The 114881-nt window shown below is 58.8% G+C and carries 110 protein-coding genes and 4 pseudogenes (1 of these 114 running past the window's edge); 45 read left to right on the top strand and 69 right to left on the bottom strand.

All coding sequences use genetic code 11. The annotated features are described in order from the left end of the window. Positions 1-81: 81 nt before the first annotated feature. Positions 82-366 (bottom strand): hypothetical protein, encoded by a 285-nt coding sequence (locus KFO72_RS00620; protein WP_225031105.1) that lies wholly within the window; start codon positions 364-366, stop codon positions 82-84. Positions 367-769: 403 nt separating this feature from the next. On the opposite strand from KFO72_RS00620, the gene KFO72_RS00625 reads away from it, so the two are divergent. Further along, entirely contained in the window at positions 770-1177 is a 408-nt protein-coding gene (locus KFO72_RS00625) for a hypothetical protein (RefSeq protein ID WP_225031106.1), read from the top strand. Positions 1178-1274: 97 nt separating this feature from the next. Here the strand turns inward: KFO72_RS00625 and KFO72_RS00630 are convergent, their stop codons facing one another. The 13 genes from KFO72_RS00630 to KFO72_RS00690 all read right to left on the bottom strand — a co-directional run bounded on the left by KFO72_RS00630 (position 1275) and on the right by KFO72_RS00690 (position 10464). After that, complete coding sequence (locus tag KFO72_RS00630) at positions 1275-1649, bottom strand: hypothetical protein (RefSeq protein WP_225031107.1); 375 nt, start codon at positions 1647-1649, stop codon at positions 1275-1277. A 110-nt stretch (positions 1650-1759) separates the two neighbouring features. After that, positions 1760-2593, bottom strand: coding sequence for a PRTRC system ThiF family protein (locus KFO72_RS00635; protein ID WP_225031108.1), 834 nt, complete (start codon positions 2591-2593; stop codon positions 1760-1762). Next, the gene (locus tag KFO72_RS00640; protein ID WP_225031109.1) at positions 2590-3231 is read right to left on the bottom strand and encodes a PRTRC system protein A; all 642 of its coding nucleotides are present in this window, start codon (positions 3229-3231) and stop codon (positions 2590-2592) included. The genes KFO72_RS00635 and KFO72_RS00640 overlap by 4 nt, the downstream gene beginning before the upstream one ends. An 8-nt stretch (positions 3232-3239) precedes the next feature. Continuing rightward, positions 3240-3968 (bottom strand): PRTRC system protein B, encoded by a 729-nt coding sequence (locus KFO72_RS00645; protein ID WP_225031110.1) that lies wholly within the window; start codon positions 3966-3968, stop codon positions 3240-3242. Between the two features lie 11 nt (positions 3969-3979). Next, positions 3980-5125 carry a PRTRC system protein F gene (locus KFO72_RS00650; protein WP_225031111.1) on the bottom strand — a complete coding sequence of 382 codons (1146 nt, stop codon included), beginning with the start codon at positions 5123-5125 and terminating at the stop codon, positions 3980-3982. A 96-nt stretch (positions 5126-5221) separates the two neighbouring features. After that, positions 5222-5440 (bottom strand): PRTRC system protein C, encoded by a 219-nt coding sequence (locus KFO72_RS00655; RefSeq protein WP_225031112.1) that lies wholly within the window; start codon positions 5438-5440, stop codon positions 5222-5224. Between the two features lie 8 nt (positions 5441-5448). Beyond that, positions 5449-5925, bottom strand: coding sequence for a PRTRC system protein E (locus tag KFO72_RS00660; RefSeq protein WP_225031113.1), 477 nt, complete (start codon positions 5923-5925; stop codon positions 5449-5451). 88 nt (positions 5926-6013) lie between these two features. Further along, positions 6014-7696, bottom strand: a complete 1683-nt coding sequence (locus KFO72_RS00665) for a PRTRC system ParB family protein (protein ID WP_225031114.1) — start codon at positions 7694-7696, stop codon at positions 6014-6016. 117 nt (positions 7697-7813) lie between these two features. Next, entirely contained in the window at positions 7814-8119 is a 306-nt protein-coding gene (locus KFO72_RS00670) for a hypothetical protein (RefSeq protein ID WP_225031115.1), read from the bottom strand. 218 nt (positions 8120-8337) lie between these two features. Continuing rightward, positions 8338-8688, bottom strand: coding sequence for a hypothetical protein (locus KFO72_RS00675; protein WP_225031116.1), 351 nt, complete (start codon positions 8686-8688; stop codon positions 8338-8340). A 91-nt stretch (positions 8689-8779) separates the two neighbouring features. Continuing rightward, positions 8780-9805 carry an N-6 DNA methylase gene (locus KFO72_RS00680; protein WP_225031117.1) on the bottom strand — a complete coding sequence of 342 codons (1026 nt, stop codon included), beginning with the start codon at positions 9803-9805 and terminating at the stop codon, positions 8780-8782. Continuing rightward, a complete protein-coding gene (locus KFO72_RS00685) occupies positions 9802-10170 on the bottom strand; it encodes a hypothetical protein (protein WP_225031118.1) in 369 nt (122 codons plus the stop codon). The genes KFO72_RS00680 and KFO72_RS00685 overlap by 4 nt, the downstream gene beginning before the upstream one ends. Positions 10171-10242: 72 nt before the next feature. After that, positions 10243-10464: a hypothetical protein gene (locus KFO72_RS00690; protein ID WP_225031119.1), complete on the bottom strand. Its 222-nt coding sequence runs from the start codon at positions 10462-10464 to the stop codon at positions 10243-10245. 514 nt (positions 10465-10978) lie between these two features. Here KFO72_RS00690 and KFO72_RS00695 point away from each other — a divergent pair. The 7 genes from KFO72_RS00695 to KFO72_RS00725 all read left to right on the top strand — a co-directional run bounded on the left by KFO72_RS00695 (position 10979) and on the right by KFO72_RS00725 (position 16611). Further along, positions 10979-11686: a hypothetical protein gene (locus tag KFO72_RS00695; protein WP_225031120.1), complete on the top strand. Its 708-nt coding sequence runs from the start codon at positions 10979-10981 to the stop codon at positions 11684-11686. Then, a complete protein-coding gene (locus KFO72_RS00700) occupies positions 11683-12006 on the top strand; it encodes a hypothetical protein (protein WP_225031121.1) in 324 nt (107 codons plus the stop codon). The genes KFO72_RS00695 and KFO72_RS00700 overlap by 4 nt, the downstream gene beginning before the upstream one ends. Positions 12007-12310: 304 nt before the next feature. Then, a complete protein-coding gene (locus KFO72_RS00705) occupies positions 12311-13540 on the top strand; it encodes a DUF1173 family protein (protein ID WP_225031122.1) in 1230 nt (409 codons plus the stop codon). Positions 13541-13599: 59 nt separating this feature from the next. Next, positions 13600-14373, top strand: coding sequence for a hypothetical protein (locus tag KFO72_RS00710; RefSeq protein ID WP_225031123.1), 774 nt, complete (start codon positions 13600-13602; stop codon positions 14371-14373). 87 nt (positions 14374-14460) lie between these two features. Beyond that, positions 14461-14913 carry a hypothetical protein gene (locus KFO72_RS00715; RefSeq protein WP_225031124.1) on the top strand — a complete coding sequence of 151 codons (453 nt, stop codon included), beginning with the start codon at positions 14461-14463 and terminating at the stop codon, positions 14911-14913. 11 nt (positions 14914-14924) lie between these two features. Next, positions 14925-15848: a phage Gp37/Gp68 family protein gene (locus KFO72_RS00720; RefSeq protein ID WP_225031125.1), complete on the top strand. Its 924-nt coding sequence runs from the start codon at positions 14925-14927 to the stop codon at positions 15846-15848. 91 nt (positions 15849-15939) lie between these two features. Next, positions 15940-16611: a Lar family restriction alleviation protein gene (locus KFO72_RS00725; RefSeq protein ID WP_225031126.1), complete on the top strand. Its 672-nt coding sequence runs from the start codon at positions 15940-15942 to the stop codon at positions 16609-16611. 3 nt (positions 16612-16614) lie between these two features. On the opposite strand, the gene KFO72_RS00730 is transcribed toward KFO72_RS00725, so the two are convergent. Further along, positions 16615-16878, bottom strand: coding sequence for a transposase (locus KFO72_RS00730; RefSeq protein ID WP_225031127.1), 264 nt, complete (start codon positions 16876-16878; stop codon positions 16615-16617). Positions 16879-17273: 395 nt separating this feature from the next. On the opposite strand from KFO72_RS00730, the pseudogene istA reads away from it, so the two are divergent. Together istA and istB are read left to right on the top strand one after the other, a co-directional pair. After that, positions 17274-18736: pseudogene (istA, locus tag KFO72_RS00735) on the top strand (IS21 family transposase). Then, a complete protein-coding gene (gene istB, locus KFO72_RS00740) occupies positions 18733-19554 on the top strand; it encodes an IS21-like element helper ATPase IstB (RefSeq protein WP_225031128.1) in 822 nt (273 codons plus the stop codon). Before istA ends, istB begins: the two are co-directional and overlap by 4 nt. A gap of 75 nt (positions 19555-19629) precedes the next feature. On the opposite strand, the gene KFO72_RS00745 is transcribed toward istB, so the two are convergent. Beyond that, positions 19630-20772 (bottom strand): integrase domain-containing protein, encoded by a 1143-nt coding sequence (locus KFO72_RS00745; protein WP_225031129.1) that lies wholly within the window; start codon positions 20770-20772, stop codon positions 19630-19632. Positions 20773-21936: 1164 nt separating this feature from the next. Here KFO72_RS00745 and KFO72_RS00750 point away from each other — a divergent pair. The 4 genes from KFO72_RS00750 (at position 21937) to KFO72_RS00765 (ending at position 23831) form a co-directional block, all read left to right on the top strand. Continuing rightward, positions 21937-22953: a PRTRC system protein D gene (locus tag KFO72_RS00750; protein WP_225031130.1), complete on the top strand. Its 1017-nt coding sequence runs from the start codon at positions 21937-21939 to the stop codon at positions 22951-22953. Then, positions 22950-23309: a hypothetical protein gene (locus KFO72_RS00755; protein WP_225031131.1), complete on the top strand. Its 360-nt coding sequence runs from the start codon at positions 22950-22952 to the stop codon at positions 23307-23309. The genes KFO72_RS00750 and KFO72_RS00755 overlap by 4 nt, the downstream gene beginning before the upstream one ends. 106 nt (positions 23310-23415) lie before the next feature. Further along, positions 23416-23571: a hypothetical protein gene (locus tag KFO72_RS00760; RefSeq protein ID WP_225031132.1), complete on the top strand. Its 156-nt coding sequence runs from the start codon at positions 23416-23418 to the stop codon at positions 23569-23571. Next, positions 23571-23831, top strand: coding sequence for a hypothetical protein (locus KFO72_RS00765; protein ID WP_225031133.1), 261 nt, complete (start codon positions 23571-23573; stop codon positions 23829-23831). Before KFO72_RS00760 ends, KFO72_RS00765 begins: the two co-directional genes overlap by 1 nt. Positions 23832-24235: 404 nt before the next feature. On the opposite strand, the gene KFO72_RS00770 is transcribed toward KFO72_RS00765, so the two are convergent. The 5 genes from KFO72_RS00770 to KFO72_RS00790 all read right to left on the bottom strand — a co-directional run bounded on the left by KFO72_RS00770 (position 24236) and on the right by KFO72_RS00790 (position 27974). Beyond that, positions 24236-25375 (bottom strand): primase-helicase zinc-binding domain-containing protein, encoded by a 1140-nt coding sequence (locus tag KFO72_RS00770; RefSeq protein WP_225031134.1) that lies wholly within the window; start codon positions 25373-25375, stop codon positions 24236-24238. Positions 25376-25618: 243 nt separating this feature from the next. Continuing rightward, positions 25619-26200, bottom strand: a complete 582-nt coding sequence (locus tag KFO72_RS00775; RefSeq protein ID WP_225031135.1) for a single-stranded DNA-binding protein — start codon at positions 26198-26200, stop codon at positions 25619-25621. 13 nt (positions 26201-26213) lie between these two features. Next, a complete protein-coding gene (locus KFO72_RS00780) occupies positions 26214-27047 on the bottom strand; it encodes a hypothetical protein (protein ID WP_225031136.1) in 834 nt (277 codons plus the stop codon). 8 nt (positions 27048-27055) lie between these two features. Then, on the bottom strand, positions 27056-27484 hold the full coding sequence (locus KFO72_RS00785; RefSeq protein ID WP_225031137.1) for a hypothetical protein: 429 nt from the start codon (positions 27482-27484) through the stop codon (positions 27056-27058). 127 nt (positions 27485-27611) lie between these two features. Continuing rightward, the gene (locus KFO72_RS00790) at positions 27612-27974 is read right to left on the bottom strand and encodes a hypothetical protein (RefSeq protein WP_225031138.1); all 363 of its coding nucleotides are present in this window, start codon (positions 27972-27974) and stop codon (positions 27612-27614) included. 481 nt (positions 27975-28455) lie between these two features. Between KFO72_RS00790 and KFO72_RS00795 the strand changes: the two genes are divergently transcribed. The 6 genes from KFO72_RS00795 to KFO72_RS00820 all read left to right on the top strand — a co-directional run bounded on the left by KFO72_RS00795 (position 28456) and on the right by KFO72_RS00820 (position 33776). Then, positions 28456-29172 (top strand): nuclease-related domain-containing protein, encoded by a 717-nt coding sequence (locus KFO72_RS00795; protein WP_225031139.1) that lies wholly within the window; start codon positions 28456-28458, stop codon positions 29170-29172. Positions 29173-29543: 371 nt separating this feature from the next. Beyond that, entirely contained in the window at positions 29544-30788 is a 1245-nt protein-coding gene (locus KFO72_RS00800) for a hypothetical protein (protein ID WP_225031140.1), read from the top strand. 35 nt (positions 30789-30823) lie between these two features. After that, positions 30824-32011, top strand: a complete 1188-nt coding sequence (locus KFO72_RS00805; RefSeq protein ID WP_225031141.1) for a FlhC family transcriptional regulator — start codon at positions 30824-30826, stop codon at positions 32009-32011. After that, positions 32001-32180 carry a hypothetical protein gene (locus tag KFO72_RS00810; RefSeq protein ID WP_225031142.1) on the top strand — a complete coding sequence of 60 codons (180 nt, stop codon included), beginning with the start codon at positions 32001-32003 and terminating at the stop codon, positions 32178-32180. Before KFO72_RS00805 ends, KFO72_RS00810 begins: the two co-directional genes overlap by 11 nt. 16 nt (positions 32181-32196) lie before the next feature. Then, positions 32197-32568 carry a hypothetical protein gene (locus KFO72_RS00815; RefSeq protein ID WP_318248377.1) on the top strand — a complete coding sequence of 124 codons (372 nt, stop codon included), beginning with the start codon at positions 32197-32199 and terminating at the stop codon, positions 32566-32568. 227 nt (positions 32569-32795) lie between these two features. Further along, positions 32796-33776 carry a CAP domain-containing protein gene (locus KFO72_RS00820; protein WP_225031143.1) on the top strand — a complete coding sequence of 327 codons (981 nt, stop codon included), beginning with the start codon at positions 32796-32798 and terminating at the stop codon, positions 33774-33776. A gap of 725 nt (positions 33777-34501) precedes the next feature. Here KFO72_RS00820 and KFO72_RS00825 read toward each other — a convergent pair. Genes KFO72_RS00825 through KFO72_RS00890 form a run of 14 tightly spaced genes read right to left on the bottom strand, consistent with a single transcriptional unit; the run spans position 34502 to position 49303 of the window. Beyond that, the gene (locus KFO72_RS00825; protein ID WP_225031144.1) at positions 34502-35632 is read right to left on the bottom strand and encodes a hypothetical protein; all 1131 of its coding nucleotides are present in this window, start codon (positions 35630-35632) and stop codon (positions 34502-34504) included. A gap of 15 nt (positions 35633-35647) precedes the next feature. Next, positions 35648-36262 carry a type 4 pilus major pilin gene (locus tag KFO72_RS00830; RefSeq protein WP_225031145.1) on the bottom strand — a complete coding sequence of 205 codons (615 nt, stop codon included), beginning with the start codon at positions 36260-36262 and terminating at the stop codon, positions 35648-35650. Between the two features lie 11 nt (positions 36263-36273). Continuing rightward, entirely contained in the window at positions 36274-37416 is a 1143-nt protein-coding gene (locus KFO72_RS00835; protein WP_225031146.1) for a type II secretion system protein, read from the bottom strand. Continuing rightward, positions 37413-39659 carry an ATPase, T2SS/T4P/T4SS family gene (locus KFO72_RS00840; protein ID WP_225031147.1) on the bottom strand — a complete coding sequence of 749 codons (2247 nt, stop codon included), beginning with the start codon at positions 39657-39659 and terminating at the stop codon, positions 37413-37415. Before KFO72_RS00840 ends, KFO72_RS00835 begins: the two co-directional genes overlap by 4 nt. Positions 39660-39662: 3 nt before the next feature. Further along, positions 39663-40388 carry a hypothetical protein gene (locus KFO72_RS00845; RefSeq protein ID WP_225031148.1) on the bottom strand — a complete coding sequence of 242 codons (726 nt, stop codon included), beginning with the start codon at positions 40386-40388 and terminating at the stop codon, positions 39663-39665. Further along, on the bottom strand, positions 40375-41694 hold the full coding sequence (locus tag KFO72_RS00850) for a hypothetical protein (RefSeq protein WP_225031149.1): 1320 nt from the start codon (positions 41692-41694) through the stop codon (positions 40375-40377). The genes KFO72_RS00845 and KFO72_RS00850 overlap by 14 nt, the downstream gene beginning before the upstream one ends. 8 nt (positions 41695-41702) lie before the next feature. After that, entirely contained in the window at positions 41703-43325 is a 1623-nt protein-coding gene (locus KFO72_RS00855; RefSeq protein ID WP_225031150.1) for a type II secretory pathway protein, read from the bottom strand. A gap of 6 nt (positions 43326-43331) precedes the next feature. After that, a complete protein-coding gene (locus KFO72_RS00860; RefSeq protein WP_225031151.1) occupies positions 43332-43892 on the bottom strand; it encodes a toxin co-regulated pilus biosynthesis Q family protein in 561 nt (186 codons plus the stop codon). 2 nt (positions 43893-43894) lie between these two features. Then, on the bottom strand, positions 43895-44323 hold the full coding sequence (locus KFO72_RS00865) for a lytic transglycosylase domain-containing protein (protein ID WP_103153753.1): 429 nt from the start codon (positions 44321-44323) through the stop codon (positions 43895-43897). After that, entirely contained in the window at positions 44323-45627 is a 1305-nt protein-coding gene (locus KFO72_RS00870) for a TrbG/VirB9 family P-type conjugative transfer protein (RefSeq protein ID WP_225031152.1), read from the bottom strand. Before KFO72_RS00870 ends, KFO72_RS00865 begins: the two co-directional genes overlap by 1 nt. Further along, positions 45624-46433 carry a transglycosylase SLT domain-containing protein gene (locus KFO72_RS00875; protein ID WP_225031153.1) on the bottom strand — a complete coding sequence of 270 codons (810 nt, stop codon included), beginning with the start codon at positions 46431-46433 and terminating at the stop codon, positions 45624-45626. The genes KFO72_RS00870 and KFO72_RS00875 overlap by 4 nt, the downstream gene beginning before the upstream one ends. Further along, a complete protein-coding gene (locus tag KFO72_RS00880) occupies positions 46423-47718 on the bottom strand; it encodes a TrbI/VirB10 family protein (RefSeq protein ID WP_225031154.1) in 1296 nt (431 codons plus the stop codon). Before KFO72_RS00880 ends, KFO72_RS00875 begins: the two co-directional genes overlap by 11 nt. Before the next feature lie 11 nt (positions 47719-47729). Then, entirely contained in the window at positions 47730-48605 is an 876-nt protein-coding gene (locus tag KFO72_RS00885) for a TrbG/VirB9 family P-type conjugative transfer protein (protein WP_225031155.1), read from the bottom strand. Continuing rightward, on the bottom strand, positions 48602-49303 hold the full coding sequence (locus tag KFO72_RS00890; RefSeq protein ID WP_225031156.1) for a type IV secretion system protein: 702 nt from the start codon (positions 49301-49303) through the stop codon (positions 48602-48604). Before KFO72_RS00890 ends, KFO72_RS00885 begins: the two co-directional genes overlap by 4 nt. 637 nt (positions 49304-49940) lie before the next feature. On the opposite strand from KFO72_RS00890, the gene KFO72_RS00895 reads away from it, so the two are divergent. Then, positions 49941-51020 carry a ParA family protein gene (locus KFO72_RS00895; protein WP_225031157.1) on the top strand — a complete coding sequence of 360 codons (1080 nt, stop codon included), beginning with the start codon at positions 49941-49943 and terminating at the stop codon, positions 51018-51020. 73 nt (positions 51021-51093) lie between these two features. Further along, positions 51094-51669 (top strand): hypothetical protein, encoded by a 576-nt coding sequence (locus KFO72_RS00900; protein ID WP_225031158.1) that lies wholly within the window; start codon positions 51094-51096, stop codon positions 51667-51669. 358 nt (positions 51670-52027) lie between these two features. Here KFO72_RS00900 and KFO72_RS00905 read toward each other — a convergent pair whose 3' ends face one another. Next, positions 52028-53230: a replication initiation protein gene (locus KFO72_RS00905; protein WP_225031159.1), complete on the bottom strand. Its 1203-nt coding sequence runs from the start codon at positions 53228-53230 to the stop codon at positions 52028-52030. Between the two features lie 969 nt (positions 53231-54199). On the opposite strand from KFO72_RS00905, the gene KFO72_RS00910 reads away from it, so the two are divergent. Continuing rightward, positions 54200-55426, top strand: a complete 1227-nt coding sequence (locus KFO72_RS00910) for a ParA family protein (protein WP_082670619.1) — start codon at positions 54200-54202, stop codon at positions 55424-55426. Further along, on the top strand, positions 55423-56442 hold the full coding sequence (locus tag KFO72_RS00915; protein ID WP_225031160.1) for a ParB/RepB/Spo0J family partition protein: 1020 nt from the start codon (positions 55423-55425) through the stop codon (positions 56440-56442). Before KFO72_RS00910 ends, KFO72_RS00915 begins: the two co-directional genes overlap by 4 nt. A 2049-nt stretch (positions 56443-58491) precedes the next feature. Here KFO72_RS00915 and KFO72_RS00920 read toward each other — a convergent pair. The 7 genes and pseudogenes from KFO72_RS00920 to KFO72_RS00950 form a co-directional block, all read right to left on the bottom strand. Next, a complete protein-coding gene (locus tag KFO72_RS00920; protein ID WP_225031161.1) occupies positions 58492-58752 on the bottom strand; it encodes a hypothetical protein in 261 nt (86 codons plus the stop codon). Between the two features lie 628 nt (positions 58753-59380). Continuing rightward, entirely contained in the window at positions 59381-60007 is a 627-nt protein-coding gene (locus KFO72_RS00925) for a hypothetical protein (protein ID WP_225031162.1), read from the bottom strand. 241 nt (positions 60008-60248) lie between these two features. Beyond that, the gene (locus KFO72_RS00930) at positions 60249-60884 is read right to left on the bottom strand and encodes a hypothetical protein (protein WP_225031163.1); all 636 of its coding nucleotides are present in this window, start codon (positions 60882-60884) and stop codon (positions 60249-60251) included. Between the two features lie 4 nt (positions 60885-60888). Then, positions 60889-61866, bottom strand: a complete 978-nt coding sequence (locus tag KFO72_RS00935) for an ATP-binding protein (RefSeq protein WP_225031164.1) — start codon at positions 61864-61866, stop codon at positions 60889-60891. Between the two features lie 28 nt (positions 61867-61894). Next, the gene (locus KFO72_RS00940) at positions 61895-63895 is read right to left on the bottom strand and encodes a helix-turn-helix domain-containing protein (RefSeq protein ID WP_225031165.1); all 2001 of its coding nucleotides are present in this window, start codon (positions 63893-63895) and stop codon (positions 61895-61897) included. Then, the gene (locus tag KFO72_RS00945; protein ID WP_225031166.1) at positions 63892-64527 is read right to left on the bottom strand and encodes a hypothetical protein; all 636 of its coding nucleotides are present in this window, start codon (positions 64525-64527) and stop codon (positions 63892-63894) included. The genes KFO72_RS00940 and KFO72_RS00945 overlap by 4 nt, the downstream gene beginning before the upstream one ends. 411 nt (positions 64528-64938) lie before the next feature. Next, positions 64939-65493, bottom strand: a pseudogene (locus KFO72_RS00950) (IS5 family transposase); the annotation flags it as partial. A 38-nt stretch (positions 65494-65531) separates the two neighbouring features. Here KFO72_RS00950 and KFO72_RS00955 point away from each other — a divergent pair. From KFO72_RS00955 to KFO72_RS00965, 3 genes and pseudogenes are all read left to right on the top strand, one after another. After that, positions 65532-65730, top strand: a pseudogene (locus tag KFO72_RS00955) (branched chain amino acid aminotransferase); the annotation flags it as partial. 112 nt (positions 65731-65842) lie between these two features. After that, a complete protein-coding gene (locus KFO72_RS00960; RefSeq protein ID WP_225031167.1) occupies positions 65843-67156 on the top strand; it encodes an IS701 family transposase in 1314 nt (437 codons plus the stop codon). Positions 67157-67472: 316 nt separating this feature from the next. Beyond that, entirely contained in the window at positions 67473-67751 is a 279-nt protein-coding gene (locus KFO72_RS00965) for a YitT family protein (RefSeq protein WP_225031168.1), read from the top strand. A 76-nt stretch (positions 67752-67827) separates the two neighbouring features. Here the strand turns inward: KFO72_RS00965 and KFO72_RS00970 are convergent, their stop codons facing one another. The 11 genes from KFO72_RS00970 to KFO72_RS01010 all read right to left on the bottom strand — a co-directional run bounded on the left by KFO72_RS00970 (position 67828) and on the right by KFO72_RS01010 (position 80870). Beyond that, on the bottom strand, positions 67828-69135 hold the full coding sequence (locus KFO72_RS00970) for an Nramp family divalent metal transporter (protein WP_225031223.1): 1308 nt from the start codon (positions 69133-69135) through the stop codon (positions 67828-67830). A gap of 90 nt (positions 69136-69225) precedes the next feature. Further along, the gene (locus tag KFO72_RS00975; protein ID WP_225031169.1) at positions 69226-70482 is read right to left on the bottom strand and encodes a cupin domain-containing protein; all 1257 of its coding nucleotides are present in this window, start codon (positions 70480-70482) and stop codon (positions 69226-69228) included. Positions 70483-71165: 683 nt separating this feature from the next. Continuing rightward, positions 71166-71672 carry a methyl-accepting chemotaxis protein gene (locus KFO72_RS42190; protein WP_318248378.1) on the bottom strand — a complete coding sequence of 169 codons (507 nt, stop codon included), beginning with the start codon at positions 71670-71672 and terminating at the stop codon, positions 71166-71168. Further along, the gene (locus KFO72_RS00980) at positions 71582-72823 is read right to left on the bottom strand and encodes a methyl-accepting chemotaxis protein (protein WP_318248383.1); all 1242 of its coding nucleotides are present in this window, start codon (positions 72821-72823) and stop codon (positions 71582-71584) included. The genes KFO72_RS42190 and KFO72_RS00980 overlap by 91 nt, the downstream gene beginning before the upstream one ends. Then, entirely contained in the window at positions 72783-73043 is a 261-nt protein-coding gene (locus KFO72_RS42195) for a hypothetical protein (RefSeq protein ID WP_318248379.1), read from the bottom strand. The genes KFO72_RS00980 and KFO72_RS42195 overlap by 41 nt, the downstream gene beginning before the upstream one ends. 836 nt (positions 73044-73879) lie before the next feature. Next, entirely contained in the window at positions 73880-75439 is a 1560-nt protein-coding gene (locus KFO72_RS00985) for a DHA2 family efflux MFS transporter permease subunit (RefSeq protein ID WP_225031170.1), read from the bottom strand. 66 nt (positions 75440-75505) lie between these two features. After that, on the bottom strand, positions 75506-76792 hold the full coding sequence (locus tag KFO72_RS00990) for an HlyD family efflux transporter periplasmic adaptor subunit (protein ID WP_225031171.1): 1287 nt from the start codon (positions 76790-76792) through the stop codon (positions 75506-75508). A 34-nt stretch (positions 76793-76826) separates the two neighbouring features. Further along, complete coding sequence (locus tag KFO72_RS00995; RefSeq protein ID WP_412101749.1) at positions 76827-78335, bottom strand: efflux transporter outer membrane subunit; 1509 nt, start codon at positions 78333-78335, stop codon at positions 76827-76829. 35 nt (positions 78336-78370) lie between these two features. Continuing rightward, the gene (locus KFO72_RS01000; RefSeq protein ID WP_225031173.1) at positions 78371-78808 is read right to left on the bottom strand and encodes a MarR family winged helix-turn-helix transcriptional regulator; all 438 of its coding nucleotides are present in this window, start codon (positions 78806-78808) and stop codon (positions 78371-78373) included. Between the two features lie 444 nt (positions 78809-79252). Beyond that, entirely contained in the window at positions 79253-79429 is a 177-nt protein-coding gene (locus KFO72_RS01005; RefSeq protein WP_225031174.1) for a hypothetical protein, read from the bottom strand. Positions 79430-79955: 526 nt separating this feature from the next. Then, the gene (locus KFO72_RS01010; protein ID WP_225031175.1) at positions 79956-80870 is read right to left on the bottom strand and encodes an AraC family transcriptional regulator; all 915 of its coding nucleotides are present in this window, start codon (positions 80868-80870) and stop codon (positions 79956-79958) included. 101 nt (positions 80871-80971) lie between these two features. On the opposite strand from KFO72_RS01010, the gene KFO72_RS01015 reads away from it, so the two are divergent. Beyond that, positions 80972-81718: an SDR family oxidoreductase gene (locus KFO72_RS01015; RefSeq protein WP_225031176.1), complete on the top strand. Its 747-nt coding sequence runs from the start codon at positions 80972-80974 to the stop codon at positions 81716-81718. Positions 81719-81745: 27 nt separating this feature from the next. Here the strand turns inward: KFO72_RS01015 and KFO72_RS01020 are convergent, their stop codons facing one another. The 8 genes and pseudogenes from KFO72_RS01020 to KFO72_RS01055 form a co-directional block, all read right to left on the bottom strand. Continuing rightward, complete coding sequence (locus KFO72_RS01020) at positions 81746-82762, bottom strand: porin (RefSeq protein WP_225031224.1); 1017 nt, start codon at positions 82760-82762, stop codon at positions 81746-81748. A 3-nt stretch (positions 82763-82765) separates the two neighbouring features. Then, a pseudogene (locus KFO72_RS01025) lies at positions 82766-83056 on the bottom strand (isochorismatase family protein); the annotation flags it as partial. After that, positions 83053-84054 carry a ketopantoate reductase family protein gene (locus KFO72_RS01030; protein WP_225031177.1) on the bottom strand — a complete coding sequence of 334 codons (1002 nt, stop codon included), beginning with the start codon at positions 84052-84054 and terminating at the stop codon, positions 83053-83055. The gene KFO72_RS01030 and the pseudogene KFO72_RS01025, both read right to left, overlap by 4 nt. Positions 84055-84064: 10 nt before the next feature. Beyond that, complete coding sequence (locus KFO72_RS01035) at positions 84065-84784, bottom strand: RraA family protein (RefSeq protein ID WP_318248380.1); 720 nt, start codon at positions 84782-84784, stop codon at positions 84065-84067. Then, complete coding sequence (locus KFO72_RS01040) at positions 84771-85244, bottom strand: VOC family protein (RefSeq protein WP_225031178.1); 474 nt, start codon at positions 85242-85244, stop codon at positions 84771-84773. Before KFO72_RS01040 ends, KFO72_RS01035 begins: the two co-directional genes overlap by 14 nt. 59 nt (positions 85245-85303) lie before the next feature. Beyond that, positions 85304-86260 carry an NAD(P)-dependent oxidoreductase gene (locus tag KFO72_RS01045; RefSeq protein ID WP_225031179.1) on the bottom strand — a complete coding sequence of 319 codons (957 nt, stop codon included), beginning with the start codon at positions 86258-86260 and terminating at the stop codon, positions 85304-85306. Positions 86261-86299: 39 nt separating this feature from the next. After that, positions 86300-86605 (bottom strand): DUF1330 domain-containing protein, encoded by a 306-nt coding sequence (locus tag KFO72_RS01050; RefSeq protein WP_225031180.1) that lies wholly within the window; start codon positions 86603-86605, stop codon positions 86300-86302. Positions 86606-86617: 12 nt separating this feature from the next. Further along, complete coding sequence (locus tag KFO72_RS01055; protein WP_225031181.1) at positions 86618-87910, bottom strand: MFS transporter; 1293 nt, start codon at positions 87908-87910, stop codon at positions 86618-86620. 552 nt (positions 87911-88462) lie between these two features. On the opposite strand from KFO72_RS01055, the gene KFO72_RS01060 reads away from it, so the two are divergent. The 4 genes from KFO72_RS01060 (at position 88463) to mdeB (ending at position 94842) form a co-directional block, all read left to right on the top strand. Further along, positions 88463-89644, top strand: coding sequence for a porin (locus KFO72_RS01060; RefSeq protein ID WP_225031182.1), 1182 nt, complete (start codon positions 88463-88465; stop codon positions 89642-89644). A gap of 22 nt (positions 89645-89666) precedes the next feature. Further along, positions 89667-90686, top strand: a complete 1020-nt coding sequence (locus KFO72_RS01065; RefSeq protein WP_225031183.1) for a TRAP transporter substrate-binding protein — start codon at positions 89667-89669, stop codon at positions 90684-90686. 165 nt (positions 90687-90851) lie between these two features. Beyond that, on the top strand, positions 90852-91835 hold the full coding sequence (locus tag KFO72_RS01070; RefSeq protein ID WP_225031184.1) for a YncE family protein: 984 nt from the start codon (positions 90852-90854) through the stop codon (positions 91833-91835). Between the two features lie 292 nt (positions 91836-92127). Then, positions 92128-94842 carry an alpha-ketoglutarate dehydrogenase gene (mdeB, locus tag KFO72_RS01075; protein WP_225031185.1) on the top strand — a complete coding sequence of 905 codons (2715 nt, stop codon included), beginning with the start codon at positions 92128-92130 and terminating at the stop codon, positions 94840-94842. Positions 94843-95057: 215 nt separating this feature from the next. Here the strand turns inward: mdeB and alsS are convergent, their stop codons facing one another. Continuing rightward, positions 95058-96734, bottom strand: a complete 1677-nt coding sequence (alsS, locus tag KFO72_RS01080; protein ID WP_225031186.1) for an acetolactate synthase AlsS — start codon at positions 96732-96734, stop codon at positions 95058-95060. Between the two features lie 34 nt (positions 96735-96768). Then, positions 96769-97548: an acetolactate decarboxylase gene (budA, locus tag KFO72_RS01085; protein WP_225031187.1), complete on the bottom strand. Its 780-nt coding sequence runs from the start codon at positions 97546-97548 to the stop codon at positions 96769-96771. A 102-nt stretch (positions 97549-97650) separates the two neighbouring features. Here budA and KFO72_RS01090 point away from each other — a divergent pair, with 102 nt between their 5' ends. Then, positions 97651-98556, top strand: coding sequence for a LysR family transcriptional regulator (locus KFO72_RS01090; RefSeq protein ID WP_225031188.1), 906 nt, complete (start codon positions 97651-97653; stop codon positions 98554-98556). Between the two features lie 46 nt (positions 98557-98602). Beyond that, positions 98603-99415, top strand: coding sequence for an IS5 family transposase (locus tag KFO72_RS01095; protein ID WP_225031189.1), 813 nt, complete (start codon positions 98603-98605; stop codon positions 99413-99415). Between the two features lie 587 nt (positions 99416-100002). Here KFO72_RS01095 and KFO72_RS01100 read toward each other — a convergent pair. After that, complete coding sequence (locus KFO72_RS01100; RefSeq protein WP_225031190.1) at positions 100003-100767, bottom strand: AraC family transcriptional regulator; 765 nt, start codon at positions 100765-100767, stop codon at positions 100003-100005. 114 nt (positions 100768-100881) lie between these two features. Here KFO72_RS01100 and KFO72_RS01105 point away from each other — a divergent pair, with 114 nt between their 5' ends. The 5 genes from KFO72_RS01105 (at position 100882) to KFO72_RS01125 (ending at position 104725) form a co-directional block, all read left to right on the top strand. Then, positions 100882-101460 carry an NADPH-dependent FMN reductase gene (locus KFO72_RS01105; RefSeq protein ID WP_225031191.1) on the top strand — a complete coding sequence of 193 codons (579 nt, stop codon included), beginning with the start codon at positions 100882-100884 and terminating at the stop codon, positions 101458-101460. Next, a complete protein-coding gene (locus KFO72_RS01110; protein WP_225031192.1) occupies positions 101457-101615 on the top strand; it encodes a XapX domain-containing protein in 159 nt (52 codons plus the stop codon). The genes KFO72_RS01105 and KFO72_RS01110 overlap by 4 nt, the downstream gene beginning before the upstream one ends. A gap of 111 nt (positions 101616-101726) precedes the next feature. Beyond that, complete coding sequence (locus KFO72_RS01115; protein ID WP_225031193.1) at positions 101727-102170, top strand: nuclear transport factor 2 family protein; 444 nt, start codon at positions 101727-101729, stop codon at positions 102168-102170. A gap of 279 nt (positions 102171-102449) precedes the next feature. After that, positions 102450-103376 (top strand): alpha/beta fold hydrolase, encoded by a 927-nt coding sequence (locus KFO72_RS01120; RefSeq protein ID WP_225031194.1) that lies wholly within the window; start codon positions 102450-102452, stop codon positions 103374-103376. A gap of 137 nt (positions 103377-103513) precedes the next feature. Then, positions 103514-104725 carry an MFS transporter gene (locus tag KFO72_RS01125; protein ID WP_225031195.1) on the top strand — a complete coding sequence of 404 codons (1212 nt, stop codon included), beginning with the start codon at positions 103514-103516 and terminating at the stop codon, positions 104723-104725. Positions 104726-104819: 94 nt separating this feature from the next. Here KFO72_RS01125 and KFO72_RS01130 read toward each other — a convergent pair whose 3' ends face one another. The 3 genes from KFO72_RS01130 to KFO72_RS01140 form a co-directional block, all read right to left on the bottom strand. Further along, positions 104820-105737, bottom strand: coding sequence for an AraC family transcriptional regulator (locus KFO72_RS01130; RefSeq protein WP_225031196.1), 918 nt, complete (start codon positions 105735-105737; stop codon positions 104820-104822). A gap of 456 nt (positions 105738-106193) precedes the next feature. Continuing rightward, complete coding sequence (locus KFO72_RS01135; protein WP_225031197.1) at positions 106194-106682, bottom strand: AtaL-like protein; 489 nt, start codon at positions 106680-106682, stop codon at positions 106194-106196. 39 nt (positions 106683-106721) lie between these two features. Continuing rightward, positions 106722-107591, bottom strand: a complete 870-nt coding sequence (locus KFO72_RS01140) for an NmrA/HSCARG family protein (RefSeq protein ID WP_225031198.1) — start codon at positions 107589-107591, stop codon at positions 106722-106724. 124 nt (positions 107592-107715) lie between these two features. On the opposite strand from KFO72_RS01140, the gene KFO72_RS01145 reads away from it, so the two are divergent. Further along, complete coding sequence (locus KFO72_RS01145; protein ID WP_225031199.1) at positions 107716-108606, top strand: LysR family transcriptional regulator; 891 nt, start codon at positions 107716-107718, stop codon at positions 108604-108606. 319 nt (positions 108607-108925) lie between these two features. On the opposite strand, the gene KFO72_RS01150 is transcribed toward KFO72_RS01145, so the two are convergent. After that, positions 108926-109576, bottom strand: a complete 651-nt coding sequence (locus KFO72_RS01150) for a TetR/AcrR family transcriptional regulator (protein WP_225031200.1) — start codon at positions 109574-109576, stop codon at positions 108926-108928. 225 nt (positions 109577-109801) lie between these two features. Between KFO72_RS01150 and KFO72_RS01155 the strand changes: the two genes are divergently transcribed. The 5 genes from KFO72_RS01155 to KFO72_RS01175 all read left to right on the top strand — a co-directional run. After that, positions 109802-110575 carry a cyclase family protein gene (locus KFO72_RS01155; protein WP_225031201.1) on the top strand — a complete coding sequence of 258 codons (774 nt, stop codon included), beginning with the start codon at positions 109802-109804 and terminating at the stop codon, positions 110573-110575. A 56-nt stretch (positions 110576-110631) separates the two neighbouring features. Then, positions 110632-111420 (top strand): SDR family NAD(P)-dependent oxidoreductase, encoded by a 789-nt coding sequence (locus KFO72_RS01160; protein ID WP_225031202.1) that lies wholly within the window; start codon positions 110632-110634, stop codon positions 111418-111420. A 119-nt stretch (positions 111421-111539) separates the two neighbouring features. Continuing rightward, the gene (locus KFO72_RS01165) at positions 111540-112472 is read left to right on the top strand and encodes a 3-keto-5-aminohexanoate cleavage protein (RefSeq protein ID WP_225031203.1); all 933 of its coding nucleotides are present in this window, start codon (positions 111540-111542) and stop codon (positions 112470-112472) included. Between the two features lie 93 nt (positions 112473-112565). Continuing rightward, entirely contained in the window at positions 112566-113852 is a 1287-nt protein-coding gene (locus KFO72_RS01170; RefSeq protein ID WP_225031204.1) for an MFS transporter, read from the top strand. A gap of 234 nt (positions 113853-114086) precedes the next feature. Then, on the top strand, positions 114087-114881 hold the 5' portion of the coding sequence (locus KFO72_RS01175; RefSeq protein WP_225031189.1) for an IS5 family transposase. The gene runs 18 nt beyond the window's last position; 795 of the gene's 813 nt are visible here — the first part of the coding sequence; it begins with the start codon at positions 114087-114089; its stop codon lies beyond the right edge, outside the window.

Raw genomic sequence — 114881 nt, forward strand, 5'->3', positions numbered from 1 at the left:
GCCAGTTCCCGGTGGGATTGGCTCCCAACGAGAGAAAGATAGTTGCGTCAAACGGAGGTGTCTGACGCATTGAATTGCTGGTTACGACGAAATGCGAGTGAGGTAATGCAGATCGACGCGACCGCTTTTGACGAGCTCGCGCTCGGCATCAAAGGGGATTTGAAAATCAAACTTCACGGTGGCCGTTCCGTCGCTCCACAGATACAGAATGGAGCCGTGGAACTGCCGGATGGGCAAGGTTGCAACTGCTTGCGCGAAAACGCGTTGGTTCTCACGAAAGCCCCACTTTTCCGGGATACGTTCAGGGTCGTTGGCGATTGCCAGGAACTTGACGAGCTCCGCGGACTGAGTGACTTGCTGCAGCATGGTGCGGCTCCTAAAAAAACGGGAGCCGGTCCCGTTGGGATAGCTCCCAACAGGGTTGACAGACGGGGTTGCCCGTCGTGGACGACCGGCATTTGCCGGTCAAAGGTATGAGCACTCCAGCAAGCCGGAGTGTTCTTTCGATGCGCAGAAGCGCGGGTGATACGTTGATTTTAGGACCGCTACCACTCGCCGTTAGTCGGAAACATCAAGAAAACCGCCCCTCTTTCGCCGCGTAGTGCTCGTCGCGCGCGCTTGACTTCCCTATATAGCTGCGAACATGAATCACCGGTCCTTGTTGCCGCGCTGGTGTTTTCCTGCCCGATCGTCACTGTCCCTACAGACGCTGGTCGCTTGTGCCCATACACCGGCTAACCTGCCCCCTTAACCTATGAGGTCTTTAACGATGCAAAACCGCGACAACGGCCTGATGATGGCCATTCTGATTCCTTGCATACTTGCTGTTGCAGCGATCCTGTGGATCTCCCGTGCGATTGGAGCCAGCTTCGCATCCGTCTGTTCGACGGCTACGTCGCTTGTCGTTGTTATTGTCGCACTCGCTATCCTTTGGCGATTTCTGGACGCCTTCGGCCTACAGATCCTTGCCGCCTTTCCCGCGATTGGCTGGGCGACGATCTGGCCGGTCCTGACCAGCATCGCGAACGGCGGCAGCGATTCTGAATCTTCGTTCCGGCCGTGGCGTGAGCAGTCTTTCATTGACAGCGCGTGGATGACTTGGGGCCTCGAAGCTATTTTCGTCGCGTTGCTCTGCCTCGCCGTGTTCCATGAATATCGTCGCCGTCGCTACTGGTAACCGAACGGCAAATAAAAAAGCGCCGCTCCCGAGGAACGGCGCTGGCTTCGATATCAGGTTGTTTGCTAAGTGCTCGCGACCGGTACTTAAACTCCATTCAAGGACACGGTCCCAGATCTTGGTCACCGGAAGTCTTCGGTACATTCTCACCCACGTAACCAAGCAGGCGAACCGAATAGGCTCCGGCGATCTTCCGCTCCATCTCGTCTACAAGCGCTGCAACGGCTTGCTCAACTGCGGTTTGCGACATCCCGATCGGGAAAATCGCATAGGCTCCCGCCAGTACATTCTCGCCGGCACTGGTGAAGTCGCCATTGGCGAGCCACCAACGGCTGCATTCTTTATCGAAACTGAGCCAGATACTGGCCTGTTTCGGTGCAACAACCGTCTCAAATGTCTTACTGAAGGCATCGACGAGTCGATCTTTGCGCCAGCCGTGCGATGCGAGACCGGCGGCAATCGTATCTTTCATAATTCTCTCCACGAAATAGATGAGATGGGGTTGGAGACGCCGTGACGGATTGCTCTTGTCAGGGGCATCTCCAGAACCAAAAAAAGCCGCTTCCCGAAGGAAGCGGCATGTCAATTAGCTCCGGTCGATTTTCGGCTTTTTCGAGCCTTCTTTTCCTTGGGCTTGGGTGCCTCGTATCCGAAGCGCGCCCACGCTGCCGGGTCGATCGGAATCGGATTGGTCCGACCCGTCGCCAGGTTTACAAACACGCCGGAATACTTCAACGACCGCGTGCGGAATAGCGTCCAGAGAAGATTGAACGCCTGAACCGCAATCGCGGAGTTGATGACCAGCGACTGCTTGCGCAGTGCTTCAGCCATCGAGCACGACGGCGTATCGTCGTCAGCATCTTTCGACGGGTCGACCAGGTCCGGGAACAACTCCCCTACGTGCGGCAACCGCGCCGGACTGGTCTTCCTTTTCGCCCGGGGCATGGTCTGTCCAAGCACCACCTGCCCTCGGTCCGTGTCGTTCCCGCAGTCGAGGTAATACGCGGCCGTCTCCCCGATTGTGTCGAGAATTGCCTTTCGGGCAGCACGCGTATCGACGCACCCGATAACGAGATCGACATTGAAAAGCGCCGTGCGACCGCTCAGGCGTTGCGTGACCGCCCGCCAGTTGGTGCCCATCAGCATATTCAGCCGGTTGACGATCAGCGACGCTTTGTAGCTGCCGACGTCATTCGGATAAAACCCCTGCCGTCCGACGTTAGTCGGACTGACAGTATCGTCGTCATACACCATGCACTCGATCCCCCCGGGGTGTCCCAGTTCGATCATGGCGTGGTGCAGGCGCGCGAGCGCGGGCAAAACTGCACTGCCCGTCCCTCCCGCGCCGACGACGACTACTCTCCAGGGGCGCTGTACCATGTGCGCCGGAATTTCATGGCTGATCACGTCCGTCATACGGCCTCCGGTACGCGTACGGCCTGATACCACGTCAGCGGCGCACGCTCCGTCTCCTCGAAAATCCCCTTTGCGCACAGGCGCACGGCGATACTCGGATTCGGACGGTCACAGTTCCCGATGACAAGCGCCATCTTCACGTCATGGCGGTCATCGTCGTTATCGGTTGACGAAAAGTACGCGGGATGCCTGCCGTGCGAATGGCAGTCCATCACCAGCACTTCGTCACCCGACAGCGCCGGCGGCTGATACTTCAACGAGCCGCCGGTATGTGTGACGATGCCCACTGGCGCCAGCCGGAAGGCCTGCGTCGAAGGACTCCACACAATCCACGCACCCGTTTCCTTTGGATGCGCCTTGCGGGCCATCTCGGCAAAGGAACCAACGAGGTCCGCCGGGATCGTCTCGCACAGCAACCGGGTTGTCGGGGTGACCCGTCCGTACGGTATGGCCGTGCGAACCCTGAACTCCGCGACCTTGCGCACCAGCGAGAGCCAGGGACGCCGGATCTCGATGAACACGCCGTCTTCAGCGACCAGCAACCGCTCGCCCGCCGCCTGCATTTCTGCGACGGCTTCGTTGCGCGGGACCATGACGGTCGGAAACGACCGTTGCAGTGTCATATCAAGAATATTCATGTTTATTTTCAGCCTTTGGGGCCCCGCGCGATCAGATCGCCGAGGGTCCGTTTCATGGGCACGAGACATTGCAGGGGAAACTGCTCGCCGTACTTACCGGCCAGCATTTCCTTCCAGAACGCAAATTCGCCTCGTGGGTGATTGACACGTTTTCCACCCGCGTTGGGATGGGTGAACGCAGATTCGAAAAAGCCGCTCTCCCACCCATCAATCGACGCAACGTCGATGCGGGCGGGTACACGGGCGGAACCAATACAGATGGAACCGTGGTCCCACGTGTTGAAGTACGGTGGTTCAAACAACGGCGTATCCGGCGTCGGCCGAGCAACGCCGTCGAGCGCATAGACGAAGAAGCCGTTAGTACGCGCCTGAAAGATCAGGCCCGGATGCGGGACCACTGCAGTGACGGTGCCGAGCTCGGCGCAGTCGAAAAACACCCGACGCATTGTCGGCCGGCACCACCAGGTCACTGCGGTCCGATCGATCGCGAGCACCGTCTCAGGCAGAAACTCCGCATTGGCCGCACAGCGTTCGGCCAGCGAATCGAGCGCCGTGAACAGCGCCTCACGGTCAACCGGTCGCCCCGCGCCAATCACTGGACGTTTGCCGGTGCTTGTGACGGGATGCGCGGTAGCGTAGATCGGACTTTGCGAGTCACGTGATTGTGAGTAGAGCAGGATTGCGCCACTCATCACCAGGTCGGTCGAATGCCCCGTCGAGAGAAGCAGATTTTTCATTTGCTGTTTCCTTAGGCACTACGCGTGAGCAAAGCTGCCACGCGATCGACCTGTCGAAGAATGGAAAAGCCCAACGACCAATCGGCGTACTGCTTGCGGATTTCGTTGGGAGATTGAGCGAGCGCGATGAACCCGTGAAACAGGGATCCATCGCCACCGCAGTTGAAGTACTCGTAGTGCGTGTCGAGGATGTCGCCGGTGTAGACGTCATCACACGCCGCGATCGAGGTTGCCGCGTAAATCACTTCCGGTCTGAAAGACCAGTCGAACAGGGCGCGAGGACCGGCACGAGTAAGCAGGACTGTCAGACGTTCGAGCTCCGCGCACAACATGCGAACCCAGCCGGTCTGCGTCCACTGAAGACGTCGTAACGCTTCGATACCGAGCGCTGGATCATTGCGCCAGCACCGACGTTTGGCGTCCCAGCGGCCGATTTCCATGCTGGGCGGGCAGACGTCATCCCGAACCACCGAGGGCAGGTAATGCTGGAACTCCTCCGGATCATCGCCAAAGCGATCTTGCAGGAGCTTGATCGCGTCTTCATCGTCACACCACGGATCACCGTCCCAGTTCCACTGTGCGAACAGGGACAGGAAGTCATCCGGCGTCCGCATGACCAGCGTACGGAACGATGCCCGGTTGATGAGAATCAGCGCCGTAGCAAGAAGGCGCGGGTGCGCTTTCATGAGCGGTGCCGCGCGCCCCTCGATCACATAGACATGGTCTTCCGGTGTTTCGATGCCCAGATACAGCGGTGAGATGGGCTCAAAATCGGACGAATCTGTTTGGTACATGATCTGTTCCTGGACCGCATTCGTATCCAGCAAATACGGTTGAAACAGCAGACGTTTCATCGCGCCACATTCGCGACGGATCCAGGCGAACAGCGCCTGTGCCATCGCGTCGCCAGCATTTGAAAAAGTCTTTACATCGGCTGCCCTGACGGGCCCCGATGTAAAGTGCTCACCGACAAGCGCGGTCACATCGCGATCTGCTGGCCACTTCAACGACGGTCGCGCCACAACGGCGCGCGACAGATCGGGAAGCGTTAAAAGATCATTGGCAGGTCGACGTCGGGCAACGGCACGCTGTGCCGGTTGCCAGCTGACGCCCTCGAGAGCGAAGTCCGCATCAGCAGGCCGAGGATCGAAGAACATTGCTCGATCTCCTTGTCATGAAAAAAAACCGCCCTTTCGGGCGGCTCGGTAGTGGATTGCATCGCCTCATCAGCGATGCATTTCATCAGCGCGCGCTTACGCATCGCTGCCCTTGGCACCGGCCGCACGCAAGAACGTGTAGCGAGCGATTTCTCCTTCGTAGACCGGGCCCTCGATTGCGGCCGTGGTCAGCTCGGGATACTGGGCGGAATACAGATCGCGCACCTCTTCGGGAGAAAAGGTCGCACCGGGATCGACGAAATTCACGCCGTTGTAGACGAACTCGCGAACAAGACGGGCGATGGAAATGGACATGGAGAACCTCAACCGAGAAGAGAGAGAAGATCAGTACCGGCGGAGGTATCCGCGGCACTCGCAGGCGTTGCAGTGGCGGGCGCTGCCGACGTGGACGCTGACTGGTCGTCATCGTCGTTGTCGTCATCACCCTCGTCCTCGCTGCTGGCGTTCGACTGTCCGGCTTTCGCCGCCGTCTTGCTGCCTTTCGCGAGAGTCTTCTGTGCCTTCGACGCCTGGCTCTTTTCCGCTTCCTGCAGGATCGCCGCCGTTGCTGCCACCTGTTCGGAGAGGGAAGCATGCGCCGACGAATAGGAAATCACCGCGGCCGCGAAACCCTCATCGAGTTCCGCCGGCGTTGCGGTCAGCACGAGCGGCTGACGCAATGCGGCTTCTTTACCGTCACCTTGAGGCACGACCACGACCGCCATGCGATCGTTGTCCATCTTCAGGGTGAGTTGCAGCTTGCCGCTGGTTCGCACCAGCGCTTCGAGTTGCTGAAACATGGAATTACTCCGGAAAAAGGGGAAACGCCGCGCGAAGGCGGCGTATACATATAGAGGGGGTACGGGACGCAGAACGCGCCCCGCGATTTCAGAACATCAGTACCTTCGGCAGCTTGCCCGCGTAGTCGAAACCTTCGACCGCGAGCAGCGCCTCGATGACTTCCGGCTTCGATTTCGCGAAGACTTTCTTGAAGTTGTCGCCAAGCGCAGCACGAATGCCAAGCTCATCGGCGAGCACCATCATTTCGGACTTCGTGATCAGCTCCAGAATCTCCTTGTCGAGCTTCCAGTGCTTTTTCAGATCCAGTTTGTGTGACTTGCACAGCTGCGTCAGGTTGGCCACGTCCAGACCTTCGATCGCAGCGAACAGCATCGCGATCATCAGGTCCGCCTGTTTGCTTTCGTGCGTCGCTTGTACGGCATCGACCGCTTTTGGCAGATTGGCCACCGGTGCTTCGGTTTCAGCGATCCGCTCGAAAAACTTGCGGAACGCACCGTCGTCAATCTGCCGGGCATGACCGCTCAGCACGATTGCAATCAGATACTGGCGAGCCAGTTCGTGATTCATGCCGATGTCCATACGCAGCGCCTTGCGCCACAGCTTCACGCGATACGCCTTCACCCGCTCAGACTCGGCGACAACCGTGACTGACGGATTCGTGGACGCTGGAGCACTGGCGGACTTGATGCCCGTGCCATTCGCGCTCTTGACCGCCGGCGCCGACTTCGCGCCATCAGCCTTCGGCGGCTGGGACGCAGCCTTATCAGCCTGGATACGAGCCGCCACCTTCTTCATGTTGCAGACGGTGTCGAAGCACTGACCGCGATACACCTTGCCGACGGAATCCGGCAGGCCACTTACCGCCGCGCCATAGTTCGCGCAGGCATGACAGGCTTGCGCCTGTTCAAGGCCAACGCCCTTCGGCCCGTCGACGGCAAGTTGCACTCGCGTATTGTTGTCACCAGCCCGCACGATACGTACGGTCTGGAACTCATCGCGCAGGCCTGCGGCTGTCGCCGCAAGCTGCTTCTCCGTTTTCTCGTTGAAGCAGGTGCGATTCGTACAGTTGCCTGTGCCGATCGCCTCGCCAAACATCTGCGCCTGGGTCGACGAGTTGTGCGGGCAGCCCGCGCAATCCGCCTTGTCGAATATGGCCGAAGCCAACGCACACGAAGCCGATTCCACCAGCTTGCGCACGTCGGCGGCCGACCGCTTCTCCGCAACGACCACGGGCAGCACCTTGTCCTGATTCTCTTTCGAGAGCGCAGCCAGCAGTTCAGCATGAGAGATGTTGATCTTGCGCTCGCTCAGCGCATCGAGCACCGCGGTCGAACAGTTCAGCAGCGCGAGGCGGCTATCCAGCGTTGCGCGCGACCAGCCAAGAATCTTGGCCGTCACATCGCGATCGCCGCCTTGCAGACCAAGCAGCTCTGAAGCATCGCGGGCTTCTTCGGCGGGGGACAGGTTATCGCGCTGGATATTTTCGGTGAGCGCAATACGGCGCGCCTCGACTTCATCGACGTCCTTTACAACGATGGGCATCGCGAAATCTTCACCGTGAGCGTCCATGGCGCCGCGATAGCGACGACCACCTGCGATAACCTCGTAGTCGAAATCGTCCTCCGTTACCGGGCGGACGATGATCGGCGTATCAACGCCATGCGCGCGAATCGACTCGGTCAGTTCCGCCATCGCCTTCGGATCGAAGTACGTACGCGGATTGCGGCCAAGCTTGATGCGCTTGAGGGGAGCAGTAAGTTGTTGTTGCATTGCAGGTTCTCCGAAAAGGGAACCTGCTCCCGATCGGGAGTTGGTTCCCGATGGGGTCTAAGATGGGGGCCGGATGTCCGGCGGATCGATGCGTCAGAGACGCGTTAAAGCGGGTCTTCAGTGCTCAAGATGCGGGCACTGCCAGAATTCGTGACCCTTGAAGCAGAAGGAGCACATGCCCGACGTTTCCTCCTCAGCCTCCTGGATCGCAATGCCTCGCTTCCACGACTCAGCCAGGTTCGGCTCATCGGCGAAGTAGATGGGCACCGGCAGCGAGCCATCGCTTGCAGTTGCGGCGTCGCGCTGACCCAACGCCTCAGCGTCAGCCATCGGGACCGCAAAGCTGTCATCGTTGGGGTCAACGATGGAGGCTATCTTCGCAATCGCGAACGCGATGCGCACATCAAGGTAGGCATTTGACATACAGGTTCTCCGTGGAGGGAACCTGCCCTTTCGGGGGTGGTTCCCGAAGGGGTCAAAATGGATGCCGTGCGAGCCGGCGGTTCGATGCGTCAGCGACGCGGATGATTCATCAAAGATACGCCTCCGAGATAAGGCGAACCCCCGAAAAGCTGCACAAATCCATGCTGCTAAGAAGAAAAAGGCCCACCGCGATGGTGGGCCCTGGTTCAAAGGTGGTCTCACGGCGCGACGCTATTGCGCTGACACTGTTCGAGGACGAGGCGTGCGATCGTCTTCGCAAGCGGCATCGCTACCGAGACTTCGCGCTGGTCGGCCGGCGCTTCCAGCACATTCAATACAAAAGCCATTGAATCGACGACAGGTGCGCTACCGGTTGCGTGATTAGCGATCCATTCGATTAGGGACGCCTGATCGCGCTTCCAGTCCCTGTCGTCATGAACATAGCCGAAGCGTTCGCAGAGCAGTCGATGGAAATTTTTGAACTCGTGCTCTGCTCGCGCGCTGGCCTGAGTGCCGCCATCGGTCGGCGAGCTTAGAGAGGTGTTGCTGTCGGAAGAGTGAGGTTGCACGGCAGATTCTCCTGAATGGGCGTCTGCCCCCAACGGGAGCAGACTCCCGTTGGGATCAACAAAGGTGCCCCCGTTATAGGAAGGCTCCGGTTTAGAAAAGCGTTAGCTGGTCAATCGTATCGAACACGGTGCGTTCTCGTGTGCCGCTTGCCAGCGACTGCTCGAAAAGCTCAGCCAGCGACGTTGCACTGCGACTTACCTGTGCAGGCGTAGTCTGCGGTGTTTCGCGTTCCAACACCTCCACGTCCGCAGTTTCGACCTCTGCTTCGATAGCGACTTCCGGCAATACATCCGGCGACTCAGCCACATCAACGGCCGGCTGCTGTTCGAGCGCGACCGAATCACGAAGTAGATCCGCCTCGAGTCGACGCCGTAGCTTGAACGTCCAGCCTCCGAGAATGTGCGCGGGCGTGTACCAGGTGCCCCACACCTCCATCGACAGCGCGTTGCCGTGCACGACCGTTGCGGGAACGTGCAGCAGCGACAACTGGACGTACGTCATGTGGACGCAACACGGATCGATATCGATGCAGGTTGCGTGCATCGCCTGCTGAAAATTGTGACCTGCAGCGAGGATTGAATCTGCCGCGGCGATCACCATGCCGCCAGCGCCACAGGCCGGTTCATGGACCCGAAGAAAGCCACGGCGCTCAATCTCCTCACCGACGTTTCCCATCAACATCATCGACATCATGCGGGACACGCTGTAGGGCGTGAAGAACTGCCCTGCCCGATCGTTGCCGAGGCCTAGCATCATGTACGTCTCGCCAAGGACGTCGGTCAGGCCACCACTAACTGGCAGACCATCTGCGGTTTCCTTGCGGATCACCGCCATGCGTTGCCCGAACGATTCAACGAGAAGACCGAGCATCTGCGGGAACCGCTCAACTTCCTCCCGCTTGTACTTGCCGACGATCTCCAGGTAGCGCTTTTCGCGCGCCTCGAACTGCGCGCGATCGGCGCTGTTGCTGATCGCGAGCGCGCTCATCTCCACAAAATCGGAAAACACCGTGTGCAGATGGTGGCCATAGGAAAACGACTGGATGAGCTTGACCAGCTCCTTCTGTGCCGAGTCCGCTGTCAGATCGTGCTTGCGTTGCGCAGTTTTTCGGCTCACAGCAGATCCTCCACGGGGCCAAGTTGCGCCTGAAGAACCGCGTACAACCGGTCAAAATCAGGAACCTCTCCCAGCGCCAGCGAACGCTCCACGTCAAAGCCAGCAAGCCGGAAGATCGCGGCCCGATCGACGACGGGCCGCACCGACCGCGTTGCGAACCCGGTACGCGCCTTCCAGATGATGCGGGTGGCCAGCGTCTGATACGTACGGCGCTGCTCGCTGATCACCTGTTCCGTTGACGCCACGCGCACCGCAGGATCAGGCGTCTCGCCAAACAGGCGCTTTTCGGTTGCAGCAATGGCGCTGTAGTGACGCCATGCCGCCGTCTGAGCGTCGATAAAAGTCTGGATGAAATGATTAAACATGCCGGATTCCAAAAGTGATCCGGGGCGCATCCCCATCGGGGCGTGCCCCGATGGGTAGGTAGATGGTGCTGTTCAGATGCCGTAGTACCGGCGTACCCGCCGACGGCGCTCGGCGAACGGGCGTCCGCCGGTAACCGAGAGAGGTGCTTGCGCTATGAGATGACGCAGAGCTGCCGCACGAAAATGCGCGGAGTAGCGCTTCTTCGCCCTGACGATCCGCAGCAACTGCTCATGAGGCAGGCCGTAGGTCTGCCAGACCATCAGGCCGAATCGAAGAATGCGCTGTCGGTTCATGGTGTGCTTCCAGTCGAGATGACGGGAGCACGCCCTTCGGGGGTGGGACCCGTCGGGGTAAATAGAAAACGCCTGCAGGTGCAGGCGTTCGGTCGATGCGTCATGGACGCAATTGATCAAACCATCTTAGCGCCACCGACAGCCGCCTCAACAAGAAATGGAAGCGTAATTCGTACGCCTTTTGCCGAGAGCCTGATTGGATATCCGGGCAACCTTATCCACAGATTTTCTGGATAACCCTGTGGATATGTCGTCGGACGCGAGTAGGCAGGCGTTCAAGCCGGCGTGCAAAAAGGCGCGGCACCGGGGCCGCCCCCGCGAGCCGGCTCACGGCCTTAACCCGGAATGCTCGACAAAACCATACAGCTTTTGAGCCATGTTGGGCTCATGGCTTTAGAGCATTTCGCCATGAAAGCTCGGCGGAAGCCATCACCTTTTGGGGCTCTTGCCAGTGGCCGGGAATCCGACAATCAGTTACGCCCGTGCGTGGGCATCATTTCCGTCTGAGGACCCTATGTCGAAACCGAATTACCCAACGAACACCGCAGGAACTCTCGCATTCGCGGCCGCCGTCGCGGCATGCGTATTCGTCATCCTGATCCCCGCAGGTCTGAGCGACGGCTTCTTCCTACCAGCACTGACCTCGGCCCTCGCCGCATTCACCGTCGAGTTCGGGCGCCGCACCCGAATCCGCAAACTCGTGGAAAGGCGCGACGAGGTTCAGCAATCCGGCTCGAGATTCGAAGTCATCGTCAACGACGCACGTGTTGGCGAGATCGGCGTGATCGAAACAATCGATATCAAGCTCAATGCGTTGAGCGATGCTCGTAACTATGCCGCTCAGTTCATGAATCTCCTTGCTTTCCTCATCAGGTGCGCTTTGCTATCTCTCGTGCTGACACCGGTGCTGCTCTTCTGGGCGTTTGTGTTTCAGGCCTGGATCGATCCCTCAGGGTCGAAGGCCATCATGTCGACGTTCCTTCAACTCCAACCGGCCAGCGTGATGACGCTCGGCACGACACTGATCACGTTCTGCATGACAGTTTTCATGCTCACCGTGGGTTGTAGCATCAGTTTTGGTCCGAATCTTGGTCTGTCGAACATGTTCCGACGCGCCGTCGATCGCGCGATTGCTGCAAAGCTTGAATGTCCGGTACCCGGCCGTATCCGCCTTCGTCCTGCACGCCCAGTGCTGGCTGCCGTTGAGGAAACGCAGCCGTGATCGACCTGTTCCTGTTCCCCATCGCGGCAGCCACCATGGTCTTGTGGGCGGTCTGGAGAGTTCTCTCTCCCCTTGCGCAGGCCCACCACTGGCCAACATGGCTCTCTCTTGCGTTGATGGCAACGGTGATAGCGGCGAGTGTTGTTCTGAGCATGCTTGCTGACCTTCGGCGCGAAATCCGCGATCGACAGCTCAGGCGTGAGAAAGACGTGATGCAACAGCGGTATCCGCTTTGCCATGTCACTTTGCTCTCAAGCGGCAAGTGGTTCCTTACCGACAAGGCCACGGGACGGGAATATCGCCCCGACGAGTGTCACTGAAACCGGAACGCCAATATGTCTATCAATACGCCGCTACCACCCTGCCCCGAAATCACTATCCCGCTTTTCGCCTCGGCCGACCGCCTCGTAGACGCTGCAATCGGCTTACGGTGGCCATCATGGACACCCGTCGCCGCAACCGCAACGGTCGTCATTGCCGCGACTGTTGCCGGATCGATCCTCGCCATGCGGAGCCTGCGTGTCAGGAGGCCTGCGGATCAACGGCGTCGCTCCTGAGGCCGATGCGCCACTTCTTTTTGCCACATGGCCGCCCGAGCGCGGCCATTTTCTATGGTGAGATCCAATGTTCAATGTATCTTTCGACGGCGGCACGTTTCCGCTCACTGACGTTCAGGAAAACCCGGCGCGGTACGTCAAGCGCCTTGAACGGGCCAAGGTGACGCCGGGTTTCGCCATCTGCATGTGCGATACCAATGTTCCTCCGCTGCAACTCGTCATTCGTCGCTACGGCTCATTGCTTCACCTTGCTGGTTGGCCAGAGGACGGCCATCGGCACAAGCGCGACTGCGACTTCTTCAAGGACCCGGACGCCGCGAAGCCTCCCAATGGCGGCGACTCGACGGCCGCGATCCTCACGACTCCCGCAGGGCTGAACGTCAAGCTGGACGCCTCCCTAACGTTGCGCGAGACTGCCACTGGCTCACGCGGTTCGGCCGCACACACTTCCACCCGCCAGAGCCGCCGGACCGCGACCCTACTGGCGTTCCTCCAGACATTGTGGGCCGAGGCTGGCCTCAATCAATGGTTTGGTACCGCGACGTGGCGCCATTGGGGCCATTGCAACAGCCAGTTGCTCGCCGAAGTCGGCACCGCGCTGATCAATGGCACCGACGCACAGGATGTCCTGCACATCATGCGTCGGTTCGATGAAGCTGATCGTGCCGCGATCAACGCCGAGTTCGACGCGTTCATGGCGCGGCTGACGACCGAAAAAGGAGCGACTCGCCGTGGACTGATTATTGGCGAGGTTAGCGAAGTCACAGCTACACAGTACGGGCACGCGCTGAGTCTTCGGCAGAGCGCGCGCAAGTACTATGCAAGCTCCAATCTGATCGAGCACACGGCGCATTCCTATCCTCACGCGTGGCGCTCGCTCGGCGATCGCCACGCCCGGGTTATTGCCCTGCTTCTCGTTGAGCGAACACCGAAGGGCCACGTGAAGGTGGTCGACCTCGCCGCAATGCTCTGCTCTCACGCGTTCATCCCATGCGATTCGATCCACGAAGTCGCGATGGCAAACAGGCTTGTGGCTGAACGACGGGACTTCATCAAACCTGTGCGCATGCTCGACGGCGACGACATGCTCCCTGATTTTGTGCTGCGTGACACGGCCACCGAAACTCACATCGAGGTTTACGGGATGAACGGCGTCGAAGTATACGAGGCTCGTAAGGAGCAGAAGCGGGCGCTCCGACATGCACGTCAGATTCCGGCCGTTGAATGGGATGTAGATCGCAACGCGCTGGAGTCGGTTCGACTGCCGGAAGCCAACAGACGTCGTTCGGCGACTTGACTTGCTCAGCTCATCGATACGGTAACTACACGCCTTTCTATACGCCCGCCGGAGAAGTCATGCTGCCCCAACTCGCCCAGATACTGCAGGACACCCTCAATTTCACACGCTACGCCGCGTCGCCGTTCATTCTCAACGGACGGCCCGATTCGACACGCAAATGGCTCTTCACACTTCGCGAGCAGCTCGTCGCCGTTGTCGAGAAGATTGATGAAGCATTAAAAGCGCTCGATAACTCCATCGAGCGGAGCGACGCTGACTGGACCGACGAAGAACGCGTCCTAAGCCATCAGTGGGTGACGCACCGCTATCCCAACGAACCCGTGGCCGTACAACACGCACTGCGCGAGGCGTGGCGCGACGGCCAACGCATGAGAGCCGCACACCCTGATACACCCCCTGATAGCGGAGGGCGCGAGTTTGAACGGCTTGCACTGCTCGCACTGCGCAAGCTCGTGCCGTACGACGCGCGAAACAGGGGTTGGGAGAAAGCGGTCCAGGATTACGTCGACGGCATACCCGTCGTTCGGCCGCACCGCTATCTGGCGATTAACCGGATTGCCATTCGCGACATTTTTCTCAGGCACGGGATAGCCCCCGCTGGGCCCCAGGGTGACGTGCCATCGGAGATCTACGAGGCGGTCGATGAACTGCTCGATCACGTTCACGCCCTGGACGAATACAAATGGCTCTACCGCCAGGCTGCTCTTGACCTCGGTAAGATCCGGCGCTCCCTCAACATTCCCAACGACGAGACTGCGATCGTTGCCGGCACGCCCTTGATCCTTGAAACGATCGCCCATCTCAAGCGGCCTGTTCAGTCAGCCGAATAGCCTCGCCGCTGCCCCTTGACTTCGCCGTGCATGCGGCAAGATCGATGCATGCCCGCCTGAGCGGGCCATTCTTCCAACGGAGCACTAATGCAAGGAAAGACGCTCTTTCTGGAACGCGCGGTCTCCCGCGCGCTCGACTGGCTCGGCCGCTACCCTGCGCTCGGATGCGCAAGCCATGATCCACAATCCATCTCCTCCGGGCGCCAGGTGGTTGCGGCCTCTCTCACCGACGACGGCGTGCGATGCGTCTTCTTCAGTGCTGTCGGCTCCGTCCTGGACTTCACTGCAACGTGGGCCGAACTCGAACGGGCGAAAACGTGGTGGTATTTCGTCCAGCGCTGGTATTTCTGGGTCGTTCCCGATGAGCAAACATTGGAAACGATCAACGTGACAGCGTCGATGTTGGACCATCTGGTCGTCCCGTCGCGGGTCGACCACGCGTCGGACGAGTCCTATCTCAGGTGGCTCGACAACATCGAAGCGCGTGCACGTCTGTGCGGTCGGCTTGCAGCGTCGCGCCTTGAACTCGAGACGGTCTGAGCGGAGGTTTCATGGGAGCATCCACTGCAATCGAATGGACCGACATGACGTGGAGTCCGTGGGAAGGCTGCCAGAAGGTCGGCCCGGGCTGCGATCATTGCTACGCCGAGTCGATGAACCGTTGGCTGCGCCGCGGCGAAAACTGGGGGCCGGGGGCCGTTCGACGGATCTACAGCGACGATCACTGGGTAAAGCCTCTGCGCTGGAACGCGGCGGCAGCAAACACCGGCCAGCATCTGAAGGTCTTCCCCAGCATCTGCGACCCGTTCGACAATGCGGCACCGCGTGGCCAACGTGAGCGCTTTGCGAACCTCATCGTTAACACCCCGCAGCTCATCTGGATGTTGCTCACAAAGCGGATTGGCAACGCCGCGCCGATGCTCACGGATATGTTTCCCGACGGCACACCGTCCAACGTTTGGCTCGGCGCGACAATCGTCAATAAAACCGAAGCCGACCGGGACATCCCAAAACTGATCGACGCGCCGACGGCCACCCGGTTCCTGTCAATGGAACCGCTGCTCGGTGCCGTCAACCTGTACGACTGGATCGGTCCGTGGGGCCAACCGGTTGAGTCGCAGGCACCGCCGATGATCGACGGCATTTTTGTCGGCGGTGAGAGCGGCCGCGGCGCGCGCCCAATGCATCCATCATGGGCGCGATCGCTACGGGATCAGTGTGTGGCAGCTGGTATCGCCTTTCATTTCAAGCAATGGGGCGAGTGGGCGCCCGGTAATAGTTCTTCCGGCAACGATTTGATCGACCGCGATAGGCAGAAAATCGCGAGTGGCTTTTTCGATTACGACGATCAGTGGAATCCCCTCGGCCCGAATGCCTTTCGTCAGACCATGGACCGAATCGGTAAAAAAGCCGCCGGGCGCCTGTTGGACGGCCACTTCCACGATGACTTTCCGCCAATTATTATCGCCCATTGAATAAAGGTGCTTTCTAAATGTAAATCCGGCTTTTCGCACGACCATTGTCCAACGATAATCTGAACAAATAATGGAACGTGCGAAACCGGAAATGTACGAGCAACTCTATCCTTGCGATCACTGCGGCGGCCGCGGCACCGTGGGGTTTTCCCAGCGTGTCGTCGCGGAAATCGGCCAGACGGGCTTCGACTATGGGCAATTCGGCCGTCATGCCGGCCCGCCCAAAGTGGGCGACACGTTGCAAAGGCCGCCCTTCGCACCACAAACCGAGAAGTTGGTCTGCATCTATTGCGCAGACTGCGAGATGTCAACGCCGTGGGTGGCCATCGGGGACGACGAGCACGCGGCGATGGACAAGGCCGCGAAGATCTGGAACCGACGTCTTGACCGCCCCAAGGTTACCGAAGGCGACTTGCGCGATCTGATCGAGAAGGAAGTCGGCGCGTGCGACATGCACATGGTCATCGACATGCTTTCGCGAAACGACGAGGACTGGGAAACCCGCGGCCCGATGTTCGCCATGCTGGCCCAGCGGCTTGTCGATGCGAGCGTTTCGACCATCGATAGCTGGCCAATCGATCCTGTCCTGCGAGACGCCGCCCGATATCGGAAGCTTGTCCAGCTTGTAAAATGGGTTGATATCGACGGCGAACGATATGTGCAGTTTCCCAAGATCCCGACCCCGCGCGAACACGATGATTGTCTGTTCGAGGACCGCATTGCGCTTGCTGTTGACGCGATGCCGGACCGGGACCGCTGGTAACCCTCACTGGCCAAGGTCGGACGCTATCACTTTGAGTGCCGCGTCCAATGCGCCGGACTTGCGCCATTTAAGCCAGCGGTTGTAGCACGTCTGTTGCGGCGGGAAGCTCGCGGGCAAATGCTGCCACGCTCCGTCGCTTTCCCGAATCCACAAGACGGCTTCAAATATCTGACGCACGGGCGCCGCCGCACGCCCACCTCCTGCCTCGTCTTCGCTGTCGACCAGAAACACGGACACCTTGCTCCACTGCTCGTCTGACAGATTCATCAAACTCCCCCGGATCTCTCTTCGTTATCTTTGCCGCTCTCACGGTCGATCAGTATGCATCCGACGACGAAGAAAAAAAAGCCGACTCAAAGAGTCGGCTTGCTAAAAAGTTCCGGCACATTCCGAGGGCCGATGCCAGAACCTGAGAGATGATTCATTGTGACTGGTCGACGCCACCTGCAAACAGGCGTATGACACATTAAATTGCAGGTCATTCCAGAACAGGCACGCATTCTAGTGGACCGCGACAATCATGTTGGCCGGTGTGGCGGCAAAGGTTTTGGCCGGTGGGGAGGAGTCGGAGGCGGCGTAGCCGCCGGAGACTTCTCCCCACCGGCGGCGCCGAGTCGGCTGGGCTCTACGATGGCTGATCGAATAAGAAAGCGATCAGCTACATGTCTGGAACCCGCATTACCGACCAACAGGTTCGCCTCTACATGCCGCCGCCAAGGCCGGCATCAGTGTCCGCAGCGCGCGCCGCATAGAACGAGACGCCTTACTGCCATCCCAGAAACCTCGTCGTTACTGGCGTTCCCGTCCCGATCCCTTCGCCGACGTCTGGGATACTGAAGTCGTTCCGATGCTCGCGAACGCACCGCAACTTCAGGCGGTCACGATCCTGCGCAAGCTGCAGGACGATCATCCAGGGGAGTATCCCGACAGCACACGCCGCACACTCGAGCGACGCGTGCGGCACTGGAGGGCGACGTCCGGCCCATCGCAGGAAGTCTTCTTCCCGCAGTTGCATGAGCCCGGCGCACGCGGCCTGTCCGACTTTACCGACATGGCCGAACTGCGAGTGACGATCGCTGGCGTGCCATTCGAACACCGGCTGTACCACTTCGTGCTCGCGTTCTCGCGCTGGGAATACGCCAATGTCGTTGAAGGTGGCGAGAGCTTCGAAGCACTGTCCATGGGTTTGCAAAACGCACTATGGCAGGCCGGGGGATGTCCGCGCGAGCATCGCACCGACAGTCTGTCGGCGGCGTTCAGAAACCTCGCGGACGAAGACGACTTCACGGTGCGCTATGCGGCGCTGCTTGAGCACTATGGCATGACCGGGACCCGCAACAATCGCGGCCTAGGTCACGAGAACGGTAGCGTTGAGTCATCGCATCGCTATCTGAAGGAAGCCGTCGACCAGGCGTTGATGTTGCGCGGTCACCGGGACTTCGTCGATCGTGCGACCTATGACGAGTTTCTGCGCGAGGTCGTCATGCGTCGCAACCGGCGTAACGCAGCGGCGTTCCGCCTTGAGCGCGAACAGCTCATGGATCTGCCGTTAAGGCGCACCACAGACTTCGTCGAGGAAGAAGCACGCGTCACACGCTGCAGCACCTTCACGGTACGCGGCATTCTGTACAGCGCGCCATCGCGACTGATCGGTCATCGCCTGAAGGTGCGCGTCTACGGTGACCGGCTCGACTGCTATCTGTCGGGTGCGCTGGTGCATACCACCTCGCGAGGCTCGCGTGGCGGCGACAACCGCCACGCGCTGAATTACCGACACTTCATTGAGAGTCTCAAACGCAAGCCACAGGCCTTCAAGGGGCTTGCGTTTCGCGATCAGCTGTTTCCGCGTGAGGCGTATCGCCGGACGTGGGAACAGCTGGAGGCGAGGTTGACGCAGCGCGAGGCATGCAAAGTCATCGTTGGATTGCTTGAGCTCGCCGCGCTCGATGGCGTCGAGGCCGTGCTGGCCGCGCGCCTCAACGCGCTGCTGGTTGACGGCAAGCTGCCTGATCTGAAGGCTTTACGCGAGGAGTTCGCGCCGCGTCACGCCGATTGCCCAGTCGTCAATGTTGAGATGCCACCCGCAAGCAGCTATGACGACCTGCTCGGCAAGGAGGTCGCATGAGCACGCCCGCTTACGATGCCGGCCGTCTTGCCTTGATGCTCAATGAACTGCGCCTGCCGACCATCGCCCGCCTGTGGCCCGAGTTTGCGGAGCGCTCCGACAAGGAAGGCTGGCAGGCCACGCGGCTGATCGGCGCATTGCTCGAACACGAACTGGCCGAGCGGGCCAAGCGGCGCATCGAACGTCATCGTGCTGAGTCGCATCTGGACCCGACCAAGACGATCGCGACCTTCGACTTCAGCATGGTGCCGATGGTTTCGAAGGCCCACGTCATGGCGCTCGCGACCGGCGATTCGTGGCTTGAGAAAGGCGCCACGGCGCTCCTGTTCGGCCCGCCCGGAGCCGGCAAAAGTCATCTAGGTTCGGCCATCGGACACGCGTTGATCGACGCCGGCTACCGGGTGCTGTTCACGCGTACCAGCGAGCTCGTGCAGAAGCTGCAGGCTGCACGTCAGAGCCTGCAGTTGCCTTCAGCTCTTGCCAAGCTCGACCGCTTCGACCTGATCATCCTGGACGATCTGTCATATGCCCGGAAGGATCAGGCCGAAACCAGCGTGCTGTTCGAGCTGATTGCCGAAAGGTATGAGCGCCGTAGCCTTCTGATCACCGCCAACCAGCCGTTCTCGGGCTGGAATGACGTGTTTCCTGATCCCGGCATGACCGTCGCTGCAATCGACCGGCTCGTCCATCATTCGACGATCTTCGAGATGAATGTCGAAAGCTACCGTCGACGCACCGCCAGCGACAAACAGAACAGCCGGCGCCGACAATCATCCGGCGACAATCAACAACAAGGAGCGACAACCATGACCGGATAACGATCGACAATCATCCCGGTCGACCGGCCAAGATGGTTGTCGGTAAACCGGCCGTGCTGCTTGACGCTGTCCATTCTAGCGTCGATCGGCCGACGCTCCAAGAATCCGATAGAGCGCCTGCCGTGATATGCCCAGCGCCTTTGCCGCGTGACTCTTGTTTCCCTCCGCACCTTTGAGCGCTACTCTCACCTCGTCATCGGTCGGCAACGCTTTCTTCAACCGATCCTGCATTGCGAACGTCGACAGGTATGCGCCAGACTTGGTCAGGCGGGAGTGGCCGGCAGCTTCGACTACTCGGCGCATTGCTTCTTCGTGTAGTTGCGGGTCGGGGCGCGCATCTGCCCGCTTGATCGGCGCCGGCACACCGGCCGTCTCCTCGTAGAGCGTCTGTAAATACTCATGCCGAAGACCATGACTGGTGATACCGATACCCCGCCTGGTGACGCCGTGTTTCTCCAGGACGTAGTAGTACCAGTCTCTCCACTGTCGCAGCGTGCGATCGGCGGGCACCGTTGAACCCGTCTGGCCGTTGCTGAGCCGCGCTGCCTCTACGAGGATACCGATCTTTGTTTCGATAGGAACTTCGCGTGGACGCCCGCCCTTCGTGCCGCGCGTCACCGCCAGTAACCTTGGATTGCGGGCCGCCTCCGCAGGCCGAAGCATGAAGCTCTCCTCGATGCGTAATCCGAACGCCGCCTGTAACTTCAGTTGAACCGCCGTATAGGGGCACGTCTGCGCGATCTCATCGATCTTCGCCACCGCATCGACGCCGTGGGCGGCCCAAGATTTATCTTCCGTTGCTACGTAACTTCGCTTGAGGCCCAGGGCGTCCCGGTCTGCATACTCGCCTAGCGATCCGATCAGATTTGTCTTGCCCATCCATTGCGCGAGCGCGCGAAGATACGTCAGCTTGTTCTCGATGGTGCCGCCACTCTGTCCTGCAGCGATCCACTTATCGACCAGATGCTGTACATGCTTGTGCTTGAGGGACCACGGCGTCTGCAATGCGAAACCGCCGTCGCGCAGCTCCTTGAAAGCCTTGCAGAGTTTCGCCGCGCGATATTCCTGCGTCTTGATCGACAGCGCGCGATTGCTGATTCGCGTCGTGCTGTGAACGCGCGAAACGTTTTCGTCAAAGAGTTTGAGCATCGCATCCCGGAATTCAGGACCGAAGCCGTAGCTGTTAACGATTGCGCGCACGTTGAGAATTGCGGCCATCCGATACTCCTGAGCGGCTTTGCGCCGCGATGCTTCGTTTTCCACCACCGGCGCGCTGACCGCGACATCCCTACCTGATGCCGTTACCCGGTCATGCGTGCCTGCCCGCTTTTGCCGCCACAGTGGCGGTTGCGCCGAAACCCCGTCGCGTGGGTATAGCCTTCCGGTCCTTTAGCGATTCCATCCGATCGGCCAGTTGCATGGGAAGAACATGCATCCGACTGTCCAACCTGCTGCTTGCCGGTCCGAGTCGCGCTTCGCGCAACCCACCACCGACGTATTCGCGCGGAGCATCTCTGCCGTCGCGCTGCGCGGAAGTACCTCCCGCACGTTGCAGCTTCGTGGCTACCCTGCCAGCACGACGCTTGCGCGCCTCGGAGCCGGTTCCGCTTCGCGGTGTCTCGACCCCGTGCCAACTGCCGGGCAATACCTGTACGCGTTTTTTGAACGGCCGCGCGCGCCGTGTCCTCCTCCGTCAGGGAATCGCGATGATCCGGCCTGTGCCGATCCTCGCAAGGCTTCCCCCGCCCCCAAGCACGTTCATCCTTGCCGCTGTGTGTCGGGCAAGTCGAACGCACCCAGCCGTAGCTGTAAGGGCGTGTACAGACGCTGCTGAGTTGCGGAAAGTGCCCGGTGTCCGGGCTATCCACATGTCCTCAACGCGCCACAACGCGGCAAACCGCCGCCAATCGTATGGATATCGCAGTGTCCGGGTGTCCTCAACGTGGATCACCAGGCACTTGATCTACTTCAGAAAAAGGCCGCATCACTGTGCGGCCCGGTCAGTGGGGTACTTCTGGCCCGTTGCGGGCGTGGGGTATAGACGCGCGGGTGCCTTGCACTCGCATTCGATGCGTCAGAGACGCGGTAGGTGTTCCTAGGATAGAGGCGAACACGCCATCTTTGTCCGCCGAAAGCTGGGCAGAACCGGTCGGCTTTCGCTGACTTGACTTTGCTGGGCGCTCGATAGACTGGAAACCAGGCAGAACTGACAGAAAACTGTTAGTTCGATCCGATAGACCCGACTGAGCGACTCAAACTGACACTTAAGTGTCAGTTATCTGATAGTTCGTCGCCCCCGCGCGACGCGGCGACTCAAACTGATACTTATCTGTCAGTTATCTGTCACTTCGACGCGCGGCTCACTCAACGCATGGAGTCATCTTGAAAACTTCGGTCTTCGCAATCGACGTCGGTTACGGCAACACCAAATATGCGCACCGTGCGGCAAGCGGCACCATCGCCACGGGCATGTTTCCTTCTCTTGCGCCGCTCGCTGCCAGTCACGCTCTTTCCGGCTATGGCGATAGCGTGCTCGCCGCGCGCAAGGTCGCAACGATCGTCATCGAGCAGATCGAATACGAGGTAGGCCCGGACGTCTCGCTCACGGCCGCGTATGGCAAAACAGGACGCGCGCTATCCAGCGATTTTGTGTTGTCCGATAACTACGCCGCCCTGCTCTTTGGTGCGATCCACTTCGCGGGCGTCACCCAGATCGAGCGACTGGTGCTGGGCCTGCCCGTCCACAACATGAAGAAGTACTCGGGTGCGTTGCGCGACCGCTTTACTGGCACGTTCGACTACGGCCCGGGTCGCATCGCGATCGACAAGGTTGTGGTGATTCCGCAGCCGCTTGGCTCGCTCGTCGCCGCGTCCGCAAACCGGCAAAGCGAGTTCGGTCGCGATAGCGCTCATCTGGTGATCGACGTGGGCTATTTCACGACCGACTGGGTTTATGCCAACGGGTTCACGATGGATGACAAGCGTAGTCACGGCCTTCCGGGTGGCGCTTCACAGATCTATCAACACATCGCCGGACTTATTAAGAAAGACCAGGACGATCAGGTCGAAGATATCGAACTGATCGACAAGGCGCTTCGTGAGCGCAAGCCATTCTTCTTCTACGGCAACGATATTGACCTCGACCCCTACCTCGAACGCTCGCAGCCTGTTATCGCCGGTGTGGTCAAGGAAATGCAAAACAACGTCGGCCTGCTCACGAACGTGCGCTCGATCATCCTGTCGGGCGGCGGTGGCGCTTTGTATGCGGCAGCCATCCGCAAGGCGTTCCCACGCGTGACGCTCGAAGTCATCGACTCGCCCTGCACGGCCAATGCAAAGGGCTTCCTGATCGTTGGCGAAGCCGGCCTGACCCGTGAGCGCGCGACTGCGAAAGCATGAGCAATAAATTTGACATGAAGGTGGTCATCGATCCGGTGACCACGCCGTTGCTGCACGCGCGTCTTGGTCAGGCAGCTTCGTATCGGGAGAGAGCGGCGCTTCTTCGATCGCTTGCCGAAGCTGCGTTGCGTGGCGACGGCAACGGAACACGTCCGGAATGGCCTACAGCTTTTTCTGTCGGCCTGCCCACGTCAGCCCCCGTGGCATACGAGCCGGCACGCCAACTCGACGTTTCTCCTCGCGTTGACCGAGATACGGCGGCAATCAAAGATGACGAACCTGCAACCAACGAAGGGGGCGCGGATCAGGCATTCGACGTCGACCAGATCGGCGAGGCATTTGGGGCGTTCGTCTGACTCCGGCGCTTGACTTCCACGTGGGAATGCGAAGATAGGTTCATCACATCGGTGTTCGCGGCGCACCGCGCCGTGCACCGGTGCAATACTGGAAACTGGAGGAGTTATGCTCGAACTGATGGATATTCTGCACAACGGTCTGCCGCTCAGCGAACCGCGCTCTTGGCTGCTGATCGCCACGGTTGCAGCCGCGTGTGTCGCCGGCTGGTACAGCGGCGACATCGCTGCCTGGTTCACGAACCGGAACAAGGATGCCGACTAATGGATTCGATCGATCGGCTGGTGCCCTACTACAGGAAGTTCACCGCACTGCCGTTTCTCGCACGGCGCGCCATCATCTTCGCGCTCTCGGTCCTCGTCTGGATCATCGGCGGGACGCTGATGAATTTTCATGTCAGCCCCGACGTGTGCGCGTTGATCGTGATCGCAGGCGGCGTCGGCGCGTTGTGGTCCACCGAGCTCTGGCGGCTCTGGAAGCCCTTGTTCTACATCGTCCTGGTCTGCATTGCTGTCATGAAATGAACGGACCGCACAGACGAAAAAAAACGGCTCCCCCAAAATTTCTGGGGGAGCCGTTTTCGCTTTCACGGGATCAATGCGGCCTAGGGGTCGCTGTAACAAGAAGACGGTGCGCGCAAAAATCCCACGCATCCACAAAAGTTTTGTCGCGGCACGCGTATGCGGTATTGCCACTGGCCGTCCGATCAATCACGTCGAACGCGACAGCCTCTGACTTCCCTACCCGCTGGCGGCCACCTTCGGCGCCGTTGGTTGCGACGATTGCAAAGCCACCCACGAGAACCTGAAACGAAGCCATTTCCACTCCAAAGAAATTGGCCCGACGAGACAATCCCCGATGGGGAATATCCCCACCGGGCAGGTTGAATAAATGTGCGGGTCTTGCCGCGTTAGAAAATCGATGCCGCTTACGCGGCGACGTGTTGCGGGACAGCAGATTGCGAGACGCGAGCTACGCTTACCGTCGGGACGTCGCTGGCGAAACGCGCGCACCACTGGTCGGCGTAGTCGGTTCCCCGCACGCGAGGCCGGTGAACAAACACGGTGAAGCCCTCCGACTTGAGCCGCTTCGCCAGTTCGAGACCGCCCGCGACACCTACCGACTTGCCGGTCTTCGGGTCAATGTCGTCAAAGTCCACGAAGATGTGCACGACGCGGATTCCCAGGCCATCCGGGACCACGAACTGGCGCAGCAGGCCGATGTTGAGGCAGTACCACATCGGAACACCGGACTCCATATACGCACCACACGCCGACTCCAGCCCTTCCGCGACACCGATCTCGCCGTCTACCGGCTCCATCAGACGTACTGCGCCGCCCTGCAACGGATTCAGCGTCATGTCGTTCAGCTTGGGGTTAAGGACCTCGCCGTCACCAGAAATGATCGTTGCCTTTGAAGGCGTTGATCGCTCAAGGTACGTGCGGTGTAGCGTTCCAAGACGGCCATCTGGCAACTCAAACCGGGCGAGGATGCCCGGCCAGCTGCCGATGATCTTCTTTTCGTGCCGGTACTCGAGCATGCCGAGTCGCAACGCACGCGACGGCACGAAACGGAGGCCTGGCACACGTGCGCCCAGATAACGCATCGCGAGGTCGCCGCTCGACAGGGGTTTTGCAGAAGCCCACATCGAGTCAAGCCGGTTTGCAATGAAGGTCTTGTCCGCCTTGCGCTTCGGCTTTGGTACCTTGGCCGTCGCAGCGCCTTTGATCGCGCGCGGTGCAGGGCCACCATCCAGTTGACGCATCAGGCGGTACAGTCCGATCTTGCTCACGCGCGTGATCAGCTGGAGGCCGTCACCCGCCATCGCTTTTCCGGAGTTGCATTGACGGCAAACCCAGTCTCCGCGCCCACGCTTGTTATCGTAGGTGAAGCGATCGTCTCCGCCACATACAGGGCAGGCACATGCGTCGCCAGTGAGACGGTCGGCAGGCACGCCATAGCTCACAAGGAGCGAAATCCATTGCTCCGGGGAACGCTCGAAGCTGGCGAGCTTCTGCTGAAGCCACGCGTACTGCTCGGGCGACAGCTCTCTTCCTCTTACAGTCATGAGTCACTCTCCATTAAGTGAGTGGGTTTGGTCGGTGCCTGAGACAGGCGTGAAAACGCGTGCTCAAAAAAGCGGTCCGCGTGCGTGAGCGGGCGGCTTTTTTCAGCAGACGGGGGTTTCGATATGGACCGCTGGCGCAGATGGGGGATGGAAGAACCGCCGCACGACACACCCGTAGGTGTGCCGTTGCGAAGGTGAGGTAATACGGGAGTAGAAGTTAGTGAATGGTGAGAGCTTTCGGGATCAGATCGCAGACCATCCCGCCCTGCATAGATAAGGCCCGAAGGGTATGTCGTCGTCGACCTCATCGAAGCCACCGCCGACGGGTGCTCGCATGCCACCACCACCGCCATGCGAAGGTTGAGGCGGATTGGCGCGAGTTCCGACGCTGTCGGCGGTTCCCGACGCGTTCGCATGCTGAGCCGGTGCCGGACGTCGAGCGTTACCGCTGCCACGCTGTTCGAAGCCGTTCTCGCCTTCATCATCATTGCGACGGCCGCCGAGCATCTGCATCTGGTCTGCCACGATCTCCGTCGAATAGCGGTCGGTACCATCCTGCGCCGGATACTTGCGCGTGCGGATGCGTCCTTCGATGTAGACCGACGAACCCTTTTTAAGGTACTCAGAAACGATCTCGGCCAGACGGCCGAAGAACGACACGCGGTGCCATTCCGTCATTTCCTTGTACTCGCCCGACTGCTTGTCCTTGTAACGGTCAGTTGTCGCGAGTCGGATGTTTGCCACAGCGTCGCCGCTAGGCAGATAACGCACTTCGGGATCAGCGCCGAGATTACTGACGAGGATCACCTTGTTAACAGATGCCATTTGAGTTTCCTCACTATTTAGATATTGACCAGAGCCACTTGTCCCACATTAGCGGCTTGCCGTCCTTCATGATCGGTGTGCCGTCCGTCTGCCGGATGGCAGGAACCTTGACCTTGCCAGTGCGCCGCACCGATACAACGTCGCCGACCACGCAACGACATTCTGCGATCGCTTCCTTCAGGCCTTCTCCCTGGAGGGTTCGCTCACCCGAACTCGTTTCGATATGCATTGCGAACGAGACGTAGTGCCGCCCCTCCCGCTTGCGATCCGGAAACTTTTCTTCGCCCCACGACACGATGCGACCGGTCACTGATGAGGCATCGGCCGGCTGCGCGCGACGTCGGCGCACATATCCCGAGTCGCCAGCTTCGAACGGCTCGTCTTCCGCTACTGCGGGTGCATGAAAGGTGTTACATGGTGTTTCAGGCGTCGGTTCGGCAACCACGTTCGCTACGGCACGGTTGCCCTGGCGGATTGCTGTTGCTATAGCCGACTTAAGCTCGCAACGATGAATCATCACCTGTGACCAGTGCGGTTCAAGGTCGGGCACGATCTTCATGCCGAACTCGGTTTCCTCCGTGTGGTCGTCGAAAGCAGGAGTGAACTGGACGATGTGATCACCCTCATCGACGAACAGATGCGGCGTGTCACCGATCGTTATCACCGTCTCGTTTTGTGCTCCCTGTCCAACGACAGACGGAACAAGGTCCCGATTCGTTGCAGAACCGGCCGGTGGTACCGCGGGCGCGGCGGCCTGGGCAGGAGTCGAAGTGGAAGGCTGGTTGGCAGGTTTGCCGGGGAAGAGATCCGCGAGTACGCGGCTGAAGAGAGTTGCGGTGTTTCGCACGATACCTCCTACAGCAGTGTGCCGAAACACATGCGCTGCAGTTCGCGCAGATCGCGCTCGAGCAGCGGCGTGCTCAGGATTACGTCCTGCATAGTTTCGGGATCGACTCCGTTGACCTTGCAGACGTATACATAAGGTAGTGCGCCGTCCCAGTAACCCATGATCCATCCGAGGGTCGCGCGATAGTCATCGATGTCGACCTTGCGATTGCGCAGTCGCTCGGAGAGCAGGTCAGCACAATCCATCAGCGACTCGGGCATGCTGTCGCCGCGGCGACTATCGCTCGCGAGAGAGATCAGTGCATCGACCATCTTCTCGCGCACTGCGTCGCTCCACAAATGCGGATCGGGGAGAGGCTCGGGCTTGGGAGGGGTGACGATTACCGGCGAGGACTCGCCGAACATGTCCAGCTGCCAGGCAGCCACATGCGGTTCCATGAGATTGCTCCGGTGTTGCCAGAAATCTCATAGCCCGTGTCCGGGAATGGGATTCCCGGCAAGGGTAAAGGTGGGCCGTCACCGAGGCAGATGCCAGGGTGACGGTAGGTTGTGACGGAGACCCGAATTACTGGGTACCGGTCCTAAACGGAAGAACGACGGCCGACTTGGCGTATTGCTTCATCGGCGCCGGTTGGGCAACGCTGTCATTCGATGCGGTTGCAACAGGTACTGGCTGGGCTTTCGCCTGAGCAGCCATACGTTGCGAGGCAGCGAGTTTTTCAGCCTCGACGCGCGCAGCTTCGGCTTCAGCTTCGGCTGCTTCAATTGCCTTCGCCTTTTTCTTCATCTCGACCATCACCCAACGGGCAGCAAGCAGGATGAGGAACCCGGCAACCGCCAGGGAAATCGTCGCGAAGTAAACGACAAAGCACAGGGCGAGAAGCTTGCCTGGCGATTTGATAGCGTCTTTGAAAAGGACTTTCAACATTTTTCTCTCCAGAAAAATCACAAGGGAATGTCCGGACAACGTCCGGTGGTTTCGATGCTCGATGAGCAAGGAAACTTGGCGCGAGGCGCTTTCGTCCGGGCCCGTTGGAGGCGCGCACGGAAAAGCCAGCGTGCTGAGACAGGAAACGAGGAAGGGAATGAAGACGCGTCTGTACCAACGACGCTTTCGATGCGTCGAGACGACGCTAGAGATATAGCGAGATTACCGCCGCGAGCAGGGTTAGTTTGTCCGAATGCTCACGAACTTCATGCAGCTTAAACTGCTTAAACCACTAAAAGGCGGCCTTCCTCTGGCTAGGAACGAACCGGCTCACGGTCTTAACCCGAAAAGCTCCGGGAAACCATATAGCTTTTCGAGTTACCCACTATTAAACGCGTGCGTCCCGGCCGCCCGAACCCGCGACTTGACTTTGAATTCAGCCTGGCAAACTTGACTCATTACCTGATTGGAGTCGTGAGTCATGAATACAAGTTGGGTGCTCCTGATCGGAGCGTTGCTTTTCATTTGGCGCTGGGCACGGCGAAGCGGCTTTACGTCGACCGAGCGACAGTCGACTGCCCCTGTACTGCGCAGCGATATTCGTGGAGAGGAAGGTGAGCGCCGGGTCTATGAAGAGTTGCTCGACGCTCTGACATGGCTATGCGGCGAAAACTTCTTTCTCCATCCCGGAGCCTTGCTGCTCAACCATGCTCCCGGTACCGCCTATCCCACCGCCGAGGTTGACCATCTGGCGATCACGCCTTTCGGCATTTTCCTCGTCGAAACCAAAAACTGGTCTGGCTTGATCGAGCCTGGTCCTGATAGCGGCACCCTGATACGTACCGGATCGGACGGCAAACGGGAGGCCCGAACGTCCCCCTTGCGGCAGAACCGCTCGAAGGTCGCGTTCCTGCGCTCAGTCCTTCCCGCTCTATGGAGAATTGAAGGGGTCGGCGTATTCGCTAGCAACAACTGTGTGCTATCCCCTTCCTTGCCCGCCACCGTCATGCGTCGAACGGACCTCCGCGAATGGCTGCGCGGAAGACAGGCCCGCCACGCGATAAGTGGCTCTGCTCGCATCGATGTTGCCAAGGCCTGGCAAGCGATCCAAAGCGTCGCGACTATAGACGAAGCGGCGCTTAGATCGCACCGGACAAACTTGAGGGTTAACCCTAAAAAAGTAACGATTCTTCCCTAAAGTTTCTGCCGATTATGCCGATTCTGAACGTTTGCGCCCGCAAAATCCTCTTGCTTTGTCATCAAAGCGGCACGTTTTTGTGCAGCTTTCCGGACTGACGAGATGAAAACGAAGCGTATTCTGGGCTGGGGTTCCGGGGAACTCATACCAACGAATAAAAGGTCGCCCGTCCAGAACTCGAATAGACACGATCCGACAAGAAGGTACATAAGAAGGATGAAAGAGATTCGCATCCGCATACCGAGGGTCTTTCCGGCCGAAAGCTCCCTCGCCAATACGAGCGCCTTGCCCGCCCGAGTGCCTTTCCGCGGCCAACGGGCCGCCCTGCGACCCGCTGACGCGGCACCCCACGTACTCGAGGAAATCAAAAAATGAGCAATCGCAAGGAACTCCAGAACACCAACGAGCCAGACTTCGATCCGACGCGGTCCGAAGGCCCCGAAAGCGCGGGTGACCTCACGGATGCTGGCCCGACACCGCTCGCTTTCGCCCATATACCGGACGAGCAAGAGATCTCTAAGACAGTCCGGATGTTTTTCGGCAACGCAGTCCCTGAATCGTTGCGGGCCATCATTGCAACCGAAAGCATGGAGATTGCGCATTCGACCCGGAAGATTCTTGAAGAGCATATGCACATTGGGTGCATTCTCTTCGGTCTTCGCAGCCGCATTGAAAGCCACTTCGTCGCCGTTCAGGGCGACACGCGCCACATTCGCAACAAGGCTGCCGAGCTTTTCTACAAATACGTGGAGAAGCTTTTCCGGAAGAAGCACGACACCGTCAAGGTCTACATCCGCATATACCTGCGATTCAGTTCGAATGCCGGAGCCATGGAAATGCTCGGGTATACCGACATGCACATGCTCGTTAGTCAGGACGATGAGGTGATCGACGCTGTCCTCGAGGCAAAGCGTAAAGATCCGGAATTGGGCAAGCGGGAAATCAAGAAGATCATCGAGAACTACAAGCTCAAGCTTGAGGAAAAACAGGCGAGCCTTGACGTCGTGAATAGCCAGTTGTCGGAAGTGGTTGGTCAACTCGACGACGCGCGACACGAAAACCAGTATCTCTCTGAAGAAACCAAACAGCTTCGCTTGCTGGTCGAGCAGGACAAGGAACGAAACAAGAAGACGATGGTTGATCTCGACGTTGCTAACCGGTCGGTAAGCACGATGCACACGGAGATTACCAAGCTTCAGCAGGAGCGGACCAACCTGTTACGCCAGCTGACAGAAGCTGCTACACGTGTGGAAACAAAGGAAGTGATTGTCAGCGGACCGACCGAGGACATCAAGCAACTGCAGGCTGCGGCCCAAGGCCTGATGGATCAGGTCAAGGCAGCAACGGAGAAAAGGGAAAGTCTTCTTGCAGAAGTCGCTGCGCTTGAGGAACAACGGAAAGAACAAGTGGCTGCGATCGAATCGAAAGAAGCGATCGAACGAAGCATCAAGGAACTGATGGCAGACTTTGGCTCGTTCATGCAGAAGTACAAGACGACGCAGCTGCTGGTTACCGCAGGGGGCTCGGTTGCGACATTCTCCGACCTTTTCGCAGCATTTGCCGATCACGTCGGTAGCTTCCACCAGGAGTTGCTGGCAGCAGCCCGCGCGGTCTAACCGCCTCGCGTCCCAAGTTTTGAGAGAAACAAGTAATGAAGAACAAAGAAAATTACCGCGCCGTTGACCGCCTTTACGTCCCTGATTGGCTTACCGACCAGATTCACGTCGCCAATTTTAGTATGGTTGACCATATGAAGTGGCTGTTGCAGCAAGACAGCCGCTTCAACGAAGTATTCAACGTCAATCTCGAAGACCTCGAGCAGCTCCAGCTTAATCAATCGTCGCTGCGTAGCCTGTTGCGCGCACCATTCATGATGGTTGAACCAACACTGCAATCTATCGAGGACTGGCGGTGCCTCGTCGATGGAACGGCAACCACTGTTGCTGTGGACATCCTCCGGCGGAAGACACCCGATCTCGACGCCTTGGCGTCGTACGCGGTCGGGCATCAAAACGTCGCTTTCCTCTCGTTGGCGACACAGATCCTCAACATGAGTGTGTTGGCCGCCCCTCTGCTAGGCATCACAACGGAAGTGGCGCAATACCTTCTGTCGGTCCCGTCCTATCGACTTCACCTCGCGTTGCAGCGGATGAACGGCTTGCCGCTGTTTCGCTGGCGCTTCAACAGCCAGTCCTTCTGGTATGAATTCATGGGCAGTAATCTGTCCGACGAGATGATCGCGCATCAGATCATGTCGACGTCGCCTGCAAGAGTCGCCGACCTGCCGATGGATGCGCGATGGGGCGATTTGCGGCTCGGCCGTACAAAGAACGAAGCGTTCGCCGGCGCGCTGCTCGCGTACGGATTGCGCGCATCGACCGCTACGGCACTGTTCAATCTCAATCAAAACCAGATGCGTATGCTTTACGCGAAGATTCACGGTAAGAGTTCGCCATGCGGCAACACGGCAAACTCGCTGCTCTGGTTCGTCGAATCTCCCCAACATCGACTGCATGCCACCGTCTACGCGTGGATGTATCGATCAGCTGTCGCGATGGGTGCCCTTCCGCCGGAGGCATTGATCGCAACCAACGACATTTACGATCGCCTCTTCGGCGGAAACCGTGCTATCTCCGCTGACCGTGGCTGGTACCTTATCCGCGCAATGGCGGCCGACACCCGGCTCACCGTGGCACCTTGCCGCACGTGTTCGACGCACTACGTCGTTTCCAACAACGACGCGAAGATCGAAATGCACAATCGCTTCACCTGCCCCGCCTGTATGCAACAGCTCGGAATGAAGCGGCGCGCTCCACGGAGAAAGGCGAATGAGGCCTGAAGTCGCTGCGAATGACCTGCCCGCTGGCCTTGTGATCTTCAGCACAGATGGCAAGGCCCAGTTCGGATGGCGCAATCCCGAGACCGGTGAATTCCACGCCGAGGATGACGGACGCGTGATCTCTGATGCAGTCGGCGCGGTTTCGTGGGCCGCCGGGATCATGCATTAGACCAGGACGATTGCTCATGAAAATGGAGGACTTCGACTACCTCGCCCGGGAAAGCAATGCGGCATGGCTGGCCGGTGGCGGTGACGGCCGATTCGACCGATACGAGAAGTTTTATCAGAGCGAGCGGGTTCAGCATGCCGACGAGTTCGACCTGGAGAAGGCCAACGAGGAATACAGCGACTGGTCAGCCGGTCAGCCCTCCCAGTTTCTCTCCATTCTGAGCGCGCCCTGGTTCGGCCGCGTCTCTATCGCGCTGTTCTGCTTGTACATGAGCTGCCGTCTCGTCCCCGGATTAGCGAAGGCAATGCCCGAGGCGACCGGAGCGGCGCTTGTGGCGGCGTTCATCGGTCTGCGCATCTTCCACCGCCGGCGCCGCAAACGCCAGTGAAAGCCCGCCAACGGCGGGTGTTTCTTTATCCATTTCGCGCCTAGGCTTAACCCTTACCGAAATTTTCCGATAACCGATAATGACGCCCGCAATCCTGCATCAGCGCGACGGCCCGACGAGAGCGGGAACACGGTCGAGCGGCGACTTGACTTTGTTTGTCGCTCGCTAACATGGAATCAAGGTCGTGCAAGGGGCACGACTCACAACAACACCGAGGATGTTTCAGAATGAAGAAGAATATTTCCGCACTCACCGCGGTTTCGTTTGCCGCCGCGATCGCTCTGTCCGCGTGCGGTGGTGGTGGTGGCGGCAACGGGGGCAGCCCGGCGGCAGGGGCGAGCACGCCTGCTGCGGCGACGAATCCCGCCAATGTGAGCACGCCGCAATACACGGCTGACAGCTTCCAGCTCACCGCGTTCAACCTGCTCAACCAGCAGCGCCAGCAATGCGGGTTTCCCGCGCTTCAGGAAAACACGGCTCTCGATAATGCGGCCGCCGCTCACGCGCAGTACCAAGGGACTAACAATGTCGTCAGCGATAGCGAGGCCTCGGCCAACCCAGGATATACCGGCGCAACGTACGTCGATCGTGCCTCTCATTTCGGCTACACGCAAAATGTGGGATTCGTCGGCGTATCCGGTGGTTTCTTTACGAATGCAACGTGGACCGAAGCACAATATGGTCAACAAGCCGTGTATGGCCTGATTTCCGGCGTGTATCACATTGACATTGCTGTCGCGCCCACAACGGCGGTAGGTATCGGCAAGGTCGCCACGACCTTTAACGGCTTCCCGCAGCAGTGGTACTCGATGACCCTGGCAGATTACAAGCCGGTGATAACGAATGCACCGCTGACCTTCCCCTGCCAGGGAACGACTGGTGTCGCATACTCCGCAGGCGGCGAAATCCCGACGCCTCCTGCAACGTCGGGCAATTGGGGCACGCCGGTCGCGGTTGCAGGAAACCAGACCGATACCATCGTGATGCAAACCGGTACGATGACGGACGCGTCTTCTCACGTAATCACGCTGCAGGTTCTCGACTCGGCCAAGGACCCCAACAAGATTCTCCCGGCTTGGATGGGTGTCGCGTATCCGACCACGCCGCTGTCGCCGAACTCACAGTACACGGTTTCGCTGACGGGTACGATCAATGGCACGGCATTCTCCCGTACTTTCACGTTCACCACGGGAAACATTGTCGGCTAGTCAATTCCGCATGACCAAAAAGAAAAAGCGCCCTGTAGGGCGCTTTTTTTTTCGCCAGTCGGGTGAGTCGTCAGTGATTGCACTGCCCACTCGACGCGCTTGATGCTTGCGACATGATGATCGCAATTACTGAGCTATCTGACGCGACATAGCAACGTCCGAGATAGTTGTTGCGGTCATAACAGGGCAGAGAGTACGTCGGACCGTCAGCACCCAAGCTATATACGGTGGAGTAGCCTGCAACTCCGCCAGTGTAGGCGGCAACATAGTCGTCGTAGGCCCGCTTTTGCGGGTCGGTATCCTGCGACCATGCGGAAGTCGGATAATACCCGCTCGGTATATGCGCATTGCATGCGTTCGCGACGTCGGTGGCTTGGGTGGCATTCGGTTGACACTGCTGTCCCACCCAGTTCGATCCGTTCCACGACGCCGGAACCGTCTCATGAAAGCCTCCCGGACATGTGGGGGGATTTTGATAGTTGCACTGCGGCGCGGAGTATTGCGATCCGATCCACTTTGCCGGAGTTATCATCGTCCAGCCCGCCGACGACGGACACGTAGGGGCCGTCTGCCACCCCGTCGTTATGGTACCGACACACGTGGAATCCTGATTGTTGACAGAACATCTTGCTGGCCCTGCCATAGCTGCGCTTCCCCCAAACAGCATGCTGACAACCAGGCAAACCCTGATAGCTACTCTGACAAGGCTCATCTCAAAAATCCTTCTAGTAAGAACAGAACGTAGACGCGACAGCGCTGCCTGGAATGACTGAGCCGCTCCCATCAGTGATGTAGACCGTCCAGGGGCCCGTGCCTGAGATCGGGTAATTGATCGCCGCCGTCGGATCGGTATAGAAGCTCTTCCCCGACACGACCATGCCGGGCGTACCGCCTGCCGGACAGTTCGGATTCGGCACAAATGTCCCGTTACCATTCGGAATGGACGTGTATCCGTACCAGAGCTTCGGGCCGCCCACCGGCATCCATTGCAGTACGCCACCGACGCTCTGGCACGAGAGCATCAGCCCCGAGTTGTCACTCGCCCCCGTCATCGCGTTGGCGCTCGGGCAAGCAGTGCGAGGCCAGCCGACGTTTCCGGTCGAAACCGTCGTTCCAGCGGTTACCGCGCCGCTCGCGGCGATAGCGCCAGTCGCGCCGATGTCCGCGGCGCTGATCGTCCCTTCCGCGTCGAGGTTATGAACGTTATGCAGGCTGACGTGATTGACATTCTGATCGCCCGTCCACGTAAGCGAGCCGTCGCGGCGGATGTAGATCGCGTCGCCGTCGCCACCATCTCCGTTGGTGGCGAGAACGACACCAGCGGGTGAACCGCCCACCGGATTCGCCGCCGTCCACTTGCCGAGCAGGCCGACGATGTTTGCCGGATTCGGAAGCTTCGAATAGCCGAAGTCGCTCCCGCCCGCCTGAGCGATCTGGGACGCCGCGTTGCTATCCGGCTGCCCGTAGTGGGTGACGGGTTGCGAGGTGTACATGCGGTATGACACGTGACAGTTGCCAGCGTCCGCTGTGCACCCGGCAGGCACCATCGTCATGTCGATCTGGTACGTCCCGCCCCAGAACGGGCCATCCCGAAAGGCAGTCTTGAGATAGCCCAGGGTGTGCAGGTCGTCGATCGACGGCGCGGTAAGCGTCGCCGAGCCGCTAGACTCGTACTGGGCCAGCAAGGTCGAATAGTTATCCGTCGACCACTTCGACAGCGCGTCGTTAATCCTCGCCTCGCTCTGTCCCTCCGCTGCGAGCAGGCCGGCGCGCTGCTTCGCCACGTCCTGCTTTATCCCGGTCACAGTCATGATCGCGACCGCAAGCAGCACAATGGCCATCTCGATGATGCTCATCGCTCGGCTACCCGGTCAGTTCTTCGTCACGTACATCGCGACGGTCGCCGTGCCGCTGCCGCACGCGGCGCCCGCCGTCGATCCGTCAAACGTCGTCGACGGGCCGGAAACCGTCGTCCCGTTGACAGTGACCATCGGATACGCTGCGACCACTGCAGGCATGGCGAGCGTGCAGATCGTGTTGGGCACCGGATAGTTGATGATGACTGAGTCGTCGGTTGCGCTCATCGAACCGACTGTGACGGTTACGTTGCCGCCGAACAGTCCCCGAACCGTCGAGTGGTCCGTTGCCACGCGGGAGCCCGCCGCATCGAATGCATGGTTCTGGGCAAGCGCCGAAAGCGTCTCGGTCGAGTAATCGACATCGTTCGCTGTTGCATCGAGCACGCCGGAATGGAAGAACTGCGCTTCTGCCTTGAAACGCCCAGCCTGCACGCGGTCATAGACATACTTGCCGCCTGCGATCGCCGCGATCGCGAGCACCGCAGCTGCGGCCATGATGCCCGCGCCTTCTATCATCGACAATTCGCCAGACTGGCGACGGCGTCGCGCCATGTTCAGCAGCATTGGCCGCGTCACTTTGGCGTCGTTGTGCTGAGTCCCTGCGTTCACATTCTTCTCGTGCTTCATGATGCTTGTCCTCATTCTGAAATGGATGAACCGTTCACGGACGGCGTAGGTATGTCGAAGCTCGCCGCGCCCGTCGCCACATAAGAGCCGACCCCGACCCCGACGAATACCGCCACCGCGATTCCCATCAGGATGTAGTGGGTGACACGGGCATTGCGCCGCACGGCCTCGACGACACGAGACAACGAGGTGCGCCCGAGAGATTTGATAGCGTCGATGAACTGGTCACGGCCAGCCGCGTCGGTGATCTTGTCGACGATGACTTCTGAAAAGATCCCGGTATCGAGCGCGCGCATGGGCTGGTGAGGCGTCGCGGTCAGGCGACGGCTCATGCGCTCCAGATGCCAGCGCAGCCACGGGTCCGCGTTCACCATCAGCTGATCGATCGCCGCGCGCAACGTGAGATTTGAATCGAACAGGCCTGCAAGCGAGACGATCAGCAGCGCGCCACGCAGATCGCGACGGTTGCGCCACATCAGCGGTGCATTGTCGACGCGATTGCGAAGCTCGCCCGTCCAACGGCGGATCGTCGCGAAGTACGCAAACACAGCAAGCCCGACGACCGAGCCGGAGAGCCACCAGTAGTCGTAGCAGAACGTATCGATCGCATACAGCATCCGGCCGTAGGGCATCCAGTCGTTGAGCGGTTTGACTTCCAGAATCTGCGGGAAGACAGCGCCCCCAAAGATCATGCACAGACCGTACAGATAGACGAGCAGGAACGCCGGGTACGCCATCTGCATGGACGTCGTATCGGAGAGAATCCGCTTCGCGTTGGCCGCCATGCCCGCGAGGTCGAGACCGCGCTCGGCGGCATCCTCCTTCGTGGACTTCCCGGCCAGATCCAGCAGCGCAAACTCATCGAGCGGAATGAACGGCTTCATCGCCGTGGCGAAGGGTTCGCCCGCGACCATGCGACGGCCAATCTCGTGATAGACGATCCAGACAATCTGGCTACGCTCGCGATGGCGTTTTTCGAGCGTTCTAAGTCGCTCGAGCAACGTCTCGCGATTGCGCAGACCCTTCGCTGCGACGTCGAGCTTCGTCTCTTCATAGAAGGTCTCGCGCGCTTTCCGGAAGCGGGCTTTCGCGAACGCGAGACGATAGTCGCGTGGCAGCGCCATCAGCATGGAATAGATCAGACGGCGGATCATGACGGCATCGCTCCTGCATGATCCGGGAACACGCGGTAGCTCTCGAACGTGCGCATGCTCTCGTCAATGAATCGCGGATCGATAATCCCCTGCGACGCCTTGTAGAGCGCGTGCTCATAGATAGTCTTGCCAGTCATGTCCGGATCGTCGAAGCCTGTCCTGCGCTCGTTGCGCCAGACCTTCTCCGCACCGCGCCAGTCGCGTTCCAGAACACGGTCGAGAAACTCAGGCGTCGGACGATAGATCTCCATCGCGAGCGTTTGTCCCTTCGCGCCTGCGGCAACCTTGCCGGTGCGCGTGAAAAGACCCTTGCGGCGACAGTGTTCACAACCGTCGAAGTTGCGGCACGCCATCTTCCGGGTGTCGAGGCCAAACTTCGATCGCAACAGTTCGAGCTGCGATTTTTGCATCACTTCCGCAGCGGGAACCTTGCAGTGAGGGCACAGCAACGGAATCAGCTTCTGGTTGCTGACCGCGTTCAGGAATTTCTCCGACGCGACCTCGTCGACGGGCAGCTGCAACCGCCCGCCAACCAGCCGCATCACCGCGCCGATCAGGCTGTCAGCATGCAACGACGAACGGATCGGGTGCCCGGTCAGCGCGAGCTCGACCACGAGGGCAGCAACCACATGGTCACGTATCTCGTTCACGGTCACGTCGCACGGGTCCATTCGCATCAGCGTACGAATGACCTCGGCATACTTCCGGCTCGCCTCCTGGTCCGTCTCGTCGGGACGGCGGGTAATCGAAATGTCCGACAGCCACGGCATCGGGTACTCCGACGGCTCACTCACGGCGAACTGCTTGCGCAAGTCGCGCGCATCCTTGAGGAACGACATCGCGCGCAACAGCGTACTCTTCGCGGAGCCGGTCTCGCCGGTGACGAACACTGCGCCCCCGCTCACGCGCCCGAGCGCCTCGATGATCGCCAGTTGGCTCGCTTCCAGGCCCATCTGCTGCGGCAACAGCACCTTCGGATTCTTGAAGTTCCCGTCGAGCATCCGCAGCGCCACGTCGTAGCCGCCAACGAGCGGCGAGCTTTGCCAACGGAGGTTGAGCAGATCGGCGGCTACGACCAGCGGAATCATCGCGGACTGAGGCGCGGCCGGCTGGAAGGTTTCGCCCGAGTTCGTATTGCGCTGGACGAGATCCTGATACGCAGCGGCAAGCGACTTGCGGACCATTTCCTTGCTCAGCCGGCGGAAGGTGTAGAGATCACCGTCCACGCGGAAACGGACCTCGACTTCTGACGAGAAGTCGCGATCTTCCCAGTGCACATCGCTCGCACCGTAGCTATGTGCCGCTTCGATCACATCCCGGAACGTTCCTATTGCGCGGGACGACTCCGGCACGATCGCGGCAGACCGATTGCGCTCCATCGCGTAAATGGCAGAGATAACGTCGGCGCTCGCCAGCAGCTCCTCATGCACCTTGATATCCGCGCGCTCGAGATCCTTCACGTAGGTTGCGTAGAGCGCGGATTCGTGAAAACTATGGGTGGTCACGACGATCGACATGCCCGCCTGAATCTCAACGGCAATGAACTCGCGACGCGCGGCGTCGTTGATCCGCAGCGCCGCATCGGGACCGCGCCCGCTCAGGATGCGCTTGAACGTCAGTGCATCGGCGGCAGCCAGCTCGGGCAGGCCGCGGGCCGTGAAATCCGGCGCGCGTTTGGCGATATCGGCCTGTGCGCGAACCTCGTGCACGTCATCGGCCGTGGCGGGTGCCGCATCAGCAACTGGCGGCTGGACTGTTTCCGCGTCGTCTCGATGGGCCAAAGCAGTCTTGTGCTCCGCGTGAAGCGGACGCTCAGTTGCATGCAGCTTCGCCAGTGGCTCTACAAGCGGCAGGTCTTCGACCCTCGCCTGCTCCCGTTGCACGTCCGCAGCCAGGTCACGGGGCAGGGAGTCGGCTTCATCGGCCATCACCGCCGGCGCGTGACGGACCGCCTCTCCGGCCGGAACGTCGTCAAATGCTTCGACGTCGGATACGTCACCCATCCGAAGCCGCATGCCGAGCGTCATCGGTTGCCCCGGCGTCATTTCCACCGGTTCCGCTTTCAGGGGCTTGCTCTTCGACCTCAGTTTCGGCTCTCGGTCGGGCTCAGGCTTACCGTCCGAGCCAGCGATCGGCATCGACGAGGGAGACTCTTCGGTGAAGCTCGATCGCAGCGCGCGGAAGCGACCGAGCAAGCCGCGCGACGACGGTTCGTCCTTCTCGATTCCAGAAAACATACTCATGCTTCAACCTCCGGTCGGGATGAGAGGGGTGGGCAGCGGCGGCGGCAACGCGCCCGACAGGTCGTTCAGCGTGCGCGCCGGCGCGTTGTTGTCCTGCGGATCAGCGGTTCCCATGCCGCCGGCGATAGGTTCCGACCACGTACGAGGCTTCTTTCCCTCGCCATCGGTGACCGTCACGAGAAAGCCACTGATCTTCGATACGCGCCAGCCGTTGAGCAGCTTTTCGCCAACGTGCGCGGGGTAATAGGCACCGCGGAATTCGTAGAGCACCGACGATCCCGTCGCATCGTTGAACGCGCCGACGAACTTCACGGACTCTGTGCGTGCGCGGACAGGCTGAGGCGCGGGCGGCCTGATTACGACAACCGGTGCGGGTGCCGCTTGCGGTGCGGGTGTGGCCAGCCCGATGCTCTTCGCTGCGTCACCGTCGCCGGACAGTTGACGGGAGACCTGGGCGCGGATTTTCTCGTCGATTTCGTCTATCGACAGTCGGGAAGGCGGAGCAGCGGGAACCGGGACCGATGCTGCCGGTGTGACAGCGGACGCTGCCATAACGGCCGAGGCAGCGGCGGTCGACCGGGGTGAGATGCCCACGTCGAAGTCAGCCGTCGGCACGCGGGCGGTCACGGGCTGGACATGCGATGCGCCCGCCGGTTTGGCCTGTGCGTGGGCAACGCCCGTCAACGCCACGGCACAGGTCAGTGCCACCAGCCGGTTAATCGAGAACATAGTATTTCCCCTTCGCAATGAATTGGATGCCAGCCTGGACGTCAGCATCGCCGTTGTTCTTCTTCGCCTGATCCTTGAGCTTCAGCTTCACGTCGATGCTGTCGAGACCCATGTTCGACGGAAGCCGCGCGAGAAGCGGGGCCTGCCAGCGGTAGCCATGGATCTCCCACGTGCCCATGCGGATCATGTGAGCGGGCTTCTGTCCGGGCGTCCCTGGTGCGATCGTGACGAGTGGCCTCGACGGATCGAGCCTTACCTGATAGCCGTAGCTGTCGATCTCGAAGGTCTTTTTCGACAGCTTCTGTGGCGGGGTCTGGACCATCTCGATGAAGGTCTGCTCATTCGGCCATGCCCTCGAATCGCGGACGGTCACCGCATTAACCTTCGGCACCGCCGGTCCCCGGCCGCCCGCGTGCAGACCATCGGCATCGAAGCGAAGCGGATGCATCGATGCGGGCGCGTTGCGCGCAAAGTCTTCGAAGCTGCCGCCATAGCGGCGAAATGAGAGCGAACATATTCCGCGCGCCGGACACGACGCGTCTTCGAACAGCCAGCCCCTGCGGACGGTTTCTTCGAGGCCCAACGTGGACAGGATCGCCGGGCCCAGTTCGTTGGCGCGGGGAGTTGCACCGGAAAAAGCCTTCTGCACAGCCTGCGCATAGATCTCTTCAACGGTGGGTACGTGTTGCGCGCTCCCCGTCGAATCGAAGGCACCAAAGACCTTCAACGCGCCCAATGTGACGGCACCAACGAAAACAACGACGGGAACAAGCGTCGGAACGCTGACGGGCAGCTTCGCGATGCGGCCGACATTGCGCTGGTCGAGCAGCGCCGCCCCGCCGAACGACTCGTCGACATCGCCAAGCGCCCCACCCGTCCCGAGCGTGGTCAGCTTCAGGTTCAGCCGCTCGCATTCCTTCTCGACCTCCGCGCGCCGGGTGAACGCCTGCGGCACGCTCAGCACTTCGTCGCTGCGCACGGCGCCGCGGACCACGAAAACGGCATAGACCCGCTGGTCATCCTGGATCAGGACGAGGACAGCCGGTTTCGATTTGACGCGCTCGTGCAAGGCGATACGCGCTGCACCGGAGAACAGCTTCGCCCCTTTCATGTCGACGAGTACGGGCGAGCAGAAACCGCCTATGGATTCTTTCCCGACCTTGTATTCGGCATAGCGCGTTGCGCTGAAGTCATCGGCATACCGGCGACGCTCGGCCCTCGCCTGCTTCGCCGGATAGGCGCGCCAGTCGAGTCCGAAAATGAGGCGCGCGTGCTTCTCGCGCGGCAGCGGATCAGTGATATGCATGCCGTTGCTCACATCGAGGGAACAACGGTGGCCGTCAGCATGATCACCTGGAAGGTCCGGTTCTTGTTCCAGAGACCCGTGATACCCGCCAGACCGCCATTCGTCGTGCTGTCCGAGTGGTCCGTCATCTCGCCGTACAGCACCACCGTCTGTCCATCGGAGAGCGCCACCGTCTGGTCATCCTTCTGGCCGATCGTGTGGGCCAGCTGGATTGTCTGCGTCGTCTGTCCGGAGCCAACCGATTTCTCGGTGAAGGGGCCATTCAGCTTCGAACTGTCGCTCCAGTAAGCGAGAACGATCTGGTTATGGTCATTGACAGACGGAAGGATATTCACGAAATCACCTGTCGTGACCGTACCTGGATTTAGGCCAGGTACCCCGCCCGAGGTCGCCGTGAGGCTGCCCGCGGAGGAACTCGTCGAACGCAGGTAATCGTCGCTCTGGAATGACGCAATGGACACCGGCAGGCCATTGAGTGTGAGCTTTGTCTGCGTGTTGTCCTGTACTGTTCTGCCGTACTGGTTCAGCGCGTTGATAACGGCGTTCGTGCCGGAGAACGGCGCGTTCGGACGCAACACCGACAGGCCCACGGAGCCGCCGCCCGACGACAGCGAGGTCGGCGACGTGAAGCTGATCGCGTACTTGGCAAGACCACCCTCAATTGCGTTGAATACAACGTCTGCGTTCGCGCCCGCCTGACTGCCGCGATTGAGCGCGATCTGCAGCGTGCGGATACGGATCGCGACCTGGCGCGTGGACACGGCGTTTTCACCCGCCAGCATCTTTCCCATCCGATCCGCCGCTTCACGTGTGTCGTAGACCATCACGAGACGGCTTTGCGGGTTGACGTTGACGCGCCCCATCGGCGAGCGCAGCTTGTCCAGCGCATCCCTGATCGACTGGATCTGGTCGAACTCGCCATCGCGGCCCGTCGATGTTTGCGCCGAGAAGGATCCGGTGTCGCCCGTCGATCCGCCCGTCCCGTTGGACTGGTTGCCAGTCGTCGTATCCATGCCCTTGGATATGACCGACTTGATCTTGACCTTGCCCGGAATCGCCGCGATCTGAAAGATGCGCGTAACGAAGCGGCTGACGTTAATGGTGGATCCGTCGAACGACCAGTCGAGACCGAGATCGTCGGTCATCGCCCGCATGTAGGCACCGGCCGTGCCGGTGAACGGCTGGGTGTAGACGGGCTTTTCGTAGGACTTCGCGCCCGACGCTACCGGTGCGGCCGAGGCCTTGCCATCCCCCGACGCCGATTCGCGCGGCACGAGCGAGCTGCGCGGCACGAAGACGTCGGGACTCAGGTGAACGGGGTACCCCGTCGCCGTCGAGATCAACGATGCGATCTGGTTGATGTCCATGTTCGCGGGCATGGTCACGTGCTTATCGCGGAAAACCGCGGGCAGCGTCGCCTCGTACGCCACGGGCACCATCCTGTCGCCGAGGAACGCACTCGGCACATCCTCGACAAGCGACATGGAACCCGGTACGCCGTTGAGCGCGTCGATCCCTGTCTTGTTCGCCGCGTCATAGGCAGCGTTGATGTCGCTCTGCGTGACAGCGCATCCGGCGATGGAGAGAAGCGATGCAACGGCGATGGCGGTTCTGATGAAGGACAGGCGCATGTCGTTTTATTCCTGGCAGTTTGCGGCGCGCGCGACGACGCGGATCACGTTATTGGTATGGCGGCAGACGCGCGTAGGTACACGCATGTGATTGGTTGCCTTCATCACCTGCACGAGGACCGATGTGAAGTCGCCCGAGAACGTCGCGTTGAACTCGAGCGGCAGATCGTCATCGACCTTCCAGGCGAGTTGCCAGCCCTGCGTCTGCAGCCAGCGATCGAGCGCATTGCGCAGGTTCACGTCCTGTGGAGACACAGAGAAGGTCAGCACAGCTGGCGTCGTCGGATTGCCGGGCAGGACAACGGGCGTTACCGCTGTCGAAGTCGGGGCCGTCGGCGCGGGCGCGGTCGCGGCGATCTGTGCAGCGGCAACGGAAGCGGTCGGCGCAGCCTTGCCGCCCGGCGCGCCCGAGAGAATCTGCCAGCCGTCACCTGCGGGCGTCGGCACGCGCGACTGGTCGGGATCGACTGCCGCGTGCGACCAGCCGGATGCACCGGCCAGCACGAGTGCGGGCAACAGACGCGCAACGAGACGGATGCATGTGTTGTGTTGGATGGTCAGATTCATAGTCAATGCCCCTGCCGCTGCAGGCGGCGATAGATTGCGTTCGCGTAGATCAGTTGCTTCTGTGACGACACGGCGTTGTACGCGCCAACGGCTTTCCATGTCGGCCCAAATTGCTTGATGTTCGAGGCGAGAATCCACGCACCGACGTATGCATTCACGCACGCGTTAAAGAGGTGTTCACGACGCACGCCGTAACGTGAAAGCTTCGGCAACCACGATGAGTTGATCTGCATCAGGCCGATGTCCTGGCTGCCGTCTCCGTTGACGTTGATGGCGCTGGCGCGCATGCCCGATTCCTGTTGCGCAATCGCGTGCACCAGCTGACTGCTGACATGCTGATACGCGGCAGCGTCGTCGAGACAATCCGCATGCGCGGTGCTCAGACAGCACAGACCTGCAGCTACGCCAGCGACGATGAGCGTTCCGTTCATCACGATTTCGCCACCGCCGTTGCCCCGGGTTGCGTCACGGGCGCGCCTGTCGCCGGGCGCTCGAAGTACTTCACATCGTGACGCCGCGTGACGTTCACCGTGTTGCCGTCGGCCGTCACGATGAACTGCTCCGAGGTCCCGTTGAACATGTAGTAACGGCCCTTCTGCTCGCCCGATCCCAGGTGCTTCACATCGGCGACGTGGACCTGGACCACCGAGTCCGCGAACTTGAAATAGGTGTGCCCGTCGTTGTCGAACACGGCCAGCAGATGGGCAGTGTTCGCCTGATCGAAGTCATAGACCGTGCCCGCCGATCGCCCCACCTCAACCGACTTCGAGCCATCGGACACGACGATTCGGTCCGCGCGCTCCACGGTCATGACGTTCGTGTCGCCATTCCATTTCGGATGCAGCGAACGCCCATCAGGTGTCTTGAACGTCAGTTCGTGAGCGGGTTTCGATGAAAACCGGATCTGGGTGTGCGTGTCATCACCGTCGCGGATCGCCTGCGCGCCGAAGTATTCGGCCAGCAACGACGCGCGAGGCGCTGTCGTGTCCGGTTTTGCTGCGTCCTCCCGCGCTGCGACGGTCTGCGCAATTGCATCGGGTTGCGACTTCTCACCCGCTGCATAGTTGAGCGCACCCGATTTCGGCGCTTCGCGATGCAACCGGATATGGCGCGTCGTGAAATCGACATCCGCGTACAGCCCGCTTTGGGTCATCAGACGGTCAAGCGCCTGCATCCAGTTTTCACCTTGGCGGGTCGAAAATACAGCCGCTTCGGTCAGGTCCACGTCCTTTTGCGCCGAACCTGTCCAGCCTTGTGGCACCAGTGCCTTTACAGTATTCGCAACGGGCATGCTCGCCTTCAACGAGCGGACAGGCTCAAGTGCGCCATGCGAGCCGATCAGCACGAGCCGGTTCGTGAACCCGTCGAACGCCGGCGGTTGATCGTCACGCAGCCCGGCAAGCGCAAGGCGCGCACCGCCGCCGATGAAGGTGTTCGCCCTGGTCCAGCGCGCGGTCGCGGTGCGCCCGGCCACCGTATAAGAAACGGATTCCGGTGTCCCATCGACAACGATGTATGGGCCTTCAGCGTGCCCGCCCGATGCGGTAATGATTTGCCCCGCGCGCGGCTGGATGTACGTCTTTGATCCATCATTGAAGATGAGGGCCGGACGCTCGGCGATACCACCCGAGATTTCATAATCGAAATCGAACGGGTCGGTGTTCGCGGCATGGGACGCCATTACGTTGAGCAACGCGATGCAGGCGAGCGCGATATGGGAGACGGTGTGCTTCATAGCCCAGCCTGAATCTGGTTGAGATGCCGCGCGAAACGCGCGAGATACGCCTGTCCGGGAACAGGATTGGCGCTGTGGTAATACGCGATCGCCTTCGCGACGGAGTGGGTCTTGCTGTAGTTCTCGTTGAGAATTTCTTCTGCAACGCGAATGCTGGTGGCGGGCGCAAGCGCATCCCACGGCGATGCAAAGCGGCGCGAGTGGTAGCCCCAGTTGATCTGCATTAAGCCGATGTCGAAGTCGCCGCGACCGCGCGCGATCAGCGACTGGACCACGCGATAAGCGTCCTCCCGGGTCTTGAAGAAGAAGCCCTGCCCTGCGATGTTCAGCGTCCAGGGCCACGCACGCCCGTTCAAGCCCGATTCGTTCAATGCGACACCGGCGAGAACCTTGGGATCGACGCTGGTATGCATCAGCTCGAAAGGCACAGTCGCGCTCGCGCACGCCCAGCCCCCACGCCCTTCGGTAATTGCGGCCTGGGCTTCATCGTCGAGCGTTGCAGGCTGCAGCCAGCCCTTGCTGACGAGCAGATGGTCAAGCGGAATGTCACGTGCATCCACGAGCACAGTGATACCGGTGTCGGGGCTGCTTCGAACACGCTGTCCAACGAGCGGCGCAGCCCACGCTTCGAAAGCGCCCAGGCCGCAATAGAACACCGGTTTCCCGCCCAACGTCGCGATGGCCCGCGCAGTGCCATGCGCAAGCACGACGCTGGTGGGGCTGATGACTTCGGAAATCGTCGTCGCGTGCGCAGTAAGAGCGAGCACGGCGAACAACAACCCCAGGAGCGGTCGCTTACTGGTCACGATACGGCTCCATGTAAATGTCGCGATTGACCTTCAGCATGAATCGGCGCTGACCCGGTTCGTCAGTGATCGTCGGCGGAATGTTCTTGTAGCGGTCGAGCACGGATTGAGCCGTTGTTGCGGCAACCTGCCCCGCCGTACTACCGACCTGCGTGACGCCGAGCGGGCCCGTCGTCGTCGACGTGTCCCCGCCGTCGTATTTGCGCAGCAAAATCGCAACGAGGAACGACGTCCCGAAGATCTTGAAGAAGTGATTGTTGACGTCACCGGAGAAGCCAGCCTTTCCGTCCGCATCAGCGCCTTGCGCCCCGAACAGTGGGACATGCTTCCCATTTGGCAAGCGCATTTCCGTCGCCGCGACGAGGATGCTTTCCTGGCCGGGCTGAATGTCGGAACTGTAGGGCGCGGTGATCATGCTGCCCTTTGGGATCATCAGACAGTCACCGCGGACGCTGTCATAGACATCTTTCTCGACCATCAGCGCGGCCGTGCCGGGCCGATCCGAATTCAGACCTTCAATCGGCAACACAGGAATGTGATGCGGAGGCGACAGGACACAGCCGCGCGCCTGCCCGACGAAACCGGTGCGAGCGAAATCCTGTCCGTTGTCAGACTGCATTGCGACGTTCTTCATGAACGTCCCGTCGTGGTCCTGGCTCGAATAGGGTCGCGCACCGCCCTGTTGTCCGCCCACCCCTGCTGCCGACAAAGCAGCTGCAACCCGGTCGCCCACCGAACCGGCTGCGGCCTGCTGCGCGGCCGCCTGTTGTGCTGCGACCTGGGCGGGCGTGAGGATGCCGGGGACTTGCGGTGTCTGTTGAGGCGCGGTGTCCTTGACCTTCAGGCCCGCGCGAAAGATCGGCGATGCAAAGACCGCGTCAGTGTCTGCTTCCGCCTTGATCTGTTGCGTATGCTGATCACCCATAAAGGTGTTGGCGCTCAGCATAGGTGTAGCTCCGGATGATGAGCCAGCCTGCGCGCGTGGGGCGGCCGCAGCCCGTGCCGCCGATGCAGCCTGACGGCGGGCATCCGCCATCTGGTCGTCGATCGTCTTGTTCAGGTCCTGCGTGTTATTCGACTTGTCGACGATCTCAGCCTGCTTTGCCTTCTTCTGCAGCTTCGCTTCTTCGTCAGCCTTGTTGCCTTCCTTCACCTGATAGTAGAAGCCGAGCGCGCCGATGACGACGGCCATCACGACGCCTGCGCTGATGAGCACATTGCGGGGCGACTTGCCTTTGACGATCGCTGCGCGGTCGTTGTCCGACTGTCCGTTTTTCGAAGCCATCACGCGCGCCCTCAGAATCCGAACAGGCCGGAACCACGGCGCTTGATCGTCACTTCCTCATTCGGCGCGCGCAGCACGATTTCTGTCGCCAGTTCCTGAACGACGATGTACTGTCCACGCCGGATGAAGTTCGGGCTGACCACGTCACCGTGATCCTTCACGATCGGCACCGCGAACGGTGCGTCAGCCGGCAAACGCAGCCAAACCGACTTTCCGTCGTCGAACACCGTTTCCGGACGGAACGAAGCCGAACCCGAAACCGTGTAGTTGAAGTTGAGTTTGTCGGGTGACACGCCGATCGGCCCGGAATCATTCGGCGCGTTCCTTCCCTCACCCGCGTCATTACCCGCCTCTTCACGAGCGCGCACCTTGGCCATCAGCGAGCCGGGATAGTTGAATCGGACCGTCTGGTAGAAAAGTCCGCCCATCGGCGACGAGACGAGCGTCATGTCGTACTCGCGCAGATTTGTCGTGAGGTGCAGCGTATTGACGAGGCCCGGCTTGATCGGCTTCACGAAGACATGGTTACCACCGTCTGTATCGACGATCCACTGCACGGAGTCACCCATCGCCGGATCGGTGGTCAGGCGCTCACCGGGCGCCAGCTCGATCGTCGTGTTCTTCAGCGGCGCAGTCATGATCCGGTAGATCTGATCGCGGCTGTAGGGAAACACCGCCATGCGGGCATCGCCCGGCATCGTGACAGGATCGGTGCCCACGTTGTACGGATTCACCGGGCTCATCGGGTCGCTCATCGCGTTCGCGATATCGAACGACGCGCGCGACGGTGTCTCGCCCTTTTTCGCGGCGCTAGCCGATGGGCAAATGACAGCGGCGAACAACGTAGCAGCCAGCCACGAAGCAAACGTTCGGTTGGCGATCATCATTGGGTCTTTTGCATGGAGAACAACGGATAGAAGAGGCCGAACGGATTTCGTCCAAGTGCGTCTTCGGAACTCGGTGGAACGATCTGATAGCGGAACGTAAGTGCGTACTTCTGCACCACCGGCTTGTCCGTCGGGGACTGCGTCGTGCTTGTCGTGAACTCAACGACCGCGGTCGAATCTTCGAGCAATGCGACGTTGGTCACGCGAGGCTCGCGCACGAGCTTCGGATTGAGCGTGATTGCCTGGAAAGGAGCATCGGCCTTGATCCAGTCGGCGAACTGGTTGCGGGCGTTACCGACCATCATGGCTTTCACCGCGTTGACGTTGCGCGCCATCCGCGACGTCTGGATGTCGTCCGTCAGGACAGGCTCGATCGTGAACCAGCTCTCTACGGTTTCTTTGAGCGCAGTACGGATAGCCTGATCGTCTGGTTTGTAGGCGGTCAGTTGTCTCACGACCGCATGGCCATTTGCATCCGACGACACGCCGTATGCCTTGACCTCGGATGGCGGAGGATTGCGCGTGTAGACAGCGCCACCCGCGACGAACACCAGGATGAAGGAGAAGATCTTCCAGTGGTTCAGTTCGGTTAGGAGGCGCGCACCCATATCGAAGATGATCCCTTCCGGGTCCTCATTCGAATAACCGCCTGGCGCGGTTGAGAGAGCTATTTGCTTCTTGCTGCGGAATAAACGCATGACGATCGGTCCATTTGTGCCGACTCAATTGAATCAGCGCAGGCCGGAAGCCAGTCATGCAAAAGAGATGCGATTTATGTCCGCTTTCTGGATGCCGCAAACGGGCCGTCGTTGGACGAGCCGGCTCACGGTCTTAACCTGGAATGACGCGAAAAAAACGCGAGCTTTCCCAGCGTGAGTATGGTTGCTCTGCCAGTAGAGTTCGGAAGGAACCATTGAAAATTCAATTCAATGGATTCCGACGGTCATGTACTACCGTGGCACACGTGGTTTGAAAGCGAAACCACTTTAGAATCAATATTCTACGTTCCCCCGGCCTGCCGCTCGTCCTCGCGGATCGCTTGCAAAGGCCCGTGATCCGGCTCACGGGCCTATTAGACGTTCAGCAATAAAGCCAGCGCCCGTGATCGCTTGTCCCGAGTTTATATAGAAAAATGAATCAATATTCTACGATTTAGCCGGGGCATCAATGTCAAACCGAGCTGTCAGCGTTTTTTATTGACACCTCAAGCCTGATATGTAGATGCATGAATTTTCATCGTTTCCACGATTTTATCTAGTATAGATATAAAATCCTTGCGCGGCCGCTGCGGGCTAGGCGACAATTTAGGCCATTACAAATGCCATCGAGGTCGTCTTGTCGACGAAGCCATTCAAGGTGCAAGCCGCCGCTCAGCTGCTCGGAACAACAATCGACATGGTCCGCAGACTGGTCGACGAATCCGGCATCAAAGTCGAGCGGCAACAGGAAGGAACGAAGACCCGATTGTTCTCAATAGAGAACATTTTCGAGTTGGCGATGTACAAGGCGAACCGTCGTGCCAATGCGACAACGGAAAGAAAGCAGGTTGTTGCCTCCGTTTATTCGCCGAGAGACGGTGTTGGCAAAACTACCCTCGCAAGCAACCTTGCGGCCGGCTTCGCGCTCAAAGGCCTTCGCACGCTTGTCGTCGACCTCGACTTCCAGGCTGGCCTAACACGAAGCTTCGGCTACGATCCCGAACTAACGCGCGAAGAAGCGCTGGGACAGGAAATCAGCCAATCCAGAATCGTTGAATATCATTTCGGAAACCTGCTTCCCGATTACCCGTTCCGCCATGTGTCCCTGCTGGAGGCTGTAAAGAAGCCGTATGGCGATTGCGGCCCGCACCTCATACCCGCAGATCTGACCTTAGACCGGCTGGAAACGATTCTCGCCGAGCAGACTCGCGAAGATCCCAACGCACACTTCGCCTTCGCACGTTTGATCAAAGATGGCATGTCAACAGACCCGACGGTCAACGTCTCGGGCTACGACGTCATTCTGTTCGATGCCGCGGCCGCGAGGAACAGGAGTACGTCGTGTGCCCTGCTAGCATCCGACTACGTGATCTCGCCCGTCTCGATCGCGAAGTCTTCTACCAAGGCTCTGTCGTATCTCTCCGAAGTGTTGACTGAAACGAAAGACCGGTTTCACCGGACACCAGATCTCATCCTCGTCGGCAACTTCTTCGATCCGAATCCTGTGCACGTAATGGGGCAGTTGTCGACGATCACGCAGGCCCACCGTGACGCGTGGCTTGAGCGCTCGATCCGACGCAGCGACGAATTCTCGGAAGGTCTCGCGGGACTGGGGGCTCATCCCATCATAGTCTCAAAGCCAAGCGGACAAGCATCAGCTGAACTTCGCGATTGCGTCGATGCGCTTCTGAAGCGGATGTGCGTGACTGTTGGTTGACCGAAGCGTGCGTATGGCTTTGAAAACTGGGCAATCACTCGCCGACTGTCGCGACTAGTTATGGATCTAGAGGATGAACTTCGATTTCAGCGCCCGCGAGATTCCGAACCAGAAAACGGCTGTGGCTGTACACAAGCAACTGCTCGTGTCAAAGCCGCCTGTCATCGTTATGGCGAAGTTTTATTCAATCATGATCGCGCGCGGTCTATGGCGGAACCAAAAGGAGTTAGCCACAGGACTAAGCGTGTCGGCCGCGCAAGTGTCCCGAATGTTGGCGATCTCTCGGCTACCGGAAAGCGTACTCAGGCTTTTTGTCGACAAGCACCTGTCGGCCGCTGAAGAGGAAACAATACGTCGACTGATAAGAGAGCTTGGCGAAAACGTGATTTCCGAGAGAGCGAAGAGCGTTCCTTATGGGACCACGGTGACAGATGCCCTCGCAGTCCTCACAACCGGCAAACCGGCCCTACGTAGGCCTGTGCGGATTAGCGTCGTGAGGGGCAAGGAGTACCTTCGTATCGATTCGGCCGATTTTGCGAGCATCGCGCCGCGGGCAGCCGAAATTGAACAGATTGTTAATGCCGTCATCGCAGCGGATGCCGACCAGGTGTCATTGGTTATGAGCCTGCTAACGCTCAGTTCGACCTGACACCAACGCCCATACGTGTCGAGTCGCCGGGGCCATTGCCGCTCAGCAATGGTCCGATCGCCGGAACCCGGTCTGTGCGCAGGAAGTCGACAAGGCTCCCAAATTTGGCTACCTTTTCGAGGTAGGGGTACGTGTGTCCGTGGCCAGCCCTGTCGTTATGCACCGTCGGCATAACGCGGTTCGCATGATCCTCATTTACGCTCGATCTTGGTAGCATTGCAAGCCGGCGGGACCATCCGCGGACCACTCTCTCAGATCAGGTACGCGTCGTATCAAAGCCGGACGAAGACTATCTTCGCGTCTACGTCCCGAATTTTCGAGTTTGCGGCGTGAACTTCCACAACGGCTTCTTGGGACGTCACTCTTCCAAAGCAGCGATCTTTGAGCGCAGCCATGAGGTGTAAGCGGTACGCTCCAACGCGTTTTTGAATGTCCCAGTATCCGGCTGGTAAGTGTTGCCCTTACCGCCTTCGGCCATATATTCCGCTGCAAATTTTTGTTTTTCCTCCAGGGACAGGGATTTGATCTTCGCGGTCGTCTGCTTGGCGCGCTCTTCGGCCGAAGCTTCGGCAGATTGAGGCGTTGCAGCAACTACCGTTGGCACGCTGGCATTGGCTCCTCCTGCGTCTATTCGAGTGCCCTTCTCGAATACGGTCCGTGCATAGCCTCCAGCGCTCCCACGAATCTGCTTGTTCTTTGCTTTCCCTTCTACGTAAATCGCTGTCTGTAACGCGCGATCCGGCTCCTGTTGGATCCAGCTCACCGCGAGTCTGTCTCCGACACCGAGGAGCGTCAGGCGCCTGAACGCTTCGGATTCCCGAATAGCTTTTTGTTCTTCGTCTTCCCCATTGTCGTACATTGACTTCTGAGGATTATCTTCGACGAGAAAGCGAATCTGAACCACACGCCTTGCCTCTCGCTTGTACTCCGGTGTGACAATGATGTTCGAGACTTGATTGATCTCTTTCACTGCTTTTTTGATCACCTCAGCTGAGAAGTGTTTGAACTCATCGTACATGCTCGCATCTGCGCCAAGCAGACGACGCCAAGTCTCCACTGATATCCAACCTGTTGATCCCGTTCGTTTGAATCGGAGACAGTTCTCGTAAAGTGCCAGCGCGTACCCGCCGCTAAATTGACGCTGAACGTTGATGTTGATCAGGGTATAAATATCGGGATTCGCAAGTTTCCCCGCGAGCCAGTCGCTGTACTCATATGAGCAGAGACCATTTTTGATGCCGGCGTACGCAATGAGCGGCGATGCCTCCCAGTCGGTTTTGCCACCGTCGTGTAGAAGATCAAACGAGATTGGTGTCGACATGACCTTCAACAATGCGCGCTTCAACGCTTCGTGGTTCTTGCTGTCGAAGCCCAGCATCGTGCAAAGGATGCCCACTGGCAAGCTGTGACGCTTCTTCGTGAGGAGATCGTCAAACGCGTTAAGCAGAAGGACGTTCACAATCTTGCGTTCGAGCAAGGACAGCTCACCGCTTACGTGAACTGTGGCGACGTGTTTCTTCAGTTCGCTAGGTGTCGGTCCAAGCGGCTTGATGTTGGGCATGCTCTCTCCGATAGCTTTCGGGATTCTAGAAGCTAAAAGTCATGCTGGCAACTTAACCGATACTGACTTTACTCAAGCCATTGACTGCCTTTCCCCATAAACCCTGACTTGTCCGGTGCCTTTTGAGGGAAACGAAAGGTCGTGTTTTATGGGGAACGCGTCGACGAGGCCGAAAGGTCATGGTTTATGGGGAGCTTTCTGGGGTACGCCGTCTCGAAAGGTCATGGTTTGTGGGTCGCTTAGAAGACGTGCCTTCGTTACTCCTGAGAAGTCAGGTTTATGGGGGTGGCGAGGTGATGGGGCCTATTTGGAGGGCGAATTGACCAACATTGCTCGCGTGCGTTTGGATGATCGCGCAATGCTCGAGGGTCATGGTTTATGGGGAGGCACTACCCTCTTCCCCCACGGACCCCACCTTTGCCCCATAAACCATGACCGCAGGCGTTCGAGCGCGAAAATTAGCGAGATAAATCAATTATCTACGGGCGTACGGGTGATGCCCCCATAGACCCTGACCTAATCCCATAAACCCTAACCTGTCGTCCCATGGAGGATGACCGAAGATTGGCGGTTTACCCCACAAAGCCTGACCTATCGCCCCATAAAGCCTGACCTAATAGCCAGCAAGCCCTTACCAGATGAGGCTCGCGCGTACGTAAACGTTTTTAAAGTCTTTGTTTCTTAAAGAAACAACAAACAGTGTTGTTGTCCTTGAAAGCAGAAGACCTAGTTGAAACCGACGTGAGGGCGGTTGTTCGAGGTTCTCAACTGACGTAAGGTGATTTCTATGAATATGAGGGAGGGGCCCGGCCAATAAGGCTCTCCGAAAGTGACACAAGCACAAATATCTTGCACTTCAAACGGTTAACCAATAAGCTTCCGCAAAATTCAACATCCACTGCGGTTTTCAGCTCTAAGTGTTGAATCACACATGTGACAGGCGACGTTACATCGCTAAGGGAGCCATTGATGAACACAGCAGTTCGGCGGGCTGAAAAGCCGCAGATGTCCATAAAACTGAAGCACGCGCCTAAGCCAATGCCGCTCAGCGCTATCAAGGCTATCGCAGAGAATGCCAGCGGCATGCTCGTCGACGTTCGAGAAAGCATGCTGGCGCCCCACCCTCGCAAGAATCCTCCCACTTTTACGACAGCTCAGGTGGGTGATCTGTGTCGAATCGACAGACAACGGATGCATTATTTGTCACGAACCGAATCCGATCTACCTCAAGGTACGCTCCGACACAGTCGCAGCAGAGAATTTACCCTTTCCGAGGCGCGAGTTTGGATCGATCGCATCGGTCCGTATTCGAAGCGTCCAGCGGGGATAAAGGGTAAGAAAATTGCGATCGGTAACTTCAAAGGCGGGGTTAGCAAGACCACAACCGCTATGACGTTGGCGCAGGGCCTGTCGTTATTCGGCCGCAAAGTTCTTTTAGTTGACCTTGACCCACAGGCGTCACTGTCGGCGCTACATGGAATTCTTGCCGACAGCGAGGTATCTGATGAGGACACGGTACTGCCGTTGATATACGGTGATGAAGAGGATCTTCAGTATGCGGTGCAGTCGACGTATTGGGACGGGGTAGACCTTGTGCCGGCGAGTGCCGCACTGTTTGGTGCAGAGTTTTTCCTTCCATTCAAACAGTCTAAGGATCAGTCATTCCAATTCTGGAATGTTCTGAACAAGGGGCTTGAGCCGCTATTAAGCGACTACGACGTCGTCATCATCGATACGCCTCCTGCCCTTTCCTATTTGACGATTAATGCCTTCATGGCGGCCGACGGACTGATTGTCCCTACACCACCAAGTGCCTTGGATTATGCATCGTCGACGCAATTTTGGAACTTGTTTTCGGACCTTTCCGAAAGCATGCAACAAGTTGCTCCTGAACTCGTCAAGAGCTTCGATTTCATTCACGTGCTCTTAGCGAAAGTGGACCAGAGTCAAGCGGCCACGCCAATCGTTCGAGACTGGATTAACAAGACCTATGAGGGTCTCGTACTTCCAATCGAAATTCCTACGACGGCGGTTACCCAAACAGCCGCAGCGGAATTTGGCACGGTGTACGACATATCTCGGTACCAAGGAAGCCTTAAAACTTATCAGCGCGCACGCGAGGCATACGATCGATTTGCGGAGATCGTTGACCAGCAACTTGTTGCGCTATGGCACGCAAATCAGGAGGCAGAATGAGTATCAAAGACCGTCTTGCCGCAAAGGCTGCAACGATTGGAACGTCGCCGCGCCCTCAAAAGAGTAATGACGACACTCCGGGCCGACCGAAGACGGCTCCTGGCCAATTGATGGCGTCCCTTCCATTGCTGGCGGAAAAGGAAAAGGAGCTTCAGGCTGCCATCAAGCGTATCGAAGAATTGGAGGCCGCCGGGACAAAAGATTCGGAAGAAGTTGAGATTTCGACACTAATCGAAGTCCCAGGTCGTCGACGCGTTTTGTCGCAGCAAGAGTATGCGGAACTGCGTGCGAATCTCGAAGCAAATCCCCTCGTTCACCCGATCGTTTATCGGCCGCTGGGGGACGGGCGCAACGAGATAATTTCCGGGAGTAACCGGGTCGCGATCTACCGTGATGATCTGGGACGGACGAAAATTCGCGGTGTTCCCTTTGTGGGCACTGACGCCGAGGTCGAGCTTGGAGCAGCGTTCTCGAATCTGCTCGCACCGTCGCTTCCTGATTTCGAGAAATATCGGCAATTTCAACGAATCCAGCAAAATTTGGGGCTCACTCAGGCTGACATCATTCGCGCTTCCGGTCTCGCACAAAGTCACGTTGCCCGGATACTTTCTTTCGACAATCTTCCTGCGGCCGCGAAGGAGTTGATTGCATCGAAGCCGCACAGGCTAGGGGGGACTGCCGCTGCGAAGTTCGCGGCTTTGGCACAGCAGGGACACGAACTTAAAGTTACAGAGGCGATTAAGACGCTTGTCGATTCCGAAGAGATGACGCAAGAGCGAGCTTTGAGTTTGGCGACACCTGCGCGCCCGAAGGGGCCTCAGTCGGTTGCCACAACGATCACTATCGGAAAGAGGAAGTTCTGTGATGTGTCGATCCGCAGTGGTGTCATCGGGCTGCGTTTCGCTGGGAAAGATGGGGATGCCAAGGCTGCGGAGTGGGGTGAACGGATAGCGCAATTCATTCGGAAGGAGCTGGACGCGGAAGAAAAATCAGCATCCAATTTGGATTTCGAATAATTTCAATCACTTAGCTCGAATGCGGAAAGCTTCGACGATTCATCCAATTTGGAAATCTATAAAAATCATATAGTTACAAAAATGGTCGCCAGAGTAGAGGCGATAATGTGCGCACCGGCAAGCGTCTCTGAAGGAAAAGCGGCCCCGTCAACAAACTGACGGGGCCGTTTTCATTCCTGGCCCGCTTCCTCCTGACAAGTCACTCGTAATTTCACTGCGGGAATGCCTTTCCGCAACCATTGCGGTCACCCGCGACAGAAAGATGTGCGAGTTAGTCGCTGCCGGCTTGCTCGACGGTTGTTATACGGTCATGTCCCCTTTAAAAGGCGATTGTGCGCGGCGAGGAGGGGGCCGGACTTGATCACGGGCATGCCCGCCGGCCTCGATCGATCTTGCTGCAAAGGTCCTGATCGAAAAGACGGATTGAGGTTCGAGAAACGTCTCAGGCGTCGTGCTCTTGCGCGTTTCAAGGGTTCACATCGTCCATACGACTGCGCAGTCGCGAATGCGGTTACGGGCTGCAAGGCGCGATCACTACGCTGTTGCTGTCAGGTACGTCTGGCCACACGCCAACGGCGGTTCGACTTCACAAGCGGCTGCGCGAACTGGGCCGCAATAAGGTCCACGTCGTTGTCAGGCCGTTGCACAGCGATGGGTGCTGACGCGGGCCCGATTACGACAGCGGCGTCGGGTGTCTCGTCAAGGGGCGGCCCCTACTCCATAGTGAGTGCAGTGAATATTCGCTCCGAATGACACGCAACCGCATCGGCAGCCAAAATAGTGAGGGGGTCTTTCGTTGAGCGACCGTTGCCGTATAGACTCAGGAAACCAAGCAACACCGAATGAGTTCCTAGAGAGGGCACTTTGAGATACTGCAGAAGGCTTACTCGCACGAGTAAAGTGACTGCCGAAGCATGAGCCGAGAGGGCTGAGAACCTCATGGCGAAGTGCGCATTGAAAGGAGCAAGTTGAACTCGGACGGTCGAGGCGCTGCCATTCTCTTTCAACTGTCCGATAATCGCGGGCAGGGGGAACCGAGCTAGGAGCTTATATTCTGAAGTTGAGTCGACGAGTCCGATGCAACGCCTCGCGCCATAAAGTCTTTAGCCGGGGTCTAACTCAACCCCAGTACGAAGGCCCCGAGAGGAGAGGCGAGTGATTTGCTGAATGTTGGCGCGAAAAGTCATGGTTTGTGGGACGACGTGTAAGCGCGCAGTTGCATTCGGTCAATGGCCCGCCAAGCAAGGCTCGAAAAGCAGTACCGCGACTTTGAGTAGCCGGAAAAGTCATGGTCTGTGGGGATGAGTCGCTCGTCGCGCGAACTGACACTTTAGTGACAGAAAACTGATAGTTCGCACCGGATCGGCGGCCCGGGCCCCCCTCCAACTGTCACTTAAGTGTCAGTTGTCTGATACTCTCGCGCGCGGGGCAGGAGGGTGCATGGTGGAAGCTGAGCAGTGCCGTCAGGCCGTGCGCGCCCATGCAAGCCCCGTGAGGTCCGCGCGGCGCAGCGGCTCATCGTCGACGTACTGCTCGAAAGTGCGGAGGTCGCCATGGCCCATTTGTCGAGCGCAGCGCGTGTCCTGTCCTTTACCCAGCGCCGCGCGCCAGCGCATTTGCGTACGAATGTCCCAGCCAATGCGTTGAAGAAACGTTCAGTCGCCTCGTTATGCCGCTGCTGCATGCGGGCGAACGCGATTACATCTTCGCACAAGCGCACTAGCTTCCGTACGGTCGTACGATCGCGCAGGCCTTTCCACTGACCCCATCGGAAACCCTGCCGCCGCCGCGCTCCATGCGGAAGACCGCACGGCCGGCAGCGAAAGCGCGAACTCGTCGCGCGGTACCCACCGCGCCTCTCACAAATCCGGGAACTCACATTTCAGTTGCGCGGGCAGGGGCTCGATGCGCACATTAGCCATCGGGCAGCGTACCGCCCGTGGTACGCAAGCCCGGTCAGTACGAACACGTCGACCGCAAACGTATCTCGCGCCGCAGACGTACGAACTTCACAGGTCGCGTCGGGACGGGCCGCAATGGCCGCACGGATCAAAGTCGTATGCTCGGGCGATAGAAAGCGGGACTGCTTTTCGGAACCGCGTCGACCGGCTGGATCAAGCCAACAGCCGGAATGAGTTGCAGGAAGCCGACGTCGCCTAGCCAGTCGAAGAGAGCGGTGACGATCTGCTGGGTTTGGCCCGATGAGCGGTCCGCGGACCCAAGCCAGCGACCGACGACTTCTTCATCGAGGTCGTTTTCGACGTCCAACGTGTCCTCGCACAGCGGGAGCTTCACGATTTGGTGATTCATCGCTGAGTCATATCAGAATCGATTCAACAATGTGGAGCCGTTATATCAAAGGCCCTACACCCAGTCTGTTCTCAACATTACCGGGTGGTAATGTCAAACCGTCCGTGGCTCGCTCCCGCAGTCCGTGAAACATCCGGTGTCGAAAGCTAGCGGTTTCAAATCGTTGATTTAGCGAATCTAATTCGAGTTGTTTGTCGGATGTTTCACGGAAATTAAGGGGGTGGCTTATGGACGCCTCATCAGTGCACCTCGCATGGCTGGATCACGCTATCATTCGCGAAAATGTAGTGATTGATACGTTATTTGTAAGGGCCTTCCACCGTGGGGAGGGGAAGCGAGGTTGTTGCGCCCCGGTTGCTGTCGTCCGCTGGGCAACCACTTCGCCGAGTTTGTCGAAGACCGCGTGCGGACCGGGCGCTACAACACGCGTAGACCGGAATAAATTTGACACAAACTCGGCATTAATTCTGTCAGCTCGCCTAAATCCGCGGCCGAAGGCAAGAGAAATCTAGCTTTATCAATAGGTTAACTGAAGCGAAATGAATTCGTCACCGGCCGGTGTCGCGGTGGTCGTCATCAAGAACGACGATGGCGGACTTGTGAGCGAAAGCTTCGCTCATGCTGCCGCTTACCCGTAGTAGAACCAGCGACGGATTTCAGCCCGCTCCCGCCTGCTCATCAAAGGAATTGTGGAGACCAGCGGAAGGCGGCCGTAGCTGAAGTGCGAGTGGCAAGCGACGCATCGGAATGGCGCGTCGATCGTGCGGATGTTGACGATGAACGGCGTCTTGCCTCCGCAATCGCGGCAGAGCGTTTCGAGATCTTCCCGATGTACAGGGCAGCGTCGTTCATCGGTTAGCTGGTAGAGCACACTGTGGTAGCCGTGCGCTGCGCACTGCCGACAGAAGCGGAATGCCGGATGATAGTGATCGGATGCAGACGCGTCGAGCAGCGACATATCCAGGACACTCTTTGGCAGGCGCAGCAGCTGACGCAAACGTCTAGGTTTGAAAAGCTTGCGCACGGGCGCAGCTCCCACGGACGGATTGATATCCGGCAGTATCTTCTGGACGAGAAGATCGGCTGGAAGCGCATTGGCGCAGCGGAACTTCCAGAGTATCGACAGGAGTGACTCTCCCGGTATCAGCCAGTCGCGGTTGAAGACGCTCCCGAGCGAAAGATCGCGCCCGCCAAATGCAAGTATTGGGAAACGGGGCGCCCTGAGCGCCGCCGTCTCACACTGTGGCAAGGACACGACCGGTCGCATGTCGTGATTGAACGTAGCCGCAGTGACGAACAGCGTGAGTCCACAAGGCTGTGTCAGGCGTAGACAGTATTAAAAGTGACTCCGTTGCGCTAATAATTCTGTCACTTCGCGTTCGATTGATGCAGCGGCGCGAAAAACTTCAGCAGATTCAGGCGGTTACGGAAAACGAAATAAAAGTGTCTCCAACTGCTTTCGAGATGCCGGCGCCGACAACTCGCGACCACGCACCTCAGGAGCCATCGTTCATGTCGTTGCCCGAGCGCAGCAGCCAGTGGCGACTGAGCGCCATGCGGTCCTGCCCGCGCATCGCGGGAATGGTCGAGCGGAGCGAAAGTCGACCATAACTGAAATGGGAACGGCACCATAAGCATCGAAACGGAGCCTCGATTACGCTGGCGCTGACGATGAACGGCGTCTCGTCACCGCAATGCAGACAGCGTGTGTCGAGTGGTTGATGATGTACGGGGCAGCGCTCTTCCTCCTCAAGTTGATATAGCACGCTGTGGTAGCCATGCGCAGCGCACAGTCTGCAATGTCGGAAAGTCGGGTGAGTCGGAACGGCAAGGGCTGCATCAAGCAAGGACGTCCGCAACACGCCTTCGGACAAACGGAGTACGCGGCACAGACGCGCGAGTTCGATGTTGTCGCGCACAGGTGCTACGCCCTCAGATGGATCAACACACGGGCTGATCAGATGCACGAGCGCGTCTCCGGGCAGTACGTTGGCGCACGCGAACTTCCACAGGATAGAGACAAGCGATTCGCCGGGCATCAGCCACTTCGGGTTGAACGCGCTTCCTCGCGAAAGCGAGAGCTCCCACTCATCAAACGCCAGAATCGGGAAGCGCGGCCGTATGAGTGCCACGGAATCACACCGTTGCCAGCACGCGGCCCGTCGCATGGCGGGACTGAACATAGCCGCAGTGCTGAACCGCGTGAGTCCACAAGGCAGCATCAGGGCAGTGGCCCGGAGCGTCATTGAGTTCACTTTCCTTGAGCACAATCTCGACAGCCCGGGTAAACGAATCCATCGGTATTTCGAGGTTACCCGGCAGGCTCGCCTTATGATGTGCAGCCTCGAACGCTTGCCAAAGCGTGCCCGAGTCGGCGACCAGGCGATAGCCGGCGTCAAACGCCTGTGGGATGTAGAACCGCGTGAAGCCCCAATGAGAACCCTCCGGATACGCGGTCTGATCGTAGCCATTCAGGCACGTGGCGACATCCTCGGCGTTCCTGATGCCGTAGAACGCGAGGTCCTCGACCATCAGACGCGCAACAATCTGCGTTTTGCCTGCGACCTGCAAGGCTGTCTTCTGCGCGAGCAGTTCCTGCTGGCCGACGAGGAACGTGAAGAGCTTGATCTGCTGGCGATCGAGCGCGTCATGCACATCCCGCAGCCATTCATACTCATTCTCGTTGTAACGTTGGCTCTCATCGCAGAACAGGAGTACGGTGCCGCTCCCGGAGCGGGCCGCGGCCTCGCGGATACGCAGCGAGAGGCGACTGCGCTTTGCCGAGCTCGTACCCGCGTGCGGAGCATGATCACCGACGGCCTCCAGCAGATTGGTGAAGAAGGGGCCTTCCGCGTGTTTCGGCTTGTGCTCGCACTGTGCATGGTAGCTGGACATCTTCGGGTGCTGACGCGCAAGCAGGAGCCGCACGTATTCGATCGCGCGGGTTTTGCCAATGCGCGGCGGTCCATAGATAAGCGCGCCAGGGATCCGATAGCGCAGGCAGCGGGTGACAAGTTCGTAGAACGCTTCGATCGCGGGCGTCGCCAGGCGGTAATTGCCCGTGACGAGCGGATGCAGTGAAGGATCAATCGGACGCGGCACTTCGAGCGACATGATGCACCTCCTGGCGTGAGCGACGAAATCAGAAGACCTGGCCGGTACCGATGGAGAGCTTGCGTGGGCGCACCGATAACCGTGGCAAGAGATCGATGTCCGTCACCGGCTGTGTGCCCGGGGTTGGCGCTGCGATCATTGTCGCAGTCTCTGTCTCGACCGGATGTTTCGGTCCGACAGGCGTGCGCACTGTCGGAGCTGACGTCAGTATCCGCGTCACATGGGCGAGCTCCGTCGCTGCTTTCCGCGTCTTCCTCGCCTGCGTGAGCTTTTGCTGGACGTATGCCTCGATTGGATTGGCATCGTTCGCAGCAATATGGCGTCGGCGCTTGCCAGATTGCTTGAGAATCTCCTGGCGCAGTTTCAGATTGTGCGGCACTACGCCCCACGCCCCTTGCGCCTCGAGGACACCCAGTTCCTCGCCACTCGTCACGAAGGCGCGCACTGAGCGCAAGTCGTCAGCGTTCATGTAGACCAGCAGATACTCGCCGATCAGATGCGTGCCTGCCGCGAGCAACCGGCTCGTGTACCGCACACCATGCAGGTTGATATGCGGACGCACGCCTTGAGAGAGATAGGCGCGCACCCGGCATCGCCGTGCCGATTGCATCAGGCAAAGTGTCTGGCGACGCGCCTGGGCCAGCCATCTCACAAGCGTCTGTTTGCCGCGCACGAAATATTCCATCGCTTCGAGTGGCGTTGCGTTGTTAAGGCCGGCGTGCGGGGTGCCGTTGTAGCGGGAAATGCTGTACTCAACGAGTTCCGAGAGTTCGTCGAGTGAGACGTAGAGCCTCAGGTCGCCCTTCGGATCTGCGAGTGCCCGACGCAGATCGCGAGGATGGGCACCCGTATAGCCAGGCAAACGCGATGAGAGGCGGCTCGCGATCGTCCCAAAAAACCTCTCAATATAGGGCCGCTCATCGGGGCTGTACTTCGGTCCGGCGTCAGCGACACAACCAACAAACTCGCACAACGAATTCAGTGTTTCCCTTGCGAGATTGGCCTTTGCGTTGTCGAGCTTGATCCACTCCCACGTGACGTACGCGAGTTCGGGCAAGTGATCCGACGGAAAGCCGTCCTGTGGTCCATACCCAAGCCCTGCGATGGTGAACATTCGCGCACGATGGGGCTCGAGTGCATTCTCGATTGTCTTGACGACGTCATAGCGGCTGTATTCGCGAAACGCTATGTGATAGCCGAGCACAGCACGCGTGCACACATCGATGATTACTAGGAGCCATACCCGTTCCATCTCGAATTCGTGCGCGAAACCGAGCGGATCTCGCACGACAACCTTGAGCCTGATATCGAGCCGATGACCATCAAATTCGACGACCTGGTACGGCCGGACCGCCGCAGGTGCGTCCGCGCCGTCAAGCCGGGGCAGGCCCTTAAGGTGCGAGGCGCCGGCTGAGCGTGCCGCTGTGCCAAACGTGCGCAGCAGCTCCGCCTTCAACCGTCGGGACAGCGAGCGAACCGCATGGTCGCCGGTGTTGAAGGGGTAGTCCGCCGCCGTCAATCCCAATGATCGACATCGGCGCAGGAATTCATCGTGCATCGATTGCAAACCGCGCAGGCGCGTGCGCAGTTGGCCATCCGTATGCCGCTGCTCGAGCAGCACCCTGCGCTGTTTGACCTGAAGCAGAAGCCATCCTGTCAACTCAGGGTATCGCTCGAACAGCTGCGTCAATGCACCAGCGGTGCCCCGGCTGCCGTGCTCGCCTCTCACTTGTACATCGCGCACCCGCTCATAGTCCGCGATGCGCAAATAGCGAATGAGCGCCCGGAAGCCGAAGGGACGTCCATCAGGGTGTGGTGTCTGGGCTCGCTCGAGCCATCGGTACAGTTGCCGGCGATTGATGCCCGTTGATCGCTCGATTGCCTTGACCGACTCTCCCGCCGTGTAGCGCAACACGGCCTGTTGACGTGTCTCGAATGTGGCCCGCGCCACATCGTCCAGTTCGGTAAAGGCGACAGTAGGCCAGGCGCTCACGTCGATTGACTGCAACTCCAGTTTGCGGCGGCTCATGATGTCCCCTCCGAAGCCGCGAATGACGTGAGCAGCGATAGCGGTTCCGCGTGAAGCTCGGGCGCGCTGACGCGTCCGCGATGGAGCAGGTCAAACAGGGCAGTTCGGACCAGGACCAGATCGACTGCGGAGAATTCGCGTTCAACAGCGAGCAATCGTTGCGGTTCTCCCAGGAACCCGACGATCGCGCGGGGCAAGGTTGACGGAACAAGCCCTTCGTTGGCGACAAGGTAGGGGAGCATGTGCTTCCAGTTGTCGGTCCAGGTACGCGCGGCGGCAAACTCGGCGGGCGCGACTATCCGGATCGGCAACGCGGCGTCGTCGATGTCACGACGTGATCTGATTACGCTACACTCCGACGCCGAATCGTCTAGGATAACTAATTCTTCAATATCAACGTAGCGGACCCAAAAATCGGCAAGCTGCCGGGACCCGTCGATCAGGACATAGCCCGGACGCTCGCGAAACGTGATCACTCTCGGGCTTGCCTCGAGCAACAGCCATTGCTCCAACAGCGGGCGTCGGTAAAACGTCACCCGGCGCCCGAGCTTTGGACTGAACGCTTCGAACCGATGCGCGCCGCGTGGACGGGCGAGCGCGACCGGCTCTGCGATGCGCAGCGAATCTTCCATAAGATCAATAGGTTGCGGACGGGATTCGAAGTGTAGGAGGCCAGTTGACAAAATTAATACGGACTTACGTGAGTTGACACTTTCATTGCGATTCGAAGTGAAATAAAAGTGACAACACGATCGCGCTTTGGCCCGTGGTTGCTAGGGAAGGGTAGTGACAGAATCATTACGGCCTACGCCTGCGGATGCAGCTGCGCGGCAGAGCAAGGGCAACCGCGCCCCCTTAAATAAGAGGGAATCTTGTCACTGGTTTCAAGCTTGGGCAAATCGTGGAAAGTATTGAAGTTCTGAGCGAGCCGTTTTCGCTGGAATGCTTCACCTAACAGTGACAGTCTAGGTGGGAATTACGTACCAGCTCGACAAATTTGGTCCAAAGCAGACCGTGAAACCGATACGCGGCAAGTACGAGGCGCTATATCCCTGATCGGCAAACGCGACCTTAACCGTCTGGCCTGTGGCCTGCTGAACCTGACGCGCAAGCTCGCCGACCTGTGCACGTTCCTGTTCATTGGCTGGCGTCACATGCACAGCAAGCAACTGCCCCAGTGTATCGACAGCCATATGGACTTTGCTGCCCCGTTTGCGTTTATAACCGTCGTAACCGGCTCGAGGTCCGCTCTCACATGTCGACTGCAGCGTGCGGCCATCAAGAATCACCGCGCTGGGCTGTCCCCGGCGACCCTGCGCGACTCGTATGATCGAACGCAGGTCGCTGACCATGGCCTCGAAACAACCCGCCTGAATCCAGCGTTCCGTTTGCTGGTAGACCATTTCCCACGGCGGAAGGTCATTGGGCAACAGACGCCATGGCGCACCTGCGCGCACGATCCAGCGCAGCGCGTTGAACATCTCGCGCAGTTCGTATCGACGCTGCGGTGCGTCTTTGTTCATCAAGGTCAAGTACGGCGCGGCGAAGTGCCATTCTTCATCCGACACATCCGTCGGGTAGGGGCGGCGTTTGCTCATCGCGCCAGGTTACCAGGTTTGGCCGTAAGTGCCTAACACGCTCTAAGGAGGCCTTTGCGTGTGGAACGGCAGCGGTTGTGACGTCCATCGGAGAGGTCAGTCATGCTGAGGGGGACTTCAGGATAGGCAATGGTGGCGATGGAGCTATAACGAAACGCATTCGCGCTGCGCTCACCGGTATTCAGCGTGGCTGGCGAAATTGCTGATCCATTCGGCTCGATCTACAACGTCGCATAACCAACATTCTCGAACTCTCTCTCCATTGGTCTATTCTGACTGTGTCACAAAATCCATTTGCAGCGAGGCGATACCTGGTTGTATTGAATAATACTGACTTCGGGCGATCGCGATGAGAAAAGATGTCGACGAATTTGACGCGTATCTGACTCATCTGGCGCAGGCGTTAGGGCACGCCGATCGCCATGCCGGCCTCAAGGGTTACTGTTCGGGCTTGGTAATGCCGTTGTCACGCAAGAGCGTCGAGCCGATGGCCGCGCACATCGACCCACTGCACGCGAGTGCGAAACACCAGTCACTCCACCATTTTGTGGCCAAGGCAGAATGGTCTGACCGGGCGGTCCTGCAGCGGGTACGCGAATGGGTGATGCCCGCGTTAAGCCTGCACACTGAAGAGGCTGGCTATTACTGGATTATCGACGACACGGGCTTTCCGAAGAAGGGCAAGCATTCGGTCGGCGTAGCGCGGCAATACTGTGGGCAACTGGGCAAACAGGATAACTGCCAGATCGCCGTGAGCCTGTCGATCGCGACGCAACGCGGCAGCCTGCCAATTGCCTGGCAGCTGTATGTCCCCAAGGAATGGATTGACGACCGGGAACGTGCCCGTGGCGCGGGCATTCCCGAAGATCTGGCTTTCGAGACCAAGCCACAGATTGCGCTGGCCCAGCTTCGCGAGGCTATAGCATCCGGTGTTGCGCCGGGCATCGTGCTGGCCGACGCTGGGTATGGCGACGAAACCGCTTTCCGCGATGGTGTAACTGAACTGGGTTTGTTGTACGCGGTAGGGATCCGGCCTGGTACCTCAGTGTGGGCGCCCGGCACGGCGCCACTTCCGCCCAAGCCCTGGAGCGGGCGCGGTCAGCCACCGAAATTGTTGCGCCGTGCGCCCGGCCACGAACCGATCGCGGTGAAGGAACTGGCCATGCAATTACCCGTGAACGCCTGGCAAACCGTAACCTGGCGGGAAGGCAGCAACGCCGCACTTTGCTCACGCTTTGCCGCCGTACGTGTTCGTCCCGCACATCGCGACTATTGGCGAAGTACCGTTCGCGACGAAGAATGGCTACTCATTGAATGGCCTGATGGCGATACGGAGCCGCTCAAATACTTTCTCACTACCGCTCCCGGCGAGGCGACACTTGAGCAGCTTGTGTTCGTGACCAAGATGCGCTGGCGCATCGAGCGCGACTATCAGGAGCTGAAACAGGAGTTCGGGCTCGGTCATTATGAAGGGCGAGGCTGGCGTGGCTTTCACCACCACGCCACACTGAGTATCGCTGCGTATGGGTTTCTGATGGTCCAACGACTCCGAATGCAATCAGATGGACGCGATAAAAAAAACTTCCCTGAACGCGCGCTGCCTGCCCTTCCCACGGATTACATCCCCCGGGGCAGTCCAGCGCGCTCAACGCCACGTTCCTGATTCCATTACTACGTTGCGCATCCTGCTTGGACTAAAACTCATGCAACGATGGCTCTCTTCCTGTGCGGCAATAGAGCACGCGACTAATTATGTGACACAGTAAGACTATCAGAACGTCGAAGTTTGTGCGAGGCGCACCGGCAAGAGACAACGGTGCTTGGTCAAAACACGCGGCGCGTTCGATCTAGGAGGGCTCGAACCGACATTGATACGCGAATGATCAGCGTTGTGAAATCTCAATCGGTACAATCCAACTTCTCCGCACCCGCCCGAGAAAGTCGAGTTCCGTCACTCCGTATTCGACGACATTTACGCGATGATCGTCGGCAAGGCGTTTGTCGTAGTCGGATTGGTGCTGCTGAAAACGGCTGGTCTAGTAACGGGTGGGGTGGCAGGTTTTGCACTGCTCGCGTCGTATATTTTCCCGCTTCCAGTCGGCACCATATTCACTCTGGCGAATACACCAGTCATCGCATTCGTAAGCCCTCCGACGTTTGGAAAGTCTGACCATCTGGCCCGACTTACCAATGAGTCTTCTCGTTGCACAGCGGCCTGCGATCGGCATGCTTCTCGGGCGTGCCCGCTAACTCGTTAGCTAGAAGAAAATAACTCGAAACGGAGGGTGTGGCGAAGGTGTGTGACGTCGACGCGGTTGCGACTGCCCGCAATGCTCACATGATCGCTTGCCAAATCAGCACCATGTTGAGCACGACGATGACGATTGCCGCCATTGAAGCAACTATGATCGTGCCACGCTTCACGGCGAATTCTCCCATCACTTGGCGTTTGCCGGACAGAAGCAGTAGCGCGATCATCGGGATTGGCAAAGCCATGCTCAACAGGACCTGGCTCACGATCATTGCGTGCGTCACGTTGCAGCCCAGTGCAACCACGGCGAACGACGGCACGATTGTCACGATTCGTCGCACGGCAACGGGAATGCGCGTGCGCACGAAGCCCTGCATGATGACCTGTCCCGCCATCGTGCCGACCACCGAACTCGATATCCCCGACGCGAGCAATCCAACCAGGAAGATCGCCGCCGCGCCGCCGCCAAGCACGGGAATCAGCGTCTGATAAGCGGCGCCGATATCGCTGATGCCGGGCGCGACATGATGAAAGACGGTCGCGGACATGATCACCATCGCCATGTTGACGAGCGCGGCGGCGCCGAGCGCAAGCATCACTTCGCGGTTGGAGAAGCCGATCAGTTGACGGCGTTCGCCGCTGTTATTGGCCACCACGCGGTTTTGCGTCAGGCCGGAATGCAGATAGAGCGTATGCGGCATGATCGTCGCGCCGACGATGCCGACCGCGAGCGTCAGCGCGCCGCTGTCCTTCAGATGCGGCACGAAGGTATGCGCAATGACGGCGGGCCACGAGGGCGGTGCGATCATCAGCTCGCACAGATAGGTGCCGCCGATCACCGCGACGAGCATCGCGATGATCATTTCGAGCGGACGGAAGCCGCGCTTTTCGAGCGAGAGGATCGCGCACGTCAACGCGGCGACGATGCCCATCGACACCAGCATCGGCAGATGAAACAGCAAGGACAACGCGAGTGCGCCGCCGAGAAATTCCGCGAGATCGGTCGCGATGGCCGCGACCTCCGAAGCGAGCCACATTGCGATGGTGACACGCTGCGGGAAGTGCTCGCGACACAGTTCAGCAAGGTTCTTGCCCGTGACGATGCCGATCCGTGCAGAGAGCGCCTGAAACAGCATCGCAATGAGGCTCGACAGCAGTACGACCCACAACAGACCATAACCGTAATGCGAGCCTGCCTCGATGTTGGTGGCAAAGTTGCCTGGGTCCATGTAACCCACTGACGCGATCAGCGCCGGTCCGACGAACGGCAGAAAAGCGGCGAGCCCTTTGCTTTTTCCTTCAAGCGCGGCACGCACGGAAAGGCCTGTTTTCTGCGTCGCGGTGAGATTCACGGTTGCGACGCTGTTGCTAGAGGTCGGCAAGGGATGCATGTCGAGTGACTCCCGGTTACGTTTTGGCATCTATCGATCAACAGAAACAACAACGCCGGCTGCGAGCGTGCGCACCGGCATGTCGACGACTCATTCCGGCAAAACGTCCGGCCGGTCACGCGGGAACTGCGCGAGCGTTTCAGCGCTGATGTTCAGCGTCTGCATGACCATTTCCGGCGGCGTATGCGTGAGCCAGTCGGACAGCGAAACTTCGGCGAAGTGATCCGCCTTGAAAACTTCCAGGAAGATCAGATCGGTGTCGCCTACGTTTTGCACGTAATGGCCGAGGCCCTTCTTGACATAGCCGATATCTCCCGCGTTGAAGTCGGCGGTTGCGGCCTTCGGCCCCGTGTCGAACACGGTGACGCGTCCCTTGCCCTTGATGTAGTACTGCCATTCGTCCGCGTTCGGATGCCAGTGCAGTTCACGCAGGCCGCCCGGATGGACGGTCACGAGTGCGGCCGCAATGGCTTCGGAGATCTTGAAGTTGCGGCTGTCCGCGATCTGCACCTGACCGCCGCGCGTCTTGCGAACGGGCTGCGAGCCTGCCAGCGAAAACGTCACGGGCAGCGCAGGCGGTCCCTTCTTCGATGCGGCCGCGCGTTGATCCGCTGCCAGCGGGCCCGGCTCCTTGCCCTGAAAAATCCACAGGTTCTCGAGCGGAATGTTCTTGAACGCTTCGACTGGCACGCCGAAGTTTTGCGCGAGGACATCCGGCGGCGTATGCGCGATCCAGTCGGTGAGAAGCAGCGTGTTGAATTCCGACGCCATGCCGGCATCGAATGCGATCAGGAATTCGGTGCCGGTCGGACCCATGCCTTGCAGCGAGTGAGGCAGGCCCGGCGGGAAGTACCAGAGGTCGCCGGCTCTCACGTCCTGCACGGATGGACGGCCCAGTTCGTCAAGCGTCGTGATGCGGCATGTGCCGTCAAGCACGATCGCCCATTCGGCCTGCTGGTGCCAGTGCATTTCACGAATGCCGCCCGGCCCAAGCCGCATGTTGACACCGGAGATGTCCTTCGAGATTGCGAAGTCCGCCTGCGTTACTTCGCGTGCCCAGCCGCCGTTCTGAATGCGCTTGTGTGCATTGTTGAACGACGACCAGAACAGCGGCATACCGTTGACATCGGTCGCAGGTGGATTCTGAAACGACGGAAACTGGCCTGCCAGCGCGTTGCTATGCGGACCGGGATCAGTCAGGCCAAGCGGGTTATTTGCGTTGACCGCGCCTTCGGGCGGGAGGTCGGGATTGCCGAATGTGGCAGCTTTCGCAGTCATAGCGACACCAGCAGCGACAGCAGCCGTAGCTGCATTGATCAGTGCCTTGCGTCGGGACAGATTCGTCATGTTAATCCTCGTTTCGTTGATCAGGGGAACCGGCGACTTGACTGATACAAGCTGTCGATGCAATTGCAACGAGTTGCTTGTAGATTGGAATAACCGCAGTCTGTTTTTCCTCAGCACGAAGCGCGCGATTGAGAAGGAACCCTGACGAGAACAGTAACGAACAATAGAGGACACGCCTATCAGACGTAAGGGAGCTTGGCGGCATCCATCAACATGGGTGTCTTATACGAATGGTTGATTGAGGGATACACGAGGGGCGCGCTGGCAATCCGGGACGGATCACCACTTCGATATTCGACATAAGCGCCGCCTATCACTCCTCGTCATGCTTGCAAGTCATGTCAGGTCTCTCGCTCCTGCAGAAAAGAGTGCGATAGTCGTGAGAGGTAGCGGCGACAGTCAATAACTTCGTACAGATCGTTCGACTCTGTCGAAAGATTGAATTCCGACGTTTTGCTCAAAAATCCAGACACTGCAAAGAGTCTTCAAACGGCTGGAACGATAGATGGTTTGGATGCCAGATCGGGCTGAAAGGTTGAGTTAAATGAGGAATTCCGCGTATCTCTTAACTAGCTGTCGCAACCAAGGCACAGTGACAACGCACAAAGGTCGGCACGCGTCCACGGCGACGTTGATTGCACGAAGACCGGTGCCAGGCATTTGAAGCGTCGAGAACACGAAATTCATTCAAGGCGAAAGGCCGATATCGCATTGCTCAATTGATGGCTCTGATCGTCCAATGAGCGCGATGCCGCGGCTGCTTGTTCGACCAGCGCGGCGTTTTGTTGCGTCACATCGTCCATCTGCGTGATCGCGAGATTGACCTGCGCAATTCCATGACTCTGTTCATGGGAAGCGCCGGCAATTTCTTTCACAATGGTCGCAACCCGGTTTGACGAAAGCATAACCTCGTTCATGGCTTTGCTAGCATTTTGGGCGAGCTCGGAGCTTGAGTGGATACTACGGACGGATGTGTTGACAAGCTCTGCAATCTCTTTCGCGGAACTGGAACAACGTTGCGCAAGGCTTCGAACTTCGTTTGCCACAACTGCGAACCCGCGGCCGTGAGCACCGGCTCGCGCTGATTCGACCGCCGCGTTCAGGGCGAGAATGTTGGTTTGAAACGCGATGCCTTCGATAATGTCGGTGATATCCGCAATCTTCGGCGCCTGTTTCTCAAGCGCCGACATCGTATCGACGACATTATCCACACACCACTACTGCGCTGGGCGGTGTTGGATGCTTCCTGAGCGACCGCGCTAGCTTCAAGTGCACTAGTCGCGTTGCTCTTGACTGCTGCGGTAAGCTCCTCCATGCTGGCGGCAGTTTCTTCAAGCGCTGCGGCTTGCTGCTCGGTTCGGGAAGAAAGGTCTGCATTGCCGGCCGATATTTCGCCGGTTGCCTGGTGAAGGGAATTGCTACTCTCTCGTACGCTAAGGAGCGTCACCTTCAGTTTTCCGAGGAATTCGTTGAAGTTCTGCGCCAGACCTCCGATTTCATCCTTTGTCGTTACTGGTAAGCGCTGCGTGAGGTCGCCATCTCCAGAGGAAATTTCTTTCATGCGTGCGGAGATATCACGAATCGGAGCGGTGAGGGTTCTAGCTCCCACAACGATGAATGTCAGCGCGATAGCTGCGACTAGAATGCCAGCGATAGCCAACTCAGCGCAGAGGCGATCCGCGGACGCAACAATTTCCGAATGCGGGATTAGAGCAATGTATTTCCATCCCTGAATCTGACTTGTGTAGACGATTGCGTTGTATCGCACATCGCTCATTTCTAGCTCAAAGGTGCCATCCGCAACGTCTGCGAGCTTGCGGTAACCGTTCCCGAGGCTCGACAACTGTTTAAACGCGTTCGCCGAATTGTGTGGATCGACGAGCACCGTTCCCGTTCCTTCGATCACCATCATATAGCCGGATTTTCCGAAACGCACCTCGTTGACCATTTTGGCAAAGCCATTGAGTGAAACTCCCATGGCTAGAACACCAACAGTCCTTCCGGCGGGATCATTGATTTTGCGAACAAAGCTGATGATTCTGTCGGCTTTTACCGTCTCGTAGGCCTGTGTGCGTTGGACACCGCTTCCACTTTGCAGCGCGAGGCTATACCAAGGGCGCTCGCGTGGGTCGTAGTGATCGCCGGTTAGTGTCGTTTTCGGCCATTGTACGTAGCCGCCCAGGTTGTCCCAACTGCCACGTACTGCGAATCCGGATGAGTCTCTCCGTACCGCTTCAGGTCGGCGAAAATTTGCCTCTCGATGTCGCCGTTCGTATCGGGCGTCATGGGTCCGGTGTGTGTCAGATAATTTTTTTAGATGAGTCGATCGACTCCAGGTTATGAGACCCCGAAAGGAAAGTCACGTTGTCACGTACGGTATCGAACGTCGCTCTGAGATTCTCATCGGCGCAACGAATCTGCGTTTCGCTGCTAGCGTTGAAATGGTCTATTGTTAGCTGGCGAACGTGCGCACCGGAGAAAATCGTGAGTGCGAGTACAGTGGCGGCCAGTGATAGTGGGGGGATAAAGCTGAGTTTGATTGCAATCGAGCGCTTCGTCATTGCTGACTCTCCGACGTACTACTAATGTCATTGGTTGTTATGTCCCGCATGTACGCGGCAGACGTGAGATCGACGAGTTGGTCAAACCTCTGTGCCTGTCCGCTCATTCGAATCCATAGTGGGGAATGTTCTGGATAACGACAAAGGTTGGGTTGTCCTGAAGACGTCTATCAATGCCGTTTAGTGTTGATGTCGATGCTTTATAGGCATCGCGCTTGCGGAGTCCAGAGCCGGGGCGGAGCAGGGCTCCGTGGGCGGCCAACCGGGCTTGCCGGCACTCGACTCGATCGCTTCAACCAGTGTGCTGATCGCACGAAGCCACCGAACGGATGATCTATACGGCTACCGGGTTTAAGAGGAGGCCCAACGAGGCATCTGCTCGCCGTTCTATCCCGCGTTGGAGGATCTCTAGCCGCTGCATCGGTTGTCCGCGGGATCGTCAGGAATCACTGGTCCACCGCCTCGTCGATTAGCTCGGGCGCGTTCAGTGCGTCACAAGCTTCGACCAGCTCGTCGGAGGGCTCGCATGCGAGCCACCGTCAAGTCTTATCGCAGAGGGCGGCCACGACCGAGCCGCCGACAATGGTGGGAGTGGTTCTTCTCAGACGTGCCCGAGGCCAGATTAAGGGCGTAGTGAATGAAGGTCGAATGGGCAACTGTGTGTCCCGGCCAAAAGCACTCTCGCGGAGTGTGCTGCCGTCGGAAGCGCAGATGTGCAGCGTGTGCACATGCGGCGCCCGCCTCAGCGGGTGAAACTCAACGATACGCTACAGGCAAAAAAAGATACGGCGCCGATACTTGATTCGCGATGTGCTTGCATAGCCGTAGCCGTGCTATTAGTGCGCGCCTGACGTCGCCGCGCTACTGCCACCGCCTTTAGCTGGCTTCGTCAGCCAGATCAGCGGAATGATCACGATGAAGATCATCGACGAGAGCCAGAACATGTCGTTCAGCCCAAGCATCGCCGCTTGCGTGTTCAGTGAGCGCTCGAAGAACGCTACCGCCTGATCGGTGCTGCCGCCGAGCGCTCCGTGGATGTTCGCCAGCGCGTTCGTGTACACCGGATTGTCTATACTGGACTGTTCGGCGAGTTGCGCGTGATGCAGGATCGTGCGGTTGTTCCAGCCCGTCGTGAGCAGCGACGTGCCCACGCCGCCCGCGAAAATGCGCGCGAAGTTCGACAGGCCTGCGGCGGCGGGAATCTTGTCGGCGGGCAAACCGGACAGGATGATGGCCGTCAGCGGCACGAAGAACAGCGCCATCGGAATGCCTTGCAGCAGCGTTGGCAGAATCAGCGTCCACTGGTCGACACCTGTCGTGTAGTGCGAGCGCATCATGAAAACGCCTGCAAAGCCGATGAAGGCGAGCGTCGCGAGAATCCGCGCATCGGTCCTTGGCATGACCTTCGCCATCACGGGCGCGAGCAGCACGGCGAAGATGCCGAGCGGCGCGGTGACGAGACCCGCGTCGACGGAAGGATAGCCGAGATAACCCTGAATCCACTGAGGCAAAATCACGAGGTTCGCGAAGAACACCGCATACGCAACCGAAATCGCAATTGTGCCGCCGCGAAAGTTCCGCCCCGCAAATAGTCGCAAGTCGACGATCGGATTCTTCTCCGTGAATTCCCAGATCAGGAAGAACAGGAAGCTGATGGCCGCGATAATGGTGAGCGTCCAGATCACGGGCGAGTTGAACCAGTCGAGATCCTTGCCCTTGTCGAGCATGATCTGCAGCGTGCCGACCCACGCGGCGAGAGACAGCAGGCCGACCGTGTCGATAGGCAGCTTGCGCGTCGGCGATTCGCGGTCGCGATAGAGCATCCACGTCACGCCCGCTGCGAACAGTCCCACGGGAACGTTGATGTAGAAGATCCACGACCAGCTATAGCTGTCGGTGATCCAGCCGCCGAGCGCAGGGCCCGCGATCGGGCCGACCGTCGCCGTCATCGCCCACAACGACAACGCCGTGGAGCTTTTTTCCTTTGGATACGACGCGAGCAGAATGGCTTGCGACAGCGGCGTGAGCGGTCCCGCCACGAGACCTTGCAGTACGCGCGCGGCGAGCAGCACGATCAGGTTCGGCGCGACGCCGCACAGCCACGACGAAAACACGAACAGCAGGATCGATGCGACGAACAGCTTGATCTGGCCGACGCGTTGCGTGAGCCAGCCCGTCAATGGAATCGCAACGGCGTTGGCCGCCGAAAACAGCGTGATGACCCAGGTGCCTTCATCGACGGATACGCCGAGATTGCCGGAGATGGTCGGAATGGCGACATTCGCGATGGACGAGTCGAGCACGTTCATGAAGGTCGCGAGAGCGACGGCGAGCGTCGCGAGAACCAGCTTGCCGCCCGTGAAAGCCGGCGGTGTGATTTGCGTAGAAGGATTCATGGCGGATTATCTATCTGACCTGTCAGGTAATTGAAGAACCGAAGGCGCTCTGCCTTCGTTTTCTTCCTAGCTGGCGTGTTGGGCCTTGGCGGCGTTGTAACCCGGCTCGCGCTTCACGAGCGACCGCGAATCGGCGTGCGTCGGCATCATGTTTTGCGCGATGATCCGTTCGATCTCGGCATTCGCCTGTGCGCCGTATTCGGCGAACACATCCGTGCGATATGTCGTGTTCACTGCGGAGCCAAGTTGCTGGCCGGTGTCGTTGCGCGTATCCACGTCAACATCCATCGACAGGCCGATACGCAGCGGATGCGCTTGGAGTTCCTTCTGCTCTAGCTGGATGCGTACGGGTAGGCGCTGCACGACCTTGATCCAGTTGCCCGTTGCGTTCTGCGCGGGGAGCGTCGCGAACGCGCTGCCGGTGCCCGCGGAAAAGCCCACCAAGCGCCCGTGATACTGCACCTTGCCACCGTACACGTCCGCTGTCAGGGTGACGGGTTGACCGGTGCGCATGTTGCGCAACTGGCTTTCCTTGTAGTTCGCTTCGACCCAAACGCCGTTGAGCGGTACGATCGCCATCAACGGCGTGCCCGGCGATACGCGCTGGCCGACCTGCACCGAACGCTTCGCGACGTAACCGGTGACAGGCGCGGGCAGCGTGTTACGTGCGTACGCAAGGTATGCAGCGCGGACCTTCGATGCGGCGGCCTGGACGTCCGGGTGTTCCGCAACCGTCGTGCGGTCGGTCAATGCCCGGTTCGCCTCGGCCTGTTGGCTCACGGCATCGAGTGCAGCTTGCGCCGCGGCTACAGCATCGCGTGCATGCGAAATGTCTTCGGCCGATACAGCGCCCGTTCCGGCAACGGCTTGACGGCGGCGCAGATCGTCCTGTGCGCGAGCCAGATCCGATTGCTTCTGCGCGACGTTTGCCGCATAGAAATCGTTGTTCACGTACAGGCTGCTGACTTGCCGCACGGTCTGTCCGAGCTTTGCTTCGGCGTCACCGAGCGCAATCTGGGCATCTGCGTCATCAAGCTTCACAACTGGGTCGCCTTCTTTCACGACCTGCGTGTCGTCCGCATTCACGTCAATCACAGTGCCCGTCACTTGCGGCGTCAATTGCACGAGATTGCCGCTCACATAGGCGTCGTCGGTGGTCTCGTGATAGCGCGCGTAGGTCATGTAATACGCGCCGTATGCAGCCGCCGATACGACGACGGCCGCGCCGAGCAGCGACAGCAGCAGCTTGCGTTTGCGCGTGTTGGGCGCTGCGTTGTCCGCAGCAGGCGTTGCTTCGGGTTTAATGTTCGGCGCTTGCGTCTTCTCGCGCTCGACGGTTTCGATTTCGCTCATTTTGTGTTCTCCAGGATTTCAATTCGGTATGCGCTCAACGTGCGGTGTTGGTAGACGCTTCAGGGGCGGACGCGACATTCGCGGGCTGACTCGCGTTTGATGTGTCAACGAAGCCGCCGCCCAAGGCGGACGCGAGGGCGATCTGCTGATCGCGGCGATCCATGCGCAGATTTGCGACTGCCTGATCGGCGGCGAGCGCGTTCACGTCGGCGTTCAGGACAGTCAACTGGTTCGTAAGTCCCGCCTTGTATTGCACGAGCGCGAGCGTGTCGGCCTGACGCGCGGCGTCCCGTGCAGTCGTTGCATCGACGAGTTGTCCATCCGTCGAGCGCACGCTGGCGAGTTGCGTGGCGACTTCGCTCAATGCCGTGACGAGCGTCTGGTTGTAGGTCGCGACTGCATAGTCAAAATCGGCGTAACGGCCCTTCAGCTGCGCGCGCAGTTCGCCCGCATCGAAAATAGGCAGATGGATCGCAGGACCCGCCGATGCCGTGCGGCTCGCCGCCGTCAGGAAGCGCCCGAAGCCGAACGCATCAAGTCCAATCGCGGCGCTCAGGTTGATGTCAGGATAGAACTCGGCCTTCGCCTCTTTCATGCCGTGCGTCATCGCGTCGACGCGCCAGCGCGCGGCCACGATATCGGGACGGCGGCTCACCAGATCGGCGGGCAGGTTGTCGGGCAGCTTCACTTCGTCGCCGATGCCGAGTGTCGGGCGCGCGATCTGCAGCCCGCGATCCGGGCCCGCACCGAGCAGCGCGGCGATCTGATAGCGCGTAGTGAGAATCTGACCGTCGAGCGAATTGAGCGTCGCACGGCTCGTCGCAAGATTCGCCTGCGCCGTCTTGCGCTCGACTTCCGTGTCGAGTCCCGTCGCGATGCGCCCGGCCGTGATTCTGTCAATCTGTTCTCGCTGCGCGATCTCCTGCTGCGCGATGTCGCGCAACGCATAAAGACGTGCAAGCTGGTTATACGTGCGCGCAATCGAGGTCGTCAGCGTGAGCTTGACGACCTCCGCATCGGCCTGGCTCGCCTGAAGCTGCGAGAGCGCCGTCTTTAGCGCGTCACGATTCTTGCCCCACAGATCTAGATCGTACGAAGCGCTCAGGAGGCCCTGGTTCTCGGTTTGCCACGAACCGCCGTAAGGCGGCGGCACCAGTGCCGTGCTCGAATACTGCTGACGCGTGAGCGAATAGCTCGCGTCGACGCGCGGCATCGTGTCAGCCTTCGCTGTCTCGCTATACGCGGACGCGGATGCGATACGGGCACGCGCCTGTTCGACCGTCGGGCTACCCTTCAACGCTTCGTCGATCAGCGTTTTCAGTTGCGCATCTCCGAACTGATCGGCCCAGTTTGCGGCGGGCCAATGACCCTCTTCAGCAGGGATGCTTTGTTGAGTCGCGTAGTGCTGAGGGTCGGCCATCTTCGCGTCGCTATGGATGCCCCCATAGTTCACGCATGCCGACAGCACGGAAGCGAACATCACCGACACGCCGATCTTGAGCGCGCCGGACATGTGCCGCCTTAAATTTGGTTGATTGTTCATTGTCTGACCTATCAGATAATTATGAAAAAAAGCTTTCAGGCGTCGAGGAGTTTGCACAGCAGACGCCGTAGTTCAACGAATTCTTCCTGCGTGAAGTGTTTGAACCGTGCATTTAGAACATCAGGCGCGATTTCCGTGATCCGCAACGCGACCTCACGGCCCGCCGCCGTCAGTTCGAGATTCACGACGCGGCGGTCATCCCGACTACGCGTGCGCGTCAGCATGCCGAGCGCTTCGAGCTTGTCGAGCGTACGTGTCATCAGGCCCGTATCAACACCGAGATGCCGCGATAGCATGGCCGGCGTCGTATCGGTACCGCGCAGCAGCGACATGAAAATGCCGATGTGGTGTGCACGCACGTTTAGCCCCTTTACAGCGGCATCCATCTGCACGACGAGCAGGTTGCGCACCTTGCCGATCGTAAAACTGACATCGTCGGTCGAGTGAAAATCGTCCTTCGAATAATGCAACATCTCTTACTCCTCGCTATTTGCACGAACAATAATTGACATTGCAGATATTATCAACGCAGCCAACGGCAACTCTTAGTTCCCGTAGGCGCAAAAGTGCATTACCGTCAGACGAATAATTCGCCATCTCGCGCTGGCAAAAGTCAGGGCTGCAGGAGATTAAAAGTGAGGGCGCTCAGATATGAATCAGAGCGGGAGAGGGCGCATTTAGGAGTGTTCGAGCTCCGGAGGTTTTACACGTGCGTTGAGAATGTATAGAGGCAAAGTCGGGGTTCTGGTTTGGTTTTCTTCATCAAAACGAACAACGACGCGGCGCGTCCCCTTTTCCGGAGCGATTGGGGCAACCGATATCGCCGGTAGAGTTTGTATGCAGAGGGACTGGAGTGTTAGCCTAAATTCCTACAGCATGCGGGGCGGAATGTATTCGCTGTTTGTCCTACAAACGGTTTAAATGCCTTCAGCCAATACGGTCATCGGCAAAATAGATTCCGCCATCAGACGGATTTGATGAGGAAAGTACTCCAGCCGCTTCACCGCACTCCGATCACCATTGTCGCAATCAAGACGATCGTGCATCGCATGGCGGCTCCTCGTCTCGAAGTTAGCGAGACGATACGCTTTCATGTGGCGGCTTCCCAGCCTTTTAACGGCTTCCTCCAACAGCTGCTGCCGCATCGCTGGAAACCGACGGCGGTCGTCGGCTATCTCCACCTGTCGCGACGGGTTTGCCGAGCGCTTACGGCACGTCCGGTCTAACCTGCACACAGTCGACCTACCCTGGCCTCGTGATAGTTGACGGTCAACGCTGCATCGCGGATTTTTGGGCAAAATCGGATGACCGTGAATGTCTGGTACTACTGTCGGAACTCCGGCCGACGGACAAATCCCCGAGAGGTTGTGTTGACTTCGACCCGGGAGCTGTCTCCGTGCGGCATACCGACGCGGTAGAAAGAGCGGCGGCGCCAGACCTTGCAAGAACTCGTAACGGACGTTCGTAGCAGCTAATATAACGACTCTGTCGGGGCGAGAATGGTCTTTCACTGAAACGCGTTATCGGTCGAATATGCTCCGCAAGACTACGACCGCCATGTGGTACGTTCAAGGCTCGTTCGTACCTTACTGCAAGTTGAAGCCGCGGGTCGGTGACCCGTCAGACGTCGTCAGCCTGCTGTTCTTCCCGAGCGTATTGGGAAGGTGATCTTCCGACATGCCGAGTGAAAGCGACGCTGAATGTGCTAGCAGAGCTATATCCAACGCGCTGCGCAACTTCTCCGATACGTCCTTCACTACGTCGCAGCATGTCCTTCGCAAGCGCCATGCGCCAGGTGATCAAATATTCCATGGGTGGCAAGCCGACCGGGCGGCTGAAGCGTTCAAAAAAGATGGAACGCGATAACGCTGCTTCCTTAGCGAGTTCAGTCACCGTCCATGCGTATGTGGGTTTTTCGTGCATCCTGCGAATCGCGGTAGCTAGGCGGCAATCGGACAGCCCGTGAACCAGACCCGGTAAAGCGGTTGATTCCGCCGTGGAGCGTAATGCTTCGATAAGCAAAACTTCTAGCAGTCTTGACAGCACGACTTCGCGCGCCGGCCGCTGCTCGCGCGATTCTTCCCGAACGAGTTGAACGAGGGTTGTCAATCGGGCTACGCCGCGCACGTGCACAAGGTCTGGTAGCAACGAGACCAGCAAAGAAGCATCGGGTGAGCCGAAGCTGCAGTGGCCGACCATCATCCGGTAATCGACAGGCCCATTCGGCTCGCCGATTTTAAATTCATTGTTTCCGAGCGCGACGGGTATCGACACTTCGACGCCAGGTGGCGGCGGCAGAAGGCTCGACATCGACACGCTAGAAGCTGCGGGAATGAGCACAAAGTCACCAGAGGCGAGTTCGACCGGTGTGCGTCCGTCGATTGCTATACGGCAACCGCCTTCCAGGATGACGCAGTAAAACGGCTGACCCGTGTCTGGGCGGCTGACGCGCCAATGGCCGGCACCCGCGACCAGCTTGGAAAACCGCGCCCCCGGTCGCAGCAGCGTCACGACCTCCGCCAGTGGATCCGTCATTGCCGGACTCCTGCAAATGAAATTCGGATTATCAATTGTAGAGCGTACGGTATTCGAGGTCTATCGTACGGCATGCATAAACCACCTCACACAAGGTTTCCATGAAAACTGTATTGATCACGGGCTGTTCTTCTGGGTTCGGCCTCGAAATCGCCCGTTACTTTCTGGCTAGCGACTGGCGGGTCGTCGCCACGATGCGAACACCGAGTACCGATGTTCTGCCGCGCTCGGAACACTTGCGGGTAGTGGCGCTCGACGTCACAGATGCCGAGAGCATCCGAAATGCTGTGGACGCGGCTGGCCCGATCGACGTTCTAGTGAACAATGCGGGCTTCGGCGCAGCATCTCCGGCTGAGGTCACCCCGCTTGCAACCGTGCGCGAACTCTTCGAGACCAACACATTCGGCACGATAGCGATGATGCAGGCGGTGATACCGCAGTTTCGTGAGCGTAAGGCTGGCGTCGTCATTAACGTCACGTCGAGCGTGACGTTGAAAGCAGTACCTCTCTTAGCGGCTTACCGCGCCAGCAAGGCCGCGGTAGGCGCATTTACCGAATCGATGGCAATGGAACTCGAGCAGTTTGGTGTGCGCGCTTGCCTGGTGCTTCCGGGACGCGCGCCCGAGACTCGTTTCGGAGAAAACGCGCGCGGCCGCATGCATGGCTTCGACCATGAGGCATACGCGGATTTTGCACAGAAAGTTTTCGCCGGGATGCGCGATCCATCTTCGCCAATCACTCAAGCGCGAGACGTCGCCGAAGCCGTGTGGCGCGCGGCGACAGACGCGTCATCGCCAATCCACATTCCGGCCGGCGCGGATGCCGAAGCATGGGCATCGGGTCACTGACGACGAACTCGACCCCGGACTTCAGGTTTAGAATCCGGTCTGCAACCCGATGCGTGCCAGTGACTGTGAACGGTTGCTGGCCGCCGCGCCGGGTTGAAGCAGTCCATTGATCCAAGCTTGCGTCGTTTGGTAGTCACCGCTTGCGCGCTGATAGACAGCCTCGACGTACGCCATCGTCTGCTTCGAGAAGTGGTACTGCACGGCTGTGGCGGTCTGGTGCGCCCGATTGTTGTTGAGGACCTCGTTTCCCTTCATGTACTGGTAGTCGAGCCCTGCCGACCAGGGGCCGGAGACCGTCCAATAAGCGCCGGCCTTGTAGACATCGATCTTTGCGCCGCTGGCCGTATTCTTCGTATTCGTGTAGAGCAGCATGGAGAGCACGCTACCGAACCGGTAGTGCACGCCGGCTCCGAAATTTCGGACGGCGTCGTGGCCGTCACCTAGTTCGCGATACTTGGCTTCGACGTACGCGACGCCGGCACCCAGCGGGCCGCTATCGTAGTTCATCCCTGCGCTGAAGGTCGAATTGGCGAAAAACGAACCCGCAACGCCTCCGAAGCCATACAGCACGCCAAAACTGAATCCCCTGCGGGAAGAACTCCGATATTTGACCGCGTTCGCCACACGCGTTGCGCCGGCGAGGCGGTCGAAATCGAATGAGCCGGTCGGGTTTTGTGGAATACCTAGCACGCTGAATGGTCCCTGGCGAAAATCATAGAGGCCGCCGAAAAGGAACGCGCTGTCGAAGAGACCGAGCGTTAGCGAATCGAACATGAAGTCGTACTGGTTGCCGAACGTGACGGTGCCAAGCCGCTCATCAGACAGACCTGCATAGGCCGTGCGATTGAAGATCTGGTTCGCGCCCGGAATGGGTGTGCCATTGCCGAGGTCGAACTGCGAGGTAAGGTTGAAGATTACCTTCGTTCCGCCGCCGAGCGCCTCGCTACCGCTGAACGTCAACGTGTTTGGCGCATAGATTCCGCTGTCGAACAGCGTCACCGCGCCACCATGCTGACTGTTCACGTACGTCACTCCGCCGTCCATGCACGCGGCTTCATGTGCCGCGACGGATGTGCCGCCGACCGCGTTGACGACGACATAGACTTCGTAGCCTTTCGTCAGCGCATCTAGTGCGGGAACGTCAGGCATGCTTTCGTCGAGAGCGCCGTCATGATCAACTTCTTGCGGCCGGTTGTTTCGACAGCCTTGTCGACTTCGACGTCTTCCTTTGAGTTGATGCTCGTGAGATCGCAAGGCGTTTAGTCGCCGCGCGTCACGCGCAGTTGCAGGGATAGGCGGTTTGGCCAGGCCCGTCTCCAAGTTGACCGTCAACTTCACGGCTTTTCAGCGATTTGCCGAATAGGGCCTTTTACCAGCGCATGATCGATGAGGCGCACACAACCGCCTATTGTCTCGAGGGTCGGCACTTGCAGGCCGGCGCGGTGCGCGAGTTCGAGCAGAACACCGACAATAGGCTCAACTTCGAGCCGTCGGCCGCTTTCGGTGTCCTGCAGCATCGATGTCTTGTGCATGCGGCTACTGCTCGCACGCTTCAACGCTGCCTCGGCATCGATCAAGCCACGCACACCGTAATGGATTGCAACTTCCGTTGCTTCTGAGAGGATTGCTCGCGCGAGCCTTTCGCCCGCTTCGATGTCAAGGACTTCGCCGAAGCCGAGATGAGAAATGGCACCTAGTGGGTTAAACGCGACATTCACCAGCAATTTACGCCATTTCTCGATCCTGATATCGGCCACTTCGATCGCGGGTAGACCCGCGGACTGCAGCAACGACACGACCGGTTTCGCGACGCCGGAGTTTGCGACTACATCTCCAAACGCAAAGCTATCCGCGGGCAGCACAGTCTCGACAAGCGTGCCGTCGGCAAGCACCGTCAACCCTTTGGTCACGACACCCCCCGCGATCTGCGCGATGGGCAGTGCACTTTCTGCGATGCCGCCCGGATCAACCGATGCGAGACGTGCTTCAGCTCCGGCAACACGCAGGAATTGCCAATAGGGAAGGCCGTTTTGCGGCAACACGATAATGCCGTCGCGCGCGTGCGCGGAGAACTGCTGAGCCGCACGTGGCAAGTCGTGCGCCTTCACGGCGAAAATGATCACGTCCCAGCCTACCGGACCCGGCGGCGAGAGCGCGCAATTCACCTTGACGCGACGAATGCGCATGTCTTCACGCGTTGCAATGTCGATGCCCGATTCGGCCGTGCGCCGAAATGCCGGGCCTAGTCCGTGCAGCGTCACGTCCGCCCCCGCTTCACTCAACTTGCAAGCGAGATAACAACCGATGGCACCGGCGCCGATGATGAGTGTACGCAAGTCGATCTCCTCAACCTATATAACCGCGCTCGCGCATCGCCTGGTCGATCCACGTCAAGTCATAGTCGTGCGCGGCGATCTGTTCGACAATCCTCATTTCGCGCTCCTTGATGCGCTGCGCGGCCGAGAGCATCGAGTCGACGTCCGCCTGCGGCACTATGACGACGCCATTGGCGTCGCCGACGACAAGGTCTCCGGGTGCGACCGGCATGCTGCCCAGCGCGACCGGCACATTGAATTCGCCAGGACCGTCGCGGTAAGGCCCGCGATAGGTGTATCCGCAAGCGAACACCGGAAACTCGGATGTCGAAACAATATCGATGTCACGGATCGCGCCGTGCACCACGATGCCCGCAATGCCGCGAGAGGCCGCCAGGGTCGTCATAATCTCGCCGACGATCGCCTGTTCGAGCACGCCGCCCGCGTCGATCACGATCACGTCGTTCGGCCTCGCGACGGTTATGGCCTTATATGCGAACAAATTGTCGCCCGGTGGGACGCGCACGGTTAGCGCTCGCCCGACCATCGGACGGGTTACGCGGTGCATCGGTTTGAGGGCGACGCAGGCGGGCATGATCTTGCCCATCGCATCGGACAAATTGGGTGTGGGAAGCGCGGCGGCTTGCTTCAGCGCGTCGTCTGATACGACGGAATGTGCCGAATGGATCCGACAACCGGGATGGGATGGCGAGGTCATAGCAGAATTGGATGTAACGTCAGTCCTGGACATATTGATAGGAAAATTTGCTCGCGTCGACTTCAGGCGTCAGGCCGGCGGCTTCGCTTGCGGGAAAATTAAGCTCCACCTTGACGCCATTGGGATCGAAGAGAAACAACTGATATAGCCCTTGATCATCCACGCGTCGTTGGCGAAACTCGATGTGCTTCTCAGTGAGCCGGCCGATCGTGTCCTGAAGACCATCGCAGCGGAATCCTACGTGATCAATCACGCCGGTACCGTGTGTGGCCTGTGACGTTTGAGCGAGGTACACCTTGCGGTTTTCCGTCGTTTTATTTCCGCCGTGCGTAATGTGCAGCACGTCACGCTCGCCTATATACATCCACTGGACAGGAAAGCCGAAGTTCGGAGTAGGCCCTGGAACGAGACCTAGGATCTCCTGGTACCACCGCACTGTTCCCGGAAAATCAACGGTCTGGACAAGATAGTGTTCAAGATGCTGCAATGGCATTTTGTTCGCCTCCGGCAACACAGATTAACGAGGTCGACATGGGCACCCACGCGACTGTCTTATGATCCGCCCCGTCTGGCGCCTTCACATCGCGCTTCTTCTTGTTTTGGTAACTCTTCCGACGATGAGGGCGCGCCTTCCTGCTCTCGGAGCCCGGCGAGCGTTTCGAGCACCATTGCAACGGCTGCGGTGTCCAGCTCGCCGTGCCCAAGTCCTTGTGCCGCGAGATAAAGCTGCGCGCAAATGTTGAACAGCGGCGTAGGGGAACCCGTTCTCACGGCGAACGTACCGATGATGTCGAGATCCTTTTGATAGGTCGAAATGCGCATCCCAGGCGCATAGCGCTGCTCGATCACCATAGGGCCGCGTATCTGGAACATTTTCGACGTCGCAGCGCTGTCCTTCAGCGCGTCGAAAACCAGATGCAGGTCGATCCCAGCTTTCCTCGCAAGTGTGAGTGCTTCCGCTGTTGCCGCGTTATGAATCGTCACGAGATGATTGGCGATGAACTTGAGCTTGCTGCCGCTTCCAAAGTCACCCGCGAGGATTACCTGTCGCGCGATTGCATCCAGAACTGGTCTAACAAGATCCAGCGCTGCCACGTCACCACTGGCGAACACGGTAAGGTCTCCGCTCGCGGCCTGACTGCCGGTGCCGCTTACAGGGCAATCAAGCATCGTTATACCTTTGTCGGCGAGGTTAGTCCGCGCGAACTCCTTGTCCTCGAGGCCTAGTGTGCTGACGTCGATGAGGATGCATCCGTTCAAGGCTTCGCCCGTGAGTTCATCGGAGACAGCATGCAGGGCCGAGGCGCTGGGTAGCGAGGTCAACACTATAGGAACGCCCTGGATCGCCGATCGTAGCGAAGTTGCTGCACGACCGCCGCGAGAGACGAAGCGAGCACGCGCGGCATCGCTCAAGTCGAACCCCTGCACGTCGAAGCCCTTTTCAAGCAGGTTCTTCGCCATCTCGCCGCCCATGACGCCAAGACCGACGACTGCAATCATGTTTTCCATCGCTTCATCCCATTGATGTTGACAAATGCCACGCATCGCTCAGCGCACGGTGGCATCACCACCTTCGATAATGACGTTTTCCACTTCGCCCGCGCCGTTCCGGCGGTATTCCGCGGCATGTTGGTATTCTTTAGAGTTAAAGCAACGCAGCGCATCTTCCATGGTCGGGAATTCAATCACGACGAAGCGGTGAAAAGTCTCGGGTCCCTCCATGATCTGGAATTTCCCACCGCGCGCGAGCACGTTGCCGTGATGCTTTGCGATGATCTCTGGAACGAGATCTGTGTACTTCTTGTATTCGACAGGATCGATGATTCGCGAACGGGCAACCCAGTATGCAGACATGAATAGGATCCTTCATTTGTATCCAGTGGTACTTTTGCAACCCACGATGCGTGCGCCAGTCCCTTCTCGCGAGAGTTGCGGGCGGTAAGCGAGCAGAAGCAGGAAAGCGAACAGCGGCGGCACCGTCAGCATGAGCGTCGCGCCCGGCGACCAACCGAAATGTTCGACAAGATGTCCAAACGAGTAGCCGGCCGCCATTCCGGGGATGTAGAAAAAGGGCAGGCCGATCGAAACGGCATGGCTCACGTCCTTCGCGGGCACGTTGCGCTGCAAAACCGAAATGAAGCGTGGATACAGATAACCCGATACCAGCATACCGAACGCAAAGGAGAGCCCGCCCTGGAGGAACGGAGAAGTAGGACCATGGAAGAGAAGATGTCCGGTTGCTGCAAGCAACAGTGTCGCGACCAGCATACCAGGCGTGCGCAGCCTGTCCCCGAGCCAGCCTCCGACAATCCCGAACAGGGATCCGATGCCGTACATGCCGAGTGTTGCACCCGCGGCGGGGATCGTGTAGTGCAACTGGGTGTGTAGAAACACCGCATAAAGCGCCGTGAACGAAAAGAACGATATGCCCAACAACGCGAACGCCAGTGCGACGATGACAAGATTGCGGTTGAGGATGCGTACGGGTTCGCCGACTTCAACGTTCGGCACGTCAGTCACGCCTTCGAGATCACGTGCCTCGCTGAAGTGCTTCGGCACGAAGAGCAGCACCAGCAGGGCCGCAACCGCACCTGCAACACCGTAGGCATAGAACGGCGTGTGCCACGAACCGGTCATTGCAAAAAGCAACGTCCCCAGCACTGGTCCCAGATAAGCCCCGACACCAAACGACGCGTTGATTACGCCCATGGCTGCGCCCCGCCGGGCACCAAAATAGGCACCGACACACGAGAAAATTGCGCAGATATGCAGCGCCTCGCCAGCGCCGGTGAGAGCGCGGTAAACCGCGAGGCCGACGAAGTCGTTCGAGAAAGGCGTGAGAAAAGTGAACAGGGAGTACGCGAGCAATCCTCCGACCAAGGTGGACCGGCGGCCGAAGCGCTTCATGCACCATCCGCTGAATGCGCCGAACAAGGCAATGTTGAAGGCGAACGCTGTGCTGAGAAAGCCTCCTTCGGCAAGAGTCAGATGATAGTCGGCGTTGATCTGGCCTAACAGTGCCGGCAGCATTTGCCGATCCATACCGTTAAACAGATAAGAGACGCTGAGAATCAAAAGGATGAAAGCGAGGGCCGGACGGCTCAACGTATCGTCGGGTGTAACGGCGCTGTGCTTCGATTGGGTGATCGTGTCCGACATGTCGTCTCCGTTATTGGTCGCCATGCTGTGCCTGTCCCGATGGCTGATCGATGTCTGATTGTAGGCAGGCCAGAAGCGGTGGATGCTCCAAACTTCGGGACTTTTTGTCTGTTTCTGCACTTCGGGGCAGTTGTTTAGCTCGCAGCGCCATCTGAGTAATGGTGCGTCGGGACCGACGTCACCCTCCAATACATTGTCGGCAGGCGAGCCTCGTGGCGCTAGATGCGTGCGCGAATTCGCAATGGACGAAGCGTCGGCGGCACCGCTATCGGTTGTCCGGAGAATCGTCAGATGCGCGACTGGCCCACGATGCGAACGGGCAAGAGCGGACAGCTACGCGGCAGAAGATCTGCATCATTCGGGTCCACATAGTCACGGGTAGGACAAAACGCACGGACGCGGTGAAGGCGAAAAATGCTCGCTCAATGTGCAAGAACGGCACAAAGAAGCGAAAGAAGCGGTCACCGAAAGCAGATGGCGTCTCTAGACTTCCTGCTCAGGATAACAAGGCGGCAGCGGATTCCGTGTCGGCCTGCCGTACAGGAGACGAGCATGAAAAGTCTGGCGCCGGTCGTCATCATGGCGGCGAGCACTTTGCCGTATGCGGCTCATGCACAGAGCAGCGTAACATTGTATGGGGTTATCGACGAGGGCATCAACTACAACAGCAATTCAGGGGGCCATCCGTCCTACGCAATGCAGTCGGGCGTTGCTCAAGGAAATCGCTTTGGATTGCGCGGCACGGAAGGCCTTGGCGCCGGATGGCGATCTATTTTCGTGCTTGAGAACGGATTCGACGTGAGCAACGGCAAACTCGCGCAGGGCGGACTGTTATTTGGCCGGCAAGCTTATGCCGGCGTGTCGAATCCGTTTCTCACGGTGACGGTCGGCCGGCAATACGACATCCAGGCCGACTTCATCGGGCCCTTCGCTGCGTCGCGCCAATGGGCTGGCAACATCGGTGCTCACCCCGGAGATATAGATAACTTCATCAACACGGTCCGCACCAATAATTCCATCAAGGTAGTCAGCGCGTCGGTGGGCGGACTGATAGTCGGAGGCATGTATAGCCTTGGCGGCGTGGCCGGGGATCCGACGCGCAACCAGTCGTGGTCTGTCGGCGCAACGTATGCGAACGGCCCGTTCTCCGCCGGCGCGGGCTACCTCAACGTGCGCGATCCAAATGTCAGTTATTTTGGCAATGCGACTTCGGGGAATGCGTCCGCAACAATCGCAAACTCACCGTATCCGGTATATAGCGGATACCTCTCTGCGCACTCGTTTCAAGTGGCTAGCGCCGGGCTTACGTATAAGTTAGGCCGCGCAACGGCCAGTATGGTCTACTCGAATGCCACGTTCATTGGGCTCGGTGACTTGTCAGCCGGTCCGAACCCGCACGGCTACACGGGCAGCGTGCATTTCAATACGGCAGAGGCGAGCCTTAGTTTTTTGATTGATCCTCAGGTGCTCCTCGGCGCAGCATTCGCCTATACGGCGGGTAGCGGCGTGTCGGGCACGGACGGACACAGCGGTGCACGCTACAAAAGCGGTTCGATCGGCGCGCAGTATTTCCTTTCCAAGCGTACTAGCGTCTATGTGCTGGGCGTCTATCAGGCGGCTTCGGGTGTGGATTCGCTCAACCAGTCCGCGCGTGCGTCTATTAACAACCAGCCATCTGCGTCGACGAGTGATAGACAAGCTGTCATACGTATCGCGATGTCGCATAAGTTCTGATCGGACGAAACCTAAGGAGGAGATGACAATGATCATGCGATACAAGCCTGGCAGGCGCAATGTACTAAAAATTGCCGCGCTTGCGGGCGTCGCGGCAGCGTGTCCCGCGCTATGCGCGAGCCGCGCGGATTTCACCTGCCGGCTTGGAATGAATCAGCCGGTTGGTAGCCCGTCACATCTGCGAATGATGCAAATGGCTGAAGCCATACGCAAGGAGTCGGATGGGAAATTGCAGATCGACGTATATCCGAACAGTACGCTCGGATCCGACAATGCGATGCTCGGGGCAGTACGAGAGGGCGAGCTCGATTTTTATCTGGCCGGAAATAATCTGGGCCCTGTGGCTGCGGTCTCCGAGTTACCCTCTCTTCCCTATATCTTCACGGACAACGCAAACGTATTCGCTGCGCTCGACGGAGAACTGGGCGATTACATCCGGCGCGAAGTGAGTGCGAATGGACTGCATGCTTTTCCGTACTACATGCAGAACGGGTTCCATCAACTGACTAATGTGCTTAGACCTATAGAAACTGCACGGGATCTGCGCGGCATGACCATCCGCACGCCTGTCGAACATATGCCTGCAGATTTCTTCGAACTTTTCGGCGCTTCTCCCAAGGGCATTACCTTTAACAATATGTATGTGTCGTTGCGAGACGGTATCGTTGAAGGGCAGACCGACCCGATGGGCGTCGTCATAAGCCTCAAGCTGTACGAGGTGCAGAAATATCTAAGTTTGACAAACCACTGGTGGTCGGGGTTTTTGCTTGTCGCGAATCACGATTCATGGAATCGTCTGCCAGGCGAAATGCGGGACATCGTCACGCGCAATCAGAAGCAGTACGCGCTGTTGCAGCGAAGCGATGTCGATGAGATCAATCGGTCAGCGACGAGCTTTCTTCGAGACAAGGGCATGCTCGTCAATCACGCGGACAGCGATAGCTTCAGGCCCATGCTTGGTGGGTTCTACAAGAAATGGCGAGCCGTATACGGCGAATCGGCATGGTCGATTTTGCAACACTATTCCCCGACGCTTGCTTAACGGATCGAGCAGAGGACGGGGAGAACACAACATTTCTCGTCGGATGGCATGCGTCAAAGCGCCAAACAGGTTGCGCAGGCAGTCGGGTTACTCCCGGTCTGCCTTCGCTTGTAACGACAGCGTCGCATCAATAGCGGTCCGATCAATGCTTTATCGGAGTTCTCGATGCAAGTTGCGGACGATCAACAGGAGAGTAGCGTGGCGGATGCAAATTTCCAGACTGGTACCCGAGGCCTTATCGCGATCGACAAGGTTGGAAACCGGGTGTTGTTTCTTGATCCGCTCACGTATGAAACGACGCTAACCCTGGATGGCTTCGCTCCAAGAGTTCACGAGGTGTCGGTTTCTCCTGATCGGAAAATGGCGTATGTGCCGATTTACGGCGACGGAATTCACGGCAAGAATCCTCGGCCGGGGCATCTGGTTGCGGTCTTCGATCTCGAACAAAGGCGGCATGCCGGTGACTTCAGTACTTATCCCTACCTTGCTCCGCACGGACTTCGTTGGGGACCTCGTGGCCAATTGTACTGCGTTTGCGAAAACAGCGGTGTCATCCTTGAGATGGATGCCAAACGCGGAACGATAGTTAACGTTATTGAAATCGGATCGGATAAGGCGCACCGTATTGAGATTACGCCTGACGGTTTCAAATTGTATTCGGAGAACGAAGAGGATACGTTTGCCAGCGTAATCGATCTGCGCGAAGGAAAACGTGTCAAGAGGATTCCGGCGCCAAATGGTCTTGCTGGAATCGGTATGTCGCCGGACGGGAGAACGATCGTCCTGGTCGACGCGAAGCTTCCTGAGATTCTAGTCGTCCGGACAGACATTGATGAGGTTGCTTGCACCATTACGCTCGAGGGGCACGATCGATCTGCGCAGATCGCGCGCTTCAGTTCCGACGGTCGCTATCTTGTCGTCACTAGCTTCGATGCTCCGCTTGCTACGATCTTTGACTCAACGCTTCGAACCCAGCGTCTGTTACACCTGGGAGAAGGGCCGATGAATATGGCATTCCACGCGGACGGCCGCACCGTGGTCATAGCCAATCAAAACGGGGGAAGCCTGTCGGTATGCGACCTCGAGACGGCTGAAGTTATGCGGACTGTGCCAGCAGGCATCGGCATTGAAGCATTGTCGTTTTTCTAGCTATCCGACACGGTCCGATTTCTCTTCAGTGAGGGTTCTAGCCTTCAAATGGGGCCGACGTAGGTCCGCGGCCGGACATTCCGCCATCCGGATGCATGAACGTTTTCGACTTAGGGATCGACTAATCCCGGCGCACGCCCTAAGTTGCTACCGTTCTAGCAAGGTATCCGAGGTAGTGTCCGAATCGCCGCGATGCTTGCGAGAATGTTCGCTTCGTTGGAAAACGCGTCGGCCTCTTCGGATCAATGGATTTACTTCATTCAATTCACAGGACTTATTGGAGACTCACATCATGACGGACTTATCGAGCGGAACCCGCCAGCTGCTTTCTATCGCGAAGGGGCGTGAGGATACCGATCCTGATGAAACTGCCGAATGGCTGGAGGCACTCGATGGGGTCGTCGGGCATGTTGGCCGCGAGCGCGCGCAATATCTCTTCGACCGCCTCGCGGAGCACGCGTTGTCGGTGGGTGTCGAATCGTCGCGTGCGCGCGCGACGCCCTACGCGAACACGATTCCCGTGGCGCAGCAGTTGCCTTATCCGGGCAATCCAGACATCGAGAAGAGACTCGCTGCGGTGCTGCGCTGGAATGCGCTTGCGATGGTCGTGCGAGCCAATCGCGCTTACGGCGAACTCGGCGGCCATATCGCAAGTTACGCGTCTGCGGCGGATCTGTTCGAAGTCGGCTTCAATCATTTCTTTCGCGCGGCGAACGCGGAGCACGGTGGCGATATCGTTTACTTTCAGCCGCATTCTTCGCCGGGCGTGTATGCGCGCGCGTTCCTCGAAGGCTTCCTCGACGAAGAGCATTTGCGTCACTATAGGCGCGAGATCGCGGGGCCGGGATTGTGCTCGTATCCGCATCCTTGGCTGATGCCCGATTTTTGGCAATTTCCGACCGGCTCGATGGGCATTGGTCCGATCAATTCGATCTATCAGGCGCGTTTCATGCGCTATCTGCAGAACCGCGGCCTGCAACGCACAGAAGAACGCAAGGTGTGGGGCTTTTTTGGCGACGGTGAAATGGACGAGCCCGAATCGATCGGCGCGCTGTCACTGGCCGCGCGCGAGCAGCTCGACAATCTCGTGTTCGTCATCAACTGCAATCTGCAGCGGCTCGACGGCCCCGTGCGTAGCAACGGACGCATCGTCGATGAACTCGAAGCGCAATTCACGGGCGCAGGCTGGAACGTGATCAAGGTGCTGTGGGGCTCGGACTGGGACGAGCTGTTCGCGCGCGACGACACCAACGCGTTGCTGCGCGCATTCGCGCATACCGTCGACGGACAATTCCAGACCTTCTCCGCCAACGACGGCCGGTATAACCGGGAACGCTTCTTCGGGCAGAATCCGGAACTGGCCGCGCTCGTCGCGCATATGTCGGACGAAGACATCGACCGCCTGCGCCGCGGCGGTCACGATGTCCGCAAGCTGCATGCTGCCTACGCGAAGGCGCTCGCCCACAAGGGGCAGCCGACCGTGATTCTCGCCAAGACGATGAAAGGCTACGGCATGGGCGCGGCGGGCCAGGGACGAATGACGACACACCAGCAGAAGAAGCTTGATCTCGACGATCTCAAGGCGTTCCGCGATCGCTTCCGGCTGCCGCTGTCGGATGAGGACGTCGAACAGGTGAAGTTCTACAAGCCCGCGAGCGACGCGCCCGAAATGCGTTATCTGCACGAACGGCGCGCGGCGCTGGGCGGCTATCTGCCGCGACGCCGCGCGAAGGCGTCGAACGGCGTCACGCCGCCTGCGCTCGAGTCGTGGGGCCAGTTCGCGCTGATCGCAGCAGGCAAGGAAATGTCCACGACGATGGCCTTAGTGCGCATGCTCGGCAGCCTGCTGAAGGACGCGACGCTCGGACCGCGCGTTGTGCCAGTGGTCGCCGACGAAGCACGCACCTTTGGCATGGCGAATCTGTTCAGGCAGGTCGGCATCTATTCGCCGCTCGGCCAGTTATATGAGCCCGAAGACATGGGTTCGATGCTGTATTACCGCGAAGATACCCGCGGGCAGATTCTCGAGGAAGGCATCTCGGAGGCGGGCGCGGTGTCGTCCTGGATCGCGGCGGCAACGTCCTACAGCGTGCACGATTTTCCGATGCTGCCGTTCTACATCTATTACTCGATGTTCGGCTTCCAGCGCATCGGCGACCTGATCTTTGCGGCGGCGGATCAGCGTTCACGGGGCTTTCTCATCGGCGCGACGGCGGGGCGCACGACGCTCGGCGGCGAAGGCCTGCAGCATCAGGACGGCACGAGTCATCTGAGCGCATCGACGATTCCGAACTGCCGCGCCTACGATCCCGCGTTCGCGTACGAAGTCGCAGCGATCGTCGATGAAGGCATGCAGGAGATGATGCAGCGTCAGAACGACGTGTTCTACTACGTCACCCTGACCAACGAGAACTATGCGCAACCGTCCGCGCCCGACGGTTCACTCGACGCGAACACGCGCGAAGGCATCCTGCGCGGCATCTATCGCATCGGCGACGGGCCGGGCGACCGCGCGCAAGTGCAATTGCTCGGCTCTGGCGCGATCCTGAACGAAGCGATCGCCGCGCGCGCGATGCTGAAGGACGACTGGAACATCGACGCTGACGTGTGGAGCGTGACCAGCTATACGGAACTGCATCGCGATGGCGCGGCCTCTGAACGTCTCGCGCGCCTGAGCGATCTCGAAGCCCCGGCGCCATTCGTCACGCGTGCGCTGGAAGTATCGCGCGGTCCGGTGATCGCCGCGACGGACTATGTGCGCGCCGTGCCGGAACTGATCCGCGCGTATGTGCCGCATCGCTACGTCACGCTCGGCACAGATGGCTTCGGGCGGAGCGATACACGTCAATCGTTGCGCGAATTCTTCGAAGTGGATCGCATTTCGATCGTGCTTGCCGCGCTGAAATCGCTTGTGGACGAAGGTATCATCGACAGGTCGGTGCTGAAAGCTGCGCGGGCAAAATACGGCAGGGTGCAGGTCGCGCACGCTGCGCCCTGGCTGCGGTGAACCGATCCTAAGTCTCGTCGCGCGACGTTGGCCCCAATAAGAGTTGATTCGCGAGGGAACGCGTTGTTGTTAACCGCGCTCGCATGTCCGCGCGAGCGGATCGCTGCCAGTTCGCTGTCGCCGACCAACTTCTGCGGGTTGAACAGTCAGCGCCGTCACCCAGCGTTTTGGTGACGGCGCTATGGAACTCCGGGCAGCGCATGCATCGCAGGATGCTACGCAGCGTGTTTCAACATCTCGAGACGGCCTGCCTTAGGGTCAAAAAGCTTGTGGTTATCTGAGTAGTCGACGTGCATACCGATCAAAACAGGCCCTTCAATGTCGAATGCGCGGTGCAAAACCGGACCGAGTTCTTCTCCGTTGCGAACCATCATCCCGGTGGCGCCGAACGCCTCGGCATACTTTACGGGATCGACCGGACCCAGTTCCACACCGGATTTGCGCCTATATTTTGCTTCCTCTTGTACCGCGACCATGTCGTACGAACCGTCAATCAACACAAGGTGAACAATATTGGACTTCAGGCGCACGGCCGTTTCCAGTTCCATGGCCGAAAAGAGGAAACCGCCATCTCCAGAGATGGATAACACCTTCTCGGACGGACGCACGAGCGAAGCGGCAATAGCCCAAGGCAAAGCCACGCCGAGCGTCTGCTGTCCATTGCTGATGAGCATCTGGCGAGCACGGAAGCTGTAGAGATGGCGGGCGAACCAGAGATGGAAGGATCCCATATCGAGGCATAGCGTGACGTCCGTCGTCATCATCTTCTGCACTTCATGCACGATTCTCAGGGGATGTACGCGCTTGCCGGTCAGGCTGGCGGCGAGGGTGTTCATTTGTTCCCGCGCAATCGCGACTGACTTGAGCAGTTGCGCCATTTCCGGCGACGGGACGAGCGCTCCTACACGGGGCGCGAGCGCCCGAAGCGTAGCGTTGATGTTCCCAAGCAGCTCCACAGACGGGCAGTAGTGGTTATCGAGATCGGCTGGCTCGTGGTCGATGTGGATGATTTTTCGGCGCCCGACGGTGTTCCACAGTCCCGGCCAGTATTCGACGGGGTCGTAGCCGATCGTGATAACCAGATCTGATGCGTCAATCAGTCGATCACCGAGCTGGTTGGGTAACTGGCCAACCCGGCCGCCGAAATGATCCAGCAATTGCTCGCTTACCGCGCCAGCGGACTGGAACGTACCGACTACAGGAATACCGGTCTGACTCAGGAAATCGCGTACGGCAGGCGCATATGACGCCTTGCTTGCCATGAGTCCGAGCAGCACGACCGGACGTGCGGACGATGCAATAAGACGAGCAGCTTCCTCAATGCTGTCTGCGGCTGCAGGACCATCATTGGAAAAGCGCGGTCGCGGCAGGACTTCGAATGCGGACGGTGCGGTGACGACATCGGCCGGGAGGCTGACGAAGGCTGCGCCGGGGCGACCGGTTTCAGCGGCACGGAATGCGTTTGCCATCACTTCGCTAATCTGGCTGGGATGACTGACCGCTGCGCTGTATTTGGTGACGGGCTTGCAGAGTGCGACGGAATCCATGGTTTGATGGATTTGCTTGAGGCTCTCCCCCGTCTTGACTGCGCCGCCAAGACCAATTACGGGGTCACCTTCGGATGTCGCTGTCGCAAGCCCAGTGACCAGATTGGACACGCCCGGCCCGGACGTAACCAGAGCAACTCCGGCCTTCCCAGTCATGCGGCCGATACCCCCGGCGATGAATGCGGCGTTCTGTTCATGCCGGCATACGACCGTCTCGATAGAAGAGTCTTCAAGGGCGTCAAAGACGGAATCGATCTTTGCTCCCGGAATGCCGAATACGTGGGTAACTCCCATGGATTCGAGCGATTCAACGATGAGCTTTGCACCTGTTTTGTTTGAGTTCATGACAATAGTCCTTTAAAAATCGGGTAATTGATGTTTAACTTTCGGCACGGCGGATCGCGCTAGCGACGCGTTCTGATGAAAGGTCTGCACGGGCAAAGTCGGGTGTGCGCGGTAGATGAATCTCGACGTCCGAGATAAGCGCGTACTCTAGCTGCCCCTGAGTAACGACGTAGTCGATAACATGGCCGCCTTGAGTACGATCCTCGGTCATGAAGTGCAGATGCCAGCCACCAACATTGAGTCCGTGCATGAACTCTGGGGTTCGGAACCCGAGCATGACGCCTCGCACGTTCTCCAGCTTTCGCGTGGCTTGAGCGGCGACGGCTTCTAGCATCGGGCGGTATGGCCGGCTCTGACACGAGACGGTGCGAGTAAAGACACGTTCGAACGTTCCTTCGATGCGCACTGCCAGGAGTAAATTCGGGTTGCGCACGATTCCGTCGACGACCCCTTCGAACGACGGCTTATCGAGTCGCGTGTCTAATGTGTGCTGCGCATCGGGTACGAAACGCGTCACACAGGCGAACGGAGTCTGCCTGTTCGGCTTCACGGCAGAGGCGTCGCCGGCCGCGCTAAGACGGTAGGCTTTGCAGCGATCGATGATCATTTCTCCATCTAGCGCGTTGAAGGTACCTAACCCGAAATCTCCCTGCTCAAGCAGTTCTCCGACGGTCAGTCGCCCATCGTAAATACCGTCGATAAGGGCAGACATGGTGGATGTCTGAAAAAGACAGTTGCATGCGAGTCCATAGCGACCTTCCTGTTCTGCGGACAGTAGAGTGTCGTAGGTTTGGGTTTCGAAAGCGGTTTCCATGTTTGTGTTCCTGCTGCGGGATTAAGTTGAAGCAATAGTAGCCCCCGCCTAACCCCTCGTCTAATATATAGTCGTGGCGTTTTGTATATATGGAAGGTATATATGGATTTGCGGCATTTGCGTTATTTCTGCACTGTGGCGGCACGCGGGAGCATCCTCGGAGCCGCAGAAGAACTCGGCATCGCGCAGCCGCCACTGAGCATGCAGATCAAGCAGTTCGAGCGTGAACTCGGTGTGCCGCTATTCCGGCGGATGTCACGCGGAGTACAACTGACGGCTGAAGGTGAAGCGCTGCTGGAACCGGCTCGCGCGATTCTGGATCTCCAGCGTCAGTTTGTTGATCTCGCGCGCGGATTGAGGCGGGGTGACCGTGGGACGGTGCGTGTCGGTCTTGCCGGCGCAGTCGCGTTATTACCCGCGGTCCCGACGACTATCAAGATTTTTCGTGAGCGGCTACCCGGTGCGAAGGTCACGATGGAAGAGAGCAATACGCCCGCCCTCGCTGATGCATTGCGCGAGCGCATCCTAGACGCGGCGATCATCCGACCTCCCATGCCCGATCCACACGGTTTGCGAGTCTATCCTCTGGTGTCGGAGCCGACGAGAATCGCGCTCCCGGCAGGCCACCGGCTTTCGGGCCGCAAAAAGATCAAGTTATCGGAACTGGCGAACGAGACGCTGATTATTTTCCCTCGTGCATTGGGTCCCGGATTTCACGATGCCATCCTCTCCGCATGCAAAACATCTGGCTTTACGCCCATCATCGACCAGGAGGCACCACAGATCGCCGCGATGGTGCCGATGGTCGCCGCCGGCCTCGGATTTTCGATCGTGCCTAAGTCGCTTACGCAGATTCATACCGAAGGCGTGAGCTTTCACCAGATAGCGTCCTTCGCTCCGACTGCGGACCTAGCGCTTGCCATTCGCTCGCAAAGCCTGCCGCCGCTCGTGATGCGCTTTGTCGCGACCTTCCTAGAGGACTTCGTTCATCTCGCTTCCACGGATTAGCTAGACCTTGTTAGGAATTCTTTGTAGAACCTGGTACCCTGGAGGGATGACAAGAGAAAAACGCAAACCCTATCCGACAGACGTATCCGACGAAGAGTGGAGCTTCGCGGCGCCGTATCTGACGCTGATGGATGAAGCGGCAGCGCAGCGCAAGTACGAACTGCGAGAAGTGTTTAACGCGTTGCGCTGGATCGTGCGTGCTGGTGCGCCATGGAGAATGATGCCCAACAACTTTCCTCCGTGGGAACTGGTGTACCAGCAGACCCAGCGATGGCTGCAGGCAGGCTGCTTTGAGAACATGGTCTGCGATTTGCGCTCGATCATCCGTGTAGCGCAAGGACGGCGGGGCCAGCCCAGCGCCGTGATTCTGGATGGCCGGACAATGCAGTCCACCTGCGAAAGCGGTCCGCGCGCGGGCTATGACGGGTACAAGCGCAAGCGTGGCAGCAAGGTCCATATTGCAGTCGACACGCTGGGGCATTTGCTCGCGGTGCACGTAACGCCCGCCAACGAGCAGGAGCGCGCGCAGGTGGCAGAGCTCGCGCGACAGGTGCAGGAAATCACGGGAGAAACGGTCAAGGTAGCCTTCGCGGATCAAGGATACACAGGTGAAGACGCTGCACGGGCCGCCAGCAATGAAGGCATCGATCTGCAGGTCATCAAACTGCGGGAGGCAAAGAAAGGTTTTGTGCTGCTGCCCAGGCGATGGGTGGTCGAGCGCAGCTTTGGCTGGCTCAACCGCTTTGGCCGCCTCACGCGAGACTATGAGCGCTTACCTGAAACTCTTGCCGGACTTCATTTCGTAGTCTTCGCGATGCTTATGCTCGTGCATGCAGTGCCAGTACTTCAAAGTTCATAACACGGTCTAGACGACGGGAGTCCGATTATCCATTGACGCGTAGACGGTAGCCTTGTGTTGAATGGTCGTGAGTATCGCGCTTTGAGATGACGCTCTTCTCTGCGTATAAGAGCGTTAGACATCACTTTGTGCTCTGATATCGCTTCGGCCCACCGAAACGTATGTCGCGACACGGAATCATCAGCACGGTTTCCGCTCGATGTTCCGCAGTTGGGTGCTCACACGAACTAGCCCATTTGCTTGCAGAAGAAGCCTTGGTTTAAGCTGCGTAGCAGACAGGGGCGGCTCACCGTTGTCGCGAGCAATCGGAGCGGCGACGACTGACAGTGGACGCGTGGGGCGGTATCGCTGGGTGCCAGCAGGAGAGGGCCGTACCAACCGCGGCACTGTGCCACAACCGGTCGCCGCAAGGTCGGACGCCGTCGATTCAATTGTGGCTGGTCGGAGGGGAAAGCGTCTGAGGAGGGCTTTGGTGCAAGCGGAAGGGTCGGCTGTTCACAGTGCGGGCTTAAAGGCCTGTCGCCAACGCGGCAATAGGGTACTCATTCTCTATGAGCTATCGTGAGATCGAAAAATTGGCTGGCTCATCATGTATCTGTCTGGCGCTGCCGCAATTGATCCATGTAGCGGCGCGGCGGCGATCCTACAAGGCGCGTAAAAAGTGTCGTAAAACTGCTTGTGTTTTTGTACCCGAGCGCAAGTGCTGTCTGAATAATAGATTGTCCTCGCGCGAGATACTCGACCGCGCAAATGACGCGCAAATGTTCACGCCACCGGGTAAACGGCATGCCGGTCTCATTGACGAACAGACGCGCAAGCGTGCGGGCGCTTGTATGCACCCGCGTTGCGAGTTCGTCCAAAGGAACGTTGCTTGCCGGGTCCGCGCGTAGCAGTGAGGTAGCCTGCCGCAATCGTCGGTCACGGCCGTGAGGGAGAAAAAGCCCGGGACCTCGCTGCGGTTGTCTGATCTGCAGGACCATCAGTCTGACAACAAGCTCAATGTCCTCAGTCTGTGTGTTTGATCCGATCAGTCGCACCGCCTCGAAGGCAAGCGCACGTAGCAGATCGGTGACCACGACGCAGTCGCAACCGACGGGCAGAGACGCCGTGAATTCCTCGCCAAACCGCAGATTGAGCACTGACGATGATTCGCTGTAGCGCGCCCCGTGCATGACATTTGGTGGAACCCAGATGGCCAAGCCGGGCGGGGCGACCCACCATCCTTCCTCACTCGAAATCTCTAGTGTTCCACGTAAAAGGACGGACAGCTGGCCTCGATCGTGGACGTGACGCGCTAATTCGGCGCCCGCTGGGTGGTTAACGGCTGAGGCTTCGATGCCGCTGTTCATCATGGCATTTGGGCAACAGAGATTGGCAGGTTGGCGAAAGATTGAGGGAGCTATTGCTTTGATAATACAGCATACCGGTCGATCGTTGGGATTGGCCAACTCGCCCCGGAGGTTGCAATGAGTCCTTCCCTCAAGATTGTCGGCATCGCGGCGAGCCTGCGCTCAGGCTCGTACTCGCAGATTGTGCTCGACGCCATAGCGAGTTTGTTGCCGATGGGCACCAAAATCGACCGACTCAACATGGGTACATTGCCACACTACAACGAGGACTTTGAACATGCCCGAGTGCCTCGGTCGGTCGAGCAGGCGCGGGCGAACGTGGTCGCTTCCGACGCGATTGTCATCGTGACGCCCGAATTCAATCACGGGTTGCCAGGGGTGCTGAAAAACATGCTCGATTGGCTGTCGCGACCTGCTTTCGACAGTTGCATGCTCGGTAAGCCTGTGTTCTTCGTCACGCTTTCGCCGGGTGGACTCGGGGGCGTCCGCGCGCAATACCAACTGCGCGAAACACTTGCTTCGATGCTGTGCCAACTCGTGGCTTTACCCGAAATCGCGATTACTTATATCGGGACAAAAGTCCAGGACGGTGTTCTTACTGACCCTGCGACGATTTCGTTTATCAACAAGTCGCTGGAGCAGTTCCTTGCTGTTGTTACGCAGAGCGTTGCGATTGATGTTGGAGTTGTCGCATGACACAGCATCTGCTTGCTTTGAGCGCAGGTTTTGCTGTGGGGATTCTGTTCTCATGGCTGCGGTTGCCATTACCAGCACCGCCAACGCTGACGGGCATCCTTGGTGCATTTGGTGTGTTCCTCGGTAGCGTGCTATTTCACACATTGATATCGTGAATCAACCTGGTTACACGGGCGCTTTCTTGTGTCGTGTTCGGGAGTACGCATGGCCGACACGGCATTTTGACTGCGAGCAATTGTTCTATCGCATGGTCAATTAGGATTGAGATGACAAGAAACTTCGCGACGGAGCAAATCATCCGCGAACTTGACAATCGTCGTTACATTGCAATGGTGCGGAAGGATTTCGACGCGCTGGAGGTGCTGCTCGACGATGAACTGATGTACGTGCATTCCAGCGGTGTGGTCGATACCAAGTCAACATGCATGGGTGGAATACGCACGGGACATTGGGATTATCAACATGTGAAGCGAAGCGGCTTCGAGAGTGCTGAGCCTGTAATTCGGGTGGTTGGCGACGTAGCGCTGGTATTTGCGACGCTGACGATCGATTTAATCGCGCGCGGCGAGAAGTCCACGTTCAAGAGTCGAGCATTCGCCATATGGATGCACCGCGACGGTCGATGGCGATTGCGGACGGTACATTCGGTGGCTATGGGTGAGCCCGCAGCACCTGGTATACGTCGCTCGAGAAGAAAGACGCGGGTGTGACAGAGTTCGTGCGGTATTGCGCTTTTATGTGAAGCTGAGTCCACGGCGCGCTGCTTGGTTGCGATGTTACAGGGCATAAGAGTGGTTCGGAATCAGGGCAAGGTCGCGCCTAGATGATGGCGATAGTCGATGAGGCGGATGCTATTGCTTAAGTAAATTTTTTCGCCAAATATGAAACGAATAGTCCAAATCATGTTCGATCTGATCATCTGCATTCGCCGCGTGTTTAGGCGTTTTTGCGGCAGTTTTGAACGGGCTTTCCCTTAAGGAATCAGATTTATGAACACGCAAGACACATCTACACCATTGCGAACAGATTACGCCCCCTACGCGCGTGAAGATTCGAGCCTGAAGGGCTTTGAGCATCGGTTCGAAACGGTTGATGGCATACGGCTCCACTATGTCGAAGGCGGATGTAGAGACGGAGAAACTGTAGTTCTGCTCGCCGGATATCCTGAGAGCTGGTACGCATGGCGAAAGGTCATGTCGGTTCTGGGCGACCGCTACCGGATCGTCGCGCCCGATCTTCCAGGACAAGGGGATTCTGATCGACCTCTGGAAGGCTACGATACCCAAACGATAGCTACGTTACTTGGCAAATTCCTCCAGCAGCGCGACATCGACCGCTTCTATCTGGCAGCGCACGACGTGGGCGCATGGGTGGCCTTTCCGTTTGCCGCCATGTTCGCAGACTCAGTCAAGCGGCTGGCATTGCTTGACGCGGGTATTCCGGGCATCACCTTGCCCGACGCATTGCCGGTCGCGCCCGATAAAGCCTGGCGTACGTGGCATTTCGCATTTCATATGGTTGCGGACTTGCCCGAAGTTCTGATCAGTGGAAGGGAGCGCGCTTATCTCGACTGGTTCTTGCGCCGTAAGGCAGCGAATCCGGAGTCCTTTTCCGATGCGGACATCGCCGAGTACCAGCGCATATTCATCAAGGACGGAGGATTGCGAGCTGGCTTGGCGTTTTATCGCGCTGTTTCAAGGTCTGCCGCTCAGAATCGTATATTGAAGGAGCGCGGGATGCTAAAAATGCCCGTGCTCGCAGTCAGTGCTGATCAGGGATCGATTCCAGACATGGCAGGTCCGCTAAGAGCTTTTGCGGACGATGTTAAAGGCGTCACAATTCGACATAGTGGGCACTTCATCCCTGAAGAGCAGCCAGTCGCATTGGCGCAGGAACTAATGCAGTTCTTCTGCTAGTCGACCGGGTGCCGTTTCGGATTCCGACTGAGTACCAAAAGGTATAGAGAATCAACGTCATCCAAGGCGCGGTTTGCGCTCCATCAATCTGTTGTATGAGGCGCACGGAGCGCCTGTTTCCCGGAAGCTGCTTTGATATGCCCAGTACATTTACCAATTTGCCCCTCACTGAGGCCGCACCGCGCTGGCTTGTCGTTCTTCTCGCCGCAGCCTGCGGGCTCATCGGCGCGAATCTCTACTATGCACAACCGCTGATCGGCCCAATCAGCGCGTCCCTCGGGCTGTCGTCGCGGGCCGCCGGGCTGATTGTGACGATGTCACAACTCGGATATGGCCTTGGGCTATTGTTCGTTGTCCCGCTGGGCGATCTGATCGAGAACCGTCGGCTTGTAACCACCATTTTGAGCGTCGCAGTGCTGGCGTTGCTGGGCGCTTCCGTTAGCAGGTGGCCCTCGATGTTTTTGGCCGCCGCGCTATTGATCGGTTTCGGCTCAGTAGCGGTACAGGTACTCGTCCCCTACGCGGCGCATCTGGTCTCCCAAGACATGCGGGGGCGCGTGGTCGGCAACGTCATGAGCGGCCTGATGCTGGGGATCATGCTCGCGCGGCCGGTCTCCAGCCTAGTCGCGGATCTTCTATCCTGGCGTGCGGTGTTCATGATGTCGTCTGCTCTGATCGCATGTCTCACCGTGTTCCTGGCCATCGTCTTACCGGCCCGACATCCGTCTGGGCGTCTGCGGTATCACACGCTGCTCACTTCCATGTTTCATCTGTTGCGCGATAACCGCGTGCTGCAGCGACGCTCCCTGTATCACGCGTTCCTGTTCGGTACGTTCAGCCTATACTGGACTGTTGTACCGCTCGTATTGACTGACCGGTACCATCTGTCACAAAAAGGTATTGCGTTATTCGCGTTGGTAGGTGTGGCGGGTGCCGTGTCCGCGCCCTTTGCCGGACGCGCTGCCGATCGTGGCTGGACCACGGCTGCTACGTTCTTGTCGATGATTACGGTTGCCGCCGCCCTGGTAATTGGCGCGAATGCGCCGTATGGATCGCCGGTGGGACTGGTAATGCTACTGGTTGCCGCTATCCTGGTCGATACTGGCGTCGCCGCCCACTTCGTGCTCGGTCAGCGCGCGATGTTTTTGCTGGGCGCCGACATCCGAAGCCGGCTCAATGGCCTGTATATGGCAATCTTCTTCTCCGGCGGCGCGCTGTGTTCCGCGCTAGGCGGCTGGGCATATGCCCATGGCGGATGGGGCCTCACGATGCGTGTCGCGATCGCGTTGCCTCTCCTTGCCATCGCCTGCTACCTGACGGAAAGTTGGGACTCACGCGTACGCGACTAATCCCGAGAAAGGGGAATGGTTTGATTGTGCGCCCAGATTGGCGTCGTCTTGAATGGGTGTTGCACCAGATCGACGCAATTCAGTCCCGCAGGCATCAAGCCGCTTTGCGAGCAATGTAACCGCGTCTGCGGAACTGGGCAGGCGTTTCCTGTGTGTATGCCTTGAAGCGCTTGCCAAAGTGAGCCTGGTCGAGGAAACCGGACGCGAACGCTATGTTCTTCAGGGGTAGGTCGGAATAAGAGAGCAAATTTTTCGCATGTTCCAGCCGAAATTGCTCTAGCAGCGGTTTGAATGATTTCCCGGTTTCGAGTTTTAGAAGATGAGTCAGGTAGGTTTCTGTCAAGTGAACTTCGTCTGCGAGTTCTTCCAGACAAACGGGGCGATGAAAATTCACTTTGAGGAACCTGAGCGCTGCGCGAACGTGACGACTGTGCGTTGATGCTACCGCGCGATCCGTGGGTGTAAGCCTCGCTTCTCCGAACTGCTCGCGTGCGACGGCAATCATCAGTAAGGTTAGCTCGCTGCGGATCTCAGCTTCATCAAATATTCCCCGCCGGTTGCATGCAGCCAAGATACGGTTACAGCGGGACAAAACATCGTCTGCCGCATTGTCGCGGAGTTGATAACCGTTGGCGGTATGGTTCAGGAATGGCAGCATTTCAGCTACCGAGTAGGTGCTCGGATCATCGGCTGCGAGACTGGGCACGAGTATCGATTTCTGCAGGTAGCTGGCATCCAGATAGAGGACGTAGCACTTCGCATCTGCAGGAAAACTTACTCGATGGACGGTAAATGGACTAACGAAAAATATCCGACCGGCGCTGGCCGGCGTGACCTCACCGGCGATTTCGTGGGTCGCATGGCCCGAAGCGACGAAAAAAATCTGAAAAAAGTTATGCCGATGAGGTGCCATGTCTCCTTCGGCGCCAGCTTCCGTGGTACGTATGCCGATTCCATTCCAGCAAAAGCGTTTTTCGGCCAGCGTGAAAGTGTGGATTGCGCTTGCGCTCATCGAAAACTCCTTCATCACCAGTTTATAGTAATTCTATCGAGGGCTTCCCTGAATAGGGCCTTTCACCAACGCGTAGTTGATTGGTCGCGTGCAATCGCAGACTGTCTGGATCGTCGGCACTGGAGACCCCGTACCGGCCGGCAAACTCCAGCAAGACATCGAAGCGGTGCTGCGGCGGCACGGTCTTTAATGTGAAGCGCTCATCCGAATCAGAAGCGTACAACAAGCGTATTGGCCAACTCGAGATTACATCGGTGCCTTCAGCGAAAGCGACGAAGCGGACATCTATCGAATGTGTTCGATCGGACGAACATGTGCGAACCGCTCGGCATCATGCATGCCGCAAGTCTGGCTATGCCGTGAACGCGGCCAATCGCCCGGAGCGCGGGGAGTTGGCGAGCGAGGTCCCGCGAATGGAGCCTAGCCGGCCAAGTCAACGAACGTTGGCCAGCCATCCTAAGCCGCCGCGTGAGAAATCAAAGCTTGTCCTCTACGAGCAATTCGCGAGTCCGTTTCAGCGTCGACAGCAACGCGCTTCTGTAGCCTTGGTCGCCGTCCCGCCTGTTCGGCCATTTCATCCGGGCCGCCCGGCTGCTTGTCGCGCAGACCGAGATAGCAATAGAACCTGAGCTGCAGCGCGCCATCCTCGTCCTCAAACAGTTCGTTGAGAATCGCGCCTTCTCGCGGGCCAGTGGACTGGAAGAAGGTCACCTTCTTCTCCTGCTCGAAGCTGATGATTTCACGCAGGTCGTTGCCACCTATGGTGGCTTCGCGCACGATGTGGGTCGCGCTTTCCTCCACGACATCGCATCGCGTGCAGAGGCCAGGCGGCAGGAACAAACGGGCATCGCGAGCCTTGAGCACGAGACCGGCCCACGCCTGGGCACGGGTCAGCGGGCTCTCGCCATCCGGATTGACGGGAACAGTAGCGGTCGAATAGATCATGACGGAACTCCTTCTGAGTTGAGGTGACTGGCCGCCGCTTCAGGCGGAAGCGGCGATTTCAGCAGCGAACTGACGGTACGAGCGCAGCGGCCGTCCAAGCGATGCTGTCAGGCGCTCGACGTCGCCGGCGGCAGGGACCATGCCGTCGCTGAGAAAGCGTTCGCTCATCAGGCGCATGTCGTATGCCATCCAGCCGGGCATGAAGTGGCGGAGGTTTTGCTCGAAGGCGCCCGTGTCATGGCCGCCATAAGCGATCGGGCGAGCCAGTACCTCCGACCAAATCGCGGCGACGTCCGCGCCCGTCAGCGTGTCGGGACCGACGAGATTGATCCGCTCCACGTGGTTTGCCCCACTGGCCTCATTGCGGCGAAGCAGTTCGATCGCCGCGATCTCGCCGATATCACGCGCATCGATCATGGCAAGCCCCTTGCCGCCAATCGGCATCGGGTAGACACCGTGTTCGAGTATGACGTCCTTGATCGTCAGGTCGTTGTTCATGAAGTAGGCGGGACGCAGGATGGTGGCGCTGACGTCCATCTGCTCGATCATCCTCTCGACGCCGAACTTGCCCGCGAAATGCGGCACGTTCACATAGACGTCGCTGTGAATGACGGACAAATAGACAATCTGCCCAACGCCTGCGTCTTTCGCGACGTTAAGTGCGATCAGCGCCTGGGTGAACTCGTCGGGCACGACCGCGTTGAGCAGGAACAGCGCGGAAACGCCTGAGAGTGCGCGGCGCAGCGAGTCGGGATCGAGCAGGTCGCCCTGTGCGGCGGTCACACCTGCCGGGAAGTCGGCCTTCGCGGGATCACGCACGAGAGCGCGTACTTCGGCGCCGCGTTTGACGAGTTGCTCGACGACCTGGCGGCCGACGGTACCCGTCGCGCCAGTAACGAGGATGGTCATGGTTTTCACTCCAGATCAAGGTTGAGATTGAGGCTGATGTCAGCTCACAGGTCATATCCTAGCCATCCCATCCATGATCCGAAAGCTGCTATATTTGGACACGCCGTCTCACCTATGAAACACCATGGATCTGCTTGCCCTCGCTGATTTCAATCTCGTCGCCCGGTATGGCGGGTTCGGGCGCGCAGCGCGCGCCACAGGCCGTCCCAAAGCGACCCTTTCACGCCGTGTCGCCGAACTGGAAGGCAGTCTGGGTCTGCGGCTGTTCGAACGTGGCGTGCGGGTACTGAAGCTCACGCAGGAGGGCCGGGCGCTCCATGAGCGAACCGGGGCGTTGCTCACCGAGATCGACGAGACGGCGGCGGCAATCGCATCGGGCGGGGACAGGCCGCGCGGCAGGTTGCGGATCAGCGCGCCGCTGCTGTTCTCGCAGATCGCAATGGGAAAGCTGGCCGCCGGGTTCGCGCTGAAATATCCCGAAGTGCGGCTCGAAGTCACGGCGGAAGACCGCGGCGTCGACATGATCGACGAAGGCTATGACCTCGTCATCCGTGTCAATCCGGATCCGGATGAAGGTCTGATCGGGCGGATTTTTCTGCGCGACCGGCTGGTGGTTGTGGCGAACCCTGGCCTGATCCGGCCCGCGGGCAACGTCGCTGTTCCCGCCGTCGTGCGCGAGGCAGGCTACGGGGTTGCGGCCTGGGATGTGAAGACGCCAACGGGTAAAAGCAGCGTTGCCATTGATCCCGTCCTTTGTCTGTCGTCGCTCGTCATGGTTCGTGATGCCGTCCGGATCGGCGTCGGCGCCGGCTGCCTTCCCGTGTCGCTGGTGAGCCGGGATCTGGCTGCCGGTACGCTGGTGCGTTGGGGCGACGCCGATGGGCCGGAGATTGCGTTGTGGACGCTTTATCCTTCGCGGCGGCTGTTGAGTGCGCGTGTGTCCGCCTTCCTCGACTATCTGAAGGAGGCCTTTCCTATGGGATCGCCTGACGAACTGGCTGCTTACGTGGTGTGACGCTCAGGCCCGCCCCGACGACTTAACGCCTCTCTGTAAAATGATATGCCAGAGAAATTTCGCGAGATGACGCTGGATCTGTGTGCCGTAGCGAGGGGCAAACGCAACGCAAGTGCAGTTGAGACGGACAGGCAAATGGCGTATCTAACGTCTTTACTCGAATGGAAACGCATAGATAGCCGACCACAATTTAGTCTGCCGTGTTTTCAGCGTCCCCTGCAGCCGTGCCGACTGCGCTGGCGAAGGGGACCGAAAATGTCATTGTCGGTTCTGAACATCGACAGAATCTCCCCGTCCGTTGACGTCACGCGATTGCACCTCACGCTTGCGCGGCTAGGCCGCGAAGAAATTGCGAAATACGTCCTGCGACCAAACGCGGGCGGTCTACCATGACCGGCAGTTGCCAAACATGTTTGCGTATCAGTCCGTAAATGAACGAGGCCTGTAGATCCCAGACCCGTTCGTAAAGATCAGCGTCGTCCATCGTGGCAAGGCCCGAACCAAAGTGGTGTCGAACCTCGGCCATGAGGACCTGCAGAATCAGTTCAACGCGGCGCGACACGTAGCGATGGGTCAACTCATTGCTCGCGAGGCCGGAATGCAGCACGATCCGGATCCAGATCGGCTCGTCGATGGCGTCGAGATAGCTGAGATAGAACGCTTCGAGTCGTTCCCCAAGAGGACGCGCCCGGTCTCGAAGGTCGTCGAGCCAGGTGTCGCGCCATCGGGACAGATAAACCTCGTCATAGACCTGCTCTAGCAACGTCCCCTTGTTGCCGAAGTAGGTGAAGATCAGCGCCTGGGAGACTCCGAGCGTTTCGGCAAGGTCTCGGATCTGCCCCTCAAATCCCTTCTCCGCGAAGAAAGTGATCGCGCCTTCAAGAATCATGCGCGCTCGTGCCTCTGGTGCGAGGCGCCGCCGCACCGGCTGATTTCGCGTCACGGCGACCGCATTTACTTTGGATTCCATGCTTTTTCCCTTTGCCATCTCTCTCATCGCGATCGTCTACCGTTGTTGAGCAAGTATAAAATAAACCTTGACGGATGCACTCTGCGTTATTAGGATTGTGCTCAACAAGCTGGTTCCGCGCAAGCGATTAGGACAGAGGAGGCTCGATATTTCGCACCGAGTCCCACGTCGCCGAGCAACGGCCTACGCTATGTTCTCACCTGACCATATAGACGGAGACACGCGATGACTCGACGCATTGTCGACATTTCCCTTGCTTTGGACAACGAAACACCTCTGGACCAGCCAGGATTCGGTCCGCACATCGATTACCAGTCACCAGCGGGCAATACCGCTGAAATCTTCAAATTCTTTCCCGGCCTGACGATTGATCAGCTGCCCGGGGGCGAGGGTTGGGGAAACGAGACGGTGACGCTGCGCACGCATAGCGGGACCCATCTAGATGCGCCGTACCACCACCACTCCACAATGAACAATGGCGAGCGAGCGATCACAATCGACGAAGTGCCGCTCGAATGGTGTTTTCAGCGTGGGGTGAAGCTCGATTTCAGACATTTCCCGGATGGTCACGTTGTCACGGCTGCTGAAGTTGAAGCGGAACTCGCCCGCATTGGGCACGACCTTCAGCCGCTGGACATCGTGTTGGTAAATACGCGCGCCAGCACCCTTTATGGCCACCCGGACTATATCCACGCTGGCATTGGCATGGGACGAGAGGCAACGCTTTATCTCTTGAAACGTGGCGTGCGCCTTACTGGCATCGACGCCTGGGGATGGGATGCCCCGTTCTCGCATATGGCGCGTCGATTCGCAGAAACGGGGGATCCGTCGATCGTCTGGGAAGGGCACCGGGCCAGCATGGAAATCGGCTATTGCCACCTGGAGAAGCTGCTGCACCTCGAAAAGCTGCCTTCCACCGGCTTCCAGGTCTGCTGCTTCCCCGTGAAGATAAAAGGTGCATCCGCAGGCTGGACGCGTGCTGTAGCGATTCTCGACTGAACGGCACCACCTACCGGCAGCGCGTTAGTAAATCTTGAGTTGAAGGAAGAGCAGATATGTCGAATTCGGAAATCATCGCGGGTCTGGCACAAGCATCTGGGCTGAACCGGGCTGAACCGCTGAGTGGGTTGACCATTCTCGTGACCGGTGCGGGGCGGGGGATTGGGCGGGCGTGCGCGCTCGCCTGTGCTTCCGCGGGGGCAGAAGTCATCGCTGTTTCGCGCACCGAGACCGACCTCGCGGCGCTGGCTGAAGCCGAGCCGAACGGCCGTATCCGCGCCATGGCCGCCGACGTTGCAGCAGAGGACTTTCCCGCGCGTATCCGCTCGTTGCCGCGTATCGATGGTCTTGTCAACAATGCCGGTACGAACAAGCTCCAACCGCTGCCAGATGTTGATACCGCAACGCTAGATCATCTGCTGAATCTCAACGTTCGTTCGGCGTTTCTTGTCTCACAAGCGGCGGCGCTCCGCATGCTCGAACTTGGACGCGGCGGCAGTATCGTGCACGTTTCATCGCAGATGGGCCATGTCGGTGGACCCAAGCGAGCCGTCTACTGCATGACGAAGCACGCAATCGAAGGACTCACCAAGGCGATGGCGATTGAGCTTGCTCCCGCAGGTATCCGCGTCAACGCAGTGGCACCGACAATCGTCGAGACGCCAATGACAGCGCCGTTCTTCGAGGACCCCGCCTATCGTGCGTTCGCGTTGGCGACAATTCCCATGGGACGCGTCGCTCAGCCGGAGGACGTTGCCGAGGCAGTGGTCTATCTTTCTTCTCCGGCTGCAGGCTTGGTGACCGGAACAAGCCTGCGTATTGACGGTGGTGCGACAGCTCAGTGAGTGCCTCGCCCTGACAAGCTCCGCTCGGTAGCTGTCAGGGCTCAACACACTGGCGCAATTGAACGCGGGCGGGAAGCCGACATTGTTTGTATTACTAGTTATCAAGAAGGTGCTGAATTATGGCCGAGAAGAAAAGGATAATCATCAGTTGCGCTGTGACCGGCGCGATCCACACACCGAGCATGTCTCCGTACTTGCCAGTAACGGCCGAGCAGATCGCGGATTCCGCGATTGCTGCGGCAGAGGCTGGGGCCGCCGTCGTGCATCTGCACGCACGCAATCCCATTGACGGCCGCCCGGATCAGACTCCGGAAGGTTTCGCTCCATTTCTGAAGGCGATCAAGGAGCGTAGCGATTGCGTGGTGAACATTACCACTGGTGGAGCGCCGACCATGGCGGTGGATGAGCGTGTGCGTCCCGCTGCCATCCATCGCCCCGAACTAGCCAGCCTTAACATGGGTAGCATCAACTTCGGCCTGTTTGGCATGCTGGAGCGCTTCAAAGAACTACGGCATCAATGGGAGCGTGAGTATCTGTCGGACCGGGGCATCATTTTTCGCAACAGCTTCGCCGATATCGAGTACATCCTTGCAACTTGCGCCGAGAATGGCACCCGCTTCGAGTTCGAGTGCTACGACACCGCGCATCTTTATAACCTCAAATATTTCCTCGATCGTGGACTGGTACGAGCACCGCTCTTTATCCAGACGGTGTTTGGCTTGCAGGGCGGGATCGGTGGCCATCCCGATGACGTGACGCACATGCGGCGCACCGCGGACCGCCTGTTTGGTGACAACTATCAATGGTCCGTGCTGGGCGCCGGTCGCTATCAGCTGCCGATTGCGGCAATGGCCGCGGCAATGGGGGGGCACGTGCGCGTAGGTCTCGAGGACAGTCTCTGGTTGGGACCAGGTCAACTCGCCACCTCGAACGCCGAGCAAGTGCGCCGTGTTCGCCAGATCATCGAAGGGCTGGGCCTTGAGGTCGCGACTCCTGCCGAGGCGCGCGCGCTCCTTCAACTCAAGGGCGCCGACGAGGTGGCGTTCGGATAATGCGGACGATGGCGGCGTCAAAGATAAAGAGAGGGGAGGCTGCCTAAATTTGTTTGAACAATAAATGACGAACAACAACGTCGGAGACACAGCATGGAAGGCAATTGCGATCAATTGAGCACGGTGGGCACAAGCCCAGATACGGCCCGGAAGTGGCACACGCTTATTGCGTCATTTTTTAGCTATGGCTTTGATGCGATAGATTTCATGATTCTCGCTTTCACTATTCCTTTCATCATGAAGGAGTTTGGCATCTCCCTTGAGGTTGCTGGCCTCCTCGGAACGGCGGGAATGATCGGCGTGGGATTCAGTGGTGTTCTGATCGGAATTCTTTCCGACAGAAAGGGGCGAAAAATAGCTCTCGTCACAAGTGTCGCAACTTTTGGCCTATTCACCTTCGCCATCTATTTTTCCCGGAGTTGGACGGATGTTTTAGTCCTCCGCTTCTTGGCCGGCCTCGGCCTCGGTGGTGTATGGGGAGTCGTGTCAACTCTAATCTCCGAAGCTTGGCCAGCGAAAACCCGCGGCCGGGCCGTTACCTTTGTTCTGAGCGCCTGGCCCATCGGCGTCATGGCAGCCGCGCTTATAGTGACAGGCTTCCTGAAAACTCACGGATGGCACTTCGTGTTCCTTTTGGGGGGAAGCTCGGTCCTTCTGATCCCGTATATCTGGCTATATGTGCCGGAGTCAGGCGAGTGGCTGGCAAGAAGACCGGTTGCGGCCAAATCAACCACGCGTTCACAGCGGTCTCTTCTCGCGACGATATTCCGGGGAGAACTCAAGGCACAGACAATCATAGGCACGTTGACGTCCGCCGCTGGCTTTACCGCTTATTGGGGAGCTAACACGTGGCTTCCTACCTATCTCGTGAAGGAGCGGATGCTGAGCGGTTCGATGATGGCCTGGTACATTTTCGTCCTGAACATCGGCATGTTTGCCGGATACCAGTTATTCGGCTACGTCGCTGATCATTTTGGTTCCCGTAAGGCGTTATTGCTGTCACTGGTCGGTGCCGGGGTCATGTTACCGGTCTATGCCTCCGTACGAGATCCGATACTTTTGTTCTGGCTAGGTCCCCTCATGGCCCTTTTCTTTGCCTTCCCCGGATTATTCGGCGCCTATTTCCCGCGTCTATTTCCTACGGACGTGCGGAGCCTAGGAAGCGGATTCTGCTTTAATGTCGGTCGAGGAATCTCAGCATTTTCACCGTTCTTTTTCGGCAGCGTTGGAAACGCCTGGTCACTTTCGATCGCCATCGCTCTTTGTGGTCTCGGCTTTTTCCTGGCCGCCCTATCAACACTTTTTCTTCCAGATCTTCGGGAATCGGTTGGTTCAATAACAGCATCCCACGATCGCCTGAACTCTGGTCAAGGTGCTTGACTGGAAAAATTCCACGATCAGTTCAAGTTTCGATTGTCACATAAATCATTCTAGAAATTTGTTTCTACGACATAATCGAATAAACATCAATAAGTTATACGAAATTAAACATGACGCGACCGGAGTGGTTTATATACACGAGTGCAGCTTTGTCTATAGCGGCTTTGTACCGGTTCGGTTTTCGTGAGCTAGACCTTGTTAGGAATTCTTTGTAGAACCTGGTACCCTGGAGGGATGACAAGAGAAAAACGCAAACCCTATCCGACAGACGTATCCGACGAAGAGTGGAGCTTCGCGGCGCCGTATCTGACGCTGATGGATGAAGCGGCAGCGCAGCGCAAGTACGAACTGCGAGAAGTGTTTAACGCGTTGCGCTGGATCGTGCGTGCTGGTGCGCCATGGAGAATGATGCCCAACAACTTTCCTCCGTGGGAACTGGTGTACCAGCAGACCCAGCGATGGCTGCAGGCAGGCTGCTTTGAGAACATGGTCTGCGATTTGCGCTCGATCATCCGTGTAGCGCAAGGACGGCGGGGCCAGCCCAGCGCCGTGATTCTGGATGGCCGGACAATGCAGTCCACCTGCGAAAGCGGTCCGCGCGCGGGCTATGACGGGTACAAGCGCAAGCGTGGCAGCAAGGTCCATATTGCAGTCGACACGCTGGGGCATTTGCTCGCGGTGCACGTAACGCCCGCCAACGAGCAGGAGCGCGCGCAGGTGGCAGAGCTCGCGCGACAGGTGCAGGAAATCACGGGAGAAACGGTCAAGGTAGCCTTCGCGGATCAAGGATACACAGGTGAAGACGCTGCACGGGCCGCCAGCAATGAAGGCATCGATCTGCAGGTCATCAAACTGCGGGAGGCAAAGAAAGGTTTTGTGCTGCTGCCCAGGCGATGGGTGGTCGAGCGCAGCTTTGGCTGGCTCAACCGCTTTGGCCGCCTCACGCGAGACTATGAGCGCTTACCTGAAACTCTTGCCGGACTTCATTTCGTAGTCTTCGCGATGCTTATGCTCGTGCATGCAGTGCCA

This window comes from Paraburkholderia sp. XV (assembly GCF_020177535.1).
GTDB classification, from domain to species: Bacteria; Pseudomonadota; Gammaproteobacteria; order Burkholderiales; family Burkholderiaceae; genus Paraburkholderia; species Paraburkholderia caribensis.

Bases quoted from the DNA above. Each gene is read 5' to 3' on its own strand.
- KFO72_RS00790 (WP_225031138.1), bottom strand. From the start codon at position 27,974: ATGTTGAAAGTCCTTTTCAAAGACGCTATCAAATCGCCAGGCAAGCTT.
- KFO72_RS01170 (WP_225031204.1), top strand. From the start codon at position 112,566: ATGGAAGGCAATTGCGATCAATTGAGCACGGTGGGCACAAGCCCAGAT.
- KFO72_RS01125 (WP_225031195.1), top strand. From the start codon at position 103,514: ATGCCCAGTACATTTACCAATTTGCCCCTCACTGAGGCCGCACCGCGC.
- KFO72_RS00890 (WP_225031156.1), bottom strand. From the start codon at position 49,303: ATGCGTTTATTCCGCAGCAAGAAGCAAATAGCTCTCTCAACCGCGCCA.
- KFO72_RS01005 (WP_225031174.1), bottom strand. From the start codon at position 79,429: ATGAAAGCGTATCGTCTCGCTAACTTCGAGACGAGGAGCCGCCATGCG.
- KFO72_RS00635 (WP_225031108.1), bottom strand. From the start codon at position 2,593: ATGACGGACGTGATCAGCCATGAAATTCCGGCGCACATGGTACAGCGC.
- budA (WP_225031187.1), bottom strand. From the start codon at position 97,548: ATGGAAACCGCTTTCGAAACCCAAACCTACGACACTCTACTGTCCGCA.
- KFO72_RS42195 (WP_318248379.1), bottom strand. From the start codon at position 73,043: ATGACGAAGCGCTCGATTGCAATCAAACTCAGCTTTATCCCCCCACTA.
- KFO72_RS01115 (WP_225031193.1), top strand. From the start codon at position 101,727: ATGACAAGAAACTTCGCGACGGAGCAAATCATCCGCGAACTTGACAAT.
- alsS (WP_225031186.1), bottom strand. From the start codon at position 96,734: ATGAACTCAAACAAAACAGGTGCAAAGCTCATCGTTGAATCGCTCGAA.
- mdeB (WP_225031185.1), top strand. From the start codon at position 92,128: ATGACGGACTTATCGAGCGGAACCCGCCAGCTGCTTTCTATCGCGAAG.
- KFO72_RS00650 (WP_225031111.1), bottom strand. From the start codon at position 5,125: ATGTTCTTCGATCCTCGGCCTGCTGATGCGGACTTCGCTCTCGAGGGC.
- KFO72_RS01065 (WP_225031183.1), top strand. From the start codon at position 89,667: ATGACAATGATCATGCGATACAAGCCTGGCAGGCGCAATGTACTAAAA.
- KFO72_RS00940 (WP_225031165.1), bottom strand. From the start codon at position 63,895: ATGAGCCGCCGCAAACTGGAGTTGCAGTCAATCGACGTGAGCGCCTGG.
- KFO72_RS01135 (WP_225031197.1), bottom strand. From the start codon at position 106,682: ATGATCTATTCGACCGCTACTGTTCCCGTCAATCCGGATGGCGAGAGC.
- KFO72_RS01035 (WP_318248380.1), bottom strand. From the start codon at position 84,784: ATGTCCAGGACTGACGTTACATCCAATTCTGCTATGACCTCGCCATCC.
- KFO72_RS01155 (WP_225031201.1), top strand. From the start codon at position 109,802: ATGACTCGACGCATTGTCGACATTTCCCTTGCTTTGGACAACGAAACA.
- KFO72_RS00995 (WP_412101749.1), bottom strand. From the start codon at position 78,335: ATGAACAATCAACCAAATTTAAGGCGGCACATGTCCGGCGCGCTCAAG.
- KFO72_RS01020 (WP_225031224.1), bottom strand. From the start codon at position 82,762: ATGGACGGCGGAGTGACGTACGTGAACAGTCAGCATGGTGGCGCGGTG.
- KFO72_RS00730 (WP_225031127.1), bottom strand. From the start codon at position 16,878: ATGAATCTGTCAGACGAGCAGTGGAGCAAGGTGTCCGTGTTTCTGGTC.
- KFO72_RS01150 (WP_225031200.1), bottom strand. From the start codon at position 109,576: ATGGAATCCAAAGTAAATGCGGTCGCCGTGACGCGAAATCAGCCGGTG.
- KFO72_RS00695 (WP_225031120.1), top strand. From the start codon at position 10,979: ATGTCGAAACCGAATTACCCAACGAACACCGCAGGAACTCTCGCATTC.
- KFO72_RS00655 (WP_225031112.1), bottom strand. From the start codon at position 5,440: ATGTCCATTTCCATCGCCCGTCTTGTTCGCGAGTTCGTCTACAACGGC.
- KFO72_RS00900 (WP_225031158.1), top strand. From the start codon at position 51,094: ATGAACTTCGATTTCAGCGCCCGCGAGATTCCGAACCAGAAAACGGCT.
- KFO72_RS01130 (WP_225031196.1), bottom strand. From the start codon at position 105,737: ATGAGCGCAAGCGCAATCCACACTTTCACGCTGGCCGAAAAACGCTTT.
- KFO72_RS00830 (WP_225031145.1), bottom strand. From the start codon at position 36,262: ATGAAGCACGAGAAGAATGTGAACGCAGGGACTCAGCACAACGACGCC.
- KFO72_RS00870 (WP_225031152.1), bottom strand. From the start codon at position 45,627: ATGAAGCACACCGTCTCCCATATCGCGCTCGCCTGCATCGCGTTGCTC.
- KFO72_RS01040 (WP_225031178.1), bottom strand. From the start codon at position 85,244: ATGCCATTGCAGCATCTTGAACACTATCTTGTCCAGACCGTTGATTTT.
- KFO72_RS00820 (WP_225031143.1), top strand. From the start codon at position 32,796: ATGAAGAAGAATATTTCCGCACTCACCGCGGTTTCGTTTGCCGCCGCG.
- KFO72_RS00725 (WP_225031126.1), top strand. From the start codon at position 15,940: ATGTACGAGCAACTCTATCCTTGCGATCACTGCGGCGGCCGCGGCACC.
- KFO72_RS01050 (WP_225031180.1), bottom strand. From the start codon at position 86,605: ATGTCTGCATACTGGGTTGCCCGTTCGCGAATCATCGATCCTGTCGAA.
- KFO72_RS01060 (WP_225031182.1), top strand. From the start codon at position 88,463: ATGAAAAGTCTGGCGCCGGTCGTCATCATGGCGGCGAGCACTTTGCCG.
- KFO72_RS00880 (WP_225031154.1), bottom strand. From the start codon at position 47,718: ATGGCTTCGAAAAACGGACAGTCGGACAACGACCGCGCAGCGATCGTC.
- KFO72_RS00770 (WP_225031134.1), bottom strand. From the start codon at position 25,375: ATGACTGTAAGAGGAAGAGAGCTGTCGCCCGAGCAGTACGCGTGGCTT.
- KFO72_RS01165 (WP_225031203.1), top strand. From the start codon at position 111,540: ATGGCCGAGAAGAAAAGGATAATCATCAGTTGCGCTGTGACCGGCGCG.
- KFO72_RS00760 (WP_225031132.1), top strand. From the start codon at position 23,416: ATGCTCGAACTGATGGATATTCTGCACAACGGTCTGCCGCTCAGCGAA.
- KFO72_RS00885 (WP_225031155.1), bottom strand. From the start codon at position 48,605: ATGATGATCGCCAACCGAACGTTTGCTTCGTGGCTGGCTGCTACGTTG.
- KFO72_RS00915 (WP_225031160.1), top strand. From the start codon at position 55,423: ATGAGTATCAAAGACCGTCTTGCCGCAAAGGCTGCAACGATTGGAACG.
- KFO72_RS01100 (WP_225031190.1), bottom strand. From the start codon at position 100,767: ATGATGAACAGCGGCATCGAAGCCTCAGCCGTTAACCACCCAGCGGGC.
- KFO72_RS00810 (WP_225031142.1), top strand. From the start codon at position 32,001: ATGAGGCCTGAAGTCGCTGCGAATGACCTGCCCGCTGGCCTTGTGATC.
- KFO72_RS01105 (WP_225031191.1), top strand. From the start codon at position 100,882: ATGAGTCCTTCCCTCAAGATTGTCGGCATCGCGGCGAGCCTGCGCTCA.
- KFO72_RS00645 (WP_225031110.1), bottom strand. From the start codon at position 3,968: ATGAAAAATCTGCTTCTCTCGACGGGGCATTCGACCGACCTGGTGATG.
- KFO72_RS00975 (WP_225031169.1), bottom strand. From the start codon at position 70,482: ATGACGAATCTGTCCCGACGCAAGGCACTGATCAATGCAGCTACGGCT.
- KFO72_RS00775 (WP_225031135.1), bottom strand. From the start codon at position 26,200: ATGGCATCTGTTAACAAGGTGATCCTCGTCAGTAATCTCGGCGCTGAT.
- KFO72_RS00640 (WP_225031109.1), bottom strand. From the start codon at position 3,231: ATGAATATTCTTGATATGACACTGCAACGGTCGTTTCCGACCGTCATG.
- KFO72_RS01045 (WP_225031179.1), bottom strand. From the start codon at position 86,260: ATGGAAAACATGATTGCAGTCGTCGGTCTTGGCGTCATGGGCGGCGAG.
- KFO72_RS00710 (WP_225031123.1), top strand. From the start codon at position 13,600: ATGCTGCCCCAACTCGCCCAGATACTGCAGGACACCCTCAATTTCACA.
- KFO72_RS00715 (WP_225031124.1), top strand. From the start codon at position 14,461: ATGCAAGGAAAGACGCTCTTTCTGGAACGCGCGGTCTCCCGCGCGCTC.
- KFO72_RS00825 (WP_225031144.1), bottom strand. From the start codon at position 35,632: ATGAGCATCATCGAGATGGCCATTGTGCTGCTTGCGGTCGCGATCATG.
- KFO72_RS00805 (WP_225031141.1), top strand. From the start codon at position 30,824: ATGAAGAACAAAGAAAATTACCGCGCCGTTGACCGCCTTTACGTCCCT.
- KFO72_RS01120 (WP_225031194.1), top strand. From the start codon at position 102,450: ATGAACACGCAAGACACATCTACACCATTGCGAACAGATTACGCCCCC.
- KFO72_RS00960 (WP_225031167.1), top strand. From the start codon at position 65,843: ATGAGAAAAGATGTCGACGAATTTGACGCGTATCTGACTCATCTGGCG.
- KFO72_RS00985 (WP_225031170.1), bottom strand. From the start codon at position 75,439: ATGAATCCTTCTACGCAAATCACACCGCCGGCTTTCACGGGCGGCAAG.
- KFO72_RS00840 (WP_225031147.1), bottom strand. From the start codon at position 39,659: ATGAGTATGTTTTCTGGAATCGAGAAGGACGAACCGTCGTCGCGCGGC.
- KFO72_RS00865 (WP_103153753.1), bottom strand. From the start codon at position 44,323: ATGAACGGAACGCTCATCGTCGCTGGCGTAGCTGCAGGTCTGTGCTGT.
- KFO72_RS01000 (WP_225031173.1), bottom strand. From the start codon at position 78,808: ATGTTGCATTATTCGAAGGACGATTTTCACTCGACCGACGATGTCAGT.
- KFO72_RS42190 (WP_318248378.1), bottom strand. From the start codon at position 71,672: ATGTCGGCGCTTGAGAAACAGGCGCCGAAGATTGCGGATATCACCGAC.
- KFO72_RS00625 (WP_225031106.1), top strand. From the start codon at position 770: ATGCAAAACCGCGACAACGGCCTGATGATGGCCATTCTGATTCCTTGC.
- KFO72_RS00990 (WP_225031171.1), bottom strand. From the start codon at position 76,792: ATGAGCGAAATCGAAACCGTCGAGCGCGAGAAGACGCAAGCGCCGAAC.
- KFO72_RS00765 (WP_225031133.1), top strand. From the start codon at position 23,571: ATGGATTCGATCGATCGGCTGGTGCCCTACTACAGGAAGTTCACCGCA.
- KFO72_RS00720 (WP_225031125.1), top strand. From the start codon at position 14,925: ATGGGAGCATCCACTGCAATCGAATGGACCGACATGACGTGGAGTCCG.
- KFO72_RS00690 (WP_225031119.1), bottom strand. From the start codon at position 10,464: ATGAACCGACAGCGCATTCTTCGATTCGGCCTGATGGTCTGGCAGACC.
- KFO72_RS01015 (WP_225031176.1), top strand. From the start codon at position 80,972: ATGAAAACTGTATTGATCACGGGCTGTTCTTCTGGGTTCGGCCTCGAA.
- KFO72_RS00745 (WP_225031129.1), bottom strand. From the start codon at position 20,772: ATGGCCGCAATTCTCAACGTGCGCGCAATCGTTAACAGCTACGGCTTC.
- KFO72_RS00905 (WP_225031159.1), bottom strand. From the start codon at position 53,230: ATGCCCAACATCAAGCCGCTTGGACCGACACCTAGCGAACTGAAGAAA.
- KFO72_RS00965 (WP_225031168.1), top strand. From the start codon at position 67,473: ATGATCGTCGGCAAGGCGTTTGTCGTAGTCGGATTGGTGCTGCTGAAA.
- KFO72_RS01095 (WP_225031189.1), top strand. From the start codon at position 98,603: ATGACAAGAGAAAAACGCAAACCCTATCCGACAGACGTATCCGACGAA.
- KFO72_RS00755 (WP_225031131.1), top strand. From the start codon at position 22,950: ATGAGCAATAAATTTGACATGAAGGTGGTCATCGATCCGGTGACCACG.
- KFO72_RS00705 (WP_225031122.1), top strand. From the start codon at position 12,311: ATGTTCAATGTATCTTTCGACGGCGGCACGTTTCCGCTCACTGACGTT.
- KFO72_RS00850 (WP_225031149.1), bottom strand. From the start codon at position 41,694: ATGCATATCACTGATCCGCTGCCGCGCGAGAAGCACGCGCGCCTCATT.
- KFO72_RS00920 (WP_225031161.1), bottom strand. From the start codon at position 58,752: ATGAATCACCAAATCGTGAAGCTCCCGCTGTGCGAGGACACGTTGGAC.
- KFO72_RS00845 (WP_225031148.1), bottom strand. From the start codon at position 40,388: ATGTTCTCGATTAACCGGCTGGTGGCACTGACCTGTGCCGTGGCGTTG.
- KFO72_RS00815 (WP_318248377.1), top strand. From the start codon at position 32,197: ATGAAAATGGAGGACTTCGACTACCTCGCCCGGGAAAGCAATGCGGCA.
- KFO72_RS00785 (WP_225031137.1), bottom strand. From the start codon at position 27,484: ATGGAACCGCATGTGGCTGCCTGGCAGCTGGACATGTTCGGCGAGTCC.
- istB (WP_225031128.1), top strand. From the start codon at position 18,733: ATGAGCACGCCCGCTTACGATGCCGGCCGTCTTGCCTTGATGCTCAAT.
- KFO72_RS00910 (WP_082670619.1), top strand. From the start codon at position 54,200: ATGAACACAGCAGTTCGGCGGGCTGAAAAGCCGCAGATGTCCATAAAA.
- KFO72_RS01090 (WP_225031188.1), top strand. From the start codon at position 97,651: ATGGATTTGCGGCATTTGCGTTATTTCTGCACTGTGGCGGCACGCGGG.
- KFO72_RS01140 (WP_225031198.1), bottom strand. From the start codon at position 107,591: ATGACCATCCTCGTTACTGGCGCGACGGGTACCGTCGGCCGCCAGGTC.
- KFO72_RS00970 (WP_225031223.1), bottom strand. From the start codon at position 69,135: ATGCATCCCTTGCCGACCTCTAGCAACAGCGTCGCAACCGTGAATCTC.
- KFO72_RS00685 (WP_225031118.1), bottom strand. From the start codon at position 10,170: ATGTTTAATCATTTCATCCAGACTTTTATCGACGCTCAGACGGCGGCA.
- KFO72_RS00935 (WP_225031164.1), bottom strand. From the start codon at position 61,866: ATGTCGCTCGAAGTGCCGCGTCCGATTGATCCTTCACTGCATCCGCTC.
- KFO72_RS00630 (WP_225031107.1), bottom strand. From the start codon at position 1,649: ATGAAAGATACGATTGCCGCCGGTCTCGCATCGCACGGCTGGCGCAAA.
- KFO72_RS00670 (WP_225031115.1), bottom strand. From the start codon at position 8,119: ATGTCAAATGCCTACCTTGATGTGCGCATCGCGTTCGCGATTGCGAAG.
- KFO72_RS01055 (WP_225031181.1), bottom strand. From the start codon at position 87,910: ATGTCGGACACGATCACCCAATCGAAGCACAGCGCCGTTACACCCGAC.
- KFO72_RS01145 (WP_225031199.1), top strand. From the start codon at position 107,716: ATGGATCTGCTTGCCCTCGCTGATTTCAATCTCGTCGCCCGGTATGGC.
- KFO72_RS00660 (WP_225031113.1), bottom strand. From the start codon at position 5,925: ATGTTTCAGCAACTCGAAGCGCTGGTGCGAACCAGCGGCAAGCTGCAA.
- KFO72_RS00665 (WP_225031114.1), bottom strand. From the start codon at position 7,696: ATGCAACAACAACTTACTGCTCCCCTCAAGCGCATCAAGCTTGGCCGC.
- KFO72_RS00835 (WP_225031146.1), bottom strand. From the start codon at position 37,416: ATGATCCGCCGTCTGATCTATTCCATGCTGATGGCGCTGCCACGCGAC.
- KFO72_RS01010 (WP_225031175.1), bottom strand. From the start codon at position 80,870: ATGACGGATCCACTGGCGGAGGTCGTGACGCTGCTGCGACCGGGGGCG.
- KFO72_RS01110 (WP_225031192.1), top strand. From the start codon at position 101,457: ATGACACAGCATCTGCTTGCTTTGAGCGCAGGTTTTGCTGTGGGGATT.
- KFO72_RS00855 (WP_225031150.1), bottom strand. From the start codon at position 43,325: ATGCGCCTGTCCTTCATCAGAACCGCCATCGCCGTTGCATCGCTTCTC.
- KFO72_RS01070 (WP_225031184.1), top strand. From the start codon at position 90,852: ATGCAAGTTGCGGACGATCAACAGGAGAGTAGCGTGGCGGATGCAAAT.
- KFO72_RS00945 (WP_225031166.1), bottom strand. From the start codon at position 64,527: ATGGAAGATTCGCTGCGCATCGCAGAGCCGGTCGCGCTCGCCCGTCCA.
- KFO72_RS00795 (WP_225031139.1), top strand. From the start codon at position 28,456: ATGAATACAAGTTGGGTGCTCCTGATCGGAGCGTTGCTTTTCATTTGG.
- KFO72_RS01160 (WP_225031202.1), top strand. From the start codon at position 110,632: ATGTCGAATTCGGAAATCATCGCGGGTCTGGCACAAGCATCTGGGCTG.
- KFO72_RS00860 (WP_225031151.1), bottom strand. From the start codon at position 43,892: ATGAATCTGACCATCCAACACAACACATGCATCCGTCTCGTTGCGCGT.
- KFO72_RS00620 (WP_225031105.1), bottom strand. From the start codon at position 366: ATGCTGCAGCAAGTCACTCAGTCCGCGGAGCTCGTCAAGTTCCTGGCA.
- KFO72_RS00800 (WP_225031140.1), top strand. From the start codon at position 29,544: ATGAGCAATCGCAAGGAACTCCAGAACACCAACGAGCCAGACTTCGAT.